This window comes from Sulfurospirillum sp., from assembly GCF_036802865.1.
Taxonomy (GTDB): domain Bacteria; phylum Campylobacterota; class Campylobacteria; order Campylobacterales; family Sulfurospirillaceae; genus Sulfurospirillum.
Genome location: NZ_DAIRVK010000002.1, coordinates 1 through 114,388 on the forward strand (window position 1 = coordinate 1; position 114,388 = coordinate 114,388).

The window sequence follows — 114,388 nt, forward strand, 5'->3', positions numbered from 1 at the left end:
CACTCGCAGATGCGTTTAAAAATGGTAAAGTCAATGGTACCTTAAAAGCATGGTATTGGGATAATGACGAGGAGGGTAACTTCTACTCCAAAGCATCTCATCAAAGTATTTTGAATTTGGGTATTGAACTAGGTTATGTAACTGATACACTTTATGGTTTAAGATTTGGTGCTACATACCAAGGTAGTTCAACTCCATTTGCAACAGATGATGCAAAAGCTCTTTTCAATAAAGAAGAATCAGGACAAGGTTCAGTACTTTCTGAAGCTTATATAGGTTACCAAATTGGTAAAACAGATGTTAAAGTTGGTCGCCAATATATTTCAACACCACTTCTCTCAGGCAATCCAACCCGTTTCTTTAGAGAGTCTTTTGAAGGCATATCTGTTACCAATACGGATTTACCACAAACAACAGTCTTTGCTCACTATGTGGATAAGTTCCAAGGTAGAACAAGTGATGTACTTAACGGTGTAACAAACAGCTATAAAGCGCCAGAATTTGCAAAACAAATTATCGTAGCAGGTGCAGGTCCAACTACATTTGAATTTGATGGTGCCTATTCACTTGGTGCTGTCAATAAATCTATTCCAAACCTTACCTTAACAGCGCAATTTGCAGAAGCAAATGATGTTCACATGAAAACACCTGGCGCTTTTGGACCATACGGAGTAGGAATAAATAAAACTGATGATATTTCCTTCTTTTATACAGAAGCAAATTATGTGCTTCCTATGAGCAATTATAAACTTCTTTTTGATGCAAATTACAGAGGTTCTCGAGCAGGAAGTGAGTTAGATGCAGCACACATTGATGGCAGTATGCTAGCTCTTCGTGTAGGTTTTGCTGAGCTTTATGGCTTTGGTGGGGCACTCGCTTATAGTACAGTGAGTAATGGTGATGATATGATGTTAGGTCTTGGTAATGGCCCATTATGTTATACCATTCTTCCAATCCGTGGACCATTGGTATTTAATGGCTATGCAGGTACGGACACTTATAAACTTAGTACAACGTATGATTTTTCAAAAATTGGTGTAAATGGTCTTACAACCGAACTTGCGTATGTGACTGCAAAACAAGATGCACCATCAGCAGCAACCATTTCAACAAAAGCTAGCAATAAACTCGAAGTTGATGGTTATTCTGTCAAATTCAGTTATGCTATTCCAGCACTTAAAGGTTTAACAACCGATGTTACGTATGTTGCCTTTGACAAAGATTACTTTGTTGCAGACGTTAAACAAAAAACACTTTCAACAGATGAATTGTGGGTTAATGTAAACTATAAATTCTAAGTTATTCTAAATTTTAGGGCTTTACGATCAATGTAAAGCCCTATTTTATGATGATAGATTCCAAAAAATTTGAAAAATTGATCGAAAGATGAGTTTAAAATGAAAATTTTTTTTCTTGACCCTGATATGCAGTTACAAGATGAGATCGATATTTGTCTCAACCAATGTCGTTTAAAAATTGATGTCAAAAAAACACAAAATGAAGAGGATATTTTTGATGAGGATCTTTTTTTAGAAGGCTATTCTCTTTTTATCCTTAATCTTCAAAATCCAGCAGATACGAAAATACTAGACTTTATACGCACAAATGCAAATGGAGCACCTATTTTATTGGTATTAGAACCTACTGTATCACCACAAATATTTCAAACACTCTCTTCTTATTCTTACAATGATATTATCATAAAAGATTTTTCTGTTGAAGAGTTTGCTTATAGGATTTATAAATTATGTCATATTTGGAACGATAATATTTTTTATCTTGATAAGGGTATATGTTTTGATTTTAAAAAGAGAATGTTTATCTTTAAAGATAATCATACTGTTCTTGGCAAAAAAGAAGCATTATTGCTTAAATGTCTGTTTTTAAAAGTTCATGGTATTACGACATATACTGAAATTATTGCTTTTGTCTATGAAAATGAGATAGTGAGCAATGATAGAATTCGAGCACTTGTCAAACAGCTTAGAGATAAGCTTCCATGCGATTTCGTCAAAACATTCCATGGAAAAGGGTATCAGATAGCCCATTTACGATGAAATTAAAGTGATATAACCCTCAAATCGGAAAAGGCCTATCTGGCGGTGTTATAAAAAATTTGACACCCTTGATGCATTAGTGGCAAACCAATTCCAGGTCTTTACGCAGCGGGAGAAAGTAACAGGTGGTACACACGGTGCGAGTCGTTTAGGTACGGTTGCTGTTACAGAGTGTCTTACATTTGGTATGATTGCGGGTGAAACGATCTAAATTGATATGAAGAAATGGGCTTTTGTTCTGTAAAAAGTAATTCCTCCTTTTGAAAATGTTAGGGCTTTAAAAGTATATTTTAAAGCCCTCTTCGTAGATTATTCTTACATTATTATTACATTTTTAGCTTTATAATGTTAAACTGACGAATTAATAAATAAAAAACTATAATATAATAAAAGGAGCAAAGTGAAAGTTTTTCTTCTTGAACCAGACACAGACTTAGCTGATGGTATTGACACGTATTTAAATCAACTGCGTTTAAAAATGAAAGTCAAGAAAGTGCAAAAAGAAGAAGCCATTTTTGAAGAAAATGCTTTATCTCTTTCTACGTATTCTCTTTTTATTCTTAATTTGAAAAATCCTATGGATCCTTCCATGATGCATTTTATACGAGAAAATGGAGGAGAAGCTCCTATTTTACTTATTTTAGAATCAACCATTGAGCCTAAAAACTTTAAAACGCTTTATTACCTCTCCTATGATGACATGATTGTTAAAAATTTCTCTCCACAAGAGATTGCTTTTAGGATTTATAAATTATGCGATATCTGGAATGATGACACTTTTTTTGTCACAAAAGAGATCTTTTTTGATTTTAAACATGCCAAGTTTGTTAATCACGAAGTAGAAACAATTTTAGGAAGAAAAGAGGCACTGTTACTGAAATTACTGTTTGTAAAAAGCCATCATGTCGTCTCTTCACATGAAATTGAGTACTATGTCTATCAAGATGAGATGGTCAGTGAAGAGAGAATTCGGTCTTTAGTGCGACAACTTAGAGCCAAAATTCCGCATGATTTGATCGAGACGGTTAAAGGTGAGGGTTACCGTATAGCCAACACAACGCCAGAAGAAGAAAAATGCTTTTCCGATAAAGCTTCTGCTTTGATACGCTCTTCCTTTGTCTGTTTGAGTAGTTCGTATCCACTTTTAGAGCAAGTTCAAATAGGTTCTCTTTTCTTGAGTACGATATAGGTATTTGGTATTTTGACTATTGCATTAATGTGTAAAACATTAATGCAATAGTGTTAATTTAACAATACGAAATGCCACAGCATTTTGAAAAATGAGTGGATAGTCATATTTACACGAAACGATGCCTTCACATGGGGCAATAATCGTTTGCATGAGCGATCCATCGAGTGCATTATAGATGCGAGCAAGGGGTTGTCCGTGTACTACGTGTTCCCCAATAGGAGCAAGGGCGTCAAAAAGCCCTGCCGAACTACTTTTGACGACTTCCATATCTTCATTGGTGATGACATTTCCTACTGCCCCTTCAAACGCCGTATAATCAATCAACCCTTTTTTCGATAAAAAGCGTATCAAAGCATCAAAGACTTTCGTAGATTCAATTTTGCGAAGGGTGCCTTTTTTCCCTGAGATGATGGAAAACGATTTGGCATTCCAGATTTGCCAGTTGTAGTTCAAAGAGACAGTATCGCTTGGTGTTGGGTCTTTGTAGTGTATAAACTCTAACCCAAAGGCTTGTGCTTCATGCACATCTTCATAGCCTGTACGAAGGACTTTAACATATGGGATGCACTCAACACGATCTTTGCGTGCTTCAAGCAAGATGGCATGCTCAAAATGGTTGATTTTCTCAAACAGTTTCGCTGCAATGCGTTGCGTTGTTTCACCTTTGTCGTAGCCTGGAAACATTGCGTCGATGTCCGTATTATCTAAAGGCCAGAAGGTTTTTCCCATATTGAATGAGTAAGGATTGACCGCAGGAACAACGAGAATTTCGCCTTTGATGAAAGCGGGATTTTCAAGCTCTTGTTGACGTAAAAAACGAACCAGTCTTGAAGCGACCCAGAGTTGGTCTATGGCAGTACCTGTGAGTGGACCTACGATGACACAGCTCGGTTTACTGTTGGGAATGCCAAAACGAAACCCTTTGATGCGTAGTGGCTCACGACTGAGGGACGTGAGCTCACACAGTATCTCTTCTCTCATTCATTCACCTCAAATGGATTTTCTAAAATACGTGCAAGCAAAGAGCCTTCATACACAACAGGGTACTCTCTAATGGTAAACAAAAGCCCATCACAAGGGCTTAGTAAGCTCTCTTTGATGACGCCTTCCAGTGGGTCGATAATCTCGCCCAGTTTTTCACCTTTGCTGACCATAACATTATGCTCTAACGTGGGTATAAAGATGCCCGCTTCAGAGGCGTTAATAAAATGTACTTCAGAATTTTGGGTCGAAATAGACGTTTTACACGGACGCATCGGCTCATCGATGATGCCGACATGTGCCATAAAATTCAGCAATCCATTAGCAAGGTTTTGACCATATTCTTTGGTGATGCGCATACCAACTCCCATCTCTACCACAAGGGTTTTTGTCCCCACCGAGTTGAGGGCATGTGAAAAGGTGGACTCTAAAACAGTTACCGCATCATGTACCCAGATAAAATCAATGCCGATTTTCTCAGCCAAAGGAACCAAGTCGTGTGCGTTGGATCGGCTGATGCGAATTTGGGGTAGCTCTTTGAGGAAAATATTGCTCGCATGAATATCAATGGCAAAGTCACTGCCTCGTACGGTTTCAACAATGGCACTTGCCACTTGTGCAGGTAAAAAGTCCGCCGTATGACCCGGAAAAGTACGGTTAAGATCAACATCGTAAAAAGGGAAAAGACGGTTGATGCTATCAATACCCATAGGGTTCATAGAAGGATAAATGTCTACAATGCCCTTTATTTTGGTGGGATTTTCCCGTAGCCATTTAACGAGCAAATAGCAGACATACTGTCCTTCAAGCTCATCGCCATGGGTTCCCGTAACGATGGAGATACGTTTGGTTGATCTGGTGATGTCGGGTGGATTGAAACGGTTTCGTTTGAGTTTTAACGTCTCCTCCACGGGGAGTTTGACACTAAAAACCTCTTCTATCATTGTTCATCCCTTGCAACAGTAACGTTTACATGTAAATTTTGTTGGCTCTTTCCTATAAAGACACCACGGTTAAGGCGGCAGTCCATAAAGTCGCGTCCATGAGCGATTTTGATGTAAGGTTGATGCTCTAGCATAACGCCATTGGTTGGGTCAAACCCTCTCCAGTATCCATCAATGAAAGCCTCAACCCACGCATGACTTTCACCCTCACCATCAATAAACCCAGCAACATAACGTGCCGGAATGCCATTTAGGCGAAGGAGGGTGATGAGCAAGTGGCTAAAGTCTTGACAGACTCCATTGTGGCGCAAAAGCAGGGCGTCGGCATCACAGGTTGTGGTCGAAACACCCGCTAAATACTCAAAGTTTTGAAAGATGGTTTGGTTGAGCATCTTCGTTAAACTCAGTGGTGATTGAGGGAGCATCAAGGTTTCCAAATAATCACGTGATAGCGATGAAAAGGGCGTTAGCGTCGTTGGATGCAGATACGAAGCAGCATTCTCGTTATCTTTGTATTGGTAGCTTCCATGAAAAGCGACACTCCCTGTGAGCATGGCTTCAAAATTGCGGTGAAATTTTTCAATCGTTCCAAAGAGCAGATCGTTTCCAAAGCCATCTTTGGTTAAGAAAAATGCCACATCATTGTTAATGTGAAGTTCCCAATCAAGCAGTGTTTGTACACCATTGCTGATGGGAAGCATACGCAAACAAAAGGCATGCTTGCGTACGGCTTCTTTAAAATTGAGGGTAAATGCGTATGAAAAATTAACTTTCATGGACATAGGCGAGTGTTCCGTAAATTGAATTTATTTTTTCTAATGTTTTAAATTTATTGCTCGATGAAAGAGCAACATGCTTATGGTTTGGACGGACTTTTTCCGCAATAATGTTGAGCTTTTCCACATCCAAAAGGGCGGCTTCAATGCTGTCATATATGCGAATATTCAAATCCATTCTCTCCACAACCTTTCCAAATTGAATCAAAGGTGAATCTTTGGCTTCTACGAGTGAAAGCTCTAAATTTCCCCAGATGGCATCAAGCTCTTTGAGGGTCGATTCAAGCCAAAAAACGGAAACCGTGCGCTCTTCTTTTGCCGCTTGGTAGGCAAGGTAGAGGGCATTTATACGGCTAAACATACGATTTGAAAGGTGTGAACGTGTCAAAATCGCATTTTCTCTCGCACAGTTAATGACGGAGATAAGACTTGCATACTCCACATCAAAAACACTTTGGCGCAAAAATTCTTGTGAAGAGTCATACTTGAGCTCAATTCCCAATCTAGCATAGAAATTTTTAGCATCATCAAAATCAACGTCCAGTATTTTATCAAAAAGTTGGATAACAAGACGAGTCATACTCTCTGCTCTTTGGATGTAGCGTCCCATCCAGTAAAGTTGTTCGGCACTTTGAGGTGATATGAGAATCATCGCGTCTCCTTTAAAATCCATGTATCTTTAAAACCGCCACCTTGGGATGAGTTGACGATGTAGCTGGTCGGATCCATTGCAAAACGGGTGAGTCCACCTGGCCAGACGAAGATATCTTCACCATACAGCGAGAACATTCTAAGGTCTGCTTTGCGTGGTGAAAATGCCCCTGTGTCATCCAAACACTCGATGTCATAAAACTCGATGATATCTTGCGCAATGAAACGACGTGGTTCTGCACAGATCGCATCTTTAAGCTTTTCTCGCTCAGGTTTTGTCAGAAGTGAGCCAAATATAACGCCATAGCCTCCCGCTTCTGCAACATCTTTGATAACAAGACTTCGCATATTTTGCAAGATATGGTTACGATCTTTATCAAAAAATGCCAAGTAGGTTGGTGCATTTTGCAAGATCGGATCTTCTTTAAGATAATAACGAATCATATCAGGCACAAAGTAGTAAATTCCCTTATCATCGGCAATACCATTACCAATACTGTTCAACAACGCAACATTGCCTGCACGGTACACTTGGGTGATGTTAGGGACGCCAATGAGCGAGTCAGGGTTGAACTCGATAGGATCGAGCGCGTCATCATCAAGTCTTCGATACACAGAACCCACACGTGCTTTTTTGCCGCTGTAGGTTTTGAGGTAGAGTTTGTCTTTCTCAACTACCAAATCATCGCCTGTGGCTAAGATAGCACCACTCTCTTTTGCAAGATATGAGTGTTCGTAAAAGGCGGAGTTATAACGCCCCGGTGTTAAGATGACATTGATACCACCCGTACTGACGTGATCCATCGCAGAAGCTAAACGACTTGGGTAGTCTTGCACACTTTGAATCGGAAGCTTCTCAAAAAACTCAGGAAACACTTTGCGTGTCAGCATACGAAGCGACAAGGGGTAACTCACGCCACTTGGAACGCGAAGATTGTCTTCTAGTACAACCCAGCCATCTCCAACACTGTTTTTAACAAGGTCTATGCCGCTGATATGCACACGGATGTTTTTAGCCACAGGTGTGTTGGCAAAAGCCGGCAGATAGGCTTTGGATGAAAAGACAAATTCGCTAGGAATGATGCCATCTTTAAGAATTTTCTGAGCGCCATAAATGTCTTCCAAAAAGAGATTAAGTGCATGGATGCGCTGTTGTATCCCTTTTTCAAGGTATGCAAACTCATTGGCAGAGACAATACGTGGAATAATGTCAAAGGGAAATTTACGCTCTATAAAAGCGTTGTTTTTAAAAAGGTTGAAGTTGATCGCTTCGGTATTCATGTAGGCGAGCAACTCTTGGACGCGTTTTTTATCGATCGTGTTTAAGATGCCTTTGAAAGCATCATAGAGTGGACTTTCTGATTCAATCATAACCTGTACCTTTGCCCTTTTTACTTGAACTCTTGACACGTTTTTAAAACAAAGTTTTAAAAACTACGTTAACACTGGGTTTTCTTCGGCAGAATGCCCACGCACCTTTGGTGCTTTTCCTTCTTCCCGAATGAAATTTGAATGTCATAAAAGCAGTTTAGCACAAAATTAAGCAGAGCAAGTGCGTTAAGAGACAGTTTTTTGCTTATTTTTTAAGCAGTGTTTAGAGAGACCACACATAGGCAAAGATCAGCCCCTCTATTAAAAAAAGTATGCAAAAAAGAAGATTCCAATGGATGGAAACATCAAAGGGGGTTACGTGCAAAAATTTTGCAGTCATCAGAGACATACCCGCAAACGGTGAGATGATAAACGCTATGGCAGAAGAGAGCATTAAAATGAGCGCTATGGAGACGTTATTAAGGGGGAGGGTTAATGCTAAAAGGATTTTGCCCAGCATGACGACAAGTACAAAAGGATGAATTCCACAAACAGCAATAGCGATAAATATGACAGGAATAATCACCAACGCAAAAATACCCAAATGATTAACACTCTCTTGAAGAAGAGGTTGAATCAACTCCAAAATACCACTATGGTCTACCGCACCTGCAAAAAGCCCCACAGCTATAAAAAAAATGGAAAAATCAGTTGCTTGGGTAATGCCTCCTTGCCAATAAATCTTCATGACACGCGGCAGTGCAGTATGTTTAGCATAGTAGAGAATCCATACCGTTGAGACGATAAATCCTGCCAGTAAAATTCTTCCTGTACTCGTCCCAATGCCAAGTATTTCTAAAAGTGTTATGGAAGAGATAAGCCCTAGAATGACAAGAATAATATGAAGAGATTTATAGGATGCTTCACGGTGCGTGATGGATAAAGGTAGGGCGATATGGTTTAAAATAGGTTTATTGAGACCTGAAAAATGCTCAATGATATAAGATGTGAGAAGCCCTACAATGCTAATCATTAAACCTGGTACGAAGAGCTCTGACCATTTGACATGGGTTACTTGCATGACTAAAAGAATCATCACCGCCCCTGGCGCCCAAAACAGTACCAACGTATAGCCACGCATAATGGCAGTTGCAAAAAAACGCTTGTATTCAGAAATGCTGTTTTTTAGGGCTTTATCAAAGAGTGCAACCATTACAGGGACGGTGCCAAAAAGTAAAAAACTCGAAAAAAGGTTGGTGACAACCATGGCAAAGAGGTATAAGGAACTCTCTTTTTGAAAGAGTCGTTTCAGCCAGTACTCTACTGCATCACCATATTTACCCACTTCAATAGGCATCGCGAACAGTTGCATCACAACGATAATGGCGATGATATTGGTCATAGAATTGAGTGAACTCACCCAAATGGAAAAAGGAAGTTTGTAAGCAATCAAAATACCCATGCCGAAGAGTAGAAAAAAAAGAGTGATAGTACGAAAACCTTTTTTTTGAGCAGGCAGTCCAAAGAGAAATAAAACCAATGTCAAACAGGCAAGGACGCTTTCATACAAAGGCGTTACGATGTGTATAACGTGAAGAAACGTAATGCCCAAAATGGCATATTTACAAATTTTTTGCATCCATACTTCCGAAAAATCAGATGCGTTATTTTATCAAAGAGTTCTAAAGATGTAGTGCTTAAAAAAGAAGTTTTAGAGAAAAAATGAAAGCGGCGTATGTGCCGCTTTCATTTTCTATTGGAATTGATTTAACTTTTGATTGAGGTTTTCAGAAAGTTTAGAAAGATGATCTGCCGCAGCGGCAATCTCTTCAACACTTCTTGCATTGTGGGATGTCAGCGTGTTGATGTTCGAGACCATCTCAACGATTTTATCGGTATCTTTTGAAATTTTGAACGAATTTTGGGCGCTTGTATTGACAGATTGAATACTGTTTTGCATGACCTTGGTTGTTCCTACGATGGTGTTTTCTACCGCACTTGAAACGGTTGAAAGCCGTTGAATGTTTTTTGCATTTTTATTCATTTGATCGGAGGAGTTGACGATGGATTGAACAATGATATTAATCGTAGCATTAATCTCTGTCAGTGAAGTTTGTGTACGTTCCGCAAGTTTACGGACTTCATCTGCAACCACGGCAAAGCCTCGTCCATGTTCACCCGCCCTTGCTGCTTCGATAGCGGCATTAAGAGCGAGTAGGTTGGTTTGATCTGCAATGTCTGAGATAACGGTGAGGATCTGTTTCACTTGTTCTGCATCTTTACTCATCTGCTCTAATTGTCCTGCTAGTGCAGTCTCTGCTTCGCTCGCCTGATCGACATCATTACGCAATGCGATAATCTCATCTTGTGCATGGTTGAGTTTTTTACCAGCTTCCGTTATTTCTTCTTTCATGCCTTCTGAGAGTTTGGCTGTTTCTTGAACAAAGGATTTAATGGTTTCAATTTCATGGATAGTATTTTCAACAATAGTTGAACTTTGTTCGGCATTGCGTCCTATTTGCATACTCGTGGTGCTTAGTTCATGCGACACAGAGGCATTTTCATTAGAAGAGGTTTTAGCATCGGTGATAGTCGTTTCAAGGGTTGTCACCAAAGAGTTGAAGCTATCGACAATCTCTTTGATCTCATTCTTTTTGATGTACGTAATTCTAAATTTAAGCTCTTTATCTTTAACAAAATGCATGATACTATCGCGTATGAGGTGTACTCCTTGCATGATGTTATTGCGGATCAGAATGCTAAGCATAATGACAGCAAGCGCAATAACAATTGCAATAGTAATCATCCACAATGTTGCACTTTGTTTGGTCTCAATCGCAATTTTAGCGTCAGTATCTGCTAATTTTTCATTGTAATGCATGTGTTCATCGATGGTTTGTGTCATGCTACTAACAGTTGCACGATTTGCTAAGACAAGTGCGCGTGCTTCATCGTTTTTATTTGCGTTAGAAAGCACAAAAAATTTTGTAACGTAAGTGATAAATTGCCCATAGAGTTCTTTTTCTTTTTGGTACAACTCTTTATCTTTTTCATCAGAGAGTAGTGCTTCATAGCTTTTTAAATCTTTTTCAAACTCAGCTTTAATGCCATAAAAGCGCTCTTCCAGCTTTTTCATCTCATTGGAATCCTCAGTAGTCATGTGTTCCCAAAGAACGATTCTTTGACGATAGATGCTCTTTTGCATACTTGCCATGACTAAGATACTTGGTAAAGAGTTGATATTACAGGTGTTTGTTTTTTCAAAAACCTGCTCCATTTTTGAAATGCTAATACCAAAAATCAGAATAAAGCCAAGCAGCGATAATCCCAACATGGTCATTAACTGTTTTGAAATACTCATAAAAAACTCCTTTTGTGTTCTTGAGTGAAATAATAACCATCAAGTGTGACAACGGCGTTGCATGTAAATCAAAAATAAAATTTTTCTAATTAGGAAGTTGTTGTGAAAGGTTAGGAAAGAGAAGATGCCCTAAAATAGGGCATCTTGAGAGTATTTATTTGTGTGTCAAGACACGGGTAGCATTTAAAACAGCGATCAAGGCAACGCCGACATCACCAAAAACAGCTTCCCACATCGTTGCTATTCCCATAGCGCCCATAATAAGAATAGCCCCTTTAACGCCAAGTGCGAAGATAATGTTTTGCCATACGATGGCATGGGTTTTATGAGCAATTTTAAGTGCTGTAGCCACTTTTGAAATCTCATCGGTCATAATAACAATATCAGCAGCTTCTATGGCAGCGTCTGAGCCAACACCACCCATAGCAATGCCAATGTCGGCGCGTGCCAACACAGGTGCGTCATTGATGCCATCACCCACAAAGACGGTTTTGCCTTTGCCACTTTTTCGCGCCATAATTTCTTCAAGCTTTTCGACTTTTTGATGCGGTAAAAGTTCTGCTTCAACGTGCGTGATACCAAGCCCTTGTGCGACTTTTTGTGCGGCGGCTTTATTGTCACCCGTAAGCATGATGATCTCTTTAACACCCAGTGCTTTAAGCGCTAAAATGGCTCTTTCACTGTCCTCTTTTGGCTCATCTGCAATGGTGAGGTAACCCGCTAAAACACCCTCAACAACGACATAAACGACCGTGTCAGGGGTTGAGAGTTTTTCATGCGCGATAGTGTGATCTCGAAGGAGTTTATCATTACCCGCAAGAACATTTTTCTCATCAATGATCGCTCTAACGCCATAGCCCGCTAACTCCTCGTACGAACTTACAACCGCTTCTAAAGGCTTCGTGTAGGCACGTTTGATCGAAAGTGCAATGGGGTGGTTTGAGTGCATTTCCGCTAAGGCTGCAAGACGTAGCACATCTTCTTCGCTGTATCCTTGAAGTGCCGTGATAGACGTAACGCTAAAGATGCCCTTCGTTAGTGTTCCTGTTTTATCTAAAACAACGGTATCGACACTGTTAAGCGCTTCAAGGAAGTTTCCACCTTTGACTAAGATACCGTTTTTAGAAGCCCCACCGATGCCACCAAAGAAGCTAAGTGGAATGGAGACAACAAGCGCACACGGGCAAGAGACAACAAGGAAAACCAAAGAGCGTCTAAACCAGTCACTTAAGAGTGCATCTTGCATTAAAAGCGGTGGCAAGAAAGCGAGAAGTGCTGCAGAAATAACGACAAATGGCGTGTAGTACTTCGCAAATTTCGTAATGAATTGCTCTGTTTTTGCTTTTTTATTGCTAGCATTTTGTACAAGATCTAAAATTTTTGAAACGGTAGACTCTGCGAAAAGTTTAGTGGTTTCTATGATGAGTACACCTGTTTTATTAATCGTTCCAGAGAGCACTTCATCGCCTTTGGTGACTTCTTTGGGTAGAGATTCCCCCGTAAGTGCCGATGTGTCAAGGGTAGATCGACCTTCTATAATAGTACCATCAAGTGGGATTTTTTCACCCGGTTTAACGATGATACGACTGCCTAATGCAACGTCATTTGGAGAGACTTTTTCTTCGCCATTTTCTGTTTGAAGGTTTGCAAAATCAGGTCTTATATCCATGAGTTTAGTGATGGATTTACGTGAGCGTGCAACGGCTAAGTCTTGAAAAAATTCACCAACCCGAAAGAAAAGCATTACCGCAACACCCTCTGGGTACTGACCGATACTAAAGGCACCAACCGTAGCCAAACCCATTAAAAAGTTTTCGTCAAAAACGTGACCTTTAAAAAGGTTGCTTATTGCCATATAAAGAATTTCACCGCCCACTAAAAAGAAGCTGATAAGATACGTCCAAAACATCAAAGGATTGGTCTCTTCCATAAATACTGCGGAAATAAACAGCACCGCACCGATACAAAATGTAATGAAATGCCATGATGTAAGCATCTCTTTTAAACTGGTATCGCCAAATCCCTCATGGTGATGGTGGTCATCATGATCGTGCTCATGCGAATGTGTTACGACAGGTTGGCACCTTGAACAGCAACTATTCTCTGTTGTGGTGCACGTTTGGAGTTCTTTTTCATGAAATTGCATCATCATATCCTCGTGGTTCTAATATATGTTCTAAGCCTTGATTAAAAATACTTTTAATGTGTTCATCATCCAGTGAATAAAAGACAACTTTGCCTTCTTTTCTGTGTTTCACAAGCCTTGCTTGGCGAAGGACGCGAAGTTGGTGTGAGATGGCAGACTGTGTCATACCTAGAAGCTCAGCGATGTCACATACGCACATCTCCGCTTCAAAAAGTGCTGAGATGATTTTGACACGGGTGGTGTCCCCAAACACTTTGAAGAGTTCGGCAAGGTCGTAAAGCTTCTCCTCTTGGGGCATTTTTTGTTTGACTATTTCGATGATGTTTTCATGAAGTGTATTACAGCTACAAAATTCATCGCCCATTTTTTCATCCTTTTTAGTATAGATAAATGTTCATATGAACAATTGCTCATATATTAAAACAACTCAAATTAGAAATGGCTTAAATTGAGAAAGAAAATCAAAAAAGTTTTACATGTAAAGGAAATGGAGAGATCAAAAGTTAAAAGTTTAACCCGAAGCCCTTTAATTTTTATTTTGTCAGGAATGCTATTTTCATGCTATATATTTTATGTAATATCTTTTTTCTGATAAAGCATCTGTGGTAATAGTAAAGTAATATTATGGTGATAATATGCCATAAAAAGAGACTTATGATGTTGCAAGACTTCTTAATTTCGCAGCTTGTTAGAGTTACCAATGAAAGAATTAAAAGGAAGAAAATTTAATGAGTATTTCAAAACAGTTGTTAGTAATGCTCGCCGTCACTGTTTTTGGGCTTATTGGTGTTTTTACGATTGCCATACAGAAAATGGACGCAGTGTATGAAAAAACAAATACATGTAATATCACGATATTGCCTAGTACGCATCTTTTAATAGACCTACAAGATAATTTTTATCGGTTTCGAATTGCTTCATGGAAATTTGTTGCTCTCCAAAATAAAGATGAAATTAGAAAAGTGAGAGAGCGCTCTCTTACGTTTAAATCGAATGTGGATGAAAGCTTCAAACAATACGAATCATTTATTTCAGATCCAAAAGACCGAGAAATGTATATGAAAGAAAAAACGATGTTTGCGCAATTTGCAATACTTGTAGATAAACTCTACCAACTTGGACTTGATGGTAAGCAAGATGAAGCGCTAGAACTTATGGATCAAAACGACAAGACTATCATGGATTTAACAGAAGCAATTAATGACCATATGGATTATATTAAACAATTAGCTGGCAAAGATGCCGAAGATGCACTCAGCGTAAAAAGTAGAGCAACAACTATTATGATTATGTTATCGGCACTTATTGCATTATGTGTTATTGGTCTTGGTATTGTAATCCGAAATAACATCATGCAAGGCGTTTCACTCATTCGTGATGGTATTGCAGGTTTTGTTCAAAACAAAGAGTTGAGGTTTAGAATTAAGTATGGCAAGAAAAATGAGATTGAAGAGATTGTACAGAGTTTCAATAGTTTAGTCAGTACCTTAGAAGTGATTATTGATGATGTTAAGCACTCATCCAATGAAAATGCTTCTGTTTCGCATGAGCTAAGCACCACAAGTATGCAAATAGGTCGTAATGCAGAGCATAGTACGATCATTGTTAATAATACCATTGAAGAGATAATTTCCATTAAAAAGTTTGTTCAAGAAACAGCTCTGCTTTCAGAGTCAATGAAAAAAAGTATTGGCGTAGCTGGCGAGAAGCTAGAGTCTGCAAAGAATGAAGTGTTTATGCTTAAAAATGAAGTTGAACTTGCCAGTGAAGCGCAAACAGCGCTTGCACAGCAGTTAGAACAGATGAGTAAAGATGCAGAGCAAGTGAAACAAATCTTGAATGTTATTTCTGATATTGCCGATCAAACAAATCTTCTAGCACTCAATGCCGCTATCGAAGCCGCACGTGCAGGTGAGCATGGACGAGGATTTGCCGTGGTTGCGGATGAAGTACGAAAACTAGCAGAACGTACACAAACCTCTTTGACGGAGATTAATGCAACGATTAATGTTATTGTTCAATCTATTGTTAACTCTTCCGAGCAAATGAGTAAAAATGCTCAAAACATTAGACATTTGGCTTCTGTTTCAATCAATGTGGGAGACAGCATAACCAATACAACTTCCGTTATGCAAGAGAGTATAACATCCGTGACAATCAGTGCTAAGAACTCTAATCAAATTGTAAACGATACCGATAAAATCGTTAATCTTGTAACTAATATCAATAGTATCACCAGTGAAAATGCCAGAAGTGTAGAAGAGATAGCCTCCGCAGCCGATCATCTTTCCAAGCTTGCTGAAAATCTTAATCATAAATTGGGGCAATTTAAATCTTAAAATAGTAAATGGGAACAGGCTACTTTTGCTTGACATGTAAAAGATTTATTGTTTCATTTTATTACCGTAGGCTCCCTTCATCTTGATGATATTAAGCCCTAAAATAGGGCTTAATTGAATTACGTTAGTAAACAGTACGCTTTTTTGGCATTTTCTTTTTGGGCATCTGCCCATGCTTTATGAAGTAGCATAGTTTTTTCGGTTAACACTTTTCCTGCTAACTCTGGACTTCCAACACCAAAAGGAGGTTTTGGATCGTATTCTAAGGTAAGTTCCATGATTTGAGCTATTTCTTCTCCTCTCAATGTAGCAAGAGCCAAGAGCGCTGCTTTGTATGAACCTGAAACGGGACCTGCTGTGTAAAATTTACCATCTATAAGTACGCCTTGACCAACTACTGGGTGTGCGCCAAGCTCTTCTAATGTATCCATCATTTGAAAATTGGTTCGTGCTTTTTTGTCTTTTAAAAGTCCAGCAGCTCCAAGGAGTAATGTCCCTGCACAAATACCGATAACAATACTTGCATGTTTCGCTTGCTGTTTAACAAACGCCAAAACTTCAGGATCGCTTACAACCTCAGGTGATGTTGCTCCTACAATAAGCACATCAACATTAGGACATGTCTCGAAGGTTGATGTCGCACACATAGGCCAGTTAGGCATAGCATTAAACTGTTCTAGGTTTTTCCAAACAAGGTATGTTTCTGTGTTGGGAACCATTCCAAAAACAGTTTGACCTCCTATGATATCGGGCATAAATACGTCAGGACAGACGAGCGTTGCAACTTTTAATGTTGTGCTTGTATCGTTTTGCATAAATTCTCCTTGAGATGAATTGAAGCAAAATAGTAACAAAGCTTTGAAAATTACGAATGACAGTTTACGAGTCTTGATGTGAGGATATATTTTACATGTAAAGAAACTAAGAGGGCAAAAGTTAAAAATCCACGCTCTACCCTATAAATAGTACCTTCCAATGCACTCTTTTATATCTATTTTAATGACGGCAGTTCCATTCACCATCTTTTCAGGCAATTCTTTATGGGCTAAATGCGGGGCAAATTTTTCAGTAATTTTTGCCAGTGCCTCTTTTTTTTCTTCCATGTTTTCCACAATGCACGCATCTCCTTGGACGATGATGCTGTTAAATTTAGTATTGACATCGCAAGGGTTTTCGACATTTTGATCCAACAATGAAAGCATCTCATCTATTTCAAAACAAACTTTTGTGTTTGATTTTAAAATCTCTATTTTTTGCCCTTTGGGTAATCCATGCAGATAAATTGAGTGTTCGCTATAGACAAAGTGCATGGGTACAACATACGCATAGCCATCGGCTCTAACACAACCGAGTCTTCCCACAAGCGCTCTTTCAAAGAGGGCTTCTGTTTGCTCTTTCGTTAACAGATGTGTTTTTGTTCGGTGTCTCATGCTCACTCCTTTTCATCATTTGCCGCCATTGTAATGAAATCCAAAAATTGCAACAATCCAAAAATTGCTCTCATCCCAAAAGAGGGCAATTTTTGGATTGAATGAATTTTTTTAGGGTGCTACACTTCTTTCTATCAAGTCAAAGGAGTCACGATGAGTTACATCAACAATGATCGTTTAGCAACAGCAGATACAAAGGTATTTAGCATTCTTCAGGGTGAGTTTGAACGACAAGCGACGCATCTTGAAATGATCGCCAGTGAAAATTTTACCTCACGGGCTGTGTTGGAAGCAACGGGAAGTATTTTTACCAACAAATATGCGGAAGGCTACCCACAAAAACGGTATTACGGTGGTTGTGAATGCGCCGATGAGATCGAACAGCTTGCCATCGATAGGCTGTGTGCCATTTTTGGATGTGATTATGCAAACGTCCAGCCTCATTCAGGTAGCCAAGCTAACGGTGCGGTCTATGCGGCACTTCTTCAAGCAGGTGACAAATTGCTCGGTATGGATTTACAGCAAGGTGGTCACTTAACACATGGTGCAAAAGTGAGCTTTTCGGGTAAAAATTACCAGTCGTTTTCGTACGGTGTTGATGAGCAGGGTTATATTGATTATGAGAAGGTTTTGGAGATTGCAACGATCGTCAAACCTAAGATGATCGTGTGCGGTGCTTCGGCGTATGCACGCGAAATTGATTTTGCGAAGTTTCGAGAGATCGCAGACGCGGTGGGTGCGATTTTATTTGCCGACATCGCGCACATTGCAGGTCTTGTTGCTGCGGGTGAGCACATGAGTCCTTTTCCCTATGCGCATGTGGTCACTTCTACGACGCACAAGACACTGAGAGGTCCAAGAGGTGGTGTGATTATGAGCAACGATGAAGCGCTTGCCAAAAAGATTAATTCTGCCATTTTCCCTTCCTTGCAAGGTGGACCGCTTTTACATGTTATCGCTGCAAAAGCCGTAGCGTTTGGTGAGGTTTTGGACCCAAAGTGGAAAGAGTATGCGAAGCAAATTAAGCTCAATGCACGTGTTTTAAGCGATGTATTACTTCAAAGAGGTTTTGAACTGGTTAGTGGTGGAACAGACAACCACTTGATTTTGGTATCATTACTCAGCAAAGATTTTTCAGGCGATGAGGCGAGTAAAGCGCTGGAACGAGCAGGTATCACGGTCAATAAAAACAGTGTACCCAATGACACCAGAAGTGCTATGCAAACTTCAGGTGTTCGTATCGGATCTTCCGCGCTCACGACATTGGGTATGAAAGAAACAGAATTTGAGTTGATCGCGCACCGCATTTGCGATGTGTTAGATGATATCACCAATGTTACGCGTCATGCTGAGATTAAAAAAGAGTTGGTTACTCTTTTGCAAAAATTTAGTGTGTATAGCTGTTCGACCTATTAAAACTTTATAAATGGAGGGACTCTGATGAGCGACATTCAAACGCTGCATAACAATTACCAGCTGATTGAAAAAGCGATCAAATATATCGATGCGCACTTTAAAGAACAGCCCTCCATTGATGTCATAGCAAGCAATATTGGTATGAGTAAGTACCACTTTATCCGAGTTTTTAAAGAGTATGTGGGCGTAACGCCTATGCAGTTTTTGCATTCGGTGACGCTCAATTATGCCAAAGAGCACATCAAAGAGTCGAAGTCCATTTTAGACAGTAGCCTAGATATAGGCCTTTCGAGTGTAAGCCGTTTGCATGAGCTTTTTGTCAATTTAATCGGTGTAACCCCCAAAGAGTGGCGAGAAAAGGGCAAAGACGTTGTCATCACGTACGGTTTTGGCATAACACCTTTTGGACAAGCGCTCATTGCCTATACCGATAAAGGTATCTGTTATTTGGGCTTTATCGACAACAATCAAGAGGCTATTTTTGCGAGGTTTAAAGAGTTGTGGGAAAATGCGAACTTGGTGCATGATGATCTCAAAGCGCAAACCTACTTGGAAAATATTTTTATCAACAATAAAAAATACAACCTCTTAGTCAAAGGAACCAATCTTCAAGTCAATGTTTGGAAAGCACTGTTAAATCTCCCTAATGGCGTGATAGCGACCTATCAAGATATCGCTAATTACATCGAAAAACCCAATGCCGTAAGAGCCGTTGCCAGTGCAATTGGAAAAAATCATATAGGGTATCTTATCCCGTGTCATCGTGTTATCGCCAAAAGTGGTGCAATGAGCGGGTATCGTTGGGGGATTGAGCGAAAGAAAATACTCATAGCGTATGAGTCAACTCATAAAGAGAGTACGGTGGAGGTACGAGATGCGACATCGGAAGATGTGCCTAAACTATGTATATTCCTTAAGAGCCTGTCTCCCAAGAAGAAAGAGCGTGAATGCGACCAATCTACGATGCTTTCTCATTGGATTCAAAACGCACATAACCGTTCTCTGCTTTTAGCGATGCATGAGCAGGAAATCGTTGGTATGGTTTCTTTGATGGAAAATATCTCTCTTTTAAGCGAAGAAAAGAGTGTTTTTGTAACGGAGATAATTGTCTGCAATCAAAAAGAGCTAAGGATTGAGCAGGCATTGCTTGAATACGCCATTTCTGTTTGTGCCTCAAAAGGAAGTCAAAAACTTGTGCTCTTGGCAACAACATCCCCGTTAGAATTTTATGAATCACTAGGCTTCCAACATGCACACGAAGGTACGCTCATATACATGATGCCTAAGTAGTGAGCTTTTAAGCCGCGAGTTTAAGGCGTTCTTTTTGCTCTTCTAGTGTGATGAAAGAGCTTTCTTGATGCAAAAATTTAGAGAGTAACTTTGTCAGTGTATGCGAAATTTCAAAAAGCTCTTCAGCTACATTGGAGACGGCTTGTCCGTTGCCACGGTTGGTGACACTAAGAGCTAGCGTCTCTTGCATGTGTGCGATGAGGGTGTTAACATTGTTGGAGACCGTGTGTGAAAGGGTAACGGCTTGATTTGCAACGGTAAGCGAGTGGGTGATTTCTTGTTGTGATGTGGTGGCAATTTGTCCAAGGGATGCCATGCGTTTGCTGGTATCTTCCATCAAAATACCCACGTGATTGAGACGTTTGGTATTGCTCCCCACACCTTCGATGATATGTTTTACGATGACATCGATGTTTCCTAAACTCTCTTGGGTTCGTTCTGCAAGTTTGCGCACTTCATCGGCGACCACGGCAAAGCCTCGTCCGTGTTCTCCTGCGCGCGCTGCTTCGATGGCGGCATTAAGCGCTAAAAGATTGGTCTGCTCGGCGATCTCATCGATGAGATTAAAGACATTTTTCATTTCATCTACTTGTTTTGTGAGGTCAAACATTTGTTGATTGACTGCGTGTTGCTCCTGTTTACTCTCTTGTACATCATTATGCAAGGCTTCTAAGTCTTTCATAAAATGTTCCATAACGCCCATATTTTGCTTCAAAACATCTCTGGTTTGCTCGCTGACACCTTCGGATTCGCTGAGGGTTTGTTTTAAGGTTGCGATAGGACGATGCATGGTCTCTATGCTACTTTCTTGCGCATGAATGGTTCCTAAAAGCGTTTGAGAGGTCTTTTGTAAACTTTGTGCTGAGTTGTGTGCATGGTGCCCAATGTCTGAAATGCGGATGATCGTCTGCTCAACATTCGTAAATACAGAGCTAATAACACGAGCGATACCATCTAACTCGTCTTTGTTTTCAGCAACTGTTTTGATTTTTTGACGAAAGTCTATATGGTTGGCATCTTCGATAACGGTTTGTAAGTAATGACGCATTTTCAGGGTTTCAATGACAATAAGACGAATCGCTAGCAATAAAAAGAGCAAAGTAATGATGAAAAAGAGAGCCGCAATGCTTAAGTAAGACGTATAGGTTGTGTTTGCTTTATACAGACTTGCCAAGGCTTGATTGCTTTTTTCGAGTTCATTCGTGTCACGCATGAGGTTGGCATTAAGATGGGTGAGATTGGTTTTAACACCTGCCATGGCTTTTTGGGTTTTTTCATTAAATGCGAGTGCTTCTTCTATGATTTTACCTGTAATATCTTCAATGACCAAGGCGATGTCACGTACGGCATCTTCGCTAGGATTGGTGCGCATGACTTCCGCCAAAATGCTAAATTGTCCCGCATAAGGTGCTATAAAAGGGTGCTTCCCTGCGGTCGTTTGTTGCCACGCAATGAGATCGTCCATCAATCGTTCAAGTTTGCGTTGTTGGGATGGCTTGAAATTGAGCGTTGAGAGGTCATTGCGAATGTTACGCAGTGTAGAGAGGTCGTTGTAAAGTAAACCCACTTCTTTGGCTTGGCTTTCAAGTGTGGAAAAATCTTGAATGGTTTTAGCATTGACATTTGTTGTCTCTTCAAGATTGGTTTTAAGTGTTTGGGCTTGTGTGATTTGCTCATTAAAAAAGCTTTGAGTATGCAAAAAATTTATGCTGTAAATGATGCCCATAACGAGAAAAGAGACAAAAATGGTTAAAAATCCAAAGTAAAAGCGATGGGCAATGCTGAGTTGTTTAAGATAGCTAATAAGTGTATGTGGCATTTAGAACTCCGTATCTGGAAGATAAGGTGAATTTTAAACAAAATTGATTGCAAAATTATTACTAAAGGTCATTTTTTGGTCATCATATATAACGTGTTTACAACACAATGGGAGTATAATTTTAAAAGAATTCAATCTTTGCAAGGAGCGTTATATGTCGTTTAAAGCCAAAATCATCGTGACCATTTCAGTGCTGATGTTTTTAAGTTTAAGTATTTTTAGTGCCATAAGCTATAGAGATACTAAGAAAAACAGTGTTATTCAAATTGAAGCCAGTTTGAAGATGGCATCACGCGCTTTAACAGATTATATCGATGTGTGGGCATCTGGTAAAAAAAGTGGTATGGAAAGTTCTGCAAGGACACTGACTGAGATTTCTACAATGGAAGATGCAGACATTCGCTCACGACTGCAAGAAACCACAAAAACACTGGGTGGTTTTGACACGACAGTTGGATTGGAAACAGGCAAAGCCATAACTGGTACGGGTACACCACTTCCTGCTGGGTATGACCCACGTATTCGGGGTTGGTATAAAGCGGTTAAAGCTTCTGGAAAAGTGGGCGTGACCGATGCGTATGTAGATGCAACGACCAACAAGCTCATCGTTTCATTTATGGCACCCATTTTTAAAAATGGTACGTTTTTAGGTGCTGTGGTTATGGATATAGCCTTAGATACATTGGTTAAAGCGACAGCCGATGTCAATTTTAACGGCGGTTATGGTGTTTTGTTTGATACAAAACAAGTGATTATCGCGCATCCTAATAAAGATTTGTTGGGAAAAGAGTTACCTTCGGTATTACCTGAATTGACTCAAAAACTTGAAGGCAAAAAAGATGGTTTGATCGAGTATGATTATCAAGGAAAGGGTAAAATCTTCGCCTTTAAAGTATCAAATGAGACAGGCTGGACACCGAGTATTACCTTTGATAGAGAAGTTGCTTACAGTTTTCTCGGTGAGCAAATAAGAAGCCTAATGATCGCAGGTCTTGTAATGCTCATCCTCTCGATCGGAATCATGATCGTGCTGATTAAAGCACTGCTTCGTCCGCTTGATAACCTCAATGGTGTTGTCCAAGAACTCTCAAGTTCTGAAGGAGATCTTAGACAAAGACTTGAAGCCCATAGTAATGATGAATTTGCACAAGTATCCCGTAATATTAATAAGTTCATTGAAAAACTCCATGAGATTGTTAAAAAGTCTAAAACCATCAGTAATGAAAATGCTTCCATCTCAGAAGAACTTTCCCGTACAGCTACAGAAGTTGTGCGAAATGTTGATACAGAATCAAAGATCATGGAAAGTACCAAAGAAGAAGGTATAGCATTGGTTAAAAGTCTTGAATCTTCGGTCAATAAAGCGAAAAACTCTCAAAAAGCACTCAGTGATACCCAACAAGATATCTTTGATGTTAAAACCAAAGTAGAACAACTTGAACATACCATGCAAGCAACCGCACTAAAAGAGCAAAATCTTGCTGATCGTCTTAATACCGTAAGCCATAATGCCAATGAAGTCAAAGATGTTTTAGGGGTAATTCGAGATATTGCCGATCAAACAAACCTTTTAGCTTTAAATGCTGCTATTGAAGCTGCACGTGCAGGTGAACATGGACGTGGCTTTGCTGTTGTTGCCGATGAAGTACGCAAACTTGCAGAACGTACTCAAAAAAGCTTGGTTGAAATCGATGCAACGATTAATGTTGTTGTTCAATCCATTATGGATGCCAATACAGACATCGCACACAATGCGGGAGAAGTCAATGCACTTGCGTCTATCTCTATTGAACTGCAAGATGGTATGAATAATGTAGCCAATATCATTCATAAAACCATTGATGAATCGCATCATACCGTGAATGACTTTATTGATACTGCAACCAAAATCAAAAAGATTGTCGATGAAATAGAAAAAATCAATGTGATCTCTAAAGAAAACGTGGGAAGTATTGACAATGTCTCTCAAGCCTCTGAACACCTTCATGTTATGACTGAAAATCTCAACAACGAACTTGGGAAGTTTAAGTCGTAAATGACCTTTTAATTCCTCTTTTGCCCAAGCAGTGAAACATTGCTTGGGCATTTTAAGCTTCCTGTATGTACAATCTTTGTAAAAAACAAAGAGTGCCTATGTTAAACAAAGAACTCCTCAAAGGACTTTATGTCCTTACAGACGCAACATTAACCCCAACGGAGACTATGCTTGAACAAGTTGAGCGTGTTTTAAAGTCTGGTGTTAGTGTCATCCAATACCGCGATAAATATGCCAGTGACGAAGAAGCCGAAAAACAATGTATAAGGCTTCAAGCTTTGTGTGATTACTATGAAGCTGTTTTTATCATAGACGATCGCTTAGAGATAGCACATCGCATCAATGCGGATGGTTTACACGTTGGTGAAGACGATGTAAGTTATGAAGAGGCGCGCGCCCTGCTTGGGGATGATAAAATCATCGGTGTATCGTGTTATGGCGATATAGAACGCGCGAAAAAGTATGCCAATCTAGGAGCAGATTATGTCGCTTTTGGCTCATTTTTCCCTTCTCCCACAAAACCCCTTGCCAAAGTTGTAGAACCTGATGTTCTTAAAGTTGCTAAAGCGCAACTAAGCGTGCCTATTTGTGCCATCGGTGGTATCAATGAGGATAATATTGCGTTCCTCTCACGTTATGAGATTGCGATGTATTCGCTGATTAGTGCTGTGTATAAAGAAGATGCTATCGAGGACAATTTAGAAAAATTACAGGCAAAAATATAGAGGAGCGAGCATGGTTCTAGAAAAGTTTGATGTCTCCATCACCAATGCGAGTAAAGGAATGGCGCTGATGCTCATCTTATGGCACCATCTTTTCTATGAGAAGCCAGAAATGGGCTTTATCGTTTTTCAAACGGCACTTTTAGCCAAGGTGTGTGTGGGTATTTACGTGGTACTCAGTGGGTATGGCTTGGCGGAGTCGATTAAGAAAAAAGGGCTTGACTTAGGTGCATTTTACAAGCGCAGATTACTCAAACTTTACATGAACTACTGGCTCATAGCCCTTATTTTTGTCCCTTTTGGGGCATGGTTTATGGGGCGAACACTCTCACTTGTTTACGGTGAGCATGTCTTTCAAGGTTTTATGCTTCAAATGCTGGGTGTTCATATGTTTACATGGGTGAGCTATGGTTACAATGCGACATGGTGGTTTATGAGCCTTATTATCGTGCTATATGCCATTTTTCCTTTTGTGTATACGTTGACTAAAAAGTTCCACCTTTGGTTTTTAGCTTTAACGGCATTGCTTTTATTTGTGCCGATTCCTTTAGTCAACGACTGGATTTTTCCATTTGCTGTGGGTGTGTATCTTTCTCAAAAAGATGGTTTTGTCAAAATGCTCATTTGGTTTGATAAGCAAGGTCGTTGGCGTTTCCTAACACTGGCTATTTTCACAGTATTTGTAGCATGGTACCGCCAAAATGGTTGGTTTTTTGACAGTATCAGAGCCGATACTTTTTTTGCGATTTTGCTCATTATATGGACAACGGAACTGATTGTTTTTTCTACTTGGGCGAAAAAGGCATTTGAATTTGTGGGTGTTCACTCGTTCAATATCTTTTTATTTCACACGTTTATTTACTACTATTATTTTCCTAATTTTATCTACAGCTTTAAATACCCCGTAGTGATTTTTGCAGTACTTTTAGGGATTTGTTTGGTTCTATCTGTAGGTATCGAGAGATTTAAAAAAGTGATTGGATTTGATAAGCTGATCTAAGAAAAAGTGCAAGAGATGCTTTAAAACATCTCTTGTTTGGCGTTAAAGGCTATAGCAACGCGGTTTTTTGAACAAATTTTTGGCTGAGATGGTTGAATTCCGCACTCTCGACCCATTGCTCAGGAGCAGAGACATACTCGACTAAATTTTCCAAGAGAACATAATGTGCTCTCTCTTCTTCTGCAATGCGCAAAAATGCTTTTTTTTGCTCTGCATCTTCAACCATTAAGGCTTTTTCCGTATAAAATTTGTAGCTATTCTCTTCAGAGAGTAGGGCGCTTTTGTAAAACTCTATTTGATCTTGGCTAAAGCTTGGTGTTGCGTTCTCTTTTTGTAATTTTTCAAAAATATTTTTAGTGTGTTTAAAAATGTCAACACTGGGTTGTGTTGGAATAATTTGATTTTTACTCATCTTGTCAAACACAATGTAGTGTTTCACCTCTTCATCCGCAAGCATGATAAGGATAGACTTCACCCCTTTATCGGATGTTTTTTCGGCTAACTCTCGGTAGTATCGCTCTCCATCTTTTTCGACTTTCATCGCATATTCGTAGACATTCATCGTACACCCCTTTTTTTGGTTTTAATACTAAGATAAATCTCCATTCAGTTTATAGAAACTATATGATAAAAAGCTGATAAAGAATAAGGTTTAATTTTTAATTACTACTAAAATAAGCATGAAAGTCTATAAAGGCATTTTAAGTTCATGACTTTCTATCCATTCAAGTGGATTCTCAACAAAGGCCAGAAGATTTTGGAGCAAAATCATATGCTCTTTTTCTTCTTCCGCAATGCGAAAGAAAGCCTCTTTTTGTGCTCCATCTTCAAGCATATTTCCTTTTTCGATGTAAAATTGATAACTGTTTTCTTCCGTGCGAAGAGCGCTTTTAAAGGCTTCAATGTAAGAGCGCGAAAAAGAAAAATGTGGGTTTTCTTTACGCATTTTGTGAAACAACGCAAGGGTGTGTTTGATTAAATGGGTTGTATGTTGCGTTGTAAATGTTTGTCGTTTATTCATTTTTTCAAAAATTATATAGTGCTTTACTTCTTCTTCTGCGAGCATCAAAAAAATATTTTTAATACCTTCATCTTCTATTTTTTCGGCAAGATCAAGATAGAAGATCTCTCCGTCTTTTTCAATTTGCATCGCGTATTCGTAGATATTCATAGTATCCCTTAATGTGTCTTAATGAAGATATTGTATAAAAATTTGATGATAAATCTCTTGAAAGCGCTAGAGCGATTTATCTAAAATGAGTATTAAAACGACAAAAAAGTGAAAAGTAGAACCTCCCAATACAAAAAAATGCCAGATGGTATGACTGTAGGCAAGTCCTTTCCAAACATAAAAAATAATTCCAATCGTATAGGTAATTCCTCCTGCTACCAGTAAGCATAGTGGCAAAAAAGCCACATTCTCAAGTAGTGGTTGAACTGCAAAGATCACCATCCATCCCATAAGGGCATACAAACTCAAAGAGGTCTTATGAAAGCGTTCTGGGTAGATAATCTTGAGGGTAATCCCAAAAGCTGCAATAGCCCAAGCAATGCCAAAAAGCACCCATCCTACAACGCCTTTAATACCTAAAAGCGAGATGGGCGTATACGTTCCTGCAATAAGAACATAAATAGCACAGTGGTCAACTTGGCGTAAAATAGCTTTAGCATGAGGGAGGCGAATAGCATGGTAAAGCGTTGAAGCGCCATACATCACCATCAATGAAAGTCCAAAAACTAAAGCAGTTGCTATTTTGACTCCATCACCACTTTGCCCTGCAAAAACACACAAAAGGGTCAGTGCGCTCACACTCAACAAAAGCCCAATACCATGTGTTATGCTATGCCAAATCTCTTCTATTAAAGAGTAAGAATTTGTTATTTCGATGGTGCTATCCTTTCCGACTATTTTCAGTAGAAGTACGTTCATTATACTGCTATTTTGTAAATATAGTGTCTTTTCAGGACAAAGCAAAAATCATGCATACCAAGCCCTTCTGTTAGCCCTTTATGAAGGTAATCTAAGGCATATATTGGGTACAATTTTTACATCATAACAGATTCAAAGGAGATTGGAATGCTTGAAATTCAGACCATTGCAATGTTTGTAACGGCTTCAACACTTTTAGCACTTGCCCCAGGTCCCGATGTGCTTTTTGTTTTAACCCAGTCTATGACCAAAGGGAGCAGGGCAGGCATTGTTATTGCCCTTGGTTTATGTAGTGGGCTTATTTTTCATACAACTGCTGTTGCACTTGGCGTTGCTGTTATTTTTCAAACATCTGCCATTGCGTTTAGTATTTTAAAATTTGTGGGTGCTGCTTATCTTCTTTATCTTGCATTTATGGCATTTAAAGACGCAAGTAAAAGTAAACTAGAAAGCGATAAAAGCCCCATTAGCTTTAGCGCACTTTATAAACGTGGTATTTTCATGAACATTACCAATCCTAAAGTCTCTATCTTTTTTCTTGCATTTTTACCTCAATTTACCAATCCTTCTCTTGGTAATGTAACAGGGCAAATTTTTAGCCTTGGTGCTTTGTTTATGCTCAGTGCTTTTGTGGTTTTCACGCTTGTCTCTTTGCTGGCTGGTCGTTTAGGTACATGGTTTAGTCAAACGAAAAATGGTGAAAAAATTCTTAATCGTATTGCGGGGACTGTATTTGCAGGTTTGGCAATTAAATTAGCACTTTCGTCACGATAGGCATGGCACGATGAAAAAGTCACAACTTTTGGCTGTTATTCTTGCACTGTTCGCAGGAGTGTTACTTATTGAAATTTTTTTACAAAATATTTTAGGGTCATAAAAAATATCATACGTTTGTGTGACGTAGTTGTTACGATATTATATAAAAATTATGTAACGGAGTAAGTATGAAAATAGGTCTATTTATCCCCTGTTTTATGAACGAGTTATACCCTGAAGCTTCCATGTCAACGCTTAAGGTGTTGGAAAATTTGGGGTTAGATGTGGAGTATCCGCTGGAGCAAACCTGTTGTGGGCAAGCTCAAGCTAACACAGGCTGTGCTAAAGAAACGGCTGTGCTTGCTGAACGCTTTTTTAAAATCTTCAAAGATTACGATTACATCGTAGCGCCTAGTGGAAGCTGTGTCAGTATGGTTCGTCATAATTATGCTCAATTTCTAGAAAGTCGTGATGGATTTGAGCGAATGCGAAGCCATACCTACGAACTCATCGAATTTTTACATGATGTTATCAAACCTACTTCTATGAATGCAACATTTAAACACAAAGTCGGTATTCATAACAGCTGTCATGCACACCGTGAACTTGGTTTGGCAAGTATGAGTGAGAAAAATGTACCCGAATTTTCTAAAATTAAAAACTTACTGGATAAAGTTGAGGGCATTAGTTATTCTGAGTTAACGCGAAAAGATGAATGCTGTGGCTTTGGTGGTACGTTTGCTATTACCGAAGAAGCGATGAGTATTGCTATGGGACGTGCTCGTTTGCAAGATCACCTTGATGCAGGTAGCGAGTATATTACCGGTGTTGATATGTCGTGTTTGATGCACATGCAAGGTGTGATTGATCGTGAAAAAATGCCACTTAAAACTGTTTATATTGCCCAAATTTTAGCAGGAGATGTCCAATGAGTCACCACAACCATCCTGAACTTGCCGATAAGTTTGCTAGCAATGTTGAGCGTATGAAATGGCATGATAAAGCTTTGTGGTTTGTTCGTGTTAAACGTGACAATCAAGCAAAAAGCTTAGATGAGTGGGAATCACTTCGCGGTACTGCCGATAAGATCAAATCTCACACGCTAGCCAATCTTGATGAATACCTTGAAATTTTCGAGAAAAATGCCCAAGCACGTGGCATTCGTGTTCATTGGGCGAAAGATGCTAAAGAGCATAATGAGATAGTGCTCGACATTTTGCGTTCAAAAAATGTCAAGATGATCGTTAAGAGCAAATCGATGTTAACCGAAGAGTGCCATCTTAACCCTTATCTTGAAAAAAATGGCATCGAAGTAGTTGATACAGACCTTGGAGAGCGCATTGTGCAACTGCGTAATGAGCCTCCATCTCATATCGTATTGCCAGCGATTCATCTTAAAAAAGAGGATGTTGGAACGACCTTTGAGAAATTTTTAAAGACGGAAAAAGGCAATTCTGATCCAACGTATTTGACGCGTGCTGCACGTGCGCATTTGCGTGAGAAGTTTTTAGGTGCTGATGCGGCAATGACAGGTGTTAACTTTGCAATTGCTGAAACAGGTGGCATTGTGGTGTGTACGAATGAAGGCAACGCTGATTTAGGGGCTGCTTTACCAAAACTGCATATTGCGTGCATGGGTATTGAAAAGATTATTCCTCGTCTTAAAGATTTGAGCATTTTTACCCGTTTATTGGCTCGCAGTGCGACAGGTCAACCTGTAACAACCTATACATCACATTACCATGGAGCGGTTGAAGGTGGTGAGATGCATGTGGTTATCGTCGATAATGGCAGAAGTAAAATTTTAAGTGACGAGCGTTACGTTAAATCACTTCAGTGTATTCGTTGTGGCGCGTGTCTCAATACTTGTCCGATCTACCGAAGAAGTGGTGGGTACAGTTATGGTTATACTATCCCTGGACCAATTGGCTCAACTTTGGCACCAAGTCGCGATTTGAAAAAATACTACAGCTTACCGTTTGCGTGTTCTCTGTGCTCTTCTTGCTCAAATGTTTGTCCCGTTAAAGTGGATTTAGCCCAACAGCTCTATCTCAAACGGCAGGATGTTGTGGAAGCGGGTTACTTAAGCCCTACAAAACATAATGCCTTAAAAATGGCAACATGGTTGATGTGCCGTCCAAAACTAATGGATCTTGCAGGCTTTATGGCACGTAAAATAGTACCGATTTTACCACGTTTTCTGGTCTACTCAAAATTCAATCTCTGGGGAAAAGGTAGAGAACTACCACCATTCCCCCAAAACAGTTTTAAAGAACTTTACAAAGCGAAAAAGGGTATCAAATGAGTTCACGTGAAGCCATTTTAAAAGCAATCAAAGCAGCAAAACCATACAGTGAAAATGCTTTACCCGAAGTCAATATTTTGCATACAACGTATGATGATTTGGATGCTAAATTTGCCTCAAGTTTGGCAAGTGTCGGTGGAAATGCAGTCCAACTTGAAAGTGTAAGCGCTGTGCAAGCGTACATCAAAGAACACTATAAAGACGCATCTGTTATTGTCTCAACGGTGAGTGGACTTGAAGGCACAAAAGAGCTTGGTGCAACGGATGATCCTCATACCCTTAAAGACGTTGATCTTGCGATCATTAAAGGTGAATTTGCAGTGGCTGAAAATGGTGCAGTATGGGTTAAAGAAGCTGATGCAAGACACCGTGCACTTTATTTTATCGCTCAAAAGTTGATGATTGTTGTGCCTAAGGGTGAAGTGGTTCACAGTATGCATGAAGCATACACCAGAGTCAGTTTTGGTGCAAAAGATATATTTGGCATTTTCATCAGCGGACCTTCAAAGACGGCTGATATTGAGCAATCTCTTGTTATTGGAGCACATGGTGCAACTGAGGCATGTGTGGTGTTCATTTAATTCTAATACAAAAGGGGCTAAGTAGCCCCTTTATCGTGTTATGTAAATACTAAAGAAGTTTTTCTTTTGCTCGAAAACGAGGTAATTGAGAGACGATAATTCCTCCAAAAATCACAAAGCTTGCCATCATCTCCGTTTGACTGAGTACTTCCCCTAAAAAGAGATACGCCAACAGTACGGTAAACACAGGAATGAGATTGACAAAAACAGAAGCTTTTGAGGCTTCGATACGACTGAGTGCCAGGTTAAACATGCCGTATCCCCCGAGCGTAACGACAATTCCCAAATAGAAAATCCAACCAACCACATCCCATGTAATGCTCATTGGAAGTGTAAAATACTCCCAAACAGCGAGTGGCGCAAAAAATATCGTGCCAATAAAGGCTTGAATAGCCGTCAAGAAAAGGGCAGAAAATCTTTGGCTAAGATATCGCACAGAGATGGCATACCATGTACCACAGACCATGGCACAAAATTCCAAGAAGTTGCCTAAAAGTGGATTGCTTGCATGTTCACTGCTTTGTGCCCCAAGGCTCAGCCAAACGGCACCCACAACGGCTAGAAAAGAACCTAGCACGACACGCTTACTCAGGTACTCTTTGAGTACAAAACTTGCCGCAATAGCTGTCATAAGAGGCATCATTGACGTAATCATACCTGCTTGAGATGCTGTGGTGAGTTGCAAAGCTTTTGCTTCAAAAATAAAGTAAAAACAAGGCTCAAAAAGCGTCAGTAAAAGAATGTACTTGATGTCTTTTTTCGTAAATTCAAGCTTTCTAAATTGGTTAATAAAATAGACAAAACAGAGGCTTGCAACCACCATACGTCCAAAGACGACACTCATGGGACCTAATGGACCAATAGCCGCTTTAAGAGTTATAAATGAACTTGCCCATGTCAGCATAGCTATGAGTAAAAATAAAATACCAATCAGATCAATACGTTGTTGTTTCACGAAGTCTCTTTCAAAAAAATTGTGCGCCATTGTACACTGTGTTTGTTAAAAGCAGTGCGAGGCAAAGTGTGTAGTTTATCCGCGAAAGCGTTTTAAAATGCCTTTTAAATACTCTTCTGCCAAAGTGCCAATCTCAACCTCAGTGAGCGTAATAGGTGCACTTTGACTAGGAATATTGTTTAGCAGTACCGCAAGTTGTGTACAAGTTTTAAAAAGTTCTTCAGGGCTCATGGAAACCATGACTTGTAAAACGTCATTAGGGAGATTTTTGGGTTCTAATTGATGAAGGGCTGTAATTTTCGCTAAAAAAGTTTCAATCGTTGGATGCAAGGCTTTTCCTTATTTTTTGTGTGCAATTATGCCACATTCTTGGCTTATCTTTTCCATTAACATTTCCATGTAAGCGTTTTTATGCTTTATGCACGTTACAATCTAGCAATCTTTATACAAGGGCTTTGCCATGAGCATGTACGATCTTGAGGCGTTTTTACGCTCCATTCATCCGTTTCAACTGCTTTCTAAAACCGAGATAAGTAAAGCCATTAGTGCGATGAATATCGCTTACTACAAAAAAGAGACACTTCTACTCTCGCCTTCAAAACCTTCAGAATTTTTGTACATCATCATCAAAGGTGAAGTAGGGGAGTTTAACGAAGAAGAGTTACTTAAAGTGTACAGCAAGTCCAACTCTTTTGATGCAGATGCACTCATTTACGCTAAAAGTGAAAGTAGTTTTAAAGTGCTTGAGGAGCTTATTTGTTATGAACTCAAAAAAGAGGACTTCTTAGCACTGCTTGATAGCAATGCCGCATTTAAGGCCTATTTCATTCAAGATCTTGCCAATAAAATCCAATCTGCCAAACAAAAAGAGTACACCACCGAACTTTCAGGTTTTATGATGGCACGGGTGCAAGACAGCTATTTGCATGAACCGACTATTGTAGATAAAGAGTGTTCTATTATGGATGCGCTTAAACAGATGGATAGTAAGAAAAGTAACTGCATTATCGTGCGCAATGGCGATGGGTACGAGTATGGCATTGTTACCGATAGCATTGTTCGCAAACATGTGTTGTTTGAAGCGTACGACAAACATGCCCCCATAGGACCCATTGCGATTTACCCCATCATTACCATTGAAGCCGATGACTACCTTTTTAATGCACTTTTGAGCTTTACGAAGCATTCGATTAAGCGTTTGATTGTGACACGTGATGGTGAGATTATCGGTATTTTAGAGCAACTTGATTTGCTGAGTTATTTTGCTAATCATACGTATTTGGTTGCTGTTCAGATCCGAAAAGCAACGAGTATTGAAGAGCTCAAACAAGCAAGCAGCGATCTCATCAACATTGTTAAAAAACTACATGTCAAAGGGACAAAGGTTGATTATATCGCGAAGCTAATTTCTGAGATCAACGAGAAGATTTACGAAAAACTCTACGGGATGATTGTTCCAGAGGAGCTTGCTAAAAAAGCCTGTTTGATTGTTATGGGCAGTGAAGGGCGTAAAGAACAACTGCTTAAAACCGATCAAGACAATGCCCTTATTATCGATGATAGTATGGATGCCAGCCTTTATGAGCCTTACATGCAACGCTTTACGCAAACACTCATCGACTTTGGATTCCCACGTTGTGAGGGGAACATCATGGTTTCTAACCCTTACTGGTGCAAGCATTGGAGCGCTTACCATAAGGAGATTGTACGGTGGTTTGATGCGCCTACGATGGAAGATGTGATGAACCTTGCGATCTTTTTTGATGCCATTGCTGTTGCGGGTGATGCGTCGATGCTTCGTAAACTCAAAGAAGAAGTATTTGAGCATGTCGAAGAGCAGAGCCCTTTTTTAGCGAACTTCGCCAAAGCCGCAACGGCGTTTGAAACACCCATCGGCATCTTTACAACGCTTATTTCAGAAAACAATAAAATTGACGTTAAAAAGGGGGGTATTTTCCCCATTGTTCAAGGTGTACGCGCCCTTGCGTTGGAGCATAAAATCGAGCCAACCGATACAGTGACTCGCATCAAAAAGCTTGCAAAAGCAGACGTCATCGATGCAGATTTTGCAGGTGCACTCACCGAAGCACTCGACACATTGCTGAACCTTCGTCTCAAAGAGCGTTTGGCACGAGGCGAGAGCAAAGGACTTGACAACTTTGTGAACATCGAAAACCTCAATCAGTTAGAGCTAGAGCTTCTCAAAGACAGCTTCAAAATCGTCAATAAATTTAAAAAGTTTTTGACGCACCATTTTAAACTCTCGATGGTAAGCTAGCATGTTTGCCTCTTTTTTTGCCAAACGCAATGCCCAAAAAATCAAAGACGAGCAGTACCGTTTTTTATTTGAGGAAGCCCCCGAAGATGAAGTTGTGGTATTTGACACCGAAACGACAGGGCTGAACCCCAAAAAAGATGAGATTCTCTCCATCGGAGCGGTGAAGCTCAAAGGCAATAAAATCTTGATGTCCCAAAAGTTCGAGCTCTTTGTCAAACCCACACGAGAGGTGGGCGAGCAAAGCATCAAGATTCATCAAATTCGCAATATTGACTTAGAGAATGGGTGCGAAGCACGCGAGGCAATCACGCAGTTTTTACACTTCATAGGCGCACGCCCACTGGTAGGCTATTACCTCGAATTTGACATAAAGATGATCAATAAATACGTTAAACCATGGCTTGGCATCACACTTCCCAATCCTCAAATCGAAGTCTCAGGACTCTACCATGACAAAAAAATAAAATTCATTCCCGATGGTGTTATAGATTTGCGGTTTGATGTGATGATGAACGATCTAGGCTTGCCTATCTTTGGAAAGCATGACGCGCTCAATGATGCCGTTATGACGGCAATGATGTATATTAAATTGCAGAATATTGGGAAGATGTAGAGAAGTAGAAAGCGTTATACTTTACATGTAAAACTTTAAATATCGCACAAAGGGCACTGGTCGTGCCACAGTGTGCAGATACCTTACGCTTTTTTAAAACGGCAAGGGCATTGTTTGAGTTTAGCGTCTACACTAAATTTCCCAGCTCCTAAAAAGAAGAGGGCGATTGAGGCAATTAAATAAAGAAGTGGCAACTCGATCATAAGTCCGCCCGTTTCCGCATCAATCGCAAAAAGCATCTCGCTGTGTGCTAATGCAATTGCAAACAGCATTGTTCCACCAAATATCAGTGAACTCACTCGCGTCAATAGTCCGAGAATAAGTAGAAGTGGCATGAGAATTTCGCCTACATAAACACCGTAAGCAAGTAACGATGGTAGACCAAAACTTACGACCAACTCTTTAATGCCATCAATGCCTCCTTGAAATTTTGCGATGCCGTGAAAAAGCATTAGCGCAGAAACTGATACGCGCAATACAAGGCTGGCAATATCTTTATTTTCATATTTTGCAAATATGTTTTCTATACACATAGAAGTCCTTTTACTTAGATTGTTTTGTTGGATGTTTGTATGCATTGGAGGAAATTCATTGCATCAAAAGCCAAAGTCACAGCATTTAACACTGCTCCTATAGCATTTTAGTATAGTTATAATTTTTTAAAATGTCAAGCCTTGCATATGAGAGCACTGAATAAAGGCTTAATTGGAAAATATCACGAGAGGAAAAATCCCCTCGTGATAACGCCTAACGCGCTAAATGTACGGCTTTTATCATATTTTCTAAAGCCGCTTTGGTTTCACTCCAGCCTCTTGTTTTCAGCCCACAATCTGGGTTTATCCAGAGTTGCTCTTTGGGGAGTACTTGTAAGCATGCTTTGATTTGCTCGCTCATCTCTTCCACACTCGGCACACGAGGCGAATGGATGTCGTAAACACCTGGTCCTATTTGTGCCCTATAATTGGCTTTTTGGAAGACTTTGAGCAGTTTATTGCCACTGCGTGAGGTCTCGATGGTGATGACATCGGCGTCCATGCGCTCTATCGTGTCGATGATGTCGTTAAAATTGCTGTAACACATATGGGTGTGAATCTGCGTTTGATCCCATGCGGTGCCAACCGAAGCTTTAAAGCTCTCCACTGCCCATTTTTCATAGGCTTTTATTTTCTCCGCGCGTAGAGGATAACCTTCTTTAAACGCGGCTTCATCGACTTGTATGATTTTGATGTCGTGACGTTGAAGCTCATCAACCTCTTCAGCGATAGCCGTAGCGACTTCATAAGCGACTTCACTTTTAGGGATGTCATCACGTACAAATGACCAGTTGAGGATGGTCACAGGACCTGTGAGCATACCTTTCATTGGCTTATCGGTGAGACTTTGAGCGTAAACAGTCCAGTCCACACTGAGGGCTTGTTTGCGCTTGACACTGCCGTAGAGAAGTGGAGGCTTAACGCAACGACTGCCATAGCTTTGTACCCAACCGTTTTGACTAAAGGCAAAACCCTCTAAAAGTTCGCCAAAGTACTCAACCATGTCATTACGCTCAAACTCACCATGTACGAGGACATCCAGTCCTAATGCTTCTTGAAGTTCCACGCACTCTTTGATGGATGTTTTTAAAGAAGCTTCGTACTGCTCACGAGAGATTTCACCTTTCTTGTATGCATTTCTCACCGCTCTGGTTTCTTTGGTCTGCGGGAATGAACCGATGGTTGTTGTTGGGAAAAGTGGCAAATTTAGGGCTTTTTGTTGCAAGGCAAAGCGTGTTGCATACGCAGACCTTGTGTAAGACGGGGCACTTTTTTGAAGGGCATTTGCTTTTTGGAAGCCTTCGTTTGCCTCTGGTTTTTGGCGTGTTTCCCAAAGTGTGTTGATCTGCTCTAACTCAGCCAGTTTCTCGAGCGCAAAGCTGAGGCGATTTTTTACTTCAGGTGCCATTTTATCTTCAAATTGTGTTGAAAATGGTACATGTAAAAGCGAGCATGAGGTTGAGACTATGATGTTTTTCGCATCAATTTTTTCGCTGATCTTTTCTAACAATGCATATGTTTTAGAGGTATTATTTTTCCAAACATTGCGACCATCTATAACACCTGCAATGAGCATTTTGTCGTTTAGATGTAACAGCGCTTCGAGGTTCTCCTCGCCATAGACAAAGTCCAGTCCGATCGCCCAAATAGGGCAATTCCCAAGAATCTCAACCGCTTCATTGGCACGATCAAAGTACGTAACAACTGCTATTTTAAGGCTTTTACTTACCGATCCTAAACGCTCATAAGCAATTTTTAGAAGGCTGAAAAATTTTGGTTCTAAGGTTTTGGCAAAGAGGGGTTCATCAAATTGGACGATGATATTTTCACCTAAACTAGCAATAGCTTGAAGGACTTTAGTATACGCTTCCAAAATGCCATCAAAGAGTGAAAAAATGTCACTTCCATCAACGGGATTTGAGAGGGCTAGAAATGTAAGTGGTCCTATCAGGTTGATTTTTGGATTTAGCCCTAATGCTTTAGCTTCTAGGTACTCTTCGGCAATTTTGCTAATATCAACACGAAAAGCCATATGTGCATGAATCTCAGGAACGATGTAGTGGTAGTTTGTGTTAAACCACTTGGTCATCTCCATAGCAGCACGGTCTTTATCGCCTCTTGCCATTGCAAAGTAACGTGCTGTTTTATCTTCAATAGCTTCAAATCGAGGAGGAATAGCACCTAACATTACTGTTGTATCGAGCATCGTGTCGTAAAGACTAAAGTCATTACATGAAATAAAGTCGATGTGACGTTCTTTTTGGTAGTTCCAATGACGTGCTCGCAATGATTTTGCAACAGTTTTAACGGCTTCAAAATCGGAATTTCCCGCCCAAAATGCTTCTAAAGCAAATTTGAGTTCACGTTTTTCCCCAATGCGAGGAAAGCCTGTAACGTAGGTTTTTGACATACTTTTTTCCTTGTTTCTTATACTTCAAAAAAGCGATACTTTTTTGAAAAAATGAGGCCAGCGTACATGCGTGGCAAAGTTGGTTATGGTGTGTTTGAAAAAAAGGAAAAAAGAGGAGGGTGGATGCCTGAACGGCGGAAGCTAAAGTAACGACAATTGCAGTTAGATTTACGTCTTATTTTGGCACGTTTTATGGCGGAGTGGGCGCGCTTTGCAAAAAGGCGACTGCATTTGCAAAGTCTGGGACGATAGGTTGTGATAAATCCTAGAAGCGTAGCCGAAAATGGTGGTGGGTCGTCTTCGACTTCTTCTTGATCACAGGTATCGGCAAACAGACGAGTAGTATGAAGCAGGCGTGCGTGAACGCGTTTGGTTTTAACTTCGCTGGTGGAAGCTTGTATGGCAGCAAGAGAAAAGTAGCCTTTTTTACCAAAGCCCTGAGGCAGTCTCAACGTACATCCTTCTATTTTGTTGGCGCATTATAACACATTGTTAAAATGAATGGTGCGTAAAAATTATTTACCATTCTGATGTAAAATACTCTACTATAATGACTTAAGGAGTACCTATGGAAGTGATAAAAACCGTTATATTGTTAACCTTAATGAGTTTGTTATTTGTTTGGGTTGGTGGCATGATGGGTGGAACGCAAGGTATGCTGATAGCGCTTGTTTTAGCAGGAGTGATGAATTTTGTAAGTTATTTTTACTCAGACCAACTGGTTCTGCGTCATTACAATGCAATTCCTGTTTCCAGACAAGAGGCAAATGGGCTGTATGTTATCGTTGAGCGCTTAAGTCAAAAAGCCAATCTTCCATTACCGCAAATATATATTATTCCCGATTCAATACCCAATGCGTTTGCCACAGGACGCAATCCCTCTCATGCCGCTGTTGCTGTAACTGAGGGGATTTTAGAGCTTTTAGATGACGAAGAAGTTGAAGCGGTATTGGCACATGAATTAAGCCATGTGAGACATTATGATATTTTAATAGGAACCATTGCGGCTACGATCGCAGGAGCGATTGGGATGATCGCAAACATGATGCAGTTTGGAGCTTTCTTTGGAGGAGACCGTGAAAATCGCCCTAATCCTATTGTGATGATCGTTCTTGCCATTATTTTACCTCTTGCCGCGGCAGTGATTCAAATGGCGATTAGCCGCAACCGCGAATACATGGCAGATGAAGGAGCGGCAAGGTTAACACGTCACCCTGAGTGGTTACAAAGTGCATTGGCAAAACTTTCTAACTACAATCGTCAAGGCATGGTACAAGAAGCAACACCTGAAAATGCACATATGTTTATCATTAACCCTTTCTTTGGCAAAGATATCTCCTTTGCATCGCTTTTCTCAACTCACCCGAGCACAGAAGAGCGTATAGCACGACTTGAAGAGCTTAAATTAGAGTTGAAATCATAAGGCGATCTTAAAATCATTGCGCTAAAATAAAAGAAAATGAAAGCAAAAAAAGACGTCAAAAGACGTTTGCATGTAAAGGATTTTTGATGAAACGCTCTTTAAATGATATACCAAGTTCTCCACTTCAAGCAGGTGAGGGTGCTAGTATGCAAATGCTCATTGCTCCAAGCATTGAAAATAATTTCGCGATGCGCAAATTCGTCATTAAAAAAGACGGTCATATGCCATTTCACACCAATACGGTTGAACATGAACAGTACGTACTGAAAGGTAAAGCCAGAGTACACCTGGGAGATGAAAGCTTCATTGCGCTCAAAGATGACATTATTTTCATCCCGGCAGGTGTGGCACATTCGTATCATGTTATTGGTGATGAAGATTATGAATTTTTGTGCTTAGTCCCTAACAAAGAAGACACAATAGAAATGGTCACATCTGGCGGTCAGAGCTGTGGTTGTTAGCGCTGAGCGGTAAAAGCCTCTTCAAAGAGGCTTTTTAGGCTTTACGAAGTTGCTCCAAATAGATAAGACCTTCTTCCCATAATCCCAAATTACTAGTAGTGTTGATGTGTCCTTTTTCGCCAACATTGACAAAACTACTTCCCCACGCTTTTGCAAGATTTTTCGCGTAGTCGATGCTTCCATAAGGATCATTACTACTCGCCATAATGATACTTGGAAAATCAAATGCCTGCATAGGTGTTTGCTCAAATCCTTCAGCAATGTTTGGAAATAGAGGCTCTTTAGGATCCGGTGGGGCTACGATCAATGCACCACGAATGGGGGTGTGATTTTTCGTTGCCGCCCAATGTGCCAATGTCAAGCACCCCATACTGTGTACGACCAAATAGACAGGTTCATCCAACTGTTTGAGCGTAGCTTCAAGTGTTTCAACCCACTCGCTAGCGATAGGGTGGTTCCAATCGCGCTGATGAACGCGCATAAAATCGGGGTGCTTTTTTTCCCAATGCGTTTGCCAATGTGTCTCGCCAGAGCCTTGGTATCCAGGAAGAATTAGAACGGACGGTTTCATACAGACCTCGTATTTTAAAATGCCGTTATTTTAGTTTAGAGTGCCTTAAAAGAGACTAGGTTATGATAGTCAAAAAATTGAGTGAGGAGTTTTCATGCGCTTTTTAGCGAACGAGACAGCTATGTTATTGGTTGACGTGCAAGAGCGTCTTTTTGGGCATATTGAAGGGCATGAGCTTATTGAAAAACATCTGTTGGTTTTACTTCAAGGACTCCAAGCTTTGGATGTTGCTATTGTGTGCAATCAACAATACACACAAGGGCTTGGTGAGACTATTGCACCGCTTCGAGCCATACTCAAAGAAACGATGGTTTATGAAAAACGTACTTTTAGTTGTTGCCAAAACAGTGATGTCATGGAAAAACTTCAAACGTTAGATGTCAAGCGAGTCATCGTAGCAGGAGTTGAAAGTCATGTCTGTGTTTTGCAAAGCGTTTTAGATTTGCTAGAAGCAGGATTCGAAGTGATGCTTTGTGTTGACGCTATAGGTTCCCGTAAACACAAAGATCATGAGATCGCTTTACGTCGGATGGAACAAGAAGGTGCAAAACTCTGCACGACAGAATCGGTGTTATTCGAGCTTTTACACAGTGCAAATCACCCACAGTTTAAGACCATCAGCGCCTTGGTTAAAGGGCTATAAGATCTTTACATGTAAAGAAGATTAAGACTTCTTTACATAGTAAGAGAGGCGATTCTCGGTGTGTTTAACAAAAAAGTTGTTTTCAGGAATGATGTCAGCATGGCCTAAAAAGAGCTTACCTTCAGGTTTGAGTAAGTTGGCAAAACGCTCAATGGCTTTAAGCCTGAAATCATCATCAAAATAGATGAGCATATTACGCGAGAATACAATGTCATATTTGCCTAAGGATAGAAACTCATGCTCAAAGATATTGACTTTTGTAAATGAAACAGAAGAAAAATACTCTTTTTTCACACGGTAAAAACGATCTTCATGGTTGAAAAATTTATCTTTGAGGCGTTGATCCAGCTTATGCAAAGAGCGTTCTGAAAAGAGTCCTTCTTGTGCCTTTGCGATGGCTTCAGCATTGATGTCAATCCCTGTAATGCTAAATTCTCTAAGGTTTTTATTTTTATCTTGTAACATCATTGAGAGCGAATAGACCTCTTCACCCGATGCACATGGTGCACAGAGAATTTTGACATTGGGAATAGCGAGTGCAAAATGTACGGCAAGATCAAGTTGTGTCTCTTCTCGGTAAAAGTAGGTTTCATTGACAGTCACTAAGTCTATAAGGTCTTGTCTAAGCGATTTATCATGCTGAAGTGTTTCAAAAAGCTTACGAAAACTGTATATCTCTTTACGCTCACAAAAAAGGCGAAGTTTGGTCTCGATAACACTGTTTTTAGAAAGTAGATCGACACCTATTTCACGCTTGATGTAATGTAAAAGATCATTAAGTCCAAATGTATTGAACTCTTGAGGTACTGTAGCTTCGTGTTTGAGCGCAACTTCAGGCGCTTTTTTTTTGTTCCAAAACCACATTAAGACTCTCCAAATTTTTTAATTGTTTGTACAATATCTTCCAATGCTAGCGAAACAATATTTGGATTTATCTCCATTGCACGCTTTGGCATTCCATATACTATAGCACTTTTTTCACTCTCAGCGATACAGGTAGCGCCATTTTTTTGCAATTCACTGAGTCCATTGGCACCATCATGCCCAATTCCTGTTAATAAAACGGCCAATATCTCTGCATCTTTAACACAGGCAACACTGGAAGAAAAGAGTGAATCGATACTAGGATTGTACGGCGTTTCACCCTCTACAATAGGTTCCATGTTAGGTGAAAAATCACCTTTAAAAAGCCTACAGTTTTGAGAACAGATATAGACGTTAGAGGCTTTTAAATTCATTCTTTTATCGACGGCATGCACAGGAAGATGCAGTTCATTTTGAAACTGACTGATAAAGCTTGGAATAAACGTTGCATTCATATGTTGTGCGATGACAATGGCAGCATTATACGTAGGCGAAATAACAGATAATATCTTTTTAAGATGTCCAGGGCCTCCAGTCGAGGCTCCGATTAAGACAATTTTGGGTTTCATGAAACTCCATATTTTATTAGAGTTATTTAGAACTCTTTTTAGAACGGCTTTTAGGCAAAGTACAAAGGTCTACGCTAACCGCTATGGTTCTAAAGCTTGCCTCTTTTGGGGCAGCTTCTTGCAAAATTGCAAGAAGTTTATTTTTTATTTTCTTCGATCATCCAGTAGAGGTTCATTCTAACCCCAGCACCTGTTGCGCCTGATTGGTTGTATCCCCACGCTTTTTCAAGGTATGCTGGACCTGCAATGTCAAGGTGAAGCCATTTGTCTTTATGTTCTTCTTCAATAAAATTATCTAAAAATAAACCTGCTGTAATAGCCCCACCGTAACGGCTAGAGCTAATGTTTGACATATCGGCAACAGAGCTTTTGAGCAGTTTTTTAAGGTATTTGTTAAACGGTAATACACCGCTTAGTTCACCGCTTTTATCAGACGCTTTACGCATTGAGTGTTTAAGTTCACTGTTATGTCCCATAATGCCTGTGGTGAATTCTCCAAGCGCTACAACGCACGCACCTGTCAGTGTTGCCATATCGACCAATAGATCAGGTTTAAGCTCTTGTGCATAACACAGACAATCAGCGAGTACCAAACGACCTTCGGCATCGGTGTTACGTACTTCGATGGTTTTTCCATTTTTAGCAACTAAAACATCATCTGGCTTATACGCATTGCCTCCGATCATATTTTCCGTTGCGCCAATAATCGCATGAATCTCATAAGGAACCTCTAGTGTTGCTGCGCCTTTTAAGATCGCCATAACAGCAGCAGCACCGCTTTTGTCAGCTTTCATGGTGACCATGTGTTCACTTGGTTTGAGGCTCAGTCCACCGCTATCGTATGTTAAGCCTTTGCCAACATAAACCAAACGTTTTTTGGCATTTTCAGGCTTGTAGGTTAGGTGAATTAATCGAGGAGGATGAACACTTGCACGATTGACGGCAAGGAACGCGTTCATGCCTTGTTCTTTTAAAAAGTTCTCGTCCATGACTTTACATGTCACATTTGGAATGGAGGTTAATGTTTGAGCCACATCGGCGAGTGCAATTGGCGTCATGTCCTCAGGTGTTGCATTAACAATTGCTTTGGCAAAATTGGTCGCTTCTGCGACTGCGGTTGCAGAACGCAATGCCTTTGTAGCGGTTTCCATTGAAACATCGGTACGGCTATAGTCTTCCAAGCAGATAGTAATTTTTTCAATTTTAAGTGGATCTTTTTTGCTTTTATACGCATCAAAGGTATAACTTCCAAGAATAAAACCTTCAACAAGTGCTTTGATATTAATGCCAGGGCAGTCATTAGAGTATGTTCCAATACTAAGGCTTTTGATAGTGGTCTTTTTAATTGCTTCCAGTGCTTTAGATGCAGCTAAGCGAATCTCATCGGCATCGAGTGAATCGCATCCAACGTAAAGTGTTTTACTGCTAGGAACAAAAACGCTCTCTTCACTCTCACCTTTGAACCCTAAAAGTTCTAGTGTCTCTTTGTCTGTGATAGAAGAATGTGTTAAATCTTTATTGATGACAAGGACGATTTTAGCGTCCGCTTGTGTTTCATTTATTTTCTGATTGAGTACTACGATATGCATGTTTTTCCTTAAATGTCTTGTCTGTAACTTTATGAAAATAGTAGGAGATTCCTCCTCCAATAATTCCTGCAAGTGGAATAGCAAAATACCAGTGTTGTTTTGCCCAGTGAATGACGATGAGAATTTCTTGTCCAAAATACCATGTTGGAACGATTGTAAATGCCGCCCAAAACCATGCTGAGATAAGGTTGATCAAGGCAAACATCTTTCCGCTGTAACGTGTAAGCCCTATGGAAATAGGAATGACGGTGCGAAGACCGTAAAGGTAGCGCTGAATAAAAATAATCGGCCAACCGTATTTTTTGAGTAAAAGATGGGCAAGTGCCAATTTACGGCGTTGTCCGCGAAGTTTATTATAAACAAATTTTTTATTGAAACGTCCAATGTAAAAATAGACTTGATCCCCCGCAAAACCGCCAAGCCCTGCCACAAAAATAGCGATGAAGAGGTTCATATCACCTGTGTGGGTCAAAAGTCCAGCCATAACAAGACCCATTTCTCCTTCTAACATACCCCAGAAGAAGAGAATGATGTAGCCATATTGTTTCATGAGATAGATAAATTTATTTTCTAAACCTACAACAGGAGCCATGTACAAGACATAGCCTAATGTTGAGAGTATAATAACCATAAAGAGTGTGAAGAGTTTTCCAGAGTGTTTATTCATAAATTCACTCATCTTTTATCCTATGTTCAAAATAGATTTCGCTTGCATCATATCTTTATCCCCACGTCCAGAGAGATTGACAATGATAACTTTGTTTTTGATCTCATCTTTTGGGATTTTTTTAAGATATGCTACGGCATGAGCGCTCTCAAACGCAGGAATAATGCCTTCTTTGCGGCTTAACCATACAAAAGCATCCAGCGCTTCTTGATCAGTGATATTATCGTAATGCGCTATGCCTTCATCTTTCAGATAGGCATGTTCTGGTCCAATACCAGGGTAATCAAGCCCCGCTGAAATAGAATGCGCTTCTAGAATTTGCCCATCATCATCTTGAAGAAGGTAACTCATCTGTCCATGAAGCACCCCTGGGCTTCCTTTGGCGAGAGAACAGCCATGTTTATCGGTATCTATGCCATGACCTCCTGCTTCAATACCAACGCACTTCACGCCTTCTTCACCTAAGAAGTGGCTAAAAATACCCATAGCGTTACTACCACCGCCAATACAGGCGACAACCATATCGGGAAGACGTTTCTCTTTGACCAAGATTTGAGCCTTAGCTTCGTAACCGATAATCGCTTGAAAATCACGCACCATCATAGGATATGGATGTGGACCTGCTACTGTTCCGATAATGTAAAAAGTATCGCGTGCATGCGTTACCCAGTATCGAATAGCCTCATTCATGGCATCCTTGAGTGTTTTACTGCCACTTTTAACAGAGTGTACTTTTGCTCCTAAAAGCTTCATACGAAAGACGTTTAACTCTTGACGTTCAACATCTTTTTCGCCCATAAAGACTTCACATTCAAGTCCCAAAAGTGCTGCGACAGTTGCTGTTGCAACACCATGTTGCCCTGCACCAGTTTCTGCAATGACACGTTTTTTGCCCATCTTTTTAGCGATTAAGCCTTGTACAATGGTATTGTTGATTTTATGTGCACCCGTATGATTCAGATCTTCACGTTTGAGATAGATTTTTGCACCTAACTCTTGAGAGACGTTTTTAGCATAGTAAAGTGCTGAAGGACGACCTACATAGTCTTTCATGTAGTGTTCGACTTCACTCCAAAAATTTTCATTGAAACGAAGGGTTTGGTACTCTTTTTCAAGCTCTAAAAGAACAGGCATCAATGTTTCAGGAACATAGCGCCCTCCAAATATTCCAAAGTGTCCGTTTGCATCAGGGTCAAATTTTGAAGCTCTAGGAATGTACATTAGAACACCTCTAACACAGAGTAAACAGAGGTTGTTTTTTTAATATAAAGATCACCTTGTAAAAAAGTAAGATTCATAATGAAACAAGCTTCAATGCACTCAGCCCCTGCTTTATTGATGAGGTTAACCGCAGCGGTAGCCGTGCCACCAGTTGCAATAAGATCGTCGATCAAGAGAACTTTAGGTTTTGATGTATTGATAGCGGAAAACGCATCGATGTGTATGCACACTTCATCGACACCGTACTCCAAAGAGTATTTTTCACTAATAGTCGTATAGGGAAGTTTGCCAGGCTTTCGAATAGGCACAAAACGTGTTTTAAGACGAGAAGCCAAAGCTGCCCCAAAGATAAAACCACGGCTTTCAATGCCTGCGATGTAATCAATGTCCATTGCTGAATAACGCTCAACCAAATGGTCCATTAAAAGTGTAAATGCTTCTGCATTGCCTAAAAGAGTGGTAATGTCTTTGAACTTAATGCCTGGTTTGGGGAAGTCTTCAATTTCACGAATAGAATTTAAAAGATAGATTTTATCAGCATCACTTAAATGACTCATGCTATAGCCTTTTTTACTTTTTATATGCATTCTAGGCAAAGCCTAAAAAGTTTGCCTTTTTGAGGCAGAAAATGTTGACATGTAACACATGAAAACAGCAAGAACATAGACATATTATAAAAGTGCTTCGATTTTTCCTTCGAGCTCTTTAATATGTTGGCGAAGTTTGTCGCCTTCCATTCGGTATTGACTGTTACGTGTACGAAGTGATTTTAGATCATTTTTGACCTTTTTGAGTTCATCACTTAAAATATCAATATTGCCCAAAGAGCGTTGCAATTGCACTTGATACTTTCGGATGACCACTTCAGCATCATTGAGCGTTTGTTTGACCACAATGTTACTGCGCTTCTCTTTACGTAAAAGTGTTTTAAAGTAGAACACCATAATTAACAAATAGGTACACGCTGAAAAAAGTACGGTTGTTATAATCCATTCTACTGCCATGGTCACAACTCTATTTTTTCAACACGTTCAGCGTGTCTTCCACCCTCAAATGAGGTAGTGCACCATGCTTTAAGCATAGACTCAATGACACCAAGACCCACAATGCGCTGACCAAAACAGAGTACATTAGCATCATTATGTGCACGTGCCATCTCTGCGGTATAAGCATCATGGCAAAGAGCAGCTCGAATACCTATGTGTTTATTGGCAGCCAAACTCATACCAATACCAGACCCACAGATAAGAATACCCTGTGTTGCGCTGTTCTTTAGCACTTCAAGACAAAGTGCATGCGCATAATCAGGATAATCAACGCGCTCATCATTAAATGGTCCAAGATCGATGACTTCGTGCCCCATATGTTGGAGCATAACAATGACATCGGGTTTGATGGCAATGCCTGCATGATCGGTTGCAATAAAAAACTTCAAGGAAATGTCCTTTAATCAGGGAATAAGGACGATTATAGCACAAGGATTATTATAAATTCCAAAAACAGACTCCCCTTGGGGAGCCTGCTAATATAACCATCCGATAACGTAGCGAATTGGTAGAAAAAAGTAGTGTGAAAGCGGTGTTGCAATGAAAAGAATCAAGATGATCATTCCATAACGCTCCGCCGATTCATAAAGGCGTACAATAGAATTCCATCCCATAATCATCGCAAAGTAAGTCAGAGCATGTGAGCCATCAAGTGGTGGGATAGGATAGAGATTGAACAGTCCTAGCACAACATTGTAAATGAGGGCTTGAATAAAGAAATAGACGACAAAATACTCGATATAGCTGTTGACTTGGTGTAAATCTTGAAAAAAGCTCAAAACGCCTGCACATATCAATGCAAGTGTAAAGTTATACGCAATGCCTGCTAGAGAAACATGAATAGCGGCTTTGTATCCACCATTGCGAATGACGGTAGGAATGAAAATAGGCACAGGTTTTGCCCAACCGAACATAAAAGGTGCGCCACTAAAAAAGAGTACTGCAGGAACAATAATCGTTCCTACAACATCGACATGCACGATAGGATTGATACTAAGGCGACCTTGGTATTTAGCCGTGGTATCACCATAGCGATATGCCACATAACCATGCATGATTTCATGCCCAATGATGGCTATCATAAGGGCTAAAACGGTAGCGATGATTTCAAGCAGGTGGATAGTATCCATTAAAAAAATCTCTCATCATATTGCATAGAGTCCACAAAACGACCGATACGGTTCCATCTTATTTTGTATTCATCCGTTTTTTTCCATGATGCCAGTTCGCTAGCAGAGAGAAGTTTCTCTTCTTCAGCCCCTTTTTTCTCCCATGAAAAATAGATAAACCATGGTTTTCCTACGATAAGTTTATAAGGGACACTTCCCCAAAAACGGCTGTCATTGGAGTGGTCACGGTTATCGCCCATCATAAAAAAGTTGTCTTTGTCGACTTTGGTATAAAAGGCATTAAAACTATAGCCTGAAATGGTAGGAAGTTCTTGTACCATTGCGGGTTTCATAGCCAGTTGATTTGCGTTTAGATACAGTGTCATTTGTTGGAAAAGATCAACAGAGTCATCATATTGAATGCCGTGGAATTTTTCTTTGTAAGGGTTGTTGACCCAGAGTTTACCTGCGATCGTTTTAATTTTCTCAGGTGCGTAATTTGCTTTAATATATTCATCACCCTCGTTAAAGTGGATGTAAAGATTTTTCTCTTGGAAAAGAATCTCATCGCCCTCTGTTGCAACACAACGTTTTACATAGTGGACTTTTTCATCTTTAGGGTAACGAAAGACAACAATATCACCACGTGCTGGTCTGCTTCCCTCTATAAGGTGACCATTATCGTTAAAATCAGGTAGCACTGGAATTTCAAGCCACGGAATATGCGGTGTTGCAATACCATACGAGAATTTTTTAACAAAAAGATGATCGCCGACAAGAAGCGTTTTTTTCATCGATCCACTGGGAATGACAAATGCTTGAGCGACAAAAAAGATAACAAATAAAACGATAACAAGAGTCCCTGTCCAACTGTTGGAGAAGTGGACAAAACGGTTCAGTAAATTTTTCATGAATTTCCTAATTATAAACGATGCTTTGCAGCTTTGATGGTGTTTTCTAACAACATTGCAATGGTCATAGGACCAACACCGCCTGGAACGGGAGTGATGTAACTGCATTTTGGAGAAACGCCTGCAAAGTCAACATCACCTACAAGGCGTCCGTCTTCGGTTTTATTGATGCCAATATCAATCACTATTGCACCCTCTTTAATCATGTCAGCCGTGATAAGGTTTTGTTTACCCACACCCACGATAACAAGGTCTGCTTTTTGCGTATGTGCTTTAAGATCTTTGGTAAAGATATGGCAAATATCAACCGTTGCGCCTGCATTTAAGAGTAGATTCATCATCGGTTTGCCAACAATATTACTCGCTCCTACGACACATGCATCAAGTCCTTTTGGATCAATGCTATAGTGTGCTAAAAGACGCATAACGCCAAGAGGTGTGCAGGGTACAAAACTATCCAGTCCTGCAACCAAACGACCCACATTGAAGGGATGAAAGCCATCAACATCTTTTTTAGGATCAATCGCTTCGATAATTTTTGTGGTATCGATATGTTTAGGAAGGGGGAGTTGAACCAGTACACCATCGATGTTAGAATTGTTATTGATCATAGCAATGGTTTCTAAAATTTTCTCTTGTGAAATCGTGGTTGGCATTTTATGAATAATCGAATAAACACCCGCAGCATCACACGCTTTTTCTTTCATCTTAACATAGGTTTGACTCGCAGCATCATCACCGACTAAAATAACGGCAAGACCCGGTGTTATGCCTTTTTCATTAAGCTTATTACTCTCTTGTTTAAGCTCAATTTTGATTTGATCTGACAGTGCTTTTCCATCGAGGATCTGCATTCAAACATCCTTTTAGTTCATTTTTGATACTATACCCAATTACGAATAAAGAGAGGATAAAGCAGTTTTGATGCGGTTTTTGCTTACATGTAACGTATTTTTATTTTTATCTTTTACACCGCTCTTGAGTGAGGATTTTATCTCGAAAATGGAGTATGCCAAAATGCTCTATTCGAACCCTAGAGGGATTGGCTGTAACAAATGCCATGGTGAAAAAGGAGAAGGTTCTATTATCTCGAAATACTCTTCTAAAGGTAAAGATGTTGTACTCTCTGCACCTGCAATCACCAGTGTTTCTAAAGAACGTTTCTTCCAAGCATTGACAAGCCAGCATAAAGTGATGCCTACTTACTTTTTGACATGGCAAGAGATCGATAGCTTATACTACTATGTCTCAAGTGAAGTAAAAAAGTAGTTTGTTTAGAAACTTTCTGTAAAATTATCAAAAATCAATTAAGGACGTATCATAATGCACTATGATAAAAGCATTAAAGCGTATGAAAAAGCTCAAAGCGTTATTCCTGGCGGTGTTGATTCTCCCGTGCGTGCGTTTAAAAGCGTGGGTGGAACACCACTTTTTATTAAAAAAGGTCAGGGTGCGTATCTCGTCGATGTGGATGGAAATCGTTATGTCGATTTTGTTCAAAGTTGGGGACCGCTTATTTTTGGACATGCTAATAAAACAATAGAAAAAGCGGTCATTAAAGCGGTGAAGAAAGGGTTGAGTTTTGGTGCGCCCACCAAAGCAGAAACCAAATTGGCAAGCCTTATTTGTTCGCTTTTCCCTGATATGGATAAAGTACGTTTTGTGAGCAGTGGAACGGAAGCTGTGATGAGTGCTATCCGACTAGCGCGTGGGTTTACAGGTAAAGATGACATCATCAAATTTGAAGGGTGTTACCACGGACACAGTGACTCACTTTTGGTGCAAGCAGGAAGCGGCGCTGTAACCTTTGGAAGCCCAAGTTCACCTGGTGTGCCAGCCGATTTGACAAAACACACACTTTTAGCAAAATACAATGACATTAAAAGTGTTAAAAAATGTTTTGAAAACTCAAAAAATATCGCATGTATTATCATCGAGCCAATTGCAGGCAATATGGGTTTTGTCCCCGCCGATCCTAAATTTTTGGAAGAGTTAAGAGCGTTGTGTGATAAACATGAGACTCTTTTGATTTTCGATGAGGTTATGAGTGGTTTTAGAGCAAGTCTTAAAGGAGCACAAGGCATTTATCCTACAATGCCAGATTTAGTGACGTTTGGTAAAGTTATTGGTGGAGGAATGCCCGTGGGTGCGTTTGCAGGACGTGCTGAAGTGATGGATAAACTCTCCCCCGATGGTCCTGTGTACCAAGCAGGAACACTCAGCGGAAATCCAGTCGCAATGGCGGCAGGGTTAGCTTCATTAGAGCAAATCATTGAAGAGTCTGATTTATATGTACGCTTAGAACTTAAAGCTAAAAAATTGGTTGATGGACTTAAAGAGGCAGCAAAAGAAGCAGGTATTTCACTCCAAGTTGGTGCTATTGGTTCTATGTTCGGCTTCTTTTTCAATGACAAACCTGTGAAAAATTTTGATGATGCACTTAAATCAGACACAGCCCGTTTTGCGGCCTTTCATCAAGGTATGCTAGCGAAGGGCTTTTATTTCGCATGTTCTCAATTTGAAACAGGATTTATAAGTGAAGCTATGAATGATGAGATGATTGATGAGACCATCGAAGCGGCGCAAAAAGTCTTTAAAGAGATTGCATGAGCGATAAACCAAAATACGGCAAACTCATTGAAGGGGCAGAACAGCTCTCATTAGGCATTTCCATCGTTGTGGCTGTTCTTATCGGTATTGGTGTGGGTATGCTTATGAGTAACTGGTTTAACACACCTTGGCTTCTGTGGGTCGGTGTCTCTTGGGGTATTGGTGGTGCGATTTTAAATGTTTATAAAGCATATAAGAAAAATGTTGCTTCTCTTGATGAACTTAAAGATGATGTAAGATATAAAAAATACCAACACCAAAAAGATGATGATGAAGACGACAAGTAGGCTTTTGCGTTTTTACCTTTTGGGTGATGTTTTTGTCATTCTTTTTTCGCTCACACAAGGTGAAAATTGGCTTTTAAATACCCAAATAGCTTTTGTGTGTTCTTTGTTGATTACATTAGCCTCTTTTCGCTCATACCATACGTTTGTAGAGCGTCGTGTCGATGCAGGGCTCATACCAAATGATAAGTTCGATAAATACTATGAAGACGATAAAGATGAGGATGACGAAAACGAAAGTGAAACACCAAAAGTCACTAAAATAGGCTTTAAACAGAGTTTTCAAAATCTTGCATTAAGCTATAAAAGTGCACTTTCGCTGTATCGTATTCTTTCGTACGGTGTGCTGTTTTTAGCCGTACTGTTTTTAATTCGACATGAAACTTTGGATGCGATTGCTTTTTTTGTGGGCTTAAGTGTGGTGCCACTCTCAAGCTTTTTAAGTGTTTTGTTTATAAAAAAGGGTTTGAATGAAACGAATGAGTAATGAAGAAGCCTTACGTCTGATTCGTGAGGTTGACCTTAATACATTAGGGGAAATGGCGTTGAAGCGCAAAATGGAGCTTCACCCTGAAAATTTGACAACGTTTGTAGTTGATCGTAACATCAACTATACCAATGTCTGTTGGGTCGATTGTAAGTTTTGTGCATTTTATCGTCATCATAAAGAGGATGAAGCCTATGTGCTCTCTTTTGAAGAGATTGGTCAAAAAATCGAGGAATTAATCGAAATTGGTGGAACGCAGATTCTTTTTCAAGGTGGTGTTCATCCAAAGCTCAAAATCGAATGGTATGAGGAATTGGTTGAGTGGATTAGTACCAATTACCCTAGCATAACCATTCATGGATTTTCTGCCATTGAGATCGATTATATCGCTAAAATCTCAAAAATTAGCTACCAAGAAGTGTTACTACGCCTTCAGAAAAAAGGGCTTTACAGCATTCCTGGTGCTGGCGCTGAGATTTTAAGTGACCGTGTTCGTGATATTATCGCACCTAAAAAACTAGGGAGTGATGAGTGGATTGGTGTGCATAGAGCTGCCCATAAAATCGGCATGCGCTCAACCGCAACGATGATGTTTGGTACATTAGAAACCGATGAAGAGATCATAGCGCATTGGGAAAAGATCAGAGAGCTTCAAGATGAAACAGGTGGCTTTAGAGCGTTCATCATGTGGAGTTTCCAGAGTGATCATACCAAGCTCAAAGAGGAACATCCTGAGATTAAAAAGCAGTCTTCAAACCGTTATCTCAGACTTTTAGCAGTGAGTCGTTTGTATCTTGATAATTTCAAAAATATCCAAAGTTCTTGGGTAACGCAAGGAAGCTACATCGGTCAACTAGCTCTTATGTTTGGGGCAAACGATCTAGGCAGTACGATGATGGAAGAAAATGTGGTCAAAGCAGCAGGTGCGGCGAACCGCATGAATCAAGCCGAGATGGTTAAACTCATCAAAGACATTGGCTCAATCCCTGCCAAACGCGACACTTCGTACACGGTTTTGGAGAAGTTTGCATGAAAAAAATAGTTTTAACGATAATGATTTTGTTACAAGGAGTATTAGTGGGTCAAGAAGTCAGTCAAATCAATGTTAATGGTGTCGAAATTCCTGTGGTATTTGAGAAAGATGCTTCTTTGCCTATTGCTTCGGTACAATTGGTAGTCAAAAATGCAGGCAGCATGGAAGATGGTGCTAATGAAGGTATTGCAAAGTTCTTAGCAGCAATGTTAGGCGAAGGTACTAAAGAGATGGGTGCTACGGCATTTGCGGAAGAGTTAGAATTTCGTGCAATTTCACTGGGTGCACACTCGGGTGTTGAAACACTGGTTTTTGAAGCGTCAGCACTTAAAGAGCAGTTTCCTTATGCCCTCGAAATGATGAAAAAATTGCTTAAAAGTCCTAATTTTAGCAAAGAGAGTTTTGAAAAAATCAAACTTTTAACCCTCGGTATGCTTTCCAACAAAGAGAGTGACTTTGACTACATTGCAAACCTTAATTTACAAAAACTTATTTTTGAAAATACACCTTTTGCACATGCATACAGTGGTGATGTTAAAAGCATTAAAGCCCTCAAGCTCAAAGATGTTGAGAGTTTTTATAAAGAGCGTGTGAATTTGGAGAGTTTAATTATTGTTGCGGGTGGTGACATTGAACTTGATGAACTTAAAAAACTTCTTCTACCTGTTCTTTCTGAGATCAAACACGGTAAGCATCGTGAAGTTGCTTATTTTGATGCAAACAAAAATGCGAAAGAGTTTATTGTAAACAAAGAAAGTGAACAAGCGTATATCTATTTTGGGGCTCCTTTTTATATGAAAAGTGGCGATCCAGAGGCATATAAAGCCAAAGTTGCAAGCTTTATCTTAGGCGAGAGCGGTTTTGGAAGTCGTTTGATGGAAGAGATACGCGTTAAACGTGGCTTGGCATATTCAAGTTACAGCAGAAGCAGTATTGGAAAATCAAGCAGCAGTTTTACAGGGCATCTTCAAACCAAAAATGAGAATTTGGATGAAGCCAAAAAAGTGGTTGCTGCTGAAATCAAACGCTTTGTGGATGAAGGCGTTACTGAAGAAGAATTAGCACAAGCCAAACGTTTTTTACTTGGGAGCGAGCCTCTTCGCAACGAGACACTTTCACAACGTCTTTCACGGGCTTTCTTTGAGTATTACAGTGGATTTGAACTCGGGCATTCTAAAAAACAGTTAGATAAAATCGAGAAGTTGAGCCTTGAAGAACTTAACAGTTTCATTAAAAAACACGATGAAATCACAGCACTTAGCTTTTCAGTAGTCACGAAACGTGCAAAACCTTGAATGTGATCCGCTCGATAAGGAACGCTTTAAAAAGATAGGAGTAGGGACGCTTTTAGACTTAGCGCTACTCCTGCCTCATTCGTATGAAAATACAACCCTCACACCTGCACCTCTTTTGGAGCAGATCAATACGGTGCATGTCAAAGTCCTTTCTCTCAAACAAAGCCCTAAAGTGTTTCAAATTGTTTTCTTTTGCGAAGCATGGCAAACCAACCTTGATGGCGTTATATTTGCAGCAAAGCCCTACCATAAGGCACTTTTTAAAGTGGGTAGTGAGCTGTACATCAACGGAAAAGTGCAGTATAACAGTAGTAGAATGCAGATCGTACAACCCAAAATCATCACAACGATCAATACGCTCATCCCCAAATACAAAACGCCACTACAGAATAAAACGGTTATGGATATAATGAAGCGTTATCTAACGTTGGAAGCACTCTTAAATGAAGGCTTACAGGTAAGTGAAGTAAAGAGTCTTTTGAGCTTGCATTTTCCTACGGCTAAAGAAGCAAGTACGCTAGGAAGTTTTGGTTACTCGGAGTCCATTCTAAAAGTACTTAAATATGTCGAGATACATAACTACCTTAAAAAACTCTCTGGCAAAAAGGTCAGTTTCCCCTCATGTTGTAAACTTGATGGCGATGAAAAGCCCTTTATTGGGTCTTTACCTTTTACCCTTACCTTAGATCAGCAAAAAGTTATTGGTGAGATTAAACGAGATTTTTTAAGTGAAAATGCGGCGAAGCGTGTCGTCATGGGCGATGTGGGGTGTGGTAAAACCATGGTGATTTTAAGCTCTGTGATGATGGCATACCCGCAAAAATCTGTTTTGATGGCGCCGACAACGGTACTTGCCAACCAACTTTTTGAAGAAGCAGGGAAGTTCTTACCCAAACATGTCAAGACACTTTTAGTGACACAAGAGGCTGATGTAAAGGAAAATTTAGCTGATTTTGATTTTATCATCGGCACACATGCATTGCTTTATAGGGAACTTCCTGTGTGTGCGCTTGTGATGGTCGATGAACAGCATCGTTTTGGAACGAAACAGCGTTCGCTTCTTTCAGCCCTTGTTTCAAAGCAGGCATGGCATCCACACTATTTACAGTTTTCAGCAACACCGATTCCTCGAACACTCAGTATGATTCAGTCTTCTTTGGTCGATTTTTCGTTCATTAAGATGTTACCGTTTCCAAAAGACATTACCACCAAAGTGATCGCAAAAAAGGACTTTAAAGCGTTGGTTGAACACCTTCACGCTGAAATCGCTCAGAATCACCAGTGTATTATTGTCTATCCGTTGGTTGAGGAAAGCGAGATGATTAACTACCAGTCCATTGATGAGGGGCGTGGCTTTTGGGAGAAAAACTTTGATGGCGTTTTTGTTACATACGGTAAAGATAAAAACAAAGAAGAGGTACTCAAAGCCTTCAAAGAAGAGGGCAATTTGCTTATCTCAACGACGGTTGTAGAAGTAGGGATCTCACTTCCAAAGCTTTCAACGATAGTCATTGTTGGAGCTGAACGATTGGGCCTTGCGAGTTTACATCAGCTCAGAGGTCGTGTCAGTCGCAATGGTTTAAAAGGATTTTGTTACCTTTATACCAATTTAGCCAAGAGCGAGAGGCTTGAAAAGTTTAGTCAAACACTCGATGGATTTGAAATTGCAGAGCTTGATTTAGAGTTTCGACAAGGCGGAGATGTTGTTGGTGGAGTAATTCAAAGTGGTAAAAAGTTGGTTTGGTTTGATATGGTCAGTGATGAGGAAATTTTAAGAGAAGCAAAACGTAGGTTGGAGGAGGCTAAAAGCCCCCTCTAGGTCTATTAATACAATCCAAATCTTCCGTCAGTTTTTTTATACATTACGCGGAATTTATCTTCCATGTCGTGGAAAACAATAAATTGTCTGTCACTTTCTTTGAGCTCATTCATAGCATCTTCAACCTCGACAGGTTTGTAGCTGTTAAGACGCATTGGAACGATCTCATCATCACTACCCTCCGCATTTTCAGTCGTTTCTACTACATCAAGCCCTTCAATAGGCTTATGTGTGTTGATTTTATCGTGGTGACGACGAAGTACTTTTTTCGCACGTTCAATCGCAAGATCAACCGCAGCATACACATCTTTGTCTTTTTGTTGAATAACAACGGTGTTTTTATGTGCCATGTTAATAGCAAACTCGACATTGAAGCCTTTTTTGCCATTTTTTTCGTCCGCTGAGATCACAGTACGCACAGAGATAATGTCCAAATTGTATTTGCCAAGAGCATCAACCGCTCCTTCAACATAAGCCTTGATCGGCTCGGTCAAATCAAATTGTTTTCCTACGATACTTGTGTTCATCTTGTCTCCTTTTCCTTACCCCTCTTGGGGTTGATAAAACAAGTATAACAAAACGAACCTTAAAGCAAAAGGAGGTCTAAACGGCTAATATTAGGGCTTTTGGATGGTACGGCGATGAAGTCTAATAGGCTCTGTGGAGATATTATTGCCAGGTGTTAATTCCACAATAGTGTCAATGATAACAGTGACATTAGAGTCTATAGTACTAATGTTAGATTCACTGAATTTTTGGCAAGGTCTTGCTACATTGCTTGCTGGTAAACCGATCCCTAAATAGTTGATAGAAATGTTAATATCAAAGAGTGGGGTGGCTGTATTTGGGAACTGTGCATTTATGGTATTTAAACAACCATTTGTTGCATTAATTTCATGTGCGCTGATGGCTAAAAGTGCATACTCGGTACCACTTTGTACTAAAAGTTCTGCTTGTTCTCGAAGATACGTATCGCTGGTTTGTTTAACATTAAGTGTTGAAAAAGAGAGTGCCAAAGCACCTATCGTTGCTATGAGAACTATAAAAACAATCGCGGTGATAAGTGAAAATCCTCTGCGCATCAATAAATAACCTTCTCTTTGCAAATAGCAATGCGATCACCCGTGCCTGTTTCATTATTGTCATGTAAACAGAGTTTTAGGCGAATGACCGTGTCATCTTGTTTGAATTGAAAAAGGCTCACATGTTCGGCAAGTACTTCATTACCATTGCTATTATAATTTTGACCTAACCATGGCTGATAGTTAAAACGAAGTGTTAAATTAAAATCGGTTGAGTTAAAATTACTGGGGACAATGGCATAGGCTGAATGAGCTAAAGCGTAATGCTCATAAATGTCAGTTGGGATATCTATAGCATAATTAATTGTTAAGATATCATCCGTATTTCTTATTACTCTAATTGTTGCAGTTCCATTAGTGTTAATATTGTTTTGAGCCCAACCAAAATCACCAGCATTGTAAGCCGTTTGAAAAATAAGAGCAGCTTCTCTCCCTGCTGTTAAATCAACAGCACCTTCGGTTAATGCACTCATCGTATTGCCAGTAAATGTAAGATTGCTATCGGTGGTTTTTAATGTACGTGCTGTCTTGTTGGTATTTACATGGTCTAAGTCGATAAATCCACTCCATCCCGGAGGTGAACTTAAAAGGCTTTCATTACTATAGCCTATCCACTCTATAATCGAGTAGCTATTGTCACTGTTTGAAAGTCCTGTAAAATTTCCATTTTCTCTGCGTGCGATGGTGCTTGGTTTAATGCGATACTGCAACCGCTTGGCAATTTGCTCTAGTGTAAGCTCCGTTTGTATCTCTAGTTGGTTCATGGCTCTTGATTGTATGTAGTTTTTGTAGAGTGTAAGTACAATCTCAGAGCCAATACTTGCCACAATGCCCAAAATAACGATGACCATTACAAGTTCGATCATTGTAAATGCTTTTTTCATTACCATGTCTTCTTTGCCACTTTACTCTGCCCAATATTGGATGAAAAAGCGAACATTGATATTGGGTTATCAAGACCTGTTGCGGTTGCAGTTACTCGAATCATTTTTATATTGGTGCTATTGGTTGTGTTATGGTCTGGATCGAATATAAAGGTTATACCATTATTTGCATAGCTATTTCCAGCCGGAAGCGTGTCTATTATATAATTAACAGTGGTCCTAAGTCTTACATTATAGATAAAATCATCAAGAGCGTTTATGGTTTTGTTTTCATCTTTGCCATCAAAATCATCAATATCTGAAGGAGTACCTACTGTTCCAAAATTAACTTTCGTGGTAGGAACAATCGTAAGAGTATCCCATAAACGCCTTCGACCATCGGCTAAAACATGCCCTTTGCGTCTTATAGTGCTTGTATTAAAGTCAGTAGCAGTATCAACAGATGCAGGTATGTTTAAAACGCGCTCGATATCGGCTGTTGCATCATAGGTGTTTTGATCCCATTGATAGGCTAAGACGTAAGAGAGTTTTGTTTTGATAGAGAGTATAACCTCTTGGCGTAGGGAAAAGCTATTGCTATTTTGTACTTGCGTCAAAATAAGCGGTAAGCTCATAACAGCAACGCCTATAATGACAATAGCAAATACCAGTTCTATCATCGCTATCGCTTTTTTCATGTTACCAGTTCATCTTTCTATTGCTACGTGTAATATTGGTATCATTTGTAAATGCACCGGTTGTATGCGACGTATCGTTTCTATCAACATTTCCGGCCCCTGACCAGTTTCCAGCACGTGTAAATTCGACATTGAAATCATTGGTCGTAGCATTGGCATTGAAAGGATTAAAAATAAGCCACGCAGAAGGTGTCATAAGAATACGATCAACATACGGCGCAGTTGCATTGGTAAGTGGATGACTGGTATCAAATCCTTGAGCGTTAATTGTACTAGTATTTGGATTTGCAATGGTGGTAGTACCTATTTTCCCAAATTGAGAGACATTACCAAATGTAGTGTTCGTATGGAGAGGATTTTGGTACCAGCTTATAGAAAGAGGGCTTTGCATGCCGATAGCATTGAATCCCGTTGCATTACAATTGGCACAATAAACCTCATAACGAATCGTTGCAGGGATAGGGCTTGTCTCTCGATAATCGGTTGAATAAACACGTCCGTAATAAAATGTAGCATTTTGATTTAATGTCACTGCCCCACTTGCCAGATCAGCATCATTTGTGGTTAGGTTTTGAATGGTAAATCTAAAAGGCTGAACAGGTTTTGTGCTGTTTCGGTCAAAATTGATCAAATAATTCGTCTCTGCCATACCTCTTGTCGTACTATCAAAAAGAGCTTTGGAGAGAGGTATGCGATAAGAGGAGCTATTAGCTAATGTAACAGTTCCATTAAGGTCGTGTTTTTTTTCGTACCATAAAAATTTACTTAAATTGGTTAGCGTAGTACCTATGGTATTTGTGCTTAGGGTAAGATTGGCATCTTTGGCATAGCATAAAGCTGTATAGTTTGACAGGAGTGCATTTGTAGCGCTGCGTGCTGAAATATTGAGATCTAAAGGTGCGGAAATATCACGATTTGGACTGGTAGTAAATTGTTCAAAATTGGAAAGATAGGTAAATCCATTACTGCCATTACTAAATGCCCCTGTGATTAAAAAAGTACTTGGCACAACGGTTATCGTTTGAGAATAAGGTGTGATGTAGCGCTGTGCATCGGGTGTATCGGCAAGGTCGACAAGTGCAAATTCAGCACCAGGAATTTCATGTATGGAAACAGTATAATCTCCAACATTTGGTAAACTATATTGAGAAGAAGATGTAACACCATTAGTAAACCCTATTGTAGGGCTAAATTGAATGGAGTTAACTGTACATGTTTTGGTAGAGTCGCTAATGTCAACATCAACTTTAAACGAAGTATTTGCTGTTTCATTATAGTTCGTTGCTCCTGTTCCTCCATATTGATTTGCTTGAAATGTGATAGATGTATTTTTATCAGCAATGAAGGTTTGATTCGCAGTAATGGTACTGTTGAAATTGTTTGGTCGAATGGCAAAATTATCACTTGAACAATTCAAATCGGTATAACTGCTACCACTTTTTTTACCGAACTGCACACGTACATTTTTATAGGCACCGGGAATAGTGGTTGTAATTGTAGTTGGGTTGACGGATGAGAGATTGAGATCTTGCCAAGAGGTAAGGGCTGTTGTCCCACTTGGGCACTGCGCATTATCGACAAGTCGCCATCCAACGAGTCCTGTTGTGTAATTTTGATATTGTGCATTATCAATTGATGCAGCTTTGAGAGTGAAGGGTTGATTGGCAATTTTTGTGTATATTTTACGGCTTATGTTTACAGGAGGTGCACCTAGAATAGATGTCTCCCACGCGTCAAAAAAAGTGGATAAGATTGGTTCTTGACCTAACGTACCACAGTTGAGTGCTTTTATTGTTACATTATCAAAAGAGTGAAAATTATAATTATCTCCTGTTGAACCTGTAAAACTGAGTTTGAAATTATCTGGGGCTGTCGCTACTTGTGTTGCATCGACGCCATTCATATTAGGGAGAATTTTATAGCCATTGCCATCATTGATATCTCTCCGAACGGTAATAATAGTTCCACTTCGAGTATCAATCGTAAATTTATATTTGTTACTCGGTGCAGGAGTTGTTGAAGCAGTATTGTCAATTCCGACACCTGTGGATGTTTGCAAATTTCCACTATTGGCTATAAAACAATATCCTTTAGATCGATCAGTCCCTTGTTTTCCTCGAATAGTTACAGAGTCTAATATGGCGCTTGTTGAAGGATGACTTGAACAGGTATTACCTCTTCCTTCATTGTCATTGGCAAAGTTTCCATATTCGTCCAAGCCAAATCCAAGCCATCCACCTGCAAAACCTAATGTTCCCGTTCTTTGAGCATATCCAAGTGATCCACCATAAGCTCCTGCTACAGCTGTAACGTTGGCATCCGATAGTACAACGGCAACACCATCTGCTCCATTCCCCGCATAGGCATTGTGCTCAAATTCGATTTCAACCAAATTGTTTTTGGATGGAAAATCTCCAACAAGTGAAATTCCTGAAGAGATATTTTGCTGTTTTTGTGTTAAGAGTAGTTTATTGTCGGTAATGTTTGGTGGATATGTTCCTGTACTAATAATGCTCCATTTAGAACCTAAATTGGCACGATTAAAATCATCGGTAAAACACGTTTGAAGTGTCTCTGCACAAGGGCAAGATCGTGTTGAACCATCAAAATTTTTACCCGCGTATTCATTGGCATAAATAGCTTGAATTTGACTATCTGAGAGAACTGAACCAAAAATCTTAAATTCGTCTACTCCTCCACTTAAAGCTTGATTGTTGAGGTTATCTTGCGATGATAAAATGTAGTTGATTGTTCCTGAAACACCTCGTGAAACAGTGTTGACAGATGTTCCGTCGAGATAAATGGTCGTAGAATTCCCACTTTTGGTTAATACAATATGATGCCACCCTGATAAATTAGATGCAAAAGTATCTTCTTTTGAGCTGGATCCATTCCAAACACCCCAATCAATAGAATTATTGGATGAATTTGTCACTAAATAAGCTAAATCGCCACCACCTACAATGGAACCAAATACATGATACTTGGTCGTAATATTGTTTTGTTGCAAAGGAAATTTTATCCACGTTGAAAGTGTCCAGTTGGATGGAATCGCGAAATTTGTTTGTGGTTTTAAATATCCCGTAGGAGTTGATGCGCCATTAGAATATTTACACAATACACTCGGAGAACTTGAACTATTGCTCAGTGAATTGTAGCGTGTTGCATTTCTTCCATTGGCGCTACTGTCTAGTACTTCTCCTGCTGTGCCATTCCATGAGCACTCATCAAATCGATACTCTACAACCAAGCCTTGTTGACAAGGTTCCCCTGTATTAGGCGTACAATTTCCATAGATAACACTACTAAAATCTTTAATAATAGTCTGAACATTTGTCCAGATTGGAGCGGTTATATTGGCATAAACCGTTGAGCTGTTCAGAATATAAACATAATTTCCAGATGATATATTTGTAGGTGATGTTGAAGAACCTATGGTACTTCCTGAAATATAGACAGGCACATTTTGAGTTGTAATACTACCACTTGTCATTATTACATAATTTAATTGAACACCATTTCCTCCTGAGGTTGAAAGTGCTCCACTGATAGTTCCACCTGTAATATTAATTGTATTATTTGTAGCCGTGATAGTCGTAGCAGTTATGTTGGTATTGCTGGTAATAATACCATTGCCTCCACCTGAATAAATATTGCCTACAATAGTACTGTTGAGAATATAAACAGTATTAACAGTTGCTCGGATGTTTCCGTATACTGTAGCTCCATATAAGGTTATTTGATTCGAGTCTGATGTTATTGAACCATAAACAGTATTGTTGCTGTTGTAAAATGTGATACCACCGCTTTGTGAATAGAGATTAATCGCATATAAACTAGATCCAACAGAATTATTTCCATTAAAAGTCATACCATTAGCGACAGATAATGTGTAATTCCCTGTACTTGTGATGACATCGCCGTATCCAAATGTAATAGAATTACTTGCACATGTATATGTTGTACCTGAAATAGTCCAATTATTGAGATTGCCTCCACATGAAGGTAAAGCGTTTTTTGTGCCATCTAGTGTGTATGTAGCGGCAAAAGAGCAGATAAGTGTAGAATGTAATAAAAATATCCATAAGAACCATCTATTTTTATTTTTCATTCAAACAAATCCCTTGTTTTTTTATATCATTTAGAGTGTTAGTGTTAGAATTTATTGTACTAAATATCAAGAAGTATCCAATCACGATTGCTCGTAAAGAGCCATCGTGATAAGTAAAAATCTATAAGGTTAATCTTTATTTAAAAACTTAGCAACGCATTCCATCAAGCCAAAATCAGGGTATTGATTCGCATCTAAAACGACTTGAGCAACGCTTCCGTTATCGACATTAAACACAAGAGGTGCGATGAAGTTAATCGTTGAGGTTTCAATAGGTGTTGCAACGATCATAATATTTAAAATAAGAATGTTTTTTGTCTTTTCACTGATATCAAGTAAGGCTCTGAAGTATTCAGGAATTTCAAAATCATAAGGGCGAATCATAAAAGGGTTAATAAGGGCAAAGGTTGTTGTATCGGATTTTGATATAAATTTTACGAAGAAATCATCAACTTTCTCAAGTTCTGCTTCTTTGATTGATTCAAATCCAGGGATCGGTGCTTTCACAGAAAAGATCATATACGTTCCTTTTTAAAAATAAATATTTTATCTATTGTATCATTTTGTACGTTAAATGCGACAAGATCATCGAAACAAATCGGTCAAAATGCAAAAAATGTTATTTTTATTTTAAGATAACAAAAAAGAGGATACAATAGACTTTTTTAACACAAAGGATAGAGTGAATGAAGATAGCAAATGTTCTTATTGTGGCGTCATTAGTGGCTTTTATGAGCGGTTGTGCCTCGAAAGATAAAGATGTTTTCAACATGCCAGCCATGTATTGGTATGAAGAGATCGCCAAAGAGATTAAAAACCAAGATTTAGAAAAAGCAGATTCGCTTTATACTTCTTTAGCAAGTGAGCATATTGAATCACCTCTTTTACCTGAAGCTATGATGATGTTATCTAACGCGCATATCCAAGAAGAAGAGTACGTTTTAGCTAATTTTTACCTTGATGAGTACCTTAAACGTTATGGTAACAAAGCTAATGCTGATCATGTGCGTTACATGAAAATTAAAGCAAATTACGAAGCGTTCCCAAATCCAAACAGAAATCAACAGTTGCTGTTAGATACGATTACTCAAACAAAAGACTTTCTTGCTCGTTACCCTGACTCAAAGTTTCGTCCTTTAGCAGAGACAATTTTAGTACGTTTAGAGATGGGTGAGTATTTCCTCGATGGCAATATCAAAGACCTTTATTCACGTGTTGACAAGCCTGAAGCTGCAAAATCGTATGATGAAAAGCTTAAAAAATCTTCTTTAGGTGACGCAAAAATTGTAGAGCCAAAAATTCCTTGGTATCGTTCTTGGTTTGAAAAACAATAAGCACTATAACTTTTTATTTACTTCTTTACTATACAATCTAATTATCGCATAAGAGCTTGGCTCTTATGCCCTTACCTGTAAAATAACAAAAACATCAAAGTACGGAGATTGAGCGATGAAACTCAGCGACTACACCGCATTTCCTGCGGACATCCCCATTGTCGTAGAAGACAATTTATTTTTATACCCTTTTATGATCTCACCCCTTTTTTTAACCGATGAAGAAAACATTCGTGCAGCCAATGATGCGCTAGACCACAACTCTTTGGTGATGGTTTGTACTGCTAAAGTTGGCAATGAGCATGGACGTGACTTTAATGCGATTTATCCAGGAGGTGTTATTGGTTCTATCATGCGTAAAGTGGATCTTCCTGATGGTCGTGTCAAGATTCTTTTTCAAGGTATGCAAAAAGGAAGAATTTTAAAAGAACTCTCTACCAAGCCTCTTCGCGCAACGGTTGAACTTATTGCAACTCATCATTCTGAAGTGATGAAAGTAGAAGCGACTTTGGCTGTTTTACGTGAAAAAATCACGCAACTTTCATCACTTGGCGGACAATTTCCTCCTGATTTGATTAAAACGATTGAAGATAACAGCGACATTCACCGTATTACAGACCTTGTTGCAAGCAGTATGAAGCTCAAAAAAGAGCAGGCGTACAAGCTGTTTGTGGAAGCCGATGATGAGACACGGCTTTTGCAACTCATTGACTATGTTATTGAAGAAATTGAGTCAAGCCGTTTGAAAAAAGAGATTAAAACGAAAGTGCATTCTCAAATTGAAAAAGTGAACAAAGAGTATTTTCTGAAAGAACAGCTCAAACAGATTCAAAAAGAGTTAGGTACGGACAATCAAAGAGAAGAAGAGATTGAAGAGTATCGTAAAAAGCTTGATGCTAAAAAAGAGCATATGGAAGAAGATGCTTACAAAGAGATCAAAAAGCAGATCGACAAGCTCTCACGTATGCATCCAGACTCTGCTGATGCCAATTTGATTCAGAGTTACCTTGACTGGGTAATTGAAATTCCTTATGGAAAGTTATCAAAAAAATCACTCGATGTTTTAGAAGTCAAATCACAACTCGATAAAGATCATTATTCACTCGAAAAGCCAAAAGAACGTATCGAAGAGTTTTTTGCAGTGCGTGAATTGCTCTCAAAACGAGGTATTGCCGATAAATCTGCCACAGGTGCTATTTTATGTTTTGCGGGCCCTCCAGGTGTGGGTAAAACCTCTTTAGCGAACTCGATTGCAAAAGCGCTGAAACGCAAACTTGTACGCATTGCTTTGGGTGGACTTGAAGATGTCAATGAACTAAGAGGACACAGACGAACGTATATTGGAGCGATGCCAGGACGTATTGTTCAAGGCATCATTGAAGCAGGCGAGATGAACCCTGTCGTGGTACTAGATGAGATCGATAAAGTAGCACGAAGTTTCAGAGGTGACCCAACAGCAGTTCTTCTAGAAGTGCTTGATCCTGAGCAAAATAACAAATTTAGAGATTATTATTTGAACTTCAACCTTGATCTTAGCAAAGTGATCTTCATTGCAACCGCGAATGAAGTAGGCTCTATTCCTGCACCGCTTCGTGATCGTATGGAGTTTATTTTTGTTAATTCTTATACACCACAAGAAAAATATGAGATCGCTAAAAAATACCTTATTCCTCAAGAGTTAAAAAAACATGGTCTGAAAAACAGTGAAGTAGTTATTTCTAAACCAACATTACAGCTCATTATCTCTAACTATACCCGTGAATCAGGGGTTAGAAATTTACGCCGAAGAATTGCAGATATTTTACGAAAAGTGGCAAAACAGCTTTTGACGGATGCATCCATTGATAAAGTAAGTATTGGTAACGCCAATCTTAAAGAATATCTCCCTAAAACGGTTTTTGAGATTGATGAAGTGGATAAAGAAAACAGTGTGGGTATCGTCAATGGACTTGCTTGGACAAGTGTGGGTGGTGATGTTCTTAAAGTCGAGGCCATTCGTATTCAAGGCAAAGGCGGCATTCAAATCACGGGTTCTTTGGGTGATGTTATGAAAGAGTCTGCCAAAATTGCACTGAGTGTGGTTAAAGTCTTGATAGACAATGGTAAAATTGATGTACCACTTTCTATCATCCCAACATCAGGGCTTGATAAAGAAGAGAGTGCCAAAAAGATCGAGCCAAGTGATGTTTACAGGCGTTATGATCTTCACATTCACGTCCCAGAAGGCGCTACGCCAAAAGATGGTCCAAGTGCGGGTATTACGATGGCAACAGCCATTGCTTCTATCCTATGCAATAAAAAAGTTAAAAGCGATTTAGCAATGACGGGTGAGTTAACCCTAACAGGTAAAGTTTTGCCTATTGGTGGGCTTAAAGAAAAACTCATTGCTGCGTATAAAGCGAAGATCAAAACAGCATTGATTCCTAAGAAAAACTATGAAAAAGATTTAGATGAAATTCCTGATGAAGTCAAAGAGAAAATGAAAATTATCCCAGTGTCTCGAGTGGAAGAAGTGTTGGAGTATGCGTTAGTTTAAGTAGGTTATAAAGAGGGCTATTATAGGTTGATGGTAGTCCTCAAAAACTGAGTAATCATTAAAGTGGATAAATAGTTATAGTAACACAGAAGATAACGCAAGTAGATTTAAAAAAGAAGAAAAGCCCCAAATTTGGGGCTTTATGCTTATTGTTGTAATTGCTCGAAAGGAACTGCAACAACTTTTTGAGTGTCGATGATGTAAGGGATAACCGCTGTAGCACGAGCGCGTTTGATCGCTAGTTCTACCATCTCTTGATGTCTTTTGCAGTTACCAGTTAAACGACGAGGCATAATTTTGTATCTCTCGGAGAGAGAATGTCTCAAAATTTTTGCATCTTTATAGTCAACGTATTCTACTTTTGCTTCACAGTATTTGCAATATTTGCGTGCAAATTTTCTTTTCTCTGCCATTTTTTATCCTTTTATTTACTAAAACGGTATTTCGTCATCGTTAATATCGATGCTCGGAATTTCATGACCACTATATTCAGGAGTAGATTGTCTTGGATATGCAGCTGGCTTTTGTTGGTTGGCGGCATTGTAACCTACGTTTGGTGTTCCTGAAGGCTCACCATAACTTCCACCCATATCTGCACCACCACCTTCTTGTCCACCACGTGAATCAATCATTTGGAGTGTTTCAACAGTGATAGAGTGCTTAGAGCGCTTTACACCTTGTTGATCTGTCCATTGATCGAGCTTCAAACGACCCTCTACCAATACTTTTTTGCCACGGCTTAGGTATTGGTTAGCGATCTCTGCGGTACGTCCAAAAAAGGTAATGTCGATAAAGCACACTTCTTCACCTTGGCTTCCGTCTTGCTTTTTAAAGCGACGATTGGTTGCAAGTCCTGTGGTACAAACCGCTCCACCATTAGGTAGATAGCGAAGTTCGCAATCACGTGTGAGGTTACCAAGCATAATTACTCTATTGAACATCATGGCTCCTTAATTAAGCTTCAGTTGTAACAGTTGGTTCTTCTACGATCTCTTTAGATTCAACAACAACAGCAGCTGGTGCATCACTTTTTTTAGTGATTTTTTCAACTTGTTTGTTCCAAAATCTAAGTTCTTTTTGATTTTCAAATTTAACAGTCATGAAACGGATAAACTCTTCAGTAATTCTGATAAGTCTCTCAACTTCAGCAATAGCAGCTGTAGGGGCAGTAAAGTAGAATACTACGTATGAACCACGCTCAAATTTATCGATTTGATACGCAAGTTTGCGTGTACCCATCTCAAGTGTTGCAGAAATAACTGCACCGTTTTTTTCTAAAATTTCTTTTAGATAGTTTAGTTTTGCTTGTAGTTCTTCTACAGTAAGTGTAGGTTTTACTACAACAAGCAACTCATAATGTCGCATCGTTTCTCCTTCTGGATTTCACCCAAATAGATCAGTATTTGAGTAAGGATTTTTAGAATAGGCGTGGATTATACTGTAACTCACCTTACGCATTTCTTATTTCGTAATAATGGGATTTTATAAGCTGCTTTGTAGTTTGATTAAACTGGAGAGGAGATAACTTGTTTTTTCGACATTTCCCATTTTTTTCAAACGGTATTCTGCGTCGATCAGTTGGTTGGAAAGTTTATGGTAAGTTGCAAGATCAATCTTAATGGAATGTTGCGATCTTTGTGCCGCAAGTTGGGGTGGAAGAGGGTATCCCAAAATGGCTTTTGCATCGAATGACCCATATAATTTAATGTAAGCATGAAATAAAAAGAGCTGAGTTACATGTGTTTGAATGGCATTAACAATACGAATTTCTTCAATTCCATCACCTTCAATCATACGTTCAAATTCTTCTTTGATGTCTTTTTTTTCGAGTAACTTAGTGATGAAATGATCCATGGACACACTACCAAGTCCGTAAACAAGGGTGTTAATATCATTGATTCCAATTTCTTTGTCTAATACTAAAAGTTTTTCACATTCGTTGACACACAAAGAGAGGTCTTCGGTGTGGATCATATAAAGATGTTGCAATGCATAACGATCAATGGATAGACCAATGGCATTGGCATGATTTTGGAGTAACTGTATAGCTTCGTTAAATTCTGCTTTAAAAAGACGTACAAAAACACCATCGTTTTGCTTTTCAAAGAGTTTTGTGAGAGGTGTTGCTTTTTTATCTTCTCCAAAGTACTGATAAATAAAATAACTTGAATCATTCTTCGCACACAGTCCTACTAATACTTCGATCTCTTTGGTAGGAATCGTTTTATCGGTTTTGATGATAAGGATATTTCGATCACCAAAGAGAGAAGATTGAGAGAGAAAATTTTTGGCAGAAGTAAAGTTATACTCATCAAAGTACATCATCACTTTTTCTTCACTCCCTGCTTTTAAAAGAGCTAAAAGTTGTTGCGTGAGCATATTGTTTTGATAGGCACATGCACCGTATAAAAGGGTTGATTTTGGGGATTTTTGAGCTTTTAAAAGACCTTCAAATTCTCTTTTATACATCAAAACTCCTGGTGACTCGTGCGTAAATTCTGGCTGTGGCTATGTTACTTTCGACAATTTTAACTTCAATACGTTGTAATAAATGTACATCATTGTCAAGTAAAAAGATGCGTGCACCTTTGAGTTCATCATCTAACTTTGCGATAGGATTTTGTTCGGTTTCAACGACGATCGCTTTGAAATTATCGCCTACATGTAACGCCATATAACGCGCAAATTTACGGTCCATATAATCCCATGCCACTTTGTCACTCTCACGCTCTAACGCGCTTATTTTTTCACACAGTGGCGCGATGTCTTTGAGCAAGAATGTCAGCTTTTTCTCATCGTTTGCCATTTTCGCTTTTAAAAGACGGTGCAGTGTGAGGTCACTGTAACGACGAATAGGAGAGGTGAAATGGGTGTAGATGTCAAATCCAAGTCCAAAATGCCCCTTGTTTTCAGGCTCGTAAATCGCCTTTTTTTGGCTTTTGATGATGAGTTTGTCAACCTCTTCACGAAGTCCTAATGTATCGGCTTTGGCTTGAATCCCTTGAATCATTTTAGGAAGATCCGCACTCAGTTTGGCATTGATGCCAATGAGGGCTAGATCATTTAAAAGAGCTTCCATACGCTCATATGAAGGACTTTCATGGGTTCTAAAGATACCAAAACCGAGTTTTTTTGCGGCTGCTTTATTGGCTAAAAGCATACAATCTTCAATAAGCCCATGAGAAGGCGTTTCTTCTTCTATCGTTGTTGCGACTAAGTTTTGGTTTACATCTACTCGCATTCTCACTTCGGATGAGCGAAATGAAAAAGCATTTTCAAGCCTCATATCACGAAGTTTTTGTGTCAGTGTATGCAGTGGTAAAAGATATTCTAAAATGGCTTTATCCGCAGGATCTGCATCGTCTGTTTTACCTTGTAAAAAAAGATCAATTTTTTCGTAGGTATAACGCTTTGATGAATGAATGACACTCTCAAAAAGTTCCTCTTTGAGTGGTTTACTTGTAATCGGGTCAAGTGTTATTTTAAAGGTATAGGCAAGACGGTCAACATTAGGCTTTAATGAACAGATATTTTCGCTTAAAGAGCGTGGAAGCATTGGGATTGATTTATGCGGAAAATAGATTGAAAAGCCGCGTTCAATCGCTTCTTTATCGATAGGACCCATTGCGTAAACATATTCACTAACATCGGCAATAGCAACATAGAGTATATGGTTTGCCACGTCAAAGTAAATGGCATCATCAAAGTCTTTGGCATCTACTGGATCAATGGTACAAAAAGGCAAATGCGTCAAATCAACACGGTGCGGGTAATAAGATTTGTCCACAAAATCACCATGACTTTTGGCTTCTGTTTCAGCTTCTTTTGTAAAAAATTCTTTTTTATCAAAGAGAGCTAAAGAAATTTTTTCATCCACAAGAGGATCATCAAGTGTTCCTAAAACCTCTTCAATGGCATTGGTGATGTTGTCAATTTTTAAAACAGATCCCAACGGGAGTTGCTTGAGCGATTTTTGACTGGCGGTGATTTCAAACATAGATTCGTTTTTGACATTCACGCCAACCACTTTGCCTTTGCTCATTTTCGTATAGACAATGCTTTTAGCAAAAGCGCGTTGAGCAATGTAGACAACTACAGCTTTAGCACGTCCACCTCGTTTGTTGGTTACACGTTTGGCTACGACTAAATCACCACGCATAGCGCCATGTAAGCCTGATGCTTCAATGATGAGATCTTTAGATCGTGTAGGCTCTAAAGAGCTTAAGTACCCTGTACCACTGAAGGCAACATCCATTTTGCCTACAAGATGCGAAGGTTCAAGAACATAAAGATCATGTTTTGGCAGAAGAATTCTAAGCTGAATAAGGGCTTTAAAATGAGGAAGGAAAGGGGCTGGCACATCCGCTTGTGCAACCCCTTCTTTAAGGCTAAGAAGGAAATTTTTCACTGTTTAAATTGCTCGATTGTTTGTAAAAATGGTTCATGGCTTAAGCCGTACTCATCTAAGAGTTTAAGGGCACGAGTAGTCAATGCATCATCAAGTTGTCCGAAAATATTAATACTGTTTTTAACGACATTAAGTGCCGCAGAAAAAGGAATAATATGTTCTTGTGCTTCAAAAGGATTGTTTGAAAACTTAATGGACTCAACCAATTCACTCTCTAAATTCCATTGTTCAAAAATCTTAGCCGTGATGTCTTCGTTTGAAAAGCCCACATATTCTTTTTCTAAATTTGAGAGTTCATGCGGTGTTTTAACAGAGCCAATAGCTGTTTTAAAAGCACTGTCTTTTTGTTGTTCGATCAGTTCATGTGCAATAATAATTTTTCCAACTTCCATCATGAAGGAAGCCGGTTGCAGAACATCAAGCATCGCTTTGTTCACTTTAGAGTACCATTTGAACATGAATGTACTTTGGAGCGTACTGATATCTAAAAAAGTTGTATTGGATAAATGGTATGGCGAAAGATCTATTTTGATATTTTGTTTAATAGCACTTGACAGCGCAAAACCACGTACTGTAGCCATACCAAAAAGAGATACAGCATGCGCGATGTTTTTAATTTCTCGGCTAAAGCCATAAAGAGGGGAATTAGAAGATTTTAAAATATTGGCAGTCAGCATTGGGTCACTCTCAACCACTTTGACAAGATCAGCTAAAGAGCTGTTTTTATCGACGCAAATACGTTGTATCTTCAACACCGTATCATCAAGAGGCGGAAGCGCTTTGATTTTTTTTAAAATATTTTCGTCCATAACTGATTCCTAGTGATTTTGTTTATAGACAAATTCTATCTCGTGTTGGTTTATAGTTTCCTTTCCCCGTGCATATGTAATGTTTTTAAGTAACTATTTTGTAAAATACCGACATTTAATATTACATGTAAGGATTGACAAATGGCAATAACCGTCTTTTATGACAAAGATTGTGATTTAAGCATTATTCGCTCTAAAAAAGTAGCGATGATTGGTTTTGGTTCTCAAGGACACGCACATGCAGAAAATCTTCGTGATAGTGGTGTAGAGGTTGTTGTAGGTCTTAGAAAAGATGGTGGTTCATGGGCAAAAGCTGAAGCAAAAGGTTTCCGCGTTATGACAGTAGCTGAAGCTACTAAATATGCTGATGTTATCATGATTTTGTTGCCAGATGAGATGCAAGGTGATGTTTTCGCAGAAGAGATCAAACCAAATTTAGCTGCTGGTAAAGCAATTGCCTTTGGTCATGGTTTTAACATTCACTACGGTCAAATTGTTACTCCAAAAGGTGTTGATTGTATCATGGTTGCTCCAAAAGCGCCAGGTCATACTGTAAGAAGTGAGTTTGTAAACGGTGGAGGAATTCCAGATCTTATCGCCGTAGATCAAGATGCAACAGGCAAAGCAAAAGCTTTAGCACTTAGTTATGCATCTGCAATTGGTGGTGGTAGAACGGGTATTATTGAGACAACTTTCAAAGATGAGACTGAGACCGATCTTTTTGGAGAGCAAGCTGTTCTTTGTGGTGGTGCTACGGCTCTTGTTGAAGCGGGTTTTCAAACATTGGTAGAAGCGGGTTATGAGCCTGAAATGGCATACTTTGAGTGTTTACATGAGCTTAAACTCATCGTTGATTTGATGTACCAAGGCGGTATTGCTGATATGCGTTACTCTATCTCTAATACAGCAGAGTATGGTGACTATGTCAGTGGAAAACGCGTTATCAACGCTGAGTCAAAAGCAGCAATGAAAGAGATTTTGGCTGAAATCCAAGATGGTCGTTTTGCTAAAGATTTTATTTTAGAGCGAAAAGCTGGATACACTCGTATGAACGCAGAACGTGCTAAAACTGAGAGAAGTCTTCTTAACAAAACAGGCGAAAAACTTCGTTCTATGATGCCTTGGATCACATCTAAAAAAATCATCAATAAAGATAAAAACTAGTTTCGTTAAAGAGTTTACAAAACTCTCTAACGTGTCAAAAGGGTAATGCCCTTTTGACTTCACTAGAACATGAGCGCGAAAGCTAGTCGGCTTTGTCGACACAATTTATTTTAATCAGTATTGTAAATAAAGAGGTTATATGGGTATAGTTATCACCGTAACGTCTGGTAAAGGTGGCGTTGGTAAATCAACCACCACTGCAAACCTAGCCGTTGGACTTGCAAATTTAGGCAAAAAAGTTGTTGCAATTGACTTTGATATAGGTCTTAGAAATCTTGATATGATCTTAGGACTTGAAAATCGCATTGTATATGATGTGGTTGATGTTATGGAAGGTCGTTGTAATCTTGCACAAGCCCTTATCAATGATAAAAAATCTAAAACACTCTATTTTTTACCTGCGAGCCAAACCAAAGATAAAGATATTTTGAATAAAGATAAAGTCAAAGCGTTGATTGAAAATCTCAAAGAGAGTTTTGACTTCGTTATGATCGATTCTCCTGCGGGTATCGAAAGCGGATTTGAGCACTCTATTTTCCTAGCAGACCGCGCACTTATCGTTTCAACTCCTGATGTCAGCTCTGTTCGTGATGCCGATCGTGTTATTGGTATTATTGATGCTAAAAGTGAGCGTGCAAAAAATGGTTTAGAAGTTGAAAAACACATCATTATTAACCGTATTAAACCAGAGATGGTAGAAGCGGGCAATATGCTCAGCGTGGATGATGTTTTAAGTATCTTAGCGCTTCCTCTCATTGGTATTGTGCCAGATGATGAAGATATTATTACTTCAACCAATACAGGTTCTCCGATTGTCAATAAAGATAAGTCACTCTCAGCAGAAGCGTATCGCAATATTGCACGACGCATTTTAGGTGAAGAGGTCGAATTCTTAGACATTCGTGTAAAAAAAGGACTTTTCTCAGCACTCAAAGGAATTTTCAAATGAGTTTCTTCAGTGATCTTTTTGGAACGAAAAAAAATACGGCAGACGTGGCAAAAAATCGCCTTAAAATTATGCTTTCCCATGAGAGAGCAAGTTGTAAGTTACCTTATTTAGACGATCTTCGCAATGATCTGATCGCTGTAATTAAGAAATATACGAAAGTGGAAGATGTCAAAATCACTTCTCACAATAATCAAAATCTCGAGTTATTAGAAGTCGAAGTCATACTTGGAAAGTAAATTGCATTCATGGTAAAAAAGATTAAAGAAAAACGCCAAAAAAAAGAGACACCTTCGTTTAATGAGTTAAAATCAGCGCAGCTTAAAAAATATAGCCTGATTTTAATGCTTATTTTAACCCTTTCAATGATCGCCTTTGGAACGTATTTGTATATGACGACCTCTTATCAGGGGTCCAAAACAATCCAAAAAAATCAGATGACATCCAGCGATGAACTTATGCGTCAGATGAAGCAGATGCTGGAGGATGAAAAGGCACGTCAAGCAACACTGCCACCACCACCTTCTTCTTCCATTGAAGCTAACGCTACAGAAATCATTGAAAATAATCAAAGTAGTGAAAAAACTGAGGAAAACAACGCGACTCAAACGACAACAGTTGTGACTCAACAGACTCCTGAAGAGGAGAGTAAAACTACGCACGATCTCTCAGAAGTGAATGATTATCAACGCAGCGTTAAAGAGAGTGGAAAGCCTGCTCGTCCTCATGATATTATTCGTAAAAAGTATCCTGAGGGAACAACGCCTAAGCTTGCAATCATCCTTGATGATGTTTCTTTCGCGTGGCAAACACGTTCTATCAAAGAAATTCCGTATAAAGTAACGCCTTCATTTTTCCCACCAACCAAAGGGCATCCTGATACTGTGCGTTTATCACATGATTTTGAGTTTAAAATGATCCATCTACCGATGGAATCAAAAAACTACTCTTCGCCTGAGCCAGAAACCCTTAATGCTGTTGATTCAAGTGAAGTGATTGAGAAAAGAATTAAACGTATCAAAGAGTTATTCCCTGAAATTATTTATTACAACAATCATACAGGTGGCTCTTATACCGCGGATTATAATGCGATGGATCGTCTTGTGAAAATTATGAAAGAAAACAACCTTGTGTTTGTTGATAGTCGCACGGCTGGCAATTCTAAAGCACCTGAAATTACTAAGAAGTACGATATGTTTCTCTACTCAAGAGATGTTTTTCTGGATAACTCACTCGATAAAAACTTGATTCGTACCCAGCTTAAAGAAGCCGTTATGAAAGCTAAAAAGCATGGTTACGCGATTGCTATTGGGCATCCACACAAAAACACTTTAGAGGTTTTAAGAGATTCTAAAGAGCTGCTAGAAGGTGTCGATCTGGTTTATCTTAAAGATTTATGATGATTCAAACGATAGACTTTCATGTCCCCGAACTGGAGAGTATGAAAGTCTATCCTAAACCGCTTTATTTTCTTGGAAATTCGAAACTTCTTAAACGCCCTAAAATCTCTATAGTAGGCACGCGCCATCCTATTCATTACACCAAAATGTATACAGCAGAACTTGCTCGTAAACTTTCTCTTGCAGGGGTGTGTATTGTCAGTGGGGGTGCACAAGGTGTTGATGGTATGGCACATCAATCTGCAGGTGTTCACAACACCATTATGGTTGCAGGAACAGGACTTGATATTCGCTACCCTTCCATACATCAAAATCTCATATCTGAAATCGAAAAAGAGGGCTTGGTTCTGAGTCAGTTCGAAGTAGGTCAGCCTTCTCTCAAATGGAATTTCCCTGTGCGAAATGAACTTGTTGTTGCCCTGGGAGACGCGCTTGTCGTCACACAAGCCGATCTTAAAAGTGGAACGATGCATAGTATTGAGTTTGCCCTTAAAATGCAAAAGCCTATCTATGTGCTTCCGCATCGTTTAGGTGAGAGTGCTGGAACAGAGCATCTTTTAACACAAGGATTAGCAACACCTTTGTATGATATTGATGCCTTTGTATCGCTTTTTGGAAAAAGCGATTTTATCTGTAATGATGATTTTTTGATTTATTGTGATACACATCCTCTTTACCATGAAGCAGTCGAAAAATTTGCAGGTAAAGTATTTGAGTATGAATGTTTAGGTAAAATAAAAGTTGAAAATGGGCGTATCAAGCGCATATAAAGGAAGACAATGGGTTTTGAGTGGATTGTTGCTTTTTTAGTATTGGGTCTCGTGGTTGGTTTTATGGCAGGATTATTGGGGATTGGTGGGGGCGGTATTATGGTGCCCGTGCTGACTTCGATTTTTTTAGCACAAGGTGTTCCTGTTGAACAAGTCGTACACATGGCACTTGGTACGTCTATGGCATCCATCGTCTTTACCTCATTTGCCAGTATGCGGGCACACCACAAAAAAGGTGCAGTGATGTGGAATGTCGTGAAGTATATGGCTGGTGGTGTTGTTATCGGTACCTTTGCCGCAACTTTTCTAGCAACATACATGAAATCCGTTCAACTTGCTATTTTCTTTGCTGTTTTTATGGCGTATGTTTCCATTCAAATGGCAATCGATAAAAAGCCAAAACCAAGCCGTGAACTCTCTACTCCTGAATCGCTTTTTAGCGTAGGCTCACTGATAGGCATTGTCTCAGCATTGGTTTCCATTGGTGGAGGTTCTCTTACGGTTCCTTATCTTGTATGGCAAAATGTGGATCTAAAAAAAGCAATTGCAACATCTGCTGCGATTGGCTTTCCCCTTTCGATTGCAGGAACGGTTGGCTACATTGTCAATGGCATGATCCATACTGAAGCAGGTGCGGATATGATGTTAGGCTTTGTCTATCTCCCTGGTGTTGTACTGATCTCTGTTGTGAGTTATTTTACCGCACCGTTGGGTGCAAAAATGGCACATACCCTTCCTGTTGCCAAACTCAAAAAGATTTTTGCATTGTTACTGATGGTTCTTAGCATTAAAATGCTCACATCTGTCATCTAATATGCTTTTATATGTAAAAAGGAAATAGTATGCAAAAAAGTTTTTTAACAGCGCTTCTTCTGCCCTCACTCCTTATCTGCGCGAGCAATCTGTTTGAAGAAAGCAAGCCTCTTGTAACGGTAAGTACCTGTATGGAGCGTGTTGAGATTAAAAATAGCCATACTCCAGTCGATCTATTTACGTCCAGCGCGATATGCATTGAAGAGCAAAAATACCCCCAAGCGGTTGAACTCTATCTTGTTGCAACAGCATATGGTTATTATGACGGTGCACGCGTGGTTGATAAAAGCACACGTGAAGTCTTAGACACGCTCAAAACTGAAATTTTTGGTCCTATCGATGCTAATAAACGTAACCAATTTGCGGAAGCGCTACGCTTGCATTTGGACGATATGAAATCAAGTTGTGCATTTTTGGGAAAATTAGGAAAACCAACTTATTATCCAAAATATATGGTTCAAAATGGTCTAACACGTGGCGAGGGACTTATTCTCAAATACGATGCAAATGCCATTTGGGAAGATACACGGTTTAGCTATTTGAAATGCCCGTAATTGCAATATAAAATCAAGATTTTTATGCCATCTTGTGATTATAAGGAATATTATGCTTTATTATTTTAAAACAGCATGTTTAATAGGTTTATTTACTTCTATGATATCCTTAGATGCGGCTGATTATTTTGGAGAAATTGACACTAAAAACGTTCTTTTTAGCATTTATGAATCTTCTTATACTATCTAAGAAAATATGGAAATAGGTCAACTTATATTTGTGGATAAAAACAAAAAAATGCGGTTAGTTGGAACATTAAATAAGCAGTCTTTTGTTGTTCATCCTTGTGAATCTATTACACACAGAGAGTATAAATGCCTTGATAATATTAGTATTGAAGGACGGATAACACAAGAAGGGCTAGTCGGGATATGGAAAGATAGTGTCGTAGAAAATAGCTCTTTTAATTTAAAACCTGTTCCTTGGACAGAGGGAACATTAACCTGCGAAATGATGCATCAATTTCCTAAAGTTGTTTTTCATGCTACGCTAAATTTAGGCACCGGTTATCTCTCTCCGCTCACAGTAGATTATGAGTGCAATGGGACGATTAAAAATCTTTCTTTTATGAAGACAATTTTAAACCTAAATGAAACTATCCGTAGAGACTGGGAACTTGGTACTTCTGGTGGGAGTATTAGGTATGCACTTGCCAGGCAAAAATATTTTAATTTTTTAAGTGCTGGTATAGCCCCCGATGTTTTTGAAAATGAGCAGAAAAACTTTAGATATTATTATAAGATTTCAAGAGATGAACATATACAGGTAATACAACGTTACTTTAAACTTTGGGCACATCAAAGTCTTGGCAACTTTGAAACTTACACACAATTTTGGGATGAATATGTCCGTGCTTTGAGTCAATTAACCAAGCATTATCAATCCACATTTCATTTTTCTAAAGAAAAAAGTGAAGCGTATGCAAAAACAGTGATGCAGTATATTTTTCTTGATGCTGCTGGTTCAACGGATGGAGAAAATCAAGATATTTCGTATCTTGATAAACGTATTATCGCTTCAAAAGCTTTAACGGAAGAGTTAGTCCAAGTATTCAAAAATGCACCTCAAGAACTGCTGGATCAAGGGCTTAAAACAGCCATCTTGCATCAAAAATCAATTGACTATTTACAAGCCTTATTGGATGCAGGAGCTCGTATTGATGTAGGCAATGAGTCAGCACTTTTTTTCGCACTTAAACAACCTAGTGTTGTAACATTGCTGCTTTCAAAACAGCCCAATGTAAATTATGAAAATAGCTTCGGCAAAACAACGCTTTTTTATGCAATTGCGTTTAATGACCATGTCCTCGTTGAGCTTTTACTAAAAAATAATGCCGATGTCAATCATCGTTATATTTCAAGAGAAAAATTAGATCAGAGTGATTATAAGGTGGGTGTAGGTTTTATTCGGATAGACAGACCTTTGCGCACACCGCTAATGCATGCTGCACAACACAGTGATGTCAAAATGATGAAGCTTTTGATAGACCATGGCGCGGACATCACAGCGCAAGATGAAAATAAGGCAACCATCGCTGATTATGCGAAAGGGAACAATAAAAAAGAGAATTTAGAGTTTGCCCATTCGCTTGGTGTGAATGAAAATCCGAATGTTTCTTACCAAGAATAAGCTTTACATGTAAAGCTCTAAAGGTAGCGTTTCGCTAGACCTCCGAGCGAGGTCTCTTTATATTTAGTATTCATATCTTTTCCCGTTTCGACCATCGTTTGAATGATTTCATCAAAACTCACTTTATGCGCTCCATCAGTATAGGAAGTGTATTCCGCTGCGTCAATGGCGCGAATGGCAGCTACTGCGTTACGCTCAATGCAGGGCACTTGCACATATCCTGCTATGGGGTCACATGTCATCCCAAGGTGATGTTCTAGCCCCATCTCTGCGGCGTAATCGATTTGTTGTAAATTGCCACCAAAAAGGTACGATGCCATTCCTGCTGCCATCGAACACGCTACACCCACTTCACCTTGACATCCAACTTCTGCACCTGAAATTGAACCGTTAAATTTAACAAGGTTTCCAAGCAATCCTGCAACAGCAAGGGCTCTTAAGCAATCGGTTTTATCTAAATTGTAAAGTTCTTTGAGGTAACGAAGTACTGCAGGAACAACACCGCAAGCCCCACACGTTGGTGCTGTGACAACAATGTTTCCCGAAGCGTTTTCTTCACTGGTGGCGAGCGCATAGGCAAAAATGATGCCGTGAGCTCGTTTCTCCTCTTTACGTGCTTTGGCAAAGAACATAGAGGCTTTTCGTGGGTATTTCAAAAGTCCTGGTAAAACGCCTGTTTGTTTGAGCCCTCGGTCAATGGTGGATTGCATTGTTTCCCAAACTTCTTCAAGATAGCTCCAGATTGCCTCTCCTTCGTACTGTTCAACGTATTGCCATAACTCTTTGTGTTCTTCTTGGCACCATCTCATGATGTCATTCAGCGTTGTAAGTGGATAGATTGAGGGTTCGGGTGTAAGGTTATCGTTTGCTTCTTTAAGTGCACTGCCTCCTACGCTGTACACTTCCCATGAATCAGTGACTACTTTTTGTTCATTTAGAGCTTCAAAAAACATACCATTGGAATGAAACGGTTTTGTAATATCGGGACGAAAAATAATCTCAACTGAAATAGGCTCTAAAGCTTGGCGTAATGCGTTATCTGTTAAGTGTCCACGTCCTGTTGCGGCAAGTGATCCAAAAAGTGTTACACGGTATGAAAATGCTTTTGGAAAACGTTTTTTAAAGAGAGTGCCTGCATTAAATGGTCCCATTGTATGGCTGGAAGATGGACCATGCCCTATGCAGTAAAAAGATCTAAGTGATTGCATGACATACCTTTATAGGTGACGAAAAATTGGTGGATTATAACATACAAATAGGTTTTCTAAGGGATAAAAAAAGAGTTTATGCCTTCTGCAAAGAGCGCTTTAAATCAATCTGCTGTAAAATCAAGATATATTTACAATAAAGAGTTTTATTTGAAAAAAATAGCAAGCATTGATATTGGGCTTAAACGCATTGGGGTTGCTCTTTGTTTGGCTGCAGGTATTGTGACACCGCAAGAGGCAATACTGCGTAAAAATCGCGACCAAGCAGCACGAGATGTTGATGCATTTTTAAACGAATGGGGCATCGCACTTTTGGTGGTAGGATTGCCCAAAGGTGGAAGCAGTAGTGAAGAGATGGAACGGCGCATCAAACATTTTGTGAGTCTTTTAACCTTTAGCGGTGACGTAGTGTATCAAGATGAGTATGGCTCTAGTAATGAAGCCAAAGAGATGATGCAAGGGGTTATTCGGCAAAAGCGTGATGGCAGGATTGATTCGATGGCGGCAAAAGTAATTTTAGAGCGCTATTTGGATACCTTAAAGGCGAATCATGGTTGAGCTAGAAGTCGCAGAGATCATCGGAACGGTTGCGTTTGCGCTGAGTGGTTTTTACGTTGCGGTTAAAGAAAAGCTCGATTTACTGGGTGTTTTTATTGCTTCATTTTTAACAGCGCTTGGTGGTGGGCTTGTTCGAGATATGTTAGCTGGGCGTTCGCCTTATAGCTTTACGCATTTGATGCCTACGTTCTTAGTTTTAGGGGTTATCGTTTTTAGTATTTTCTTTAAATTGCACCGAAAAAATGAGATAGAAAAGACCTTTTATTTTATCGTTAGCGATACATTAGGGTTGGTCTCTTTTTCCATTTCAGGTGCGCTTATTGGGTTGCAAGCGGGGTTTAATTTTTTTGGCGTGATCTTGCTTGCACTCATTACCGCAGTGGGTGGTGGTGTCATACGCGATATTTTACTCAACCGTGTGCCGTTACTTTTGACCAGCGAGTTTTACGGAACAGTCTCGCTTTTGGTAGGGGCTATTTTATTTGTATTCGCGCAGTATGACATTGGTGGATATGTTCCTTTGATGGTAGTATTTGCGTGTGGGGTAGCATTACGCTTATTGGCGTATTACAAACAGTGGAATTTACCTAAAATTGGGTAAGAATTTTTTCGCTATAATTGCGTTTTTTTAGAGGAGTAGATTATGAATTTTGAAACAATGGATAAAGAGTATGTGTTGCATACATATGCAAGAAACTATGTCAATTTTAAACACGGCATCAATGCAACACTTTTTGATGATAAAGGCAGAGATTATATCGATTTTACCAGCGGGATCGGTGTTGTCAGTGTGGGGCATGGTAACCAAAGACTTGCGGATGCTATAAGTGACCAAGCACGCAATATTATTCACACGTCTAATCTTTATATGATCGAGCCACAAGCGAGACTGGCAAAAAAAATCAATGAACTTACAGGCTTTGATGTGAGTGTCTTTTTTGGAAACTCAGGTGCAGAAGCCAATGAGGGTGCTATTAAACTTGCACGTAAATACGGCGAGAAAAAATTTGCCAATAAAAAATATAAAGTTCTAACACTTGAGCATTCATTTCACGGCAGAACCATAACAACAGTTAAAGCGACAGGGCAAGCAAGCTTTCATAAAACAGCTTTTGCCCCGTATCCTGATGGGTTCTCATACACAAAAGAAATTGCTGATCTTTACAATGCAATTGATGACGAGACAGTTGCTGTGATGATTGAGCTTGTGCAAGGTGAGGGTGGTGTTAAAGCGTTTCCTAAAAAAGATATTCAAGATTTGGCAAAGTTTCTCAAAGAAAAAGAGATATTACTCATTATCGATGAAGTGCAAAGTGGCGTCTTTAGAAGCGGTGAGTTTTTAGCAACATCGCTTTACGAGATTGAGCCAGATATCATCACGCTTGCAAAAGGTTTAGCGGGTGGTGTACCTATCGGTGCAGTTGTTACGAAGCATAAAGACATTTTTGAAGCGGGAGATCATGGAAGCACTTTTGGTGGCAATTTTCTCTCTACACGTGCTGGACTTGAAGCACTAGCTATTTTAGATGAATACAAACAAAGTGGAATGTTAGATGAAGCACTCATCTATTTTGATAGTAAACTCAAAGTAACATGCACAGCGTTTCCAACACTTTTTGAAAGTGTTGAAGGGCTTGGTTTGATGCGAGGTATTCGATGTTTAAGTGGTGATATCTTGGCTAACCTCATTAAAAAAGCCTTTGAACATGGCGTACTTGTTTTAAAAGCAGGACAAAATACACTCCGTTTCTTGCCACCACTCACAATCTCTAAAGAAGAGATGGATGAAGGCTTTAAGCGTTTAGAGAGTGCTTGCCAAGCGCTTTTGTAAAAGAGAAACGTGAAATTTAGCGCGTACATGCAAGCGTGGCTTTACGGCGAGCAGGGCTACTATACCAAGGAGCGTACTATTGGAAAAGAGGGTGATTTTTACACTGCTGTGAGTACAAGTATGTTCTTTGGTGGTTCAATTGCCAAAAAGCTTATTTCAACCATTGAGAGCGGGTTTTTAAGCCCGTCATCTTTTGTGGTTGAAATCGGTGCCCATAAAGGCTACTTACTTGCCGATATGATCCAATTTATTTATACCTTAAAACCCGAGCTTCTCTCCACACTTACTTTTGTCATTGTTGAACCCTTTGCTGCAAATCAAACGATGCAAAAAGCATACTTTGAAGAGGCATTTGGTGATGTTATAACTCTTTTACATGTGAAGAGTTTGGAAGAACTTCTGTGTAAAGAGGCATTTTTTGTTGCCAATGAAATTTTTGATGCATTTTCGTGTGAGCTTATCAACGAAGATAGAATGCTTGTCATCGAAAATGAAAAAGTTCTTTTTGATCCGATGGATGAACAAACGAGAAAAAAAGCTCAAGAATATGGCATTACAAAAGGGGAACTTTGCTTGGGGTATGAGCCTTTTGCCGAGGCGATGAATCGATGCTGTGAACATTTTGAATTTGTTACATTTGATTATGGTGATAAAGAAGCAAGAGGTGATTTTTCACTTCGAGTTTATGCAAGCCATCAGGTTTATCCTTTTTTTGCACTCACGGATTTAGTGGAAGAAAAACTGCGTGAAACAAGCGATTTTAATACTTTTTTTGCACAGTCTGACATCACGTACGATGTTAATTTTAGCCATCTTTTCCATGCGTTTGAACAAAGTGGTATCACAGTACATGCCTATAGTACTCAGATGAAAGCATTAGTCGATTTTGGGTTGATAGAGCTTTTAGAATTGTTTGCTAAAAACGTATCAGAAAAACAGTATGAGACAGAATTAAACCGTATTAAAACATTGATCGATCCCTCTTTTATGGGCGAGCGATTTAAAATGGCATGTTTTCGCAAAGGAGAAGTAGAATGCAATTAATCATTAATGGTGAAACAAAAGAGAGTAATGCCAAAACCATCAAAGACCTCTTAGATGAGCTTGGCATTGAGAGCAAAGTCATGGCAGCTGCGGTGAATATGAATGTTGTTAAACAAGCGTTATGGGAAAGCTATACACTTGTAGAAAACGATAAAGTAGAATTTTTACAGTTTGTAGGTGGCGGTGCTTAATGCCAAAGTTTTTTGGAGGATTTTGAGCCTTCAATGACTGCTACGGCTATGGCAAAACCATTTTCATGTGTGATAGAGAGTGAAAGATCGCTAATTTCATAATCGTCTATTAAATGCTTTGAAAGCGTAAATGAAGGTGCATTTTTTGCATCTTTATAAATTTTGATATCCATAAATCCACATTTTTCACTAATGCCGATACTAAGGGCTTTTGAAATAGCCTCTTTCGCCGCATAAAATCCAGCAGCAGTAGCATCACTTTTTGCAAGAATAATTTCTTCGGGAGATAAAAATTTTAAAAGCGCCTTGTCTCCAAAGCGCTCTTTGAGTTTTGTAATTCGTTCTATCGCAACGAGATCTATGCCGATCATTGAACCACGAAATCTGTAAAGTAGATATTTTTGACTTGTCCATCAGAGAGGTTTTCATTGATTTTATCTAAAACTTCATCTTTGAGCTTGTCTTTGCCTTTAAGAGTACTGATTTCCTCAAATGTTTTAGAGGAGAATGTACGAATAATAATATCTCGAATTAACGATTTTTTTCGATCCATCTCAGGTTGCAATTTTGGATCGCTTAGCTCTAAATCAACAGCAACTTTTAAAAAGCGGTTGCCACTTTCACTCAGTAAATTCACAACAAACTGTGCCATAGGATACATCGGTCCAATTACAAGATGATCGGTTGATTTTTTACTACTGGTACTTTTCTTTGAAGCCGTTTGCTGGGCTGGGGCATGACTACTGCTATCTATAGCAGCTGATTCTTCATGACTACTGCCAAGCATTAAAAATGCAGCAGCACCACCGCCAATGAGGAGTACTACCAATAATGCAATGACAATGATGAGAACCATATTGCCTTTAGGTTTTTTTTCAACTGCGCCATCAGTATCTTCAGGTTTTTTGCCAGCCATTCTTCTATCCTTTTTTCCATGTAAAAACACTTTTCATATATATCGTTTTATTTCGCGAAAAATTTACATCCATTCGATCAATTTTGAAACTTCATCAATATTATAACACTTGATTCCATCAATTTTTTCTAATGGAAGAGATGGTACAACTGCTTTTTCAAACTGCTGAGACTTCGCTTCTTTAAGACGAAGATCAAGGTTAAAGATATCTCTTACATCGCCAATCAAAGAGACTTCGCCAATGAAAATGGTGTCTTTGCTAATAGGGCGGTTACGATACGAGCTAATAATGGCTGCAATGATGGCAAGATCAGCCGATGTTTCGCTAATTTTAATGCCTCCAGCGATGTTGATATAGACATCGTATTGATTAAATGGTAGGTCAAGTTTTCGTTCTAACAGCGCTAAAAGCATCGTCAAACGGTTAAGTTCATAGCCTGTTGCACTGCGTTTAGGGTTTGGGTACCCGCTATCGCTTACTAAGGCTTGCACTTCTAAGACAATAGGACGACTGCCTTCCATTAAAACGGTAATGGCAGAGCCTGCTTGTGCCTTGCCACGGGTAAAAAACTTTTTGGAGATGTCTTTTGCACTGACGAGACCTATTTTCGTCATCTCGAAGATGCCCACTTCACTGGTTGTTCCAAAGCGGTTTTTAAAGCCTCGAAGAAGTCGGAGTTCTCTGGAAGAATCACCTTCAAAATAAAGCACAGTATCGACCATGTGTTCAAGCACACGAGGTCCTGCAATGGAACCTTCTTTCGTGATATGTCCGATGATAAAAATAGCAATATTTTTATCTTTCCCATAACGCATGAGCTCAAACGTAATTTCGCGTACCTGTGAAACACTCCCCGGTGCTGAAGCTACTTTTTCACTGTAAATTGTTTGAATGGAGTCGATAATAAGGACTTGAAAAGCATGTGTTTCGAGCTCTTTAAAAATGGTATCCAGTCTGATTTCAGAGAGCAAATAAAGATTTGGATAATTACTGTCTACACGGTTTGCACGAAGTTTGATTTGACTGGAAGACTCTTCACCACTGACATAGAGAACTTTTTTACCTTCTTTAGCAAGGTTACCGGCGATCTTTAAAAGAAGCGTAGATTTGCCTACTCCTGGGCTACCCCCAATGAGCGTAAGACTTCCTTGAACAATGCCTCCGCCAAGGACTAAATCAAGCTCTGTGTCACCCGAGCTGTAACGCTCTATCTGCTCAAAACTAACCTCTGTGATAGGAATAGCATTACTTTGAGTGTTGCTCGTAGGTTTGGAGTTGAGCTCTTTGAGTACTTCTATTTGCTTATCGCTAAGCTCAATGTATTCATCCCATGCACCACAATTTGGGCATTTACCAAGCCATTTGGCACTTTGATGCCCACAGGCTTGGCATTCAAAAAGGATTTGTTTTTTAGCCATTGGTGTTGGTAAAAATTGAGTCTAAAATGGTGTCGATGTAGTCATCCGCATTGAAGGAAATAAGATCGTCTCTTCCTTCTCCTACGCCCACGTAAATAATAGGAAGCTCCAACGCTTTTGCAATACCAAAAAGTGAGCCACCTTTTGCCGTACCATCAAGTTTTGTGATGATAATAGCGTCAATGCTAATCATCTCATGAAAGGCTTTGGCTTGATTGATGGCCGATGTGCCTTGTGTTCCATCTAGGATGAGAATTTTACGATGAGGGGCTCCAGCATACGCTTTATCGCAGATACGAACAATTTTTTTAAGTTCATTGGCAAGATTAACTTGATTGTGCAAACGCCCAGCCGTATCAATAATAACATGGTCAATTTTTTTTGCCACAGCAGAGCTAATGGTGTCGAATGCTACAGCTGAGGGATCATGTCCTTGTTGGGTATAAATGATGCCAACATCAATTTTTTCTGCCCAGCTTTTAAGTTGTTCGATGGCTGCTGCTCTAAATGTATCGGCTGCACCTAGGAGCACGCTCTTATTTTCTTTTTTATAGTTATGTGCTAATTTGGCAATGGTTGTTGTTTTGCCTGCACCGTTTACACCGATGACAAGTTCGACAAAAGGTGTTTGAACTGTTGTAATCGAAGAAGTGTCATATTTAAAATAGGCTTTCAGTACACGTCTAACATCTTCACGTGCCACTTTTTGCGAAGGAGGAAGATAGTAGATAATCTCTTCAACAAGCTCGTAAGGAATGTCAGATTCGATCAAAATTTCTTCTAAAAGCGTTTTGTCGATCTTTTCAACTTTTTCAGGCAATATCTCTTTGATAGCCCCCAGTGTTTTGTCAAGCCCTTTTTTAATAAAGCTAAACATTAGAGTACTTTTTTGATGTCAGCGTCGATCATCTCTTCTGGAATAGCACCTACGTAGTGTGTAGAGTATTTACCATTTTTGTCGTACAAAAACATGAGAGGAATATTTTTAACACCACCAGCACTTTGTGCCAATTTGAAATTTTCAAGACTATTGGTAATGACATAGTTAATGTTGTTATATTTCATAAAGCTATTGATTTCTTCATTGGATTTGTTCTCTTCCAAAAGAACACTGATGATGACAAAATTTTCTTTGTATTTTTCTTGAAGACTTACAAGATGAGGAATTTCGGCTTTACACGGTGGACACCATGTTGTAAAGAAATTGACTAAAATAATTTTATTTTCATATCCAGCAAAGCTAAAACCTTTTTCTAATGACGTGACAACAATCTCTTTTCCTGAAATGTCTTGAAGCACAATTTTTTCATTTTTAATCTCTTCTTTGACTTTAGAAGAATTTTCATCCGCTTTTTTCTTCTCAGACGAACAGCCATTGAAAAAGAGCATTGAGCAAGAGATAAACAGAGTAAACCAAAATTTCATTATGATCCTTTGAATTAAGAGTTCTTATAAAAGCTACCTTACCACTAGGGCGCTAAAGCTTGCCTCGTATGAGGCAAAACGTTCTTGCAAAACAGCAAGAAGTCTATTATAATGGCTATGATTGTATTCAAACAAGCCTTAAAGTGACAACAATGCAAAAAATTAAGTTCGAGACTAAGTCAGAATTTCGCTCTTATGCGAGGGCAAAATTATGTACCGTGCACAATGCTTATAAGCGCGATAAAATAGTTGAAAAACACATTTTGGAGATGGTGAAGCAGGTTCGTGCACGTTCCATTTTACTCTATGTTTCATTGCCTATTGAAGCCAATACCAGAGGCATTATTGCTACATGCAGACGGAGAAAATGTAAGGTCTATGTTCCATTTATGGAAGGCGTCAGTTTCAAGATGGTAAAATGGAGATTGCCTTCACGTAGAAAAAAATTTAACATAGAAGAGCCCAATAACTCTTTTGCTGTTAAACCAAAAATTGATTTTGCGATAGTGCCTGTCATAGGGGTTGATGGGGCATTCAAAAGAATTGGTTTTGGTAAAGGGATGTACGATCGTTTTTTTGCATCGCTTGAACCTAAACCTCCAATATTATTTGTTCAAAGGGAGTTTTGTATGACACAAAGCCTTTTATCAGAAGCACATGATATTGCAGCAGATATTTATTTAACCCCCTATAAAACTATTATCAAAAGAGGGACAAATGGTCTTAGAGTCATTAGCGGTCGGTGGAGCTGCGCTAGCAAGCGGCGTTGCAGGATTTTTCATTGCAAAGAAAATGGAAGCTGCAAATTATGAGATACATGTTGCTCAAGCAAGAGCCAAAGCAAAAGCCATTGAGCATGAAGCGGAGTTAATCCTTAGTAGCAGTAATATTAAGGTTAAAGAGGCCGAATTAGAGGCAAAACGTAAATACGAAGATCGTACGATTACGCTTAAAAAAGAGCATTCTGAAAAAATGCTAGAACTTGATAAAAAAGAGCGTGTTTATAAAGATGAGCTCAAAAAAATTACCAAAGATCGTGAAGATATTCAACTCTTACAAAACAGTGCAAATTCACTTTTTGATGAGGGTCAACAACTCAAAGATGAGTATAACATTAAAGTCAATGAAGCCCTTTTAGTTTTAGAGCGTTCATCAGGCCTCACCCAAAATGAAGCCAAAGAGATCGTTTTATCTAAGGTAGAAGAGCAATCTCGCGCAGAAATAGCGCATACCGTAAGACGCCTTGAAGAAGAGGCAAAACAAGATATTAAACGTCGTGTTAATTATATTTTAGCGCAAGCAACAACCCGTTTTGCAGGCGAGTTTGCCGCAGAGCGTCTTATTAATGTTGTCAATATCAAAGATGATGAGCTTAAAGGTCGCATCATTGGTAAAGAAGGACGTAACATCAAAACCCTTGAGATGCTTTTGGGTGTTGATATTATCATCGATGATACACCTAATGCAATTATCTTAAGTAGTTTTAATCTTTACAGACGTGCCATTGCTACCAAAGTGATTGAGCTTTTGGTTCAAGATGGCAGAATTCAGCCTGCGCGTATTGAAGGAATTTATGAGAAAGTTAAAGATGAGTTTGATCAAAGCTTAACAGAAGAGGGCGAAAATATTGTTATTGACCTTGGTCTAACGAAAGTCCATCCAGAGCTTGTCAAATTGATTGGTCGCCTTAAATTTAGAGCAAGTTACGGTCAAAATGCACTGGGGCACTCACTTGAAGTAGCGCATCTTGCCGGTATTATTGCTGCTGAAACAGGTGGGGATGTACTCCTCGCAAGACGAGCGGGTATTTTACATGATATTGGTAAAGCGTTAACGCATGAAACAGCGGGAAGCCACGTTGATTTGGGTGCTGAAATTTGCCGTCGTTATAAAGAACATGATGTTGTCATTAATGCTATTTTTGCGCACCACGGACATGAAGAGCCAACATCCGTTGAATCAGCAGCGGTATGTGCAGCAGACACACTTTCTGCAGCTCGTCCAGGAGCGCGTAGAGAGGTGCTTGAGAGCTTCTTAAAACGTGTTCAAGACATCGAAGAGATCGCTAAAAGTAAGCCAGGCATTAAGCAAGTGTATGCTATTAATGCGGGTCGCGAGATTCGTGTTATTGCCAATGCAAAACTCATTAATGATGATGAAGCAGTTTTACTTGCAAAAGAGATTGCTCAAGAGATTGAGAGTAAAGTTCAGTATCCTGGCGAGATTAAAGTTAATGTTATTAGAGAACTTCGCGCTATCGATTTCGCACGCTAAACACGTTTACATGTAGAGGCAACATGCCTCTGCATGACTGCTTTTAATGGAAACATAATGCAAACACTTTATACTTTCAAACATCTTTTTCAAGAGATTAAACACTATAAAAAAGAGCTCATTTTAGCCAATCTGATCGCTTTTTTAGCCGTACTTGTGAGTACACCCGTTCCTTTGTTAATGCCAATGTTGGTCGATGAAGTTTTACTGGGTAAAAAAGGTTTTGTGACGCACTGGGTTGATGCTTTTTGGGGCGAATCAAATCCTGCTTATCTTTATATTGTTGTTATTTTAGCGATTGTTGTGGTGCTTAGGCTCTTCTTTTTTCTCTTAAATTACCTACAAACAAAACTTTTTACCATCGTGTCTAAAAATATTGCTTTCAAAATACGTAAAGATATTTTGGATCACTTAAGTCACGTGGCAATGAACCAATTTGAATTTTTTGGTTCAGGTAAAGCTGCTTCACTTCTTGTGACGGATGTTGAAACCATTGATAATTTTTTAGGTGTGTTTGTGAGTCGTCTGATTATATCGGTATTCACCATTTTAGGGGTGGGCGCTGTGCTTTTGATGATTCATTGGCAATTAGGACTTTTTATCTTAATTTTAAATCCCATTGTTATTCTTTTTACGACCAAATTGGCAAAGAAAGTAGCAAAGCTTAAAAAAGAGCAAAATAAAGCTTTTGAGCTTTTCCAAGAAGCACTTTCCGAGACGCTTGATATGTTTGTTCAGATTCGTGCGACCAATAAAGAGCGACTCTTTTTTGATAAAGTTGAGAAACATGCAGAGAGTATCAAAGAGAGTTCCATCACCTTTAGTTACAAAAGTGATGGAGCAAGCCGTCTCTCCTTTTTGATCTTTCTCTCTGGTTTTGAGCTTTTTAGAGCAGCGAGCATCTTTGTTGTTGCTTATTCAGATTTGAGTATTGGCGCAATGCTTGCTATTTTTGGTTATTTATGGGTTATGATGCCACCCATTCAAGATATTTTAAATATTCAATACACATACCATAATGCAGGTAAGGCATTGGATCGTATTAATGAGATTTTGAACTTAAAAACCGAAGAGAGAGGATTACATGTCAAGAATCCTTTTGTGAAAAATAGTACCAATGCGATTGATGTTGAAAGGGTTAGTTTTAGCTATGATGGAGGTAAGCACGTTCTTGAAGAGATCAGCCTACATATTCCAAAAGGTTCAAAAATAGCTATAATAGGTGCGAGTGGAAGTGGTAAAACCACATTGGCTCATCTTCTGGTAGGGCTTTATCCATTAGACTCCGGGGATATTTTATTTGATGGTATTTCTGTTAAAGAAATTGGACTTGATGTTGTACGAGATCATCTCTTTTTAGTGCTCCAAAATCCACAGCTTTTTAATGCCACAATGGCACAAAACCTGATGGTTGATGAGAAAACCGATAAAGCTTTAGTCTATCAAGCGCTTCAGATTGCACAGTTAGAAAGTTTTGTAGAGGAACTTCCTGATGGTATACAAACCCAAATTGGCAAGCATGGTATTAAGCTTTCAGGAGGGCAGCGACAGCGTTTAAGCATTGCTCGTATGGTGCTACAAAACCCAAATGTGGTTATTTTAGATGAATCAACTTCTGCATTGGATGTGCATACCGAGGTAAAACTCTTTAATGCGCTTGAAAGTTATTTAGATGGTAAAACAACCATTATCATTGCGCATAGACTCAGTACGATCAAAAAGGCTGATTTCATTTATGTAATGGATAAGGGAAGAATCATCGAATCTGGAACACAAGAGGAACTTATGCGTCAAGAAGGCGCATTTTATGAATATGTTGTACAAAATAGAAGGAGTAAAAACAATGAAAAAAATATGGATTAGTTTAATGATGGGTCTGTTAATGACCACAACACTTTTTGCATCCGCAGAAGAAACAGTGTTGGATTCCTCTAATGCACTTAAAAATATGATTCGTGATTCTAAGATCAAGATTCCACAAAAGGTTATTGAAACTGCACAAGCGATTGCTATTTTCCCTGGAACAATCGAAATTAGTATGTTTTTAGGTGGAAAATCAGGTAATGGTGTTATGGTTGTGCGCAAAAGTGATGGTTCTTGGAGTTATCCATTTTTTGTTAAGCTTGGTGGTGCTGGATTTGGTTTTCAACTCGGTGTTGAGAAAAAAGATATTTTGATGATTTTCGAAAGCAAAGACAGTGTCGAAAAACTTATGAACAATAAAATAACACTGGGTGTTGATGCCTCTGTAGCAGCAGGTCCTGCAGGAGAAAGTGCTGGTAGAGGAAGTGAAACAAACTTTAAATCAGAAGTCTATACCTATACAAAAACCCAAGGTGCTTTTGTAGGCGTCTCTTTCGATGGCTCGGTTATGAATCACGACTATGATCAAAATATTGAGCTTTATGGTAATAACATCACACCTGCACAAATTATTGAGTCTGATGGACTCCTTTCTTCGTATGCGATTGAGGATTTCCTCAAAGCGATACAGAAGCTGACAAGTTATTAAGGATTGATGTGGAAGATATATTAAGTTCACTCTCAACCTATGGCTATGTTATTTTATTTGCCTACTCTTTCGGTGGTGGTATGATAGCCATTATTGCCGCAGGAGTGCTCTGTTATGCTGGTAAAATGGATCTGTCAACATCGATTGTTGTTGCAGCCTTTGCCAATGTTATTGGCAGCTCCTTTTTATTTTATATGGGACGTTACAATAAAAAAGCCTTAATACCTTATATTCGCTCCCATCGAAGAAAACTTGCGCTCAGTCATATTTTAATGAAGCGATACGGTGATAAGATTATTTTTATTCAAAAATTTATCTATGGGCTTAAAACTTTGGTACCAATGACAATTGGTCTTACGAAGTATCCCCAAACTAAATTTCACCTACTCAATACAATTTCTGCCATAATTTGGGCAGTTTCTTTAGGTATTGGAAGTTTTATGGCAGGCGAGCTTTTAATGCGCATTGCTGCTTATTTCTCTGAAAATACCTTTTTAGCGCCATTGATTTTATTCTCCATTATTGGTCTTATTTGGTTTTACTTCCAAACTGCGACTAAAAAGAAGCGTTAAACATCACAAGCTTTTTTAAAACTTTCCGTAAAATATCTACGGAAAGTCTCCTTAAAAAATCTTATTGCTCAAAATAAGCATTTTTTGCTCAAAACGATTCATAAACTCATTATAGGCTTTGCGTGAGTGACTGATAGTACAGATTAAACTTTTCATTGAAGGCTCCTCTGTTTAGACTTTTTCTCGATTTATAGAAGAAGTCTATAAAATTTTCATTATTGTAATAAAATTTGAAAATATGCTATAATAATATTTCAAAATGAAATATTGGAGGATAAAATGCCAGATATTTTGAGTGTTTTGCATAAAGTAAAAGATATTCTCTCGCAAGAGTTGGGTGAGCGTAAAGTGTTTGACAAAGATGTTGCTGAAGCGCTTGGCATCAATCAGCTTACCTTAGCAACCATGAAAAACCGTGCTAAAATTCCTTATAAAGAGATTCTTGAATTTTGCGCAAAACGTAAAATATCCATTAATTGGCTTTTATTTGATCAAGTGGTAGAAAGCTTGCAAGCAGAAACCGATAAATTTGCTCGTGTTCATTATTTTAGAGATATTTATGCTTCAGCAGGTGGTGGTGCACTCAATGAAGAAGAAGAGGGTGAAATGATGTATCTTGATGATGAGATCGTTCAAAAGCTTGGTGGCATTGGGATGATTAAGCACATTCAGGCGATCAATGTTTTGGGTGATTCTATGGAACCAACACTTTTTAGCGGAGATGTTGTTTTTATCAACAAAGAGTATACCAATGCCCTAAAATCAGGCATTTATGTTGTTTCGACACCAGTAGGTCTTTTTATCAAACGTCTCCAACTTCATGCCAATGGTACTGTTGCACTGGTCTCAGATAATGAAGCGTATGCCCCAGAATTGATTAATGCGAATGATGTTCAGGTGATTGGGAAAGTGGTTGGGAAGTTGTCTGCTAATGTGTAAAAAAGAAGTTTACATGTAAAGAGTTTGGCTCTTTACATGTAAGAATATATTAGAGTTGATCTTTAATCTCGATAGTGATCATTTTATCGTTTTGAGTGATGCTATCAAGAACTTTAAAGCTCTCTTTGTCATCTTTTGCAATTGCACCAAAGACGGTATGTACGCCATCTAAGTGAGGACAATCCACAAAACAGATGAAGAATTGACTTCCTCCTGTGTTTGGACCCGCGTGTGCCATTGAAAGGGAACCTCGTTTGTGTTTACTTTTTTGACCTTTACATTCACATGCAATGTTCCAGCCAGGACCGCCAGTTCCGCGACCACTTGGACAACCACCTTGTGCCATAAAGTTCTTGATAACACGGTGGAAGATCAAGCCATCATAGAATTTATCATTGGCAAGCGTTGCGAAGTTTGCTACTGCAATAGGTGTCTCTTCAGGATTTAGCTTAATAACAATATCGCCTTTTTCTGTTTTGATAATTGCGTATTGAAAAGCAGCCAATTGCTCTTTAGTGTAGTCGTATGTTTTTAGTTTGCTCATGGTATGAAGCCTTTTTAAGTGAATTAAGGTTGGATTATAACAAGCGATTCCTATAAGCTCTATTAACTCATTTTTTTAGTCACAATACTTGACCCTGTCACGAGATTTTTAGGGTAAAGTGGGTTTAATGGAGGAGGCGACGAAATGACGATACGCTGTAGCACATCAAGCTTTTGATGCTCTTTTGCAAATTCAACCAAAAGTTTATCCATAGGGAAAAATTTGAGGTATGTTAAGAAAGACTTCTCCCAATCTACGGTTTCATTCCTTTCATGTTGGGCATCTTGGAGCTGTGCAATATACATTTTTCGTATAATATTGGAAACATTTTGCTTACAAATAGCAATTTGCATATAAGGCTCAATGTTACTATAAACCTTGGCATATTCTTTGGCATTAATGAGTACCATTTGTTGTGTGTGGAAAGATTTTTTCATCTCTTCAAGTTCTTCAACAAGTGCGTAGTGACTTTGGAGTTGGAATTGATCTTGCGTTCGTACAGCTTCGAAGAGCATTTTATGTGTTACTTGGTGTTCGAGAATAAGTAACGCTTTTGAGACTTCTTTGAGTCGGTTGGCTTGGTTTTGGTACGGTTTAAATTGATGCAAAATATCAGACAAGATAAGCGCCTGCTTGTAATTTTTTTCTTCTAAATATTTCACAATTTCATGCTGTAAACGCTCTGCGACTTGCAATACTTTTTGGTAGAGTGGTGTTGATTCTAGAAAGATATTTTGTGCTACGAGCCTAAAATAGAAGTTAAAGTTTTTCTCTTTGACTGAATTTTCTGCCATTGTAAAAATACCTGAGCGTTTAAGCATGTTCTCGATGATAGGTTTTTTTTCTTCAACGTCTAAAAAATCTCGCAAACTCTCTTGCGCCACATCTTTATTTAAAAGGGGTTCACGTGCGAGCAAAATTTGCGCTTTTTGAAGGTTTTTATTCCAAAGCGACTCTAATTGTGAAAAGAGAGAACTTTGTCTCAGTTCTGGTTTGAGCTTAACAAGATCATAGGCAGGTACATATTTTATACTTCTAATATAACGATGAAGTGCCATAATATCAGGCTGAAGTTCTTCAATTTCTTTAAATTCCAGTTTACATTTTGGGTGGAATAAAAAAGGCTCTGCGATTTTTTGCGCCTGTGCAATATCGCCACGGGAAAGCAAATTCACAATAGTCTCTTTTTCTTCAAGCCAATATTCATAAATCTTTTTTGTCTCACGGTGTGACATCAAAAAAATGTTCTTTTGAAAGATTAAACATGCCTCTTTTATTTTTTTGAGTTTGATGTATGTGATGAATTGTTCTTCAAATTCACGGTGGTTGTAAAAAAGTAGTTCGCCCGTTTTAAACCCCATAATAAAATATTTTTGTGTTCGAGAAAGCGTTGTTACACCATCATAAGGGAGTTTGACGTGGTATAAAATATCAAGTGTTTTAACATAAACAGCAAATAAAATGGATTCTCGTGTCCCAATATAGATAAATTTTTTGCTATGAGAAAGTACCATAACTGACGGCCAGACATTGTGGTCAAGTACCTTTTCGAGAATGACTTTACCTCGCATGAGATCAATTTTGATGACCTTGCCACCTCGCGTAATAGCAAGGAGTGTCTCTTCATCCAAAAAGGTCATCATTTCAATCACATCATCTAATTTTTGCTCAAATGCAATGCTAAAACTGTTGATTTTATAGACAACGAGTTCATGTGAAAAAGAGGCATATGCTGCACGCTTATACTCCTCAGAAATTGCTACCGCACTGATGACATCACTCGTTATAGGCAGTTCTGATTGGATAATGCCATCTTCTGGACTAATAATGTAACTTCTTCCTCGTTCATTGCCTGTGATGAGAAATTGGTCATTTTCACTAAAAGCAGCTTTACTAACGATTTCATTTTTATTGAAATGAAAAGTACTTACAGGGTTACTATCGAAGCGTGTATCGATGACATTTTCGATGTTGTTTTTGGCAAAAGAGATATAGGCTAAATGATTACCAACACTGAAAGGGCGCTTGTAATAATCAAAAAGCGTGTGTGTATAAGTGTTGCAAAGTGGCATGTTTTGATTGATTCGGATTTGATTGAGATCAATCGTATGCAGGTATGCTTGGTTGTCTATGATTTGTAGGGTAGATTCATCTGCAACACTCGCATAGGAGATTGCTGAATGAAACGTTATCTCTCTTGAACTTGGCAACATAATTCAAAGTCCTCTTCTTTGACGATACAGACTAAAAATTTGTTAGGTTCATAGTCGCTTATTCTTACCAATACAGTTAGGATGTGACCTATAGACTTCACAGATCCTTTAAACGTAATGTCTCCATTGTATGGCCAGTTGTCTTTGATCTCTTCGATGTTCTGAAACAAGTCCATCTCTTCAAAATCGATTAACTCTTTGAGTTGTAGGGCTTGAGTTGTAAGTTTACTCAGTAAACTCTCTTCAATATGATTGCTGACAATCTCTTCAAAAAGTTTGTTGTAGTTTTTAAATGTCAGATCATTTCCTACGATTGCAGAAGGGAAGGGGATATATTTTAAAAGTTCATCTTCTTTGACACACATCGCCAAATTAAGATTTTCATTTGTCGTTACTTCTTGATGTTTATATAATTCTGTAAGATCTTGAATGATCGTTATGTATTCTAAAGTTTCACCCTGTGCGTCTAAAATAGGTACAATTGTCTCATAATGATACAGAGGCTCTAACGTATGGGTTTGGCTGAGTACAAGACCTTGCCATGTTTTTTTCGCTTGAAGCATTGCCCAAATTTCATCATAAAGTGAGGCATTGTTAGAAGGATGCGCGATGACCTTGTCACTTTGACCTATAATTTCCTCTTTGGTGTAGCCTGTTTTGTGACAATAATTTTCATTGATATCCGTAATAATGCCATTTTTATTAGTGATGACAACCATGGTGGCTTTATCAAGAGCCTCTTTGTAGGCATTGAGTATGGAATTTTTTAGGTCGATTGATTGCGCTTGCATGTGCGTAAATTTTTTGAGTTTTTCATTAGCAATTTCTAAGTCATATTTGTATTGATTCATCGCTTTTTCATTGTAGATATGTTCTACAATCGTATAAAGGACGCTTAGAATTTGATCACTCTGAATGGGTTTAGTAATAAAATAATTGACACCGAGATTGATAATTTTAACTAGATATTCACTTTCATTGTGTGCGGAAGTAACAAGAATAGGTTGCTGTGGGTAAAGTTTTTTGATGTTTTCAATCATTTCAATGCCATCCATCTCAGGCATACGAATATCCGTAATGACAAGATGGTAATGGTTTTCTGCAAGTTTTAGAAGTCCTTCTTTTCCATTGCTTGCAAGCTCAACATCTGAAAAAATATCACTTAGAAATAAACTTATCTCTTCACGTAAAGATGGATCATCTTCGACGTATAAAACTTTAAGCTCTTTACTCCACGCAATAAGCTGGTCGATCGCATTTTGCATTACGACTCTCCCTATGAATTTTAAGAGTTTATTATATACTTTAGGCGTTGTATTTGTGTTGTATTTTTTGCTATACTTTGATAAATATGCGGTATTAAGGGCAAATCTACTCATTGAGGAAATCAAAGTGCGTGAATCGTTATCTTTACTCCTTGTGGAAGACGACATCTCTTTAAATGAAGAGCTTGGCATTTTTTTGTCTGATTTTTTTGATACGATAGATTCGTTTTATTCGGCTGAAGAAGCTTATGCAAAATACCTTACTGCTTCGTATGATTTAGTCATTACGGACATTCAACTTCCCCATCAAAATGGTCTTGCTTTAGTAGAAAAGATTAAGAAAAAAAATCCCTCCCAAATGGTTATAGTCATTTCTGCTTATAAAGAGGTAGATTATTTTATTAAAAGCATTGACCTTGGCATTTACAGTTTTCTTACCAAACCTTTTGATTCTCAATTGCTCATTAATACGATGATTAAAGCAACCAATCAACTTCAACATAGCAAGACAAAATTAGACTCGTCGATGGTACTTTTACATGAAGGTGTGAATTTTGATCTGAAAACGAGAAGTTTATATGTCAAAGGTGTGCTACAAGAATTAACGACAAAAGAGGAGCTTTTACTCTTTATTTTAGTCAAAAATGCAAATACTTTTGTGAGAAATGAACAGCTCGCTCAAGAAATATGGCAAAGTGATGAAGTGAACAATTCTACGCTAAGAGCTCTTGTAAAGCGGTTACGCGATAAACTTGACTATGATGAGTGCATCGTCAATCTAAAAAATAGAGGCTATAAGCTTACAGCGCAACTTTTATAGGAAGTATCTCTAGTGGGGCATTGAAAAAATAGCCTTGGGAAAAATCTACACCCAGTTTTTTGACCATTTCAAATTCTTCTTTAGTTTCAACAAATTCTGCAACGACTTTCATACCAATTTTTTTTGCCATCGAAGCAATGGACTCTACGATGTCTTGATTACGCAAATTGGTGTCAATTCCTTTTATAAACTGTCCATCGATTTTGAGAAAGTCCACCCCCATATTTTCCAAACGGTTAAAGTTCGAACGATCACTTCCAAAATCATCAAGGGCAAGAAGATACCCCATCTCTTTGAGGACTTTTAAATTGCGAAGGGGAACATGGTTGCTATCACTGATAATAATATCTTCCAAAATTTCAAAAGTAATCAATGCCGGATCAATGTTGTAGATCTTTTGTTTGGTTTGTAAAAAGTCAATAAATGTTTGGTTCAAAAGGTCTTCATTGGTGATATTAATTGAAAAGGCTATCTCTTTTCCTGCAAAGATTTTAAAGGATTTATTGATCATCATGCGTGTGAGATTGCTCATAAGCCCACTGCGTCTTGCTGCTTCTAAAAAATTTGCAGGTGAGATGATTTCCCCATCATCTTCAATACGCGCTAGACATTCGTATCTGACAACCTGACAGGTATGATTATCGACAATAGGCTGAAAATACGGTATGACACGATCTTCCTCTAAAGCTATACGAAATTTCTGAATCCATGTGGTTTCAATTTTAGTGCGTGCGTGAAACGTATCTTGCGTGTTGTAAATGTTATATTGGTTTGGAATACCACGCATACGAGCTTCTCTAAGCGCTATACGTGCATTTGGAAGCAGTAAAGACGTAAACCTATCCGTTGTGATACCGCATGATAAGGTAATATAAACAGGTTGTTCTTCGTATTCACCAATAGGGGTTTCCCTAAAAAAGGCTTGGATTTGAATAGCGACAAATTCAGGATTGATAATTTGTGGATCAAAAATAATGACAAATTCATCTGAGTTATAACGGTAAAGATGGACATCAGGAGAGAGGTTAAATTGTAAAAATTCACCCACTTTAAAAAGTGCTTCATCGGCAAAGTCCGCTCCGTACGTTTGATTGATATAGCTGAAATTATCAATATTGTAGAGCATAATTGTTAGAAAGCGATCTTGGGAAAAATTATCTAAAAAACTATAGAGCATGTTGGCATTTTGCAGTTTTGTCACTTTGTCTATGGTCAAAAAATTGTGTACGAGTTGAGAGTTTTCTGCAAGTTGTTTGGTTTGTTCGTCAATTTTTTGTTGCATATTTGCTTGCTGAAATGCTTTATCATGTTGATCTTTTACCAATAAAGAGACTTTATAGAGTGTTTCAATGAGTTGATCAAAGTCGATTGGTTTAAGCAAGTATCCACTTATATTGCTACGAATTATTTCTAAAAAATACTCTGTTTCGTTATGTGCTGACACAACAATGATGGGTTGTGTTGGATTGAGTAATTGAATATTACGAATAAGATCCATGCCATTCATTTGTGGCATATTAAGGTCAGTAATGACAATATCATAATGATTGGGGCGCTCTTTATAGTAGCTGAGTGCTTCAATTCCATCACTTGCTTCGTCAATTTCATGGAAAAGATCGCGCAGTAGGGCTACCGTATTTTCGCGCAATACAATATCATCTTCAGCGTATAAAATACGTAAAGGTGATGTAAGGCTGACAAGATCGGTAAGGCTAATTTGCACTATGTTCTCCGCTAATTTTAATAAATGTTGTACCCTAGGCTTTGATTATAACGAGGGTGTTTTCTTTATAGGGTGTTAAGCGATATGGTACCATTTTCTATCTTTTTTGAGTATAGAATCTCGAACATTTTTACTAACCTTCTTTGAGCTTAATGGTAAATTTAGCACCATTCTCTGCATTTGTAGCTAAAATCTCACCACCACAGTGTTCTTCGATAATGGTTTTTGACATATAAAGTCCAAGCCCTGAACCATTTTTTTCACTTTTAGTTGAGAAATAGGGTTCAAAAATATGCGGTAAAACATCTTTTGAAATACCTCCTGCATTATCTTCAATGCTAATTGTCTGCCATGTGTCTTCTTTGTCTATTGTAATTAAAATATGAGCATCGTGTATTTTACGTTCTTTAATGACATCTTCTGCATTTTTGAGAATATTGAGAATGACTTGCGTGACTTCATTGGCATACGTGAAAATTTCATAGGTAGCATGTGTTTCAACTTTGATGGTAATACCATTAATTTCTAAAGCTTTGCCAATGATTTCAAGGGTGCGGTTAACCAGTTGTGAAAGCGTGATACTCTCTTTTTGCTTGTTGGGCTTGAAGAAATTGCGAAAATCATCAATAGTATGGGTAAGAAACTGAACATAAGATTCAATTTTGCTCATGGCTTCACTGATAAATTGTTGGCTTTCTTCTCGTCCTTTTTGTGTTGTGTAGTCAAAACGGTTAAGCGTTATTTTGAGTTTAATGGATGCCGATACTGCTGAGATTGAGCCTAAAGGTTGACGCCATTGATGGGCGATCATACTGATCATCTCGCCCATTTGGGCAAGGCGAGACTGCTGTAAAATATGTTGATCTTTTTCCCTATTTTTATGTACTTCTTCTTCTATACGTCTTTCTAATGTTTGATTGATCTCTAAAAGTTCAAGATGGTTTTTACATGCTCGTACAGCGTTCTCAAGTTTAGATTGAAATGAGACAATGATGGCTTTGATGAGTTCAAGTTCACCCGTAGATGCTTGAAATACAAAAACGATCCAGTCCTCTCCAATCTTAACATGTAAAAGAGATTTACCACTGTTATCATCGTAGCTAATGGATTCATTTTTCATAAGAGCATGTGGAGGCAGAAAAAGCTCTTTATAGGCCTTCTTACCTTGAAAGCAGAGTTGCTTATGACTTTTTGAATATTTGTCATAGTCCCAATAAATGGAAGCTAAAGCTCCTGTTTTTCTTGAAAAAACTTTGAGAAAATGCGCCATCATCTCTTCAAGTTGAAGTGATGTTCCTATGGCACTGACACACTCAAAAGTGATTAAAAGTTGTTCGTTGAGTTGTTGCATGAAAGACTCCTACGACACATTAAAAAATATCTATAAGATTATCATAAAGATGCTGATATAGCATATCTTAAAGTGTACCAACAACACAGGTATTGTTGTAAAATTCAATGCCCTCTTGATTGTCATTGGCGATCTCTCCAAGACTTATGACTCCCCAAATAATGGTTTTTTTATCAAACACTTTGCTAATCGCATGTACCTCTTCTTTAAAATATGTGTCTAAGAGTGCATATCGTGAAAGGCAATCGACTAAAAATACGGATTGGATTGTTTCATCTTCTTTATCGGATCTAGAAATTTCGGCTGCTTCTGTAGCTGCTTGAAGCAGGTCTTCTTTTTCACCTTTTAGAATAGATAAAACAGAGTTTTCATCAAGTTTTCCAGCCAAAGATAAATTGGTACCATTGGTAGTCATTGGTTCTCTTACAAGAAAATCTTTATTATATCGCACGATACCGAGTGGATAGCGTTGAGAAATTTTAAAAAATGGGGTACTCTCAAAGCGCATATCGCTGTCTTTTTCAATCGCTTCTTTATAGACACTGAAAGCATCTTTATAATTGATTTTTTCTAAAAGGTTGCCTTTACATGTTGTTGCGATAAAAGGTCCAAAAAGAGAGTTCCAGCCATGTTTAACACCAATACCAATGGTACTTGATGAGGTAATAATGATAGCAGCATTCATATAAAAGCGGTATGTATCAAAAATAACAGGCTCTTGAATAAGGCATGTTTTACCAGCTCCACCACCGATTAGCTTTGCATTTTCGGGTAAGAGCGAGTAAATTGCTTCTAGAAAGTCGGCTATTTGTGTCGAAAATCCATCGACAATCGTCAAAACAGAGTTTGTCTCTGCTGTGGGGTGAAGTTGGTATGGGTTGTCCATATCGATAATTTGGAGTGCAGCTTTTGGATTGAGTTTTGCAACGATAATGCCACTAGCATAGGTTTTATCTTTGAAAACCACTCGTGGGAAAATAGCGCCACATAAACTCACATCTTCGTATTTTGGCATTTCTAAAAAAGGTGTCTCTTCTGCAATGAGCAGTAAATATGAGCCTTTTTTTAGCTTTACATGTAAATCCTCAATGCGTTTAACGAAAGAGATGTGATCAAACATGATGGACTCCAAAATTTTTCTAAGACACATTTTATACTAAAAGTGTGACAAACGCGTTGTAAAATCTCTATAACGCATTTTTTAGAATGACGAAATAAAACAATAATCTTGAGTTTAAACTTTGACCAGTGGTTCACAAAGGGCTTTAGATGCTTGGATGAGTACATCAGGCGCAAGACAAAGTTGAATCCCACGAAGTCCAGCACTCACATAAACTTTGACATGATCTTTGATAGAACTGTCTATAAATGTGGGGTAAGCTTTTTTCATTGCAAGGGGAGAACAACCCCCTCGAATGTAGCCTGTCAATCCTAACAACTCTTTGACTGCCACGAGTTCACAGCGTTTTACTTTTGCAACTCTGGCTAAGGCTTTGAGGTCAATTTCAGCAGCAGCGGGGATACATGCAACGACGATATGTTTTGCATCATCACGAGCTACCAGTGTTTTAAACACGCAAGATGCATCAACCCCAAGCGCTTCTGCTGCATGTGTAGCGCTGAGGTCTTCTTCATCAACTTCATACGATGTCATCTCGTAAGGAAGTTTGAGCGTGTCTAAAAAGCGTGCGGCATTGGTCTTTTTCAGGCTCATTTATCTACCTTTTTATATGTAGTCTTGACACCCAAAAGATTGGTTTCAATACTTTTATCACCTGTAATGTAGAAGGTGACACTTGTATTGGTTGAAGGATCCATAACAACAACTTTAGTATCATCAATGTTGTATTTAACCATCGTTGTGACATTAAGTGCTTGTACTTTTTCTTTTGTAAATTCTATATCGCCCACAGGTAAGAAGATATTTTTACCCTGAGGTCGCCATTTCCCAATGATTGGGTTGGGTGTTTCTCGTAACGCAAGTGTCATTATAACGGAACCAATGATGGCTACTGCAACACCCACAATAATTTTAGGGTGATGCTTTGGATTCCAGTCACGTTCTTTCATGCATTGGCGCATTTTTTCTAAGACAGATTCTCTTGAGGGATTATTTTTAGGGGAAACACGTGGCTCTTGACGTGGGTTTGTCTGCTCAAACATCTGTTCTTCCACTTCAAGTTGACGAAAAAACTCATCTTCATCTGCTTGGTTTAAAGGGTCTTTGAGTGTTTTTCTTTTGTTTTTGAGAAGTTTATCAGGATCCATATAATCAAGTGTTTCATCTTCTTTGACTTCAAAAAATTTCATAAATTTAGAAAACATTGCATACCTTATTCGTTAATCTCTTGTATCTGAAAGTATAACATGTGATTCTTTTAACGACGATGAGAGCGGATTTTAAACTTGATAGGGTGAATCAAATCACAAGATTTTGTAAAATGCTATAATAGATGAATACTTCAGTGTAGATAAACTTGAATAAGGCTTTTGATGCTTCAGGATGAAAAAAGAGCGAGAAAAATGAGAACAAATACAACAAATTCTTCTAAAAAAACAATAACGCCACGAACAAAACGCTCACGTGCGCAAAAAAGCTCTAAACGTCCTTCATTGCTTTTAAATTTACTGGGAAGTTGTGTGGTTATTGCCCTTGTCGCTTTTGGCATCAAGTATGCCATCGATCATACGATGAACTATAATCCTTTGTTAGGTAAATGGAGAGCTCAAACAGTTTTAGGCATTATGGAAATAGAGTTTGACCGTAGCAGTATGTCCTCATTCGGTACAAAAAATCCTGTCACATATGATGTTTCAGAGAATAAAGTCATAGTCATTGATGATACAATTAAAATAGGCAATACCTACAAAATTGTCGATGAAAATACTATTTCTACCGAATCAGGCGGGTTTAAAACGATCTATAAAAGAGTGAAATAGCGCTTAATCAATGGGTCGTATGACAACGCTAAAAGGCATATTGTTGTGTTTTTGACTTGTCGCACCGCTGATTGTAAATGTGTTTTGAACTTCATCAAATAGATACTCTTGATAGCGCTGTGAAAACCCTGTATGGTACTTATGTGAATCTAACTCACTGATCGTGATGGTATCAACATACTCTGGATTGTTCAGATAAAACGTAACGGTCGCTATTGTGGATTCTACAAGATCATGATTAATGTAATAATTGACTAAAAATTTCTCTTTGCCATTTCCTAGAGTATATGTAATTTCATTTTTATCTAAGAAACCTTTCATCATCTCATTGCCTTTTTCAACCATTCAATCCCTCTTCATTTTCATTTTGACGTGTTAATTCTATATCTCATCGTTTGTATTTTATCTTAAATATTCTGGTTAAGAAAATATAGTTAGAAGAAAAAAAATAAAATATACTTTTTGCTATATATAATGTAAGTAAAATAGCACTCAAATCGTGAAATCGGTTTAGTGCATTGGTGAAAAAATTGATAGTCTAGAAAGTATGATGAATGAAAATTTTTTGTGGGAAGGAAAATAAAATGAAGATACTGGTTGCGGGAGCCGGACTTGAACCAGCGACCTTCGGGTTATGAGCCCGACGAGCTACCAACTGCTCTATCCCGCGACGGAAAATGTTAAAAGGTGGATGGGGTGAAGGGATTCGAACCCCTGGATGCTGGTACCAAAAACCAGTGCCTTACCGCTTGGCGACACCCCAATGCCTTTAACGAGGTGAAATTATAGTCATTTTTAATTTGTTTGTCAAGGGTAATTTACTATAATCCATATAAATTATTTTTTGGAGCAAAAAATGCCTATACAACGCGTCAAACAAGCAATAGAAGATATTAAGCACGGCAAAATGGTTATGATGGTCGATGATGAAGACCGAGAAAATGAGGGAGACCTTGTTTACGCAGCAACATTCTCTTCACCAGAAAAAGTCAATTTTATGGCGTCTGAAGCCAAAGGTTTGATTTGTGTTTCTATCAATGAAGAGATCGCGAAACGTCTTGATCTTACACCTATGGTAAAAAACAATGACTCTCAACACGAAACAGCGTTTACGGTTTCAGTAGATGCGCGTGTCTGTTCTACGGGTATTTCAGCGTATGAGCGTGACATTACCATTAAAATTCTTGCGGACTCTTTGAGCCGTCCTTCTGAACTGGTAAAACCTGGTCATATTTTCCCTCTCATAGCACGTAAAGGTGGAACATTGGTTCGTACTGGGCATACAGAGGGTTCAGTTGATCTTTGCCGTTTAGCAGGCCTTAGCGAAGTTGCCGTGATCTGTGAAGTTATGAAAGAAGATGGGCATATGGCACGACGTGATGATCTGGACCTTTTTTGTAAAAAACATGGTATTAACATCATTTACATCTCTGATATCGTGGCATATCGTATGCAAGCAGAGTCATTGGTACGTGAAGTTGCTTCGGGTCTTGTGGAATTTTTTGGCTCACAAGCTCGTAAAATTGACATGGTTGACCACGAAGGCAATCATCATATCGCATATGCGTTTGGCGAAATCAGTAAAACAAGTGCCGTAAAATTCCACCACATTTTGCCAGACAATGAACTTTTAGCAAACGATAAAAAATTTCAAGGTGTTTTAAAAGCGATTGATTATCTTAAAGCGAATAATGGTCTTTTTGTCTTTATTGACAGTGAATATACCACCAACCCAGAACTACGTGAGTTTGGTATTGGCGCTCAAATTTTGAAGAAACTAGGTATTGAGAACATCAACTTACTTTCAACCACTAAGCGCAAAGACTATATTGGGTTGTCAGGGTTTGGGCTTAATATTAACCAAGAGATCGTTCTCTAAATCTTTACATGTAAAGGGTGTGCATGGATTTTTTCCTTCTTTCAGCGTTGGTACTTTTAGCGGTAACTGCCATCATGGTAACCATCTCTAAACATATGGGGCTTGGCTCTATTTTGGGATTATTGATTGCTGGAATTATTGTAGGTCCTCACACACCCGGACCTATTGTTACAAGCGAAGTTGAAACGTTACGCCATTTTACGGAATTTGGTGTTGTTTTACTGCTTTTTGTCATTGGGCTTGAGATGCAACCTGCAAAGCTCTGGTCGATGCGTAAAGAGGTTTTTGGCTTAGGTTCACTGCAAGTCATCGCTTCTGGTGTTGTGCTGGGTCTTTACATGAATTTTTTTGTGGAAAGCATAGGTGTTGCCATGCTTTTGGGCTTTACACTTGCTCTTTCTTCAACTGCTTTTGTCATGCAGATTTTGCAAGACAAAGGAAAACTCAACACGGAGCATGGTAAAAATGCTTTTGCGATTTTACTGCTTCAAGATTTAGCGGTTGTGCCACTTCTTGCTGTGCTTCCTTTACTCTCAAGCCAACAACAAACATCAGATACTTCGTGGTGGATAACGCTATTGAATGTTTTGGCTATGTTTGCATTACTTGTTGCTTTTGGTCGTTACATCATTCCTAAAGCGCTGGATAAAGTGGCAAAACAACGCAATAAAGATGCTTTTTTGCTCTTGACACTGCTTAGTGTTGTGCTCTCAGCCTATCTTATGAAACATGCGGGTCTTTCGATGGCGCTGGGTGCTTTTTTGATGGGTATGTTTCTTTCTACATCACGCTATAGCTTTCAAATTGAGTCCAGCCTTGAGCCTTTTAAAGGTATCTTGATGAGCCTTTTCTTCATTGCTGTGGGTATGTCGATTGATTTTAAAGCGATTATGAACGATCCGTGGGTTTTTAGTGAGCATGTTGTGGTCATTTTAGTGCTGAAATCGTTGGTTATTTTTGCCTTGATGCTTGCTTTTGGAGCGAGTAAAAGTGGGGCTATCAAACTGGCATTTTTGCTCAATCAAAGTGGTGAGTTTGGGTTTGTTCTCTTTGGTGCGGCAAAGGCACTGGGTATCATCAACGATCAGCTCTTTGTTGTGGGCATCGGTGTTATTTCTATCAGTATGCTGCTCACGCCTGTTTTGTATAATTTTGGCTGTTCCCTTGCGAACAGGCTTGCCAATGTTTCGCAATTTTCCTACTTCAATACCGATAATGCGAGTATGGAGCAAAAAGTCGTGGTTGCAGGTTATGGTAGTACGGGAAAAGTGATTGCGAAGATGCTTAAAAGCAGTGGCATTCCGTTTATGGTTTTTGACATTAACACGAACGAAGTGGAATTGGGGCGCAAAGAGGGGTTTCCTGTCTTTTTTGGAGATATTACAGACTTAAAACTGCTGAGTACCATCAAACTTGACCAAGCTTCGATGATAATTGTATCGATAGACCATAGTTTAAACGCGATTAAAGTGGTGAAGCATATCAAGGAAAACTACGCGCATATTAAGATTTTAGCGCGCGCTTTAGACATCAAAGCCATGGATAAAATGCTGTTGGCAGGTGCAAGTTGGGTCATTGCTGAGACACTGGAGAGCAGTATTCGTACAGGTGAAGAGGCATTAAGTCAAATGGCAGTTCCAACTGATGAAATTGCTGTCTTACTGGAAGCATTGCGCAAAAATGAGTATGAACTTATCCGTGAGATAACCAAAGAAAAATAGCAGTATTCCAAGCGCATTGAGCGGTAATTTATAAGCCTAATTTAGGGACTTTTTGAGAACAACACGCTTTGCGTATTTCAAAAAAACTTTTCGTGTGTGAGCCTAATTCTACAAGCTCATTTTGGGTTTCGAGTGCATTGTATTCTGCAAGGAAAAGTAGGTCTTCCATCAATTTTTGAAGCGTCTTAATCTCTTCAAGTTGTGTTTGCAATATACGTGTATACTCTTCTTTCGAACGCTCTTTGCGGAGTGCTATCTCGATCTCACCACGCATAATGGTCAGAGGCGTTCGCAGTTCATGTGACGCATTTGTATTGAACTCTTTTACCCCACGAAAGCCCTTTTCAAGGCGATCTAGCATTTCGTTAAACGCACTAGCCAGATGGTTTATCTCATCATTGTAGGGGCGTTGTTTGATGCGCAAAGAGAGGTCTTTGGGTGTTATGGCTCTGATTTCTTGAAGCATACTGTGTATGGGTTGGAAGTATTTATGCACCAAAAGATACCCTCCGAGGCTGGAAAGAATCAAGATAAATGGGTCTAAAACCCACATGCGTGTTAAAAAGTGTTCTATGGCTTCGTGCGTTTGCATTGTGCTTGAAAGAGTATCTTGCAGATTGTGTTCGACGTTGAGGAAAAGTGCATAGTTAAAACTTGCTAAGATGAGGGTTTGAATGGCAAGGTACCATAACAATAATTTCACTTTAATGCTCTGCATATGCATCCTTTAAGGTTATAACCACAACTTCACTTGGTACACAAAAACGAAAGTCAACGCCCCAACTGCCGTACCCTGTTGTGACGAAGATTTGGGTTTTGCCTTGGCGGTGTAAGCCTTGAAGGTAGGGCTGAAAAAGCTTTACAATGTAGCCAAAAGGGTAAATTTGACCACCGTGTGTGTGACCGCTCAGTTGCAAATCAATCGGAAAATCTTTTGTGAAACGAATGTCTTTTGGCTGATGTGCCAGCAAAATGGAAGGTACTTTGGTATCAAGCTTCAAGAAGAGCTCTTTTTCATGGCGATGGATGCCAAAGTATCTGCTAAACGCGTCACTGAGTCCTGCCAGTTGAAGTGACTCAGCGCCTCTTTTTAGGGTTATGATGCGGTTATCTAAGAGTATAAAGCCAAGTTTTGAGACCTCGGAAGCAAGTATTTTTCGTGCGTAAACGAGGTCATGGTTTCCACTGACAAAATAGACAGGATGTTTGATGTGGCTTAGAATTTCAAGCTGAACGTGTATTTTTGAAGTGAAGTCATCAAAAAGATCGCCCGTAAGAGCGACCATGTCGATGTTCATTTCATTGATCTTTTCAACCAAATTTTCAAGCGCCCTCAGAGGCGTTTTAGCGTTGATATGTAAATCGCTGAGATGTACAATGGTAAAATTTTCAAAAGATATTGGAAGCTTCTCTATGGCTACGTTTATCCTTTTTAAGTTTAGCCTACCATACGCTTTTTCAAACATTATGTCCTCTTTTAATTTTTCGCTAAAGCAAGGTCATAAGAGATGACTACTTCATCGCGTACACTTAAGAAAAGAAGGGTTGGAGGCTCAATGCCAAAGTCTGACATTTTGATGCTAAAACCACCTTTGAGTTTAAGAAGGTTGTCTTGTTCAATGATATCCGCTTTGGTGTCAATCTCTTTGGTCTGTTTATTGAGTGAAAGCACACCGACAAGATGGTAGCCATCTACCTCTTTTTTCACCTCTTTAATTTTAAAGTTTGTGCTTGGATGCTCTTTTGCGTGTAATGCTTCATACATGTGTTCATCGCGCTTTTCATTTTCACTTTTGAGCGATAAAAGCTCCAACGAAATGTCTCCTTTAAGGGATTCAGGAGTGGTGTCTATGCTTAGTTTTGTAAGTATATTACTGCTTTTAGGCGCAATATTGCTATCGCCTAAGATCTCTGTTTGCGCCTGAATGAAACCCTCTTTATAATGAAGATCACTGGCAAATGATGCACTGGAAAGAAGTGATGTGGCAAGTACTGCCAAAGCGATTTTACTGAACATTGTTAATCCTTTTTTGAGAAGTTTGATAGAAAAAATTGTAGATTTCACGGCACAACAGTGCACAAATCATCACAACACCTACATAGGTGTAACCTCCTAAGGCGCTCATCAGCCCGCCACCGCCTGCGATCCAGCCTGTAAAGACCATGATCATGCCAAGAAGCCTAAGATTGCCAAGGCGAGAGAGCCTTTTCATAATGACAAAGTTATAGTACGAAATGACAAACGGATAGACCATGCTAAGAAGCACCGCTTCACGCGCTGCGTAGAGCATATAACTCATAGCAAACAAGAGCACGATAATAAACGAATGATGCTCCTTAAGTGTGTCACGCAGAAAGTACGCAGCAGCCATTCCCACCACGTGAAAGACTAAGATGATGTGCCATGTTTCAGCTCTCCAAATGGAGATGTCGCTGCTACGTGAGAGTGTTTCAAACAAGTTGGCATCCAAAAATGCCCACACCGCCATCGATAAAACCGCATAGATGCTAAGACGCTCAGATTCAATCTCAACAATGTGCTTTGGCAAAAGATGAATAAAAAAGCTACATGCCAAAGCAATAAATGAAAGCGCAATGGCGAGATTGCCTCTTAAAATTGGCTCGTAGGTAAAGAGCGCTGTGGAGAGCGCATAGGTCAAACCAAGGGCTACAGCGATCTCCGTGTAACGCCCTCGTGTTAGCTTAATAAGCAGTGGTGCGCTCATCCCCAAACTTATACCCAAAATCCCCAATATAACAAGGTTCATAGAAGGGTAAAAGAGTGAACAAAAGGCTTGAAGCGCTATGAAAAAGCTGATCTTTTTTTGGTCGTTGTCCAGTATGCCAAAAGAGCGATACACCAGTAAACTGCCCAAAACACCACCCAAAGGGAGTGTGAAAAAGGCTTGAATGTCCGAGTGAAACACTTCGACGATGCCTGTTTGTGCGATGAGTAAGTAGTAGCAAAACTCACTCGCGACAAAGAGCGTAAAAAGGGCATTAAACATAAAGTCTCCTTTGTAATTTTGCTTGAAAGATGATGTACACACACGCAAAAACAAGGTCATAAACGGCGATAAGCATGGCTTCGATGCCTAGTTGATGGGCAAGATAAAGCGATAAAAACATAGCAGAGACGGCGATACGGTTAAACGCACTTATTTTAGCAAGAATCAGTGCATTTGAAGGTTGGGTTAAACCAAAGAGATGAATAATTCCCGTGGTCATCATAAATGCAAAGACAACGTACTCGTACTTTCCTTCAAAGCCAAAACCTAAAAGCGGGTAGAGTGTAGCAGCAAAAACAAACAAAAAAATACCACCCAGTGCGTCAGAGAGAAAGCCCGTAAGATGGTAAAGTCTTAAGGTGTTTGGTTTTTCGACACTAAGCCCAAATTCTGGGTAGAAAAAGAGGGTGGTCACTAAAACTATGAAGAGACCGCACACCATACGAATCGTCCATAAAAGGTTGATGTCCGCTTTCATAAAGCCCGCTTCCATAAGCCCTGCCATAGAAAGAGCAATGAGCATAAGCGTAAATCCAAGTGTGTAAAAGAGGCTAAAGGCGGTTTGATTCATTTTTTTCAAGTACGGCGATACCACTGCCATCGCCATAAAAAAGATGCCCACACCCATGGCAATGTGTGCGTGTGCTACCACGAGGTCATTGCGATGAAACAACCAACGAATCGAAGGAATAAACAAGATGTTACCCTCAATGTCAACAAATAAAAAGGAATAAACAGCAATGACAAGAAATGGACTGTTTTTAAACGTAATGTTCGCATCACTAAGCCATTTGATAAGCAGAGGCACAAAACAAAGGGTGAGGTACTGAAAAAACCACTCTTGGTTGTACGTAAGCTCACCGATGAAAATGCGATGCGCCACAGAAGCGATGTAACCTACAAGAGGGATAATCCACATGGCATGGTACTTCGCCACAAAATTCTCTTTGGCATGCAGTTTGATAAGGAGATAAAAAATAGGAATGAGGGTGTAACTCATACCCAGAGTATTGTCTCCATGTGGGCCTACGATGGTTTTCTCTACTTGCCCAATGATGGGGTTCATCAGCACTAAAAGTGCGATAGGCGAAGCGATGACAAGGTATAAAGAGACTTTGATCCACAGTGGTATAACCTTGTACTCTTTGATGTAGTCATACAACGCCAAGATGTAAAAAACACCTGAAAACGCAAGGATAAAGTTAAGCTCATACGCAAAGTCATAAAAGACGAGTCCTCTGTGAACGCCCATCAAAAGGCTAACGGTCATAAAGACTAAAAAGATGCACCAAAGGGTAAAGTAGATTTTTAGTTTTTCAAGTCCTTTTTCACTGTGGATGTTCTCTTTTTCCATCAACACAAACGGTAAAAAGGAGAGCATCAACGGTACAAAACCATACAGCATCAACGAGACATGCACACTTCTCGCATTCACGGCTGAGAGCGTGGAAGATGGCAGAAAGTGCCCTAAAAGGTTGAGTGAATACTCAAAGCCAAATGCCAAACCAAGCACTAAAAAAAGTGAGCTTATAGCAAAGGCTTTTTGTATAAAACTAGAGAATTTTTCCATCTTTTACCTCGATAATTTTGTCTGCATACTCGGATACATTGCGGTCGTGCGTTGCGATGATAATGGTCGTGCCACTTTTGGAGAGCGTTTTAAAAAGCTCATAGATATTTTGCGAATTGTGTGAGTCTAGGTTTCCTGTTGGCTCATCGGCAAAGATGATTTTCGGTGAGTTCACCAAAGCCCTAACAATGGCAGCGCGTTGACGTTGTCCACCTGAAATCTCGTCGGGGTATTTGTCTTTGATGGCTTCGATCCCACATTGTTTAAAAAGCGTGTCGATGTAGCTACTCTTTTTGTTAATCGCCGCAAGCTTGATGTTCTCTAAAATCGTTAAATACCCGATGAGGTAGTGAAACTGGAAGATAAACCCCACCTCTTTTTGACGAAACGCATCGATGTCTTTGATGAGTGTGTAGGCTTTTCCCTCAAAGAATAACTCGCCTTTACTAGGGCGTAGTAGGGATGAGAGAATGGAAAGCAGGGTGGACTTTCCACTACCGCTTTCTCCTACGATGGCGATAAAATCGCCTTTGTTGGCTTCAAAGTTGACGTTATCGAGCGCAACGTCGTTTTTGTAAAAATGGCTAATGCCACCTGCTTGAAGGATCATAGTGCTCCCCTTTGAATGAGGATGATCGGGTCGATCTTTGATGCGCTATACGCTGGTAATAGTGCGCCTAAAAGTGCCATAAATAGGGAGAAACAAAAGACCGTGATGATCGTCTCTATGCTAAGTTCACCATTCACATAGCCTTGAAACTTCTCGATATGTGCGATCATAAAAAGTAACGCTTTGGAGAAGAGAAGCGCTGAGATAAAGCCAACACACGTGATGACAAACGTCTCGCCCACGACCATGGTCATAATAAAATTAGACGACTTACCGATAGCTCTTAAAATGCCAAACTCACTTC

The 114,388-nt window shown here is 39.1% G+C and carries 116 protein-coding genes, 2 tRNA genes and 1 pseudogene (1 of these 119 cut by a window edge); 51 read left to right on the plus strand and 68 right to left on the minus strand.

Annotation, left to right across the window (positions count from 1 at the left end):
* The 4 genes and pseudogenes from V7Q04_RS04340 to V7Q04_RS04355 all read left to right on the plus strand — a co-directional run.
* Positions 1-1,298: OprD family outer membrane porin (locus tag V7Q04_RS04340; protein ID WP_333803701.1), on the plus strand; the 1,298-nt coding region annotated here is incomplete at its 5' end.
* 99 nt (positions 1,299-1,397) lie between these two features.
* Positions 1,398-2,057 carry a winged helix-turn-helix domain-containing protein gene (locus tag V7Q04_RS04345; protein WP_333803702.1) on the plus strand — a complete coding sequence of 220 codons (660 nt, stop codon included), beginning with the start codon at positions 1,398-1,400 and terminating at the stop codon, positions 2,055-2,057.
* 78 nt (positions 2,058-2,135) lie between these two features.
* Positions 2,136-2,268 (plus strand): annotated as a pseudogene (locus tag V7Q04_RS04350) (FAD-binding protein); the annotation flags it as partial.
* A 189-nt stretch (positions 2,269-2,457) separates the two neighbouring features.
* Entirely contained in the window at positions 2,458-3,246 is a 789-nt protein-coding gene (locus V7Q04_RS04355; RefSeq protein ID WP_333803703.1) for a winged helix-turn-helix domain-containing protein, read from the plus strand.
* A gap of 39 nt (positions 3,247-3,285) precedes the next feature.
* On the opposite strand, the gene V7Q04_RS04360 is transcribed toward V7Q04_RS04355, so the two are convergent.
* From V7Q04_RS04360 to V7Q04_RS04400, 9 genes are all read right to left on the minus strand, one after another.
* Positions 3,286-4,230: a M14 family metallopeptidase gene (locus V7Q04_RS04360; protein ID WP_333803704.1), complete on the minus strand. Its 945-nt coding sequence runs from the start codon at positions 4,228-4,230 to the stop codon at positions 3,286-3,288.
* Positions 4,227-5,174, minus strand: coding sequence for a M14 family metallopeptidase (locus tag V7Q04_RS04365; protein ID WP_333803705.1), 948 nt, complete (start codon positions 5,172-5,174; stop codon positions 4,227-4,229). Before V7Q04_RS04365 ends, V7Q04_RS04360 begins: the two co-directional genes overlap by 4 nt.
* Positions 5,171-5,956, minus strand: a complete 786-nt coding sequence (locus V7Q04_RS04370) for a transglutaminase family protein (RefSeq protein WP_333803706.1) — start codon at positions 5,954-5,956, stop codon at positions 5,171-5,173. Before V7Q04_RS04370 ends, V7Q04_RS04365 begins: the two co-directional genes overlap by 4 nt.
* Positions 5,940-6,602 (minus strand): alpha-E domain-containing protein, encoded by a 663-nt coding sequence (locus V7Q04_RS04375; protein ID WP_333803707.1) that lies wholly within the window; start codon positions 6,600-6,602, stop codon positions 5,940-5,942. Before V7Q04_RS04375 ends, V7Q04_RS04370 begins: the two co-directional genes overlap by 17 nt.
* A complete protein-coding gene (locus V7Q04_RS04380) occupies positions 6,599-7,972 on the minus strand; it encodes a circularly permuted type 2 ATP-grasp protein (protein ID WP_333803708.1) in 1,374 nt (457 codons plus the stop codon). The genes V7Q04_RS04375 and V7Q04_RS04380 overlap by 4 nt, the downstream gene beginning before the upstream one ends.
* Before the next feature lie 223 nt (positions 7,973-8,195).
* Positions 8,196-9,551 (minus strand): hypothetical protein, encoded by a 1,356-nt coding sequence (locus V7Q04_RS04385; RefSeq protein ID WP_333803709.1) that lies wholly within the window; start codon positions 9,549-9,551, stop codon positions 8,196-8,198.
* Positions 9,552-9,665: 114 nt separating this feature from the next.
* Entirely contained in the window at positions 9,666-11,273 is a 1,608-nt protein-coding gene (locus tag V7Q04_RS04390; protein WP_333803710.1) for a methyl-accepting chemotaxis protein, read from the minus strand.
* Positions 11,274-11,427: 154 nt separating this feature from the next.
* A complete protein-coding gene (locus V7Q04_RS04395) occupies positions 11,428-13,419 on the minus strand; it encodes a heavy metal translocating P-type ATPase (protein ID WP_333803711.1) in 1,992 nt (663 codons plus the stop codon).
* Positions 13,406-13,783: an ArsR/SmtB family transcription factor gene (locus V7Q04_RS04400; RefSeq protein ID WP_333803712.1), complete on the minus strand. Its 378-nt coding sequence runs from the start codon at positions 13,781-13,783 to the stop codon at positions 13,406-13,408. The genes V7Q04_RS04395 and V7Q04_RS04400 overlap by 14 nt, the downstream gene beginning before the upstream one ends.
* Positions 13,784-14,147: 364 nt before the next feature.
* Between V7Q04_RS04400 and V7Q04_RS04405 the strand changes: the two genes are divergently transcribed.
* Complete coding sequence (locus V7Q04_RS04405; RefSeq protein ID WP_333803713.1) at positions 14,148-15,758, plus strand: methyl-accepting chemotaxis protein; 1,611 nt, start codon at positions 14,148-14,150, stop codon at positions 15,756-15,758.
* Positions 15,759-15,877: 119 nt separating this feature from the next.
* Here the strand turns inward: V7Q04_RS04405 and V7Q04_RS04410 are convergent, their stop codons facing one another.
* Both V7Q04_RS04410 and V7Q04_RS04415 read right to left on the minus strand, forming a co-directional pair.
* Positions 15,878-16,573, minus strand: a complete 696-nt coding sequence (locus V7Q04_RS04410; protein ID WP_333803714.1) for a DJ-1/PfpI family protein — start codon at positions 16,571-16,573, stop codon at positions 15,878-15,880.
* A gap of 141 nt (positions 16,574-16,714) precedes the next feature.
* On the minus strand, positions 16,715-17,188 hold the full coding sequence (locus V7Q04_RS04415; RefSeq protein ID WP_333803715.1) for a pyridoxamine 5'-phosphate oxidase family protein: 474 nt from the start codon (positions 17,186-17,188) through the stop codon (positions 16,715-16,717).
* Between the two features lie 153 nt (positions 17,189-17,341).
* Between V7Q04_RS04415 and V7Q04_RS04420 the strand changes: the two genes are divergently transcribed.
* On the plus strand, positions 17,342-18,604 hold the full coding sequence (locus V7Q04_RS04420; protein ID WP_333803716.1) for a serine hydroxymethyltransferase: 1,263 nt from the start codon (positions 17,342-17,344) through the stop codon (positions 18,602-18,604).
* 24 nt (positions 18,605-18,628) lie between these two features.
* Positions 18,629-19,894, plus strand: a complete 1,266-nt coding sequence (locus V7Q04_RS04425; protein WP_333803717.1) for a methylated-DNA--[protein]-cysteine S-methyltransferase — start codon at positions 18,629-18,631, stop codon at positions 19,892-19,894.
* 7 nt (positions 19,895-19,901) lie between these two features.
* Here V7Q04_RS04425 and V7Q04_RS13140 read toward each other — a convergent pair whose 3' ends face one another.
* Positions 19,902-20,504, minus strand: a complete 603-nt coding sequence (locus V7Q04_RS13140; protein ID WP_443070038.1) for a methyl-accepting chemotaxis protein — start codon at positions 20,502-20,504, stop codon at positions 19,902-19,904.
* 1,363 nt (positions 20,505-21,867) lie between these two features.
* Between V7Q04_RS13140 and V7Q04_RS04435 the strand changes: the two genes are divergently transcribed.
* The 3 genes from V7Q04_RS04435 to V7Q04_RS04445 all read left to right on the plus strand — a co-directional run bounded on the left by V7Q04_RS04435 (position 21,868) and on the right by V7Q04_RS04445 (position 25,470).
* Entirely contained in the window at positions 21,868-23,748 is a 1,881-nt protein-coding gene (locus V7Q04_RS04435) for a methyl-accepting chemotaxis protein (RefSeq protein ID WP_333803719.1), read from the plus strand.
* A 98-nt stretch (positions 23,749-23,846) separates the two neighbouring features.
* Positions 23,847-24,473, plus strand: coding sequence for a thiamine phosphate synthase (gene thiE, locus V7Q04_RS04440; protein WP_333803720.1), 627 nt, complete (start codon positions 23,847-23,849; stop codon positions 24,471-24,473).
* A 10-nt stretch (positions 24,474-24,483) separates the two neighbouring features.
* Positions 24,484-25,470 carry an acyltransferase gene (locus V7Q04_RS04445; RefSeq protein ID WP_333803721.1) on the plus strand — a complete coding sequence of 329 codons (987 nt, stop codon included), beginning with the start codon at positions 24,484-24,486 and terminating at the stop codon, positions 25,468-25,470.
* 49 nt (positions 25,471-25,519) lie between these two features.
* Here V7Q04_RS04445 and V7Q04_RS04450 read toward each other — a convergent pair whose 3' ends face one another.
* The 3 genes from V7Q04_RS04450 to trhA form a co-directional block, all read right to left on the minus strand.
* The gene (locus V7Q04_RS04450) at positions 25,520-26,032 is read right to left on the minus strand and encodes a ferritin-like domain-containing protein (protein ID WP_333803722.1); all 513 of its coding nucleotides are present in this window, start codon (positions 26,030-26,032) and stop codon (positions 25,520-25,522) included.
* A gap of 126 nt (positions 26,033-26,158) precedes the next feature.
* Complete coding sequence (locus V7Q04_RS04455; RefSeq protein ID WP_333803723.1) at positions 26,159-26,641, minus strand: ferritin family protein; 483 nt, start codon at positions 26,639-26,641, stop codon at positions 26,159-26,161.
* A gap of 66 nt (positions 26,642-26,707) precedes the next feature.
* Positions 26,708-27,400: a PAQR family membrane homeostasis protein TrhA gene (trhA, locus tag V7Q04_RS04460; protein ID WP_333803724.1), complete on the minus strand. Its 693-nt coding sequence runs from the start codon at positions 27,398-27,400 to the stop codon at positions 26,708-26,710.
* Between the two features lie 147 nt (positions 27,401-27,547).
* Between trhA and V7Q04_RS04465 the strand changes: the two genes are divergently transcribed.
* From V7Q04_RS04465 to V7Q04_RS04480, 4 genes are all read left to right on the plus strand, one after another.
* Complete coding sequence (locus V7Q04_RS04465) at positions 27,548-28,174, plus strand: LysE family translocator (protein ID WP_333803725.1); 627 nt, start codon at positions 27,548-27,550, stop codon at positions 28,172-28,174.
* A gap of 170 nt (positions 28,175-28,344) precedes the next feature.
* Positions 28,345-29,088, plus strand: coding sequence for a (Fe-S)-binding protein (locus V7Q04_RS04470; RefSeq protein WP_333803726.1), 744 nt, complete (start codon positions 28,345-28,347; stop codon positions 29,086-29,088).
* Positions 29,085-30,461: a lactate utilization protein B gene (locus V7Q04_RS04475; RefSeq protein ID WP_333803727.1), complete on the plus strand. Its 1,377-nt coding sequence runs from the start codon at positions 29,085-29,087 to the stop codon at positions 30,459-30,461. Before V7Q04_RS04470 ends, V7Q04_RS04475 begins: the two co-directional genes overlap by 4 nt.
* Positions 30,458-31,042 (plus strand): LutC/YkgG family protein, encoded by a 585-nt coding sequence (locus tag V7Q04_RS04480; RefSeq protein ID WP_333803728.1) that lies wholly within the window; start codon positions 30,458-30,460, stop codon positions 31,040-31,042. The genes V7Q04_RS04475 and V7Q04_RS04480 overlap by 4 nt, the downstream gene beginning before the upstream one ends.
* 49 nt (positions 31,043-31,091) lie before the next feature.
* Here V7Q04_RS04480 and V7Q04_RS04485 read toward each other — a convergent pair whose 3' ends face one another.
* On the minus strand, positions 31,092-31,997 hold the full coding sequence (locus V7Q04_RS04485) for a DMT family transporter (protein ID WP_333803729.1): 906 nt from the start codon (positions 31,995-31,997) through the stop codon (positions 31,092-31,094).
* A gap of 75 nt (positions 31,998-32,072) precedes the next feature.
* Positions 32,073-32,327, minus strand: coding sequence for a hypothetical protein (locus V7Q04_RS04490; RefSeq protein ID WP_333803730.1), 255 nt, complete (start codon positions 32,325-32,327; stop codon positions 32,073-32,075).
* A gap of 130 nt (positions 32,328-32,457) precedes the next feature.
* Between V7Q04_RS04490 and V7Q04_RS04495 the strand changes: the two genes are divergently transcribed.
* A complete protein-coding gene (locus tag V7Q04_RS04495) occupies positions 32,458-34,275 on the plus strand; it encodes a putative nucleotidyltransferase substrate binding domain-containing protein (RefSeq protein WP_333803731.1) in 1,818 nt (605 codons plus the stop codon).
* A 1-nt stretch (position 34,276) separates the two neighbouring features.
* Entirely contained in the window at positions 34,277-34,888 is a 612-nt protein-coding gene (locus V7Q04_RS04500) for a 3'-5' exonuclease (RefSeq protein ID WP_333803732.1), read from the plus strand.
* 83 nt (positions 34,889-34,971) lie between these two features.
* On the opposite strand, the gene V7Q04_RS04505 is transcribed toward V7Q04_RS04500, so the two are convergent.
* The 3 genes from V7Q04_RS04505 to V7Q04_RS04515 form a co-directional block, all read right to left on the minus strand.
* The gene (locus V7Q04_RS04505) at positions 34,972-35,421 is read right to left on the minus strand and encodes a DoxX family protein (RefSeq protein WP_333803733.1); all 450 of its coding nucleotides are present in this window, start codon (positions 35,419-35,421) and stop codon (positions 34,972-34,974) included.
* Between the two features lie 214 nt (positions 35,422-35,635).
* Complete coding sequence (gene metE / locus V7Q04_RS04510; RefSeq protein WP_333803734.1) at positions 35,636-37,831, minus strand: 5-methyltetrahydropteroyltriglutamate--homocysteine S-methyltransferase; 2,196 nt, start codon at positions 37,829-37,831, stop codon at positions 35,636-35,638.
* An 83-nt stretch (positions 37,832-37,914) separates the two neighbouring features.
* Complete coding sequence (locus V7Q04_RS04515) at positions 37,915-38,283, minus strand: hypothetical protein (RefSeq protein WP_333803735.1); 369 nt, start codon at positions 38,281-38,283, stop codon at positions 37,915-37,917.
* Positions 38,284-38,399: 116 nt separating this feature from the next.
* On the opposite strand from V7Q04_RS04515, the gene htpX reads away from it, so the two are divergent.
* Both htpX and V7Q04_RS04525 read left to right on the plus strand, forming a co-directional pair.
* Complete coding sequence (gene htpX / locus V7Q04_RS04520; protein WP_333803736.1) at positions 38,400-39,254, plus strand: zinc metalloprotease HtpX; 855 nt, start codon at positions 38,400-38,402, stop codon at positions 39,252-39,254.
* 86 nt (positions 39,255-39,340) lie between these two features.
* Complete coding sequence (locus V7Q04_RS04525; protein ID WP_333803737.1) at positions 39,341-39,715, plus strand: cupin domain-containing protein; 375 nt, start codon at positions 39,341-39,343, stop codon at positions 39,713-39,715.
* A 34-nt stretch (positions 39,716-39,749) separates the two neighbouring features.
* Here V7Q04_RS04525 and V7Q04_RS04530 read toward each other — a convergent pair whose 3' ends face one another.
* Positions 39,750-40,286 carry an RBBP9/YdeN family alpha/beta hydrolase gene (locus tag V7Q04_RS04530; RefSeq protein ID WP_333803738.1) on the minus strand — a complete coding sequence of 179 codons (537 nt, stop codon included), beginning with the start codon at positions 40,284-40,286 and terminating at the stop codon, positions 39,750-39,752.
* A gap of 94 nt (positions 40,287-40,380) precedes the next feature.
* Between V7Q04_RS04530 and V7Q04_RS04535 the strand changes: the two genes are divergently transcribed.
* Entirely contained in the window at positions 40,381-40,929 is a 549-nt protein-coding gene (locus V7Q04_RS04535) for an isochorismatase family protein (protein WP_333803739.1), read from the plus strand.
* A gap of 21 nt (positions 40,930-40,950) precedes the next feature.
* On the opposite strand, the gene V7Q04_RS04540 is transcribed toward V7Q04_RS04535, so the two are convergent.
* The 11 genes from V7Q04_RS04540 to folD all read right to left on the minus strand — a co-directional run bounded on the left by V7Q04_RS04540 (position 40,951) and on the right by folD (position 49,759).
* On the minus strand, positions 40,951-41,793 hold the full coding sequence (locus V7Q04_RS04540) for a CheR family methyltransferase (RefSeq protein ID WP_333803740.1): 843 nt from the start codon (positions 41,791-41,793) through the stop codon (positions 40,951-40,953).
* The gene (locus V7Q04_RS04545; RefSeq protein WP_333803741.1) at positions 41,793-42,362 is read right to left on the minus strand and encodes a CheB methylesterase domain-containing protein; all 570 of its coding nucleotides are present in this window, start codon (positions 42,360-42,362) and stop codon (positions 41,793-41,795) included. Before V7Q04_RS04545 ends, V7Q04_RS04540 begins: the two co-directional genes overlap by 1 nt.
* Positions 42,363-42,499: 137 nt before the next feature.
* On the minus strand, positions 42,500-43,951 hold the full coding sequence (locus tag V7Q04_RS04550) for a leucyl aminopeptidase (RefSeq protein ID WP_333803742.1): 1,452 nt from the start codon (positions 43,949-43,951) through the stop codon (positions 42,500-42,502).
* Positions 43,917-44,630, minus strand: coding sequence for a DedA family protein (locus V7Q04_RS04555; protein ID WP_333803743.1), 714 nt, complete (start codon positions 44,628-44,630; stop codon positions 43,917-43,919). The genes V7Q04_RS04550 and V7Q04_RS04555 overlap by 35 nt, the downstream gene beginning before the upstream one ends.
* 3 nt (positions 44,631-44,633) lie before the next feature.
* On the minus strand, positions 44,634-45,839 hold the full coding sequence (trpB, locus tag V7Q04_RS04560) for a tryptophan synthase subunit beta (protein ID WP_333803744.1): 1,206 nt from the start codon (positions 45,837-45,839) through the stop codon (positions 44,634-44,636).
* On the minus strand, positions 45,839-46,396 hold the full coding sequence (locus V7Q04_RS04565; RefSeq protein ID WP_333803745.1) for an adenine phosphoribosyltransferase: 558 nt from the start codon (positions 46,394-46,396) through the stop codon (positions 45,839-45,841). Before V7Q04_RS04565 ends, trpB begins: the two co-directional genes overlap by 1 nt.
* A gap of 114 nt (positions 46,397-46,510) precedes the next feature.
* Complete coding sequence (locus V7Q04_RS04570; RefSeq protein WP_041959828.1) at positions 46,511-46,843, minus strand: membrane protein; 333 nt, start codon at positions 46,841-46,843, stop codon at positions 46,511-46,513.
* Between the two features lie 2 nt (positions 46,844-46,845).
* A complete protein-coding gene (gene rpiB / locus V7Q04_RS04575; protein WP_333803746.1) occupies positions 46,846-47,274 on the minus strand; it encodes a ribose 5-phosphate isomerase B in 429 nt (142 codons plus the stop codon).
* A gap of 87 nt (positions 47,275-47,361) precedes the next feature.
* The gene (locus V7Q04_RS04580) at positions 47,362-48,015 is read right to left on the minus strand and encodes a site-2 protease family protein (RefSeq protein WP_333803747.1); all 654 of its coding nucleotides are present in this window, start codon (positions 48,013-48,015) and stop codon (positions 47,362-47,364) included.
* The gene (gene lepB / locus V7Q04_RS04585; RefSeq protein ID WP_333803748.1) at positions 48,015-48,905 is read right to left on the minus strand and encodes a signal peptidase I; all 891 of its coding nucleotides are present in this window, start codon (positions 48,903-48,905) and stop codon (positions 48,015-48,017) included. The genes V7Q04_RS04580 and lepB overlap by 1 nt, the downstream gene beginning before the upstream one ends.
* 11 nt (positions 48,906-48,916) lie before the next feature.
* Positions 48,917-49,759 carry a bifunctional methylenetetrahydrofolate dehydrogenase/methenyltetrahydrofolate cyclohydrolase FolD gene (gene folD, locus V7Q04_RS04590; protein ID WP_333803749.1) on the minus strand — a complete coding sequence of 281 codons (843 nt, stop codon included), beginning with the start codon at positions 49,757-49,759 and terminating at the stop codon, positions 48,917-48,919.
* 70 nt (positions 49,760-49,829) lie between these two features.
* Here folD and V7Q04_RS04595 point away from each other — a divergent pair, with 70 nt between their 5' ends.
* The 7 genes from V7Q04_RS04595 to recG are packed head-to-tail and all read left to right on the plus strand — an operon-like array spanning position 49,830 to position 56,433.
* Positions 49,830-50,174, plus strand: coding sequence for a c-type cytochrome (locus tag V7Q04_RS04595; RefSeq protein ID WP_333803750.1), 345 nt, complete (start codon positions 49,830-49,832; stop codon positions 50,172-50,174).
* Between the two features lie 54 nt (positions 50,175-50,228).
* Positions 50,229-51,515 carry a glutamate-1-semialdehyde 2,1-aminomutase gene (gene hemL / locus V7Q04_RS04600; RefSeq protein WP_333803751.1) on the plus strand — a complete coding sequence of 429 codons (1,287 nt, stop codon included), beginning with the start codon at positions 50,229-50,231 and terminating at the stop codon, positions 51,513-51,515.
* Positions 51,512-51,802 (plus strand): AtpZ/AtpI family protein, encoded by a 291-nt coding sequence (locus V7Q04_RS04605; protein ID WP_333803752.1) that lies wholly within the window; start codon positions 51,512-51,514, stop codon positions 51,800-51,802. Before hemL ends, V7Q04_RS04605 begins: the two co-directional genes overlap by 4 nt.
* Positions 51,786-52,286, plus strand: a complete 501-nt coding sequence (locus V7Q04_RS04610) for a hypothetical protein (RefSeq protein WP_333803753.1) — start codon at positions 51,786-51,788, stop codon at positions 52,284-52,286. The genes V7Q04_RS04605 and V7Q04_RS04610 overlap by 17 nt, the downstream gene beginning before the upstream one ends.
* Complete coding sequence (locus tag V7Q04_RS04615) at positions 52,270-53,319, plus strand: dehypoxanthine futalosine cyclase (protein WP_333803754.1); 1,050 nt, start codon at positions 52,270-52,272, stop codon at positions 53,317-53,319. The genes V7Q04_RS04610 and V7Q04_RS04615 overlap by 17 nt, the downstream gene beginning before the upstream one ends.
* 44 nt (positions 53,320-53,363) lie before the next feature.
* Positions 53,364-54,614 carry a M16 family metallopeptidase gene (locus tag V7Q04_RS04620; RefSeq protein WP_333803755.1) on the plus strand — a complete coding sequence of 417 codons (1,251 nt, stop codon included), beginning with the start codon at positions 53,364-53,366 and terminating at the stop codon, positions 54,612-54,614.
* A complete protein-coding gene (gene recG / locus V7Q04_RS04625; RefSeq protein ID WP_333803756.1) occupies positions 54,601-56,433 on the plus strand; it encodes an ATP-dependent DNA helicase RecG in 1,833 nt (610 codons plus the stop codon). Before V7Q04_RS04620 ends, recG begins: the two co-directional genes overlap by 14 nt.
* A gap of 5 nt (positions 56,434-56,438) precedes the next feature.
* On the opposite strand, the gene hpf is transcribed toward recG, so the two are convergent.
* From hpf to fliW, 6 genes are all read right to left on the minus strand, one after another.
* The gene (gene hpf / locus V7Q04_RS04630) at positions 56,439-56,960 is read right to left on the minus strand and encodes a ribosome hibernation-promoting factor, HPF/YfiA family (RefSeq protein WP_333803757.1); all 522 of its coding nucleotides are present in this window, start codon (positions 56,958-56,960) and stop codon (positions 56,439-56,441) included.
* Between the two features lie 90 nt (positions 56,961-57,050).
* On the minus strand, positions 57,051-57,515 hold the full coding sequence (locus V7Q04_RS04635) for a type II secretion system protein (protein WP_333803758.1): 465 nt from the start codon (positions 57,513-57,515) through the stop codon (positions 57,051-57,053).
* Positions 57,515-58,399 carry a type II secretion system protein gene (locus tag V7Q04_RS04640; protein WP_333803759.1) on the minus strand — a complete coding sequence of 295 codons (885 nt, stop codon included), beginning with the start codon at positions 58,397-58,399 and terminating at the stop codon, positions 57,515-57,517. The genes V7Q04_RS04635 and V7Q04_RS04640 overlap by 1 nt, the downstream gene beginning before the upstream one ends.
* A complete protein-coding gene (locus tag V7Q04_RS04645) occupies positions 58,399-59,076 on the minus strand; it encodes a hypothetical protein (protein WP_333803760.1) in 678 nt (225 codons plus the stop codon). Before V7Q04_RS04645 ends, V7Q04_RS04640 begins: the two co-directional genes overlap by 1 nt.
* A 1-nt stretch (position 59,077) precedes the next feature.
* Positions 59,078-63,187 carry a LamG-like jellyroll fold domain-containing protein gene (locus V7Q04_RS04650; RefSeq protein WP_333803761.1) on the minus strand — a complete coding sequence of 1,370 codons (4,110 nt, stop codon included), beginning with the start codon at positions 63,185-63,187 and terminating at the stop codon, positions 59,078-59,080.
* 129 nt (positions 63,188-63,316) lie between these two features.
* Positions 63,317-63,706 (minus strand): flagellar assembly protein FliW, encoded by a 390-nt coding sequence (fliW, locus tag V7Q04_RS04655; protein ID WP_333803762.1) that lies wholly within the window; start codon positions 63,704-63,706, stop codon positions 63,317-63,319.
* Between the two features lie 167 nt (positions 63,707-63,873).
* On the opposite strand from fliW, the gene V7Q04_RS04660 reads away from it, so the two are divergent.
* Positions 63,874-64,521: an outer membrane protein assembly factor BamD gene (locus V7Q04_RS04660; protein WP_333803763.1), complete on the plus strand. Its 648-nt coding sequence runs from the start codon at positions 63,874-63,876 to the stop codon at positions 64,519-64,521.
* A gap of 115 nt (positions 64,522-64,636) precedes the next feature.
* Entirely contained in the window at positions 64,637-67,057 is a 2,421-nt protein-coding gene (gene lon / locus V7Q04_RS04665) for an endopeptidase La (protein WP_333803764.1), read from the plus strand.
* Between the two features lie 146 nt (positions 67,058-67,203).
* Here the strand turns inward: lon and rpsR are convergent, their stop codons facing one another.
* From rpsR to V7Q04_RS04695, 6 genes are all read right to left on the minus strand, one after another.
* The gene (gene rpsR / locus V7Q04_RS04670; RefSeq protein WP_041959792.1) at positions 67,204-67,470 is read right to left on the minus strand and encodes a 30S ribosomal protein S18; all 267 of its coding nucleotides are present in this window, start codon (positions 67,468-67,470) and stop codon (positions 67,204-67,206) included.
* Positions 67,471-67,488: 18 nt separating this feature from the next.
* Entirely contained in the window at positions 67,489-67,998 is a 510-nt protein-coding gene (locus V7Q04_RS04675) for a single-stranded DNA-binding protein (protein WP_333803765.1), read from the minus strand.
* Between the two features lie 13 nt (positions 67,999-68,011).
* Positions 68,012-68,422 (minus strand): 30S ribosomal protein S6, encoded by a 411-nt coding sequence (gene rpsF / locus V7Q04_RS04680; protein ID WP_333803766.1) that lies wholly within the window; start codon positions 68,420-68,422, stop codon positions 68,012-68,014.
* A 117-nt stretch (positions 68,423-68,539) separates the two neighbouring features.
* Entirely contained in the window at positions 68,540-69,526 is a 987-nt protein-coding gene (gene holA, locus V7Q04_RS04685) for a DNA polymerase III subunit delta (protein WP_333803767.1), read from the minus strand.
* Positions 69,519-71,465, minus strand: coding sequence for a ribonuclease R family protein (locus V7Q04_RS04690; RefSeq protein WP_333803768.1), 1,947 nt, complete (start codon positions 71,463-71,465; stop codon positions 69,519-69,521). Before V7Q04_RS04690 ends, holA begins: the two co-directional genes overlap by 8 nt.
* Complete coding sequence (locus V7Q04_RS04695; RefSeq protein WP_333803769.1) at positions 71,462-72,274, minus strand: HDOD domain-containing protein; 813 nt, start codon at positions 72,272-72,274, stop codon at positions 71,462-71,464. The genes V7Q04_RS04690 and V7Q04_RS04695 overlap by 4 nt, the downstream gene beginning before the upstream one ends.
* Positions 72,275-72,415: 141 nt before the next feature.
* On the opposite strand from V7Q04_RS04695, the gene ilvC reads away from it, so the two are divergent.
* The 8 genes from ilvC to V7Q04_RS04735 all read left to right on the plus strand — a co-directional run bounded on the left by ilvC (position 72,416) and on the right by V7Q04_RS04735 (position 79,551).
* Positions 72,416-73,438, plus strand: coding sequence for a ketol-acid reductoisomerase (gene ilvC, locus V7Q04_RS04700; RefSeq protein ID WP_333803770.1), 1,023 nt, complete (start codon positions 72,416-72,418; stop codon positions 73,436-73,438).
* Positions 73,439-73,577: 139 nt separating this feature from the next.
* Positions 73,578-74,387, plus strand: coding sequence for a septum site-determining protein MinD (minD, locus tag V7Q04_RS04705; protein WP_333803771.1), 810 nt, complete (start codon positions 73,578-73,580; stop codon positions 74,385-74,387).
* On the plus strand, positions 74,384-74,623 hold the full coding sequence (minE, locus tag V7Q04_RS04710) for a cell division topological specificity factor MinE (RefSeq protein ID WP_041959774.1): 240 nt from the start codon (positions 74,384-74,386) through the stop codon (positions 74,621-74,623). Before minD ends, minE begins: the two co-directional genes overlap by 4 nt.
* Positions 74,624-74,632: 9 nt before the next feature.
* Positions 74,633-75,784 (plus strand): divergent polysaccharide deacetylase family protein, encoded by a 1,152-nt coding sequence (locus tag V7Q04_RS04715; protein ID WP_333803772.1) that lies wholly within the window; start codon positions 74,633-74,635, stop codon positions 75,782-75,784.
* On the plus strand, positions 75,784-76,554 hold the full coding sequence (locus V7Q04_RS04720) for a DNA-processing protein DprA (protein ID WP_333803773.1): 771 nt from the start codon (positions 75,784-75,786) through the stop codon (positions 76,552-76,554). The genes V7Q04_RS04715 and V7Q04_RS04720 overlap by 1 nt, the downstream gene beginning before the upstream one ends.
* Before the next feature lie 9 nt (positions 76,555-76,563).
* Complete coding sequence (locus V7Q04_RS04725; protein WP_333803774.1) at positions 76,564-77,367, plus strand: sulfite exporter TauE/SafE family protein; 804 nt, start codon at positions 76,564-76,566, stop codon at positions 77,365-77,367.
* Between the two features lie 29 nt (positions 77,368-77,396).
* Positions 77,397-77,921, plus strand: a complete 525-nt coding sequence (locus V7Q04_RS04730) for a hypothetical protein (protein WP_333803775.1) — start codon at positions 77,397-77,399, stop codon at positions 77,919-77,921.
* A gap of 238 nt (positions 77,922-78,159) precedes the next feature.
* Complete coding sequence (locus tag V7Q04_RS04735; protein WP_333803776.1) at positions 78,160-79,551, plus strand: ankyrin repeat domain-containing protein; 1,392 nt, start codon at positions 78,160-78,162, stop codon at positions 79,549-79,551.
* A 17-nt stretch (positions 79,552-79,568) separates the two neighbouring features.
* On the opposite strand, the gene V7Q04_RS04740 is transcribed toward V7Q04_RS04735, so the two are convergent.
* On the minus strand, positions 79,569-80,759 hold the full coding sequence (locus V7Q04_RS04740) for an L-serine ammonia-lyase (RefSeq protein ID WP_333803777.1): 1,191 nt from the start codon (positions 80,757-80,759) through the stop codon (positions 79,569-79,571).
* 150 nt (positions 80,760-80,909) lie between these two features.
* Here V7Q04_RS04740 and ruvX point away from each other — a divergent pair, with 150 nt between their 5' ends.
* The 5 genes from ruvX to thiS are packed head-to-tail and all read left to right on the plus strand — an operon-like array spanning position 80,910 to position 84,383.
* On the plus strand, positions 80,910-81,317 hold the full coding sequence (gene ruvX, locus V7Q04_RS04745; protein WP_333803778.1) for a Holliday junction resolvase RuvX: 408 nt from the start codon (positions 80,910-80,912) through the stop codon (positions 81,315-81,317).
* On the plus strand, positions 81,310-81,918 hold the full coding sequence (locus V7Q04_RS04750; RefSeq protein ID WP_333803779.1) for a trimeric intracellular cation channel family protein: 609 nt from the start codon (positions 81,310-81,312) through the stop codon (positions 81,916-81,918). Before ruvX ends, V7Q04_RS04750 begins: the two co-directional genes overlap by 8 nt.
* A gap of 42 nt (positions 81,919-81,960) precedes the next feature.
* A complete protein-coding gene (locus V7Q04_RS04755) occupies positions 81,961-83,148 on the plus strand; it encodes an aspartate aminotransferase family protein (RefSeq protein ID WP_333803780.1) in 1,188 nt (395 codons plus the stop codon).
* Between the two features lie 9 nt (positions 83,149-83,157).
* Positions 83,158-84,192: an SAM-dependent methyltransferase gene (locus V7Q04_RS04760; RefSeq protein ID WP_333803781.1), complete on the plus strand. Its 1,035-nt coding sequence runs from the start codon at positions 83,158-83,160 to the stop codon at positions 84,190-84,192.
* Positions 84,183-84,383: a sulfur carrier protein ThiS gene (thiS, locus tag V7Q04_RS04765; RefSeq protein ID WP_333803782.1), complete on the plus strand. Its 201-nt coding sequence runs from the start codon at positions 84,183-84,185 to the stop codon at positions 84,381-84,383. Before V7Q04_RS04760 ends, thiS begins: the two co-directional genes overlap by 10 nt.
* Here thiS and acpS read toward each other — a convergent pair.
* The 5 genes from acpS to V7Q04_RS04790 all read right to left on the minus strand — a co-directional run bounded on the left by acpS (position 84,380) and on the right by V7Q04_RS04790 (position 88,143).
* Positions 84,380-84,754: a holo-ACP synthase gene (acpS, locus tag V7Q04_RS04770; RefSeq protein WP_333803783.1), complete on the minus strand. Its 375-nt coding sequence runs from the start codon at positions 84,752-84,754 to the stop codon at positions 84,380-84,382. The genes thiS and acpS overlap by 4 nt on opposite strands.
* Positions 84,751-85,299 carry a flagellar basal body-associated protein FliL gene (gene fliL, locus V7Q04_RS04775; protein ID WP_333803784.1) on the minus strand — a complete coding sequence of 183 codons (549 nt, stop codon included), beginning with the start codon at positions 85,297-85,299 and terminating at the stop codon, positions 84,751-84,753. Before fliL ends, acpS begins: the two co-directional genes overlap by 4 nt.
* A 63-nt stretch (positions 85,300-85,362) precedes the next feature.
* Positions 85,363-86,718, minus strand: a complete 1,356-nt coding sequence (gene radA, locus V7Q04_RS04780; RefSeq protein ID WP_333803785.1) for a DNA repair protein RadA — start codon at positions 86,716-86,718, stop codon at positions 85,363-85,365.
* On the minus strand, positions 86,711-87,595 hold the full coding sequence (gene ftsY, locus V7Q04_RS04785) for a signal recognition particle-docking protein FtsY (RefSeq protein ID WP_333803786.1): 885 nt from the start codon (positions 87,593-87,595) through the stop codon (positions 86,711-86,713). Before ftsY ends, radA begins: the two co-directional genes overlap by 8 nt.
* On the minus strand, positions 87,595-88,143 hold the full coding sequence (locus V7Q04_RS04790) for a TlpA family protein disulfide reductase (protein ID WP_333803787.1): 549 nt from the start codon (positions 88,141-88,143) through the stop codon (positions 87,595-87,597). Before V7Q04_RS04790 ends, ftsY begins: the two co-directional genes overlap by 1 nt.
* A 68-nt stretch (positions 88,144-88,211) precedes the next feature.
* Here V7Q04_RS04790 and V7Q04_RS04795 point away from each other — a divergent pair, with 68 nt between their 5' ends.
* From V7Q04_RS04795 to V7Q04_RS04820, 6 genes are all read left to right on the plus strand, one after another.
* A complete protein-coding gene (locus tag V7Q04_RS04795; protein WP_333803788.1) occupies positions 88,212-88,955 on the plus strand; it encodes a 5-formyltetrahydrofolate cyclo-ligase in 744 nt (247 codons plus the stop codon).
* Positions 88,861-90,417 (plus strand): ribonuclease Y, encoded by a 1,557-nt coding sequence (rny, locus tag V7Q04_RS04800; RefSeq protein ID WP_333803789.1) that lies wholly within the window; start codon positions 88,861-88,863, stop codon positions 90,415-90,417. The genes V7Q04_RS04795 and rny overlap by 95 nt, the downstream gene beginning before the upstream one ends.
* 57 nt (positions 90,418-90,474) lie before the next feature.
* Positions 90,475-92,280 (plus strand): ABC transporter ATP-binding protein, encoded by a 1,806-nt coding sequence (locus tag V7Q04_RS04805; RefSeq protein WP_333803790.1) that lies wholly within the window; start codon positions 90,475-90,477, stop codon positions 92,278-92,280.
* Positions 92,261-92,929 (plus strand): lipid-binding SYLF domain-containing protein, encoded by a 669-nt coding sequence (locus tag V7Q04_RS04810; protein WP_333803791.1) that lies wholly within the window; start codon positions 92,261-92,263, stop codon positions 92,927-92,929. The genes V7Q04_RS04805 and V7Q04_RS04810 overlap by 20 nt, the downstream gene beginning before the upstream one ends.
* A gap of 8 nt (positions 92,930-92,937) precedes the next feature.
* Positions 92,938-93,501 (plus strand): DedA family protein, encoded by a 564-nt coding sequence (locus tag V7Q04_RS04815; protein ID WP_333803792.1) that lies wholly within the window; start codon positions 92,938-92,940, stop codon positions 93,499-93,501.
* 279 nt (positions 93,502-93,780) lie between these two features.
* Positions 93,781-94,440, plus strand: coding sequence for a LexA family transcriptional regulator (locus V7Q04_RS04820; RefSeq protein ID WP_333803793.1), 660 nt, complete (start codon positions 93,781-93,783; stop codon positions 94,438-94,440).
* 49 nt (positions 94,441-94,489) lie between these two features.
* On the opposite strand, the gene V7Q04_RS04825 is transcribed toward V7Q04_RS04820, so the two are convergent.
* From V7Q04_RS04825 to V7Q04_RS04835, 3 genes are all read right to left on the minus strand, one after another.
* Complete coding sequence (locus V7Q04_RS04825) at positions 94,490-94,984, minus strand: peptidylprolyl isomerase (RefSeq protein ID WP_333803794.1); 495 nt, start codon at positions 94,982-94,984, stop codon at positions 94,490-94,492.
* A 62-nt stretch (positions 94,985-95,046) separates the two neighbouring features.
* Positions 95,047-97,197, minus strand: a complete 2,151-nt coding sequence (locus V7Q04_RS04830) for a WD40 repeat domain-containing protein (protein WP_333803795.1) — start codon at positions 97,195-97,197, stop codon at positions 95,047-95,049.
* A complete protein-coding gene (locus tag V7Q04_RS04835) occupies positions 97,173-98,462 on the minus strand; it encodes a response regulator (RefSeq protein ID WP_333803796.1) in 1,290 nt (429 codons plus the stop codon). Before V7Q04_RS04835 ends, V7Q04_RS04830 begins: the two co-directional genes overlap by 25 nt.
* A gap of 127 nt (positions 98,463-98,589) precedes the next feature.
* Between V7Q04_RS04835 and V7Q04_RS04840 the strand changes: the two genes are divergently transcribed.
* Positions 98,590-99,282 (plus strand): response regulator transcription factor, encoded by a 693-nt coding sequence (locus tag V7Q04_RS04840; protein WP_333803797.1) that lies wholly within the window; start codon positions 98,590-98,592, stop codon positions 99,280-99,282.
* Here V7Q04_RS04840 and V7Q04_RS04845 read toward each other — a convergent pair.
* From V7Q04_RS04845 to V7Q04_RS04865, 5 genes are all read right to left on the minus strand, one after another.
* Positions 99,263-101,005, minus strand: coding sequence for an EAL domain-containing protein (locus V7Q04_RS04845; protein ID WP_333803798.1), 1,743 nt, complete (start codon positions 101,003-101,005; stop codon positions 99,263-99,265). The two genes, V7Q04_RS04840 and V7Q04_RS04845, sit on opposite strands and share 20 nt — an antisense overlap.
* A gap of 133 nt (positions 101,006-101,138) precedes the next feature.
* Entirely contained in the window at positions 101,139-102,356 is a 1,218-nt protein-coding gene (locus V7Q04_RS04850) for a sensor histidine kinase (protein ID WP_333803799.1), read from the minus strand.
* A gap of 67 nt (positions 102,357-102,423) precedes the next feature.
* Positions 102,424-103,476 (minus strand): FIST signal transduction protein, encoded by a 1,053-nt coding sequence (locus V7Q04_RS04855; protein WP_333803800.1) that lies wholly within the window; start codon positions 103,474-103,476, stop codon positions 102,424-102,426.
* A 114-nt stretch (positions 103,477-103,590) separates the two neighbouring features.
* Entirely contained in the window at positions 103,591-104,070 is a 480-nt protein-coding gene (gene ybaK, locus V7Q04_RS04860; RefSeq protein ID WP_333803801.1) for a Cys-tRNA(Pro) deacylase, read from the minus strand.
* Positions 104,067-104,681 (minus strand): hypothetical protein, encoded by a 615-nt coding sequence (locus V7Q04_RS04865; RefSeq protein ID WP_333803802.1) that lies wholly within the window; start codon positions 104,679-104,681, stop codon positions 104,067-104,069. The genes ybaK and V7Q04_RS04865 overlap by 4 nt, the downstream gene beginning before the upstream one ends.
* Before the next feature lie 198 nt (positions 104,682-104,879).
* Here V7Q04_RS04865 and V7Q04_RS04870 point away from each other — a divergent pair, with 198 nt between their 5' ends.
* Positions 104,880-105,296, plus strand: a complete 417-nt coding sequence (locus V7Q04_RS04870; protein WP_333803803.1) for a hypothetical protein — start codon at positions 104,880-104,882, stop codon at positions 105,294-105,296.
* A gap of 3 nt (positions 105,297-105,299) precedes the next feature.
* Here V7Q04_RS04870 and V7Q04_RS04875 read toward each other — a convergent pair whose 3' ends face one another.
* The 3 genes from V7Q04_RS04875 to V7Q04_RS04885 form a co-directional block, all read right to left on the minus strand.
* Positions 105,300-105,641, minus strand: a complete 342-nt coding sequence (locus V7Q04_RS04875; protein WP_333803804.1) for a hypothetical protein — start codon at positions 105,639-105,641, stop codon at positions 105,300-105,302.
* A 249-nt stretch (positions 105,642-105,890) separates the two neighbouring features.
* A tRNA-Met gene (locus tag V7Q04_RS04880) sits at positions 105,891-105,966 on the minus strand.
* Between the two features lie 18 nt (positions 105,967-105,984).
* Positions 105,985-106,059 (minus strand) — tRNA-Gln (locus V7Q04_RS04885).
* Positions 106,060-106,152: 93 nt separating this feature from the next.
* Between V7Q04_RS04885 and V7Q04_RS04890 the strand changes: the two genes are divergently transcribed.
* Together V7Q04_RS04890 and V7Q04_RS04895 are read left to right on the plus strand one after the other, a co-directional pair.
* Entirely contained in the window at positions 106,153-107,175 is a 1,023-nt protein-coding gene (locus V7Q04_RS04890) for a bifunctional 3,4-dihydroxy-2-butanone 4-phosphate synthase/GTP cyclohydrolase II (RefSeq protein WP_333803805.1), read from the plus strand.
* 23 nt (positions 107,176-107,198) lie between these two features.
* Complete coding sequence (locus tag V7Q04_RS04895; protein WP_333803806.1) at positions 107,199-108,896, plus strand: monovalent cation:proton antiporter-2 (CPA2) family protein; 1,698 nt, start codon at positions 107,199-107,201, stop codon at positions 108,894-108,896.
* A 28-nt stretch (positions 108,897-108,924) separates the two neighbouring features.
* Here V7Q04_RS04895 and V7Q04_RS04900 read toward each other — a convergent pair whose 3' ends face one another.
* The 7 genes in view from V7Q04_RS04900 to V7Q04_RS04930 are tightly spaced (at most 11 nt apart) and all read right to left on the minus strand, a layout consistent with a single transcriptional unit that may run on beyond the window.
* A complete protein-coding gene (locus V7Q04_RS04900; protein WP_333803807.1) occupies positions 108,925-109,614 on the minus strand; it encodes a histidine kinase dimerization/phospho-acceptor domain-containing protein in 690 nt (229 codons plus the stop codon).
* Positions 109,601-110,362, minus strand: coding sequence for a metallophosphoesterase (locus V7Q04_RS04905; RefSeq protein WP_333803808.1), 762 nt, complete (start codon positions 110,360-110,362; stop codon positions 109,601-109,603). Before V7Q04_RS04905 ends, V7Q04_RS04900 begins: the two co-directional genes overlap by 14 nt.
* A gap of 11 nt (positions 110,363-110,373) precedes the next feature.
* A complete protein-coding gene (locus V7Q04_RS04910; protein ID WP_333803809.1) occupies positions 110,374-110,913 on the minus strand; it encodes a YceI family protein in 540 nt (179 codons plus the stop codon).
* A complete protein-coding gene (locus tag V7Q04_RS04915; RefSeq protein WP_333803810.1) occupies positions 110,903-111,904 on the minus strand; it encodes a hypothetical protein in 1,002 nt (333 codons plus the stop codon). Before V7Q04_RS04915 ends, V7Q04_RS04910 begins: the two co-directional genes overlap by 11 nt.
* The gene (locus V7Q04_RS04920; protein ID WP_333803811.1) at positions 111,897-113,474 is read right to left on the minus strand and encodes a cbb3-type cytochrome c oxidase subunit I; all 1,578 of its coding nucleotides are present in this window, start codon (positions 113,472-113,474) and stop codon (positions 111,897-111,899) included. Before V7Q04_RS04920 ends, V7Q04_RS04915 begins: the two co-directional genes overlap by 8 nt.
* A complete protein-coding gene (locus tag V7Q04_RS04925) occupies positions 113,458-114,084 on the minus strand; it encodes an ABC transporter ATP-binding protein (RefSeq protein WP_333803812.1) in 627 nt (208 codons plus the stop codon). Before V7Q04_RS04925 ends, V7Q04_RS04920 begins: the two co-directional genes overlap by 17 nt.
* Positions 114,081-114,388 carry the end of an ABC transporter permease gene (locus tag V7Q04_RS04930; protein ID WP_333803813.1) on the minus strand. The gene runs 775 nt beyond the window's last position, so 308 of the gene's 1,083 nt are visible here — the last part of the coding sequence; its start codon lies beyond the right edge, outside the window; its stop codon occupies positions 114,081-114,083. Before V7Q04_RS04930 ends, V7Q04_RS04925 begins: the two co-directional genes overlap by 4 nt.

Coding starts and splice junctions, on each gene's coding strand:
- V7Q04_RS04345 (WP_333803702.1), top strand. CDS start 1,398: ATGAAAATTTTTTTTCTTGACCCTGATATGCAGTTACAAGATGAGATC.
- V7Q04_RS04360 (WP_333803704.1), bottom strand. CDS start 4,230: ATGAGAGAAGAGATACTGTGTGAGCTCACGTCCCTCAGTCGTGAGCCA.
- V7Q04_RS04365 (WP_333803705.1), bottom strand. CDS start 5,174: ATGATAGAAGAGGTTTTTAGTGTCAAACTCCCCGTGGAGGAGACGTTA.
- V7Q04_RS04370 (WP_333803706.1), bottom strand. CDS start 5,956: ATGTCCATGAAAGTTAATTTTTCATACGCATTTACCCTCAATTTTAAA.
- V7Q04_RS04375 (WP_333803707.1), bottom strand. CDS start 6,602: ATGATTCTCATATCACCTCAAAGTGCCGAACAACTTTACTGGATGGGA.
- V7Q04_RS04380 (WP_333803708.1), bottom strand. CDS start 7,972: ATGATTGAATCAGAAAGTCCACTCTATGATGCTTTCAAAGGCATCTTA.
- V7Q04_RS04385 (WP_333803709.1), bottom strand. CDS start 9,551: ATGCAAAAAATTTGTAAATATGCCATTTTGGGCATTACGTTTCTTCAC.
- V7Q04_RS04390 (WP_333803710.1), bottom strand. CDS start 11,273: ATGAGTATTTCAAAACAGTTAATGACCATGTTGGGATTATCGCTGCTT.
- V7Q04_RS04395 (WP_333803711.1), bottom strand. CDS start 13,419: ATGCAATTTCATGAAAAAGAACTCCAAACGTGCACCACAACAGAGAAT.
- V7Q04_RS04400 (WP_333803712.1), bottom strand. CDS start 13,783: ATGGGCGATGAATTTTGTAGCTGTAATACACTTCATGAAAACATCATC.
- V7Q04_RS04405 (WP_333803713.1), top strand. CDS start 14,148: ATGAGTATTTCAAAACAGTTGTTAGTAATGCTCGCCGTCACTGTTTTT.
- V7Q04_RS04410 (WP_333803714.1), bottom strand. CDS start 16,573: ATGCAAAACGATACAAGCACAACATTAAAAGTTGCAACGCTCGTCTGT.
- V7Q04_RS04415 (WP_333803715.1), bottom strand. CDS start 17,188: ATGAGACACCGAACAAAAACACATCTGTTAACGAAAGAGCAAACAGAA.
- V7Q04_RS04420 (WP_333803716.1), top strand. CDS start 17,342: ATGAGTTACATCAACAATGATCGTTTAGCAACAGCAGATACAAAGGTA.
- V7Q04_RS04425 (WP_333803717.1), top strand. CDS start 18,629: ATGAGCGACATTCAAACGCTGCATAACAATTACCAGCTGATTGAAAAA.
- V7Q04_RS13140 (WP_443070038.1), bottom strand. CDS start 20,504: ATGTTTGACCTCACAAAACAAGTAGATGAAATGAAAAATGTCTTTAAT.
- V7Q04_RS04435 (WP_333803719.1), top strand. CDS start 21,868: ATGTCGTTTAAAGCCAAAATCATCGTGACCATTTCAGTGCTGATGTTT.
- thiE (WP_333803720.1), top strand. CDS start 23,847: ATGTTAAACAAAGAACTCCTCAAAGGACTTTATGTCCTTACAGACGCA.
- V7Q04_RS04445 (WP_333803721.1), top strand. CDS start 24,484: ATGGTTCTAGAAAAGTTTGATGTCTCCATCACCAATGCGAGTAAAGGA.
- V7Q04_RS04450 (WP_333803722.1), bottom strand. CDS start 26,032: ATGAATGTCTACGAATATGCGATGAAAGTCGAAAAAGATGGAGAGCGA.
- V7Q04_RS04455 (WP_333803723.1), bottom strand. CDS start 26,641: ATGAATATCTACGAATACGCGATGCAAATTGAAAAAGACGGAGAGATC.
- trhA (WP_333803724.1), bottom strand. CDS start 27,400: ATGAACGTACTTCTACTGAAAATAGTCGGAAAGGATAGCACCATCGAA.
- V7Q04_RS04465 (WP_333803725.1), top strand. CDS start 27,548: ATGCTTGAAATTCAGACCATTGCAATGTTTGTAACGGCTTCAACACTT.
- V7Q04_RS04470 (WP_333803726.1), top strand. CDS start 28,345: ATGAAAATAGGTCTATTTATCCCCTGTTTTATGAACGAGTTATACCCT.
- V7Q04_RS04475 (WP_333803727.1), top strand. CDS start 29,085: ATGAGTCACCACAACCATCCTGAACTTGCCGATAAGTTTGCTAGCAAT.
- V7Q04_RS04480 (WP_333803728.1), top strand. CDS start 30,458: ATGAGTTCACGTGAAGCCATTTTAAAAGCAATCAAAGCAGCAAAACCA.
- V7Q04_RS04495 (WP_333803731.1), top strand. CDS start 32,458: ATGAGCATGTACGATCTTGAGGCGTTTTTACGCTCCATTCATCCGTTT.
- V7Q04_RS04500 (WP_333803732.1), top strand. CDS start 34,277: ATGTTTGCCTCTTTTTTTGCCAAACGCAATGCCCAAAAAATCAAAGAC.
- V7Q04_RS04505 (WP_333803733.1), bottom strand. CDS start 35,421: ATGTGTATAGAAAACATATTTGCAAAATATGAAAATAAAGATATTGCC.
- metE (WP_333803734.1), bottom strand. CDS start 37,831: ATGTCAAAAACCTACGTTACAGGCTTTCCTCGCATTGGGGAAAAACGT.
- htpX (WP_333803736.1), top strand. CDS start 38,400: ATGGAAGTGATAAAAACCGTTATATTGTTAACCTTAATGAGTTTGTTA.
- V7Q04_RS04525 (WP_333803737.1), top strand. CDS start 39,341: ATGAAACGCTCTTTAAATGATATACCAAGTTCTCCACTTCAAGCAGGT.
- V7Q04_RS04530 (WP_333803738.1), bottom strand. CDS start 40,286: ATGAAACCGTCCGTTCTAATTCTTCCTGGATACCAAGGCTCTGGCGAG.
- V7Q04_RS04535 (WP_333803739.1), top strand. CDS start 40,381: ATGCGCTTTTTAGCGAACGAGACAGCTATGTTATTGGTTGACGTGCAA.
- V7Q04_RS04540 (WP_333803740.1), bottom strand. CDS start 41,793: ATGTGGTTTTGGAACAAAAAAAAAGCGCCTGAAGTTGCGCTCAAACAC.
- V7Q04_RS04545 (WP_333803741.1), bottom strand. CDS start 42,362: ATGAAACCCAAAATTGTCTTAATCGGAGCCTCGACTGGAGGCCCTGGA.
- V7Q04_RS04550 (WP_333803742.1), bottom strand. CDS start 43,951: ATGCATATCGTAGTACTCAATCAGAAAATAAATGAAACACAAGCGGAC.
- V7Q04_RS04555 (WP_333803743.1), bottom strand. CDS start 44,630: ATGAGTGAATTTATGAATAAACACTCTGGAAAACTCTTCACACTCTTT.
- trpB (WP_333803744.1), bottom strand. CDS start 45,839: ATGTACATTCCTAGAGCTTCAAAATTTGACCCTGATGCAAACGGACAC.
- V7Q04_RS04565 (WP_333803745.1), bottom strand. CDS start 46,396: ATGAGTCATTTAAGTGATGCTGATAAAATCTATCTTTTAAATTCTATT.
- V7Q04_RS04570 (WP_041959828.1), bottom strand. CDS start 46,843: ATGGCAGTAGAATGGATTATAACAACCGTACTTTTTTCAGCGTGTACC.
- V7Q04_RS04580 (WP_333803747.1), bottom strand. CDS start 48,015: ATGGATACTATCCACCTGCTTGAAATCATCGCTACCGTTTTAGCCCTT.
- lepB (WP_333803748.1), bottom strand. CDS start 48,905: ATGAAAAATTTACTGAACCGTTTTGTCCACTTCTCCAACAGTTGGACA.
- folD (WP_333803749.1), bottom strand. CDS start 49,759: ATGCAGATCCTCGATGGAAAAGCACTGTCAGATCAAATCAAAATTGAG.
- V7Q04_RS04595 (WP_333803750.1), top strand. CDS start 49,830: ATGCGGTTTTTGCTTACATGTAACGTATTTTTATTTTTATCTTTTACA.
- hemL (WP_333803751.1), top strand. CDS start 50,229: ATGCACTATGATAAAAGCATTAAAGCGTATGAAAAAGCTCAAAGCGTT.
- V7Q04_RS04605 (WP_333803752.1), top strand. CDS start 51,512: ATGAGCGATAAACCAAAATACGGCAAACTCATTGAAGGGGCAGAACAG.
- V7Q04_RS04610 (WP_333803753.1), top strand. CDS start 51,786: ATGAAGACGACAAGTAGGCTTTTGCGTTTTTACCTTTTGGGTGATGTT.
- V7Q04_RS04615 (WP_333803754.1), top strand. CDS start 52,270: ATGAAACGAATGAGTAATGAAGAAGCCTTACGTCTGATTCGTGAGGTT.
- hpf (WP_333803757.1), bottom strand. CDS start 56,960: ATGAACACAAGTATCGTAGGAAAACAATTTGATTTGACCGAGCCGATC.
- V7Q04_RS04635 (WP_333803758.1), bottom strand. CDS start 57,515: ATGCGCAGAGGATTTTCACTTATCACCGCGATTGTTTTTATAGTTCTC.
- V7Q04_RS04640 (WP_333803759.1), bottom strand. CDS start 58,399: ATGAAAAAAGCATTTACAATGATCGAACTTGTAATGGTCATCGTTATT.
- V7Q04_RS04645 (WP_333803760.1), bottom strand. CDS start 59,076: ATGAAAAAAGCGATAGCGATGATAGAACTGGTATTTGCTATTGTCATT.
- V7Q04_RS04650 (WP_333803761.1), bottom strand. CDS start 63,187: ATGAAAAATAAAAATAGATGGTTCTTATGGATATTTTTATTACATTCT.
- fliW (WP_333803762.1), bottom strand. CDS start 63,706: ATGATCTTTTCTGTGAAAGCACCGATCCCTGGATTTGAATCAATCAAA.
- V7Q04_RS04660 (WP_333803763.1), top strand. CDS start 63,874: ATGAAGATAGCAAATGTTCTTATTGTGGCGTCATTAGTGGCTTTTATG.
- lon (WP_333803764.1), top strand. CDS start 64,637: ATGAAACTCAGCGACTACACCGCATTTCCTGCGGACATCCCCATTGTC.
- rpsR (WP_041959792.1), bottom strand. CDS start 67,470: ATGGCAGAGAAAAGAAAATTTGCACGCAAATATTGCAAATACTGTGAA.
- V7Q04_RS04675 (WP_333803765.1), bottom strand. CDS start 67,998: ATGTTCAATAGAGTAATTATGCTTGGTAACCTCACACGTGATTGCGAA.
- rpsF (WP_333803766.1), bottom strand. CDS start 68,422: ATGCGACATTATGAGTTGCTTGTTGTAGTAAAACCTACACTTACTGTA.
- holA (WP_333803767.1), bottom strand. CDS start 69,526: ATGTATAAAAGAGAATTTGAAGGTCTTTTAAAAGCTCAAAAATCCCCA.
- V7Q04_RS04695 (WP_333803769.1), bottom strand. CDS start 72,274: ATGGACGAAAATATTTTAAAAAAAATCAAAGCGCTTCCGCCTCTTGAT.
- ilvC (WP_333803770.1), top strand. CDS start 72,416: ATGGCAATAACCGTCTTTTATGACAAAGATTGTGATTTAAGCATTATT.
- minD (WP_333803771.1), top strand. CDS start 73,578: ATGGGTATAGTTATCACCGTAACGTCTGGTAAAGGTGGCGTTGGTAAA.
- minE (WP_041959774.1), top strand. CDS start 74,384: ATGAGTTTCTTCAGTGATCTTTTTGGAACGAAAAAAAATACGGCAGAC.
- V7Q04_RS04715 (WP_333803772.1), top strand. CDS start 74,633: ATGGTAAAAAAGATTAAAGAAAAACGCCAAAAAAAAGAGACACCTTCG.
- V7Q04_RS04720 (WP_333803773.1), top strand. CDS start 75,784: ATGATTCAAACGATAGACTTTCATGTCCCCGAACTGGAGAGTATGAAA.
- V7Q04_RS04725 (WP_333803774.1), top strand. CDS start 76,564: ATGGGTTTTGAGTGGATTGTTGCTTTTTTAGTATTGGGTCTCGTGGTT.
- V7Q04_RS04730 (WP_333803775.1), top strand. CDS start 77,397: ATGCAAAAAAGTTTTTTAACAGCGCTTCTTCTGCCCTCACTCCTTATC.
- V7Q04_RS04735 (WP_333803776.1), top strand. CDS start 78,160: ATGCGGTTAGTTGGAACATTAAATAAGCAGTCTTTTGTTGTTCATCCT.
- V7Q04_RS04740 (WP_333803777.1), bottom strand. CDS start 80,759: ATGCAATCACTTAGATCTTTTTACTGCATAGGGCATGGTCCATCTTCC.
- V7Q04_RS04750 (WP_333803779.1), top strand. CDS start 81,310: ATGGTTGAGCTAGAAGTCGCAGAGATCATCGGAACGGTTGCGTTTGCG.
- V7Q04_RS04755 (WP_333803780.1), top strand. CDS start 81,961: ATGAATTTTGAAACAATGGATAAAGAGTATGTGTTGCATACATATGCA.
- thiS (WP_333803782.1), top strand. CDS start 84,183: ATGCAATTAATCATTAATGGTGAAACAAAAGAGAGTAATGCCAAAACC.
- acpS (WP_333803783.1), bottom strand. CDS start 84,754: ATGATCGGCATAGATCTCGTTGCGATAGAACGAATTACAAAACTCAAA.
- fliL (WP_333803784.1), bottom strand. CDS start 85,299: ATGGCTGGCAAAAAACCTGAAGATACTGATGGCGCAGTTGAAAAAAAA.
- radA (WP_333803785.1), bottom strand. CDS start 86,718: ATGGCTAAAAAACAAATCCTTTTTGAATGCCAAGCCTGTGGGCATCAA.
- ftsY (WP_333803786.1), bottom strand. CDS start 87,595: ATGTTTAGCTTTATTAAAAAAGGGCTTGACAAAACACTGGGGGCTATC.
- V7Q04_RS04790 (WP_333803787.1), bottom strand. CDS start 88,143: ATGAAATTTTGGTTTACTCTGTTTATCTCTTGCTCAATGCTCTTTTTC.
- V7Q04_RS04795 (WP_333803788.1), top strand. CDS start 88,212: ATGAGGCAAAACGTTCTTGCAAAACAGCAAGAAGTCTATTATAATGGC.
- rny (WP_333803789.1), top strand. CDS start 88,861: ATGGTCTTAGAGTCATTAGCGGTCGGTGGAGCTGCGCTAGCAAGCGGC.
- V7Q04_RS04805 (WP_333803790.1), top strand. CDS start 90,475: ATGCAAACACTTTATACTTTCAAACATCTTTTTCAAGAGATTAAACAC.
- V7Q04_RS04810 (WP_333803791.1), top strand. CDS start 92,261: ATGAAAAAAATATGGATTAGTTTAATGATGGGTCTGTTAATGACCACA.
- V7Q04_RS04820 (WP_333803793.1), top strand. CDS start 93,781: ATGCCAGATATTTTGAGTGTTTTGCATAAAGTAAAAGATATTCTCTCG.
- V7Q04_RS04825 (WP_333803794.1), bottom strand. CDS start 94,984: ATGAGCAAACTAAAAACATACGACTACACTAAAGAGCAATTGGCTGCT.
- V7Q04_RS04830 (WP_333803795.1), bottom strand. CDS start 97,197: ATGTTGCCAAGTTCAAGAGAGATAACGTTTCATTCAGCAATCTCCTAT.
- V7Q04_RS04835 (WP_333803796.1), bottom strand. CDS start 98,462: ATGCAAAATGCGATCGACCAGCTTATTGCGTGGAGTAAAGAGCTTAAA.
- V7Q04_RS04850 (WP_333803799.1), bottom strand. CDS start 102,356: ATGCAACAACTCAACGAACAACTTTTAATCACTTTTGAGTGTGTCAGT.
- V7Q04_RS04855 (WP_333803800.1), bottom strand. CDS start 103,476: ATGTTTGATCACATCTCTTTCGTTAAACGCATTGAGGATTTACATGTA.
- ybaK (WP_333803801.1), bottom strand. CDS start 104,070: ATGAGCCTGAAAAAGACCAATGCCGCACGCTTTTTAGACACGCTCAAA.
- V7Q04_RS04865 (WP_333803802.1), bottom strand. CDS start 104,681: ATGTTTTCTAAATTTATGAAATTTTTTGAAGTCAAAGAAGATGAAACA.
- V7Q04_RS04870 (WP_333803803.1), top strand. CDS start 104,880: ATGAGAACAAATACAACAAATTCTTCTAAAAAAACAATAACGCCACGA.
- V7Q04_RS04875 (WP_333803804.1), bottom strand. CDS start 105,641: ATGGTTGAAAAAGGCAATGAGATGATGAAAGGTTTCTTAGATAAAAAT.
- V7Q04_RS04890 (WP_333803805.1), top strand. CDS start 106,153: ATGCCTATACAACGCGTCAAACAAGCAATAGAAGATATTAAGCACGGC.
- V7Q04_RS04895 (WP_333803806.1), top strand. CDS start 107,199: ATGGATTTTTTCCTTCTTTCAGCGTTGGTACTTTTAGCGGTAACTGCC.
- V7Q04_RS04900 (WP_333803807.1), bottom strand. CDS start 109,614: ATGCAGAGCATTAAAGTGAAATTATTGTTATGGTACCTTGCCATTCAA.
- V7Q04_RS04905 (WP_333803808.1), bottom strand. CDS start 110,362: ATGTTTGAAAAAGCGTATGGTAGGCTAAACTTAAAAAGGATAAACGTA.
- V7Q04_RS04910 (WP_333803809.1), bottom strand. CDS start 110,913: ATGTTCAGTAAAATCGCTTTGGCAGTACTTGCCACATCACTTCTTTCC.
- V7Q04_RS04915 (WP_333803810.1), bottom strand. CDS start 111,904: ATGTTTAATGCCCTTTTTACGCTCTTTGTCGCGAGTGAGTTTTGCTAC.
- V7Q04_RS04920 (WP_333803811.1), bottom strand. CDS start 113,474: ATGGAAAAATTCTCTAGTTTTATACAAAAAGCCTTTGCTATAAGCTCA.
- V7Q04_RS04925 (WP_333803812.1), bottom strand. CDS start 114,084: ATGATCCTTCAAGCAGGTGGCATTAGCCATTTTTACAAAAACGACGTT.